The organism is Clostridioides sp. ES-S-0048-02 (assembly GCF_020658495.1).
Lineage (GTDB): Bacteria > Bacillota > Clostridia > Peptostreptococcales > Peptostreptococcaceae > Clostridioides.
In genome coordinates this window covers 461,372-576,714 of record NZ_JACVWH010000001.1, presented here as the reverse complement: position 1 = coordinate 576,714, position 115,343 = coordinate 461,372, and the positions used below count along the sequence as shown (strand labels likewise).

Annotated in this window: 110 protein-coding genes, 1 pseudogene and 4 other annotated features (2 of these 115 running past the window's edge); of the genes and pseudogenes, 26 read left to right on the top strand and 85 right to left on the bottom strand. The window is 27.3% G+C overall.

What is annotated here, in order from left to right:
- From IC173_RS02725 to IC173_RS02675, 11 genes are all read right to left on the bottom strand, one after another.
- Positions 1-830, bottom strand: the 5' portion of a protein-coding gene (locus IC173_RS02725; protein ID WP_227433006.1) for an ROK family protein. Its footprint begins 265 nt before the window's first position; 830 of the gene's 1,095 nt are visible here — the first part of the coding sequence; its start codon is at positions 828-830; its stop codon lies beyond the left edge, outside the window.
- Between the two features lie 218 nt (positions 831-1,048).
- Entirely contained in the window at positions 1,049-2,314 is a 1,266-nt protein-coding gene (hisD, locus tag IC173_RS02720; protein ID WP_227855119.1) for a histidinol dehydrogenase, read from the bottom strand.
- A gap of 223 nt (positions 2,315-2,537) precedes the next feature.
- Positions 2,538-3,068 (bottom strand): hypothetical protein, encoded by a 531-nt coding sequence (locus tag IC173_RS02715; protein ID WP_227855118.1) that lies wholly within the window; start codon positions 3,066-3,068, stop codon positions 2,538-2,540.
- 113 nt (positions 3,069-3,181) lie between these two features.
- Complete coding sequence (locus IC173_RS02710) at positions 3,182-4,399, bottom strand: homoserine dehydrogenase (protein ID WP_227855117.1); 1,218 nt, start codon at positions 4,397-4,399, stop codon at positions 3,182-3,184.
- 84 nt (positions 4,400-4,483) lie between these two features.
- Positions 4,484-4,722: a binding site (T-box leader), on the bottom strand.
- Between the two features lie 69 nt (positions 4,723-4,791).
- Positions 4,792-5,032: a binding site (T-box leader), on the bottom strand.
- Between the two features lie 80 nt (positions 5,033-5,112).
- On the bottom strand, positions 5,113-6,945 hold the full coding sequence (locus tag IC173_RS02705) for an ATP-binding protein (RefSeq protein WP_227855116.1): 1,833 nt from the start codon (positions 6,943-6,945) through the stop codon (positions 5,113-5,115).
- A 148-nt stretch (positions 6,946-7,093) separates the two neighbouring features.
- Complete coding sequence (locus IC173_RS02700; RefSeq protein ID WP_227433000.1) at positions 7,094-8,029, bottom strand: sugar-binding transcriptional regulator; 936 nt, start codon at positions 8,027-8,029, stop codon at positions 7,094-7,096.
- A 116-nt stretch (positions 8,030-8,145) separates the two neighbouring features.
- Positions 8,146-8,457, bottom strand: coding sequence for a hypothetical protein (locus tag IC173_RS02695; protein WP_227432999.1), 312 nt, complete (start codon positions 8,455-8,457; stop codon positions 8,146-8,148).
- A gap of 44 nt (positions 8,458-8,501) precedes the next feature.
- Positions 8,502-9,386, bottom strand: a complete 885-nt coding sequence (lsrF, locus tag IC173_RS02690) for a 3-hydroxy-5-phosphonooxypentane-2,4-dione thiolase (RefSeq protein WP_227482370.1) — start codon at positions 9,384-9,386, stop codon at positions 8,502-8,504.
- 23 nt (positions 9,387-9,409) lie between these two features.
- Positions 9,410-10,411, bottom strand: coding sequence for a dihydroxyacetone kinase subunit DhaK (locus IC173_RS02685; RefSeq protein WP_227482369.1), 1,002 nt, complete (start codon positions 10,409-10,411; stop codon positions 9,410-9,412).
- 55 nt (positions 10,412-10,466) lie between these two features.
- Positions 10,467-11,087 (bottom strand): dihydroxyacetone kinase subunit L, encoded by a 621-nt coding sequence (locus IC173_RS02680; protein ID WP_227432993.1) that lies wholly within the window; start codon positions 11,085-11,087, stop codon positions 10,467-10,469.
- Positions 11,088-11,216: 129 nt separating this feature from the next.
- A complete protein-coding gene (locus IC173_RS02675) occupies positions 11,217-12,056 on the bottom strand; it encodes a YihY/virulence factor BrkB family protein (RefSeq protein WP_227432991.1) in 840 nt (279 codons plus the stop codon).
- A 626-nt stretch (positions 12,057-12,682) separates the two neighbouring features.
- Between IC173_RS02675 and IC173_RS02670 the strand changes: the two genes are divergently transcribed.
- Positions 12,683-12,877, top strand: coding sequence for a DNA-directed RNA polymerase (locus IC173_RS02670; protein WP_227432990.1), 195 nt, complete (start codon positions 12,683-12,685; stop codon positions 12,875-12,877).
- 291 nt (positions 12,878-13,168) lie between these two features.
- The gene (locus tag IC173_RS02665; protein WP_227482368.1) at positions 13,169-13,345 is read left to right on the top strand and encodes a hypothetical protein; all 177 of its coding nucleotides are present in this window, start codon (positions 13,169-13,171) and stop codon (positions 13,343-13,345) included.
- A gap of 295 nt (positions 13,346-13,640) precedes the next feature.
- Here IC173_RS02665 and IC173_RS02660 read toward each other — a convergent pair whose 3' ends face one another.
- The 5 genes from IC173_RS02660 to IC173_RS02640 form a co-directional block, all read right to left on the bottom strand.
- Complete coding sequence (locus tag IC173_RS02660; RefSeq protein ID WP_227482367.1) at positions 13,641-15,338, bottom strand: phospho-sugar mutase; 1,698 nt, start codon at positions 15,336-15,338, stop codon at positions 13,641-13,643.
- Positions 15,339-15,400: 62 nt separating this feature from the next.
- Positions 15,401-15,991 (bottom strand): SGNH/GDSL hydrolase family protein, encoded by a 591-nt coding sequence (locus IC173_RS02655; RefSeq protein WP_227482366.1) that lies wholly within the window; start codon positions 15,989-15,991, stop codon positions 15,401-15,403.
- Between the two features lie 110 nt (positions 15,992-16,101).
- Positions 16,102-16,899, bottom strand: coding sequence for a 3D domain-containing protein (locus IC173_RS02650; protein ID WP_227482365.1), 798 nt, complete (start codon positions 16,897-16,899; stop codon positions 16,102-16,104).
- 298 nt (positions 16,900-17,197) lie between these two features.
- Complete coding sequence (locus IC173_RS02645; RefSeq protein WP_227482364.1) at positions 17,198-18,409, bottom strand: helix-turn-helix domain-containing protein; 1,212 nt, start codon at positions 18,407-18,409, stop codon at positions 17,198-17,200.
- Between the two features lie 127 nt (positions 18,410-18,536).
- Complete coding sequence (locus IC173_RS02640; protein ID WP_227432979.1) at positions 18,537-19,478, bottom strand: alpha/beta hydrolase; 942 nt, start codon at positions 19,476-19,478, stop codon at positions 18,537-18,539.
- 280 nt (positions 19,479-19,758) lie between these two features.
- Between IC173_RS02640 and IC173_RS02635 the strand changes: the two genes are divergently transcribed.
- Positions 19,759-20,325, top strand: a complete 567-nt coding sequence (locus IC173_RS02635) for a MarR family transcriptional regulator (RefSeq protein ID WP_227855115.1) — start codon at positions 19,759-19,761, stop codon at positions 20,323-20,325.
- 669 nt (positions 20,326-20,994) lie between these two features.
- Here the strand turns inward: IC173_RS02635 and IC173_RS02630 are convergent.
- From IC173_RS02630 to IC173_RS02550, 17 genes are all read right to left on the bottom strand, one after another.
- Positions 20,995-21,768: an ABC transporter permease gene (locus tag IC173_RS02630; protein WP_227482363.1), complete on the bottom strand. Its 774-nt coding sequence runs from the start codon at positions 21,766-21,768 to the stop codon at positions 20,995-20,997.
- Between the two features lie 10 nt (positions 21,769-21,778).
- Positions 21,779-22,516, bottom strand: coding sequence for an ABC transporter permease (locus IC173_RS02625; RefSeq protein ID WP_227432975.1), 738 nt, complete (start codon positions 22,514-22,516; stop codon positions 21,779-21,781).
- Entirely contained in the window at positions 22,509-23,432 is a 924-nt protein-coding gene (locus IC173_RS02620; protein ID WP_227432974.1) for an ABC transporter ATP-binding protein, read from the bottom strand. The genes IC173_RS02625 and IC173_RS02620 overlap by 8 nt, the downstream gene beginning before the upstream one ends.
- 157 nt (positions 23,433-23,589) lie before the next feature.
- Positions 23,590-24,507 carry a sensor histidine kinase gene (locus IC173_RS02615; protein WP_227432972.1) on the bottom strand — a complete coding sequence of 306 codons (918 nt, stop codon included), beginning with the start codon at positions 24,505-24,507 and terminating at the stop codon, positions 23,590-23,592.
- 7 nt (positions 24,508-24,514) lie between these two features.
- Positions 24,515-25,216, bottom strand: coding sequence for a response regulator transcription factor (locus IC173_RS02610; protein WP_227432970.1), 702 nt, complete (start codon positions 25,214-25,216; stop codon positions 24,515-24,517).
- A 384-nt stretch (positions 25,217-25,600) separates the two neighbouring features.
- A complete protein-coding gene (locus IC173_RS02605) occupies positions 25,601-27,637 on the bottom strand; it encodes a thioredoxin domain-containing protein (RefSeq protein WP_227831119.1) in 2,037 nt (678 codons plus the stop codon).
- Between the two features lie 177 nt (positions 27,638-27,814).
- Positions 27,815-28,492 (bottom strand): manganese catalase family protein, encoded by a 678-nt coding sequence (locus IC173_RS02600; RefSeq protein WP_227432965.1) that lies wholly within the window; start codon positions 28,490-28,492, stop codon positions 27,815-27,817.
- A 220-nt stretch (positions 28,493-28,712) separates the two neighbouring features.
- Positions 28,713-30,401 carry a biosynthetic-type acetolactate synthase large subunit gene (gene ilvB, locus IC173_RS02595; RefSeq protein WP_227855114.1) on the bottom strand — a complete coding sequence of 563 codons (1,689 nt, stop codon included), beginning with the start codon at positions 30,399-30,401 and terminating at the stop codon, positions 28,713-28,715.
- A 50-nt stretch (positions 30,402-30,451) separates the two neighbouring features.
- Positions 30,452-31,471 carry a ketol-acid reductoisomerase gene (ilvC, locus tag IC173_RS02590; RefSeq protein WP_255606542.1) on the bottom strand — a complete coding sequence of 340 codons (1,020 nt, stop codon included), beginning with the start codon at positions 31,469-31,471 and terminating at the stop codon, positions 30,452-30,454.
- Between the two features lie 295 nt (positions 31,472-31,766).
- Positions 31,767-32,006 (bottom strand): ACT domain-containing protein, encoded by a 240-nt coding sequence (locus tag IC173_RS02585; RefSeq protein ID WP_227432962.1) that lies wholly within the window; start codon positions 32,004-32,006, stop codon positions 31,767-31,769.
- A 113-nt stretch (positions 32,007-32,119) separates the two neighbouring features.
- Positions 32,120-32,377: a binding site (T-box leader), on the bottom strand.
- 154 nt (positions 32,378-32,531) lie between these two features.
- Entirely contained in the window at positions 32,532-33,284 is a 753-nt protein-coding gene (locus tag IC173_RS02580) for a SprT family zinc-dependent metalloprotease (RefSeq protein WP_227855113.1), read from the bottom strand.
- Between the two features lie 8 nt (positions 33,285-33,292).
- Entirely contained in the window at positions 33,293-34,120 is an 828-nt protein-coding gene (locus IC173_RS02575) for an XdhC family protein (RefSeq protein ID WP_227432959.1), read from the bottom strand.
- A 41-nt stretch (positions 34,121-34,161) separates the two neighbouring features.
- On the bottom strand, positions 34,162-34,917 hold the full coding sequence (locus IC173_RS02570; RefSeq protein ID WP_227482359.1) for a DUF3298 and DUF4163 domain-containing protein: 756 nt from the start codon (positions 34,915-34,917) through the stop codon (positions 34,162-34,164).
- A 42-nt stretch (positions 34,918-34,959) separates the two neighbouring features.
- Positions 34,960-35,829: an anti-sigma-V factor rsiV gene (locus IC173_RS02565; protein WP_227855112.1), complete on the bottom strand. Its 870-nt coding sequence runs from the start codon at positions 35,827-35,829 to the stop codon at positions 34,960-34,962.
- Positions 35,830-35,840: 11 nt separating this feature from the next.
- The gene (locus IC173_RS02560) at positions 35,841-36,323 is read right to left on the bottom strand and encodes a sigma-70 family RNA polymerase sigma factor (RefSeq protein WP_227432953.1); all 483 of its coding nucleotides are present in this window, start codon (positions 36,321-36,323) and stop codon (positions 35,841-35,843) included.
- Positions 36,324-36,374: 51 nt separating this feature from the next.
- Positions 36,375-37,331, bottom strand: a complete 957-nt coding sequence (locus tag IC173_RS02555; protein ID WP_227432952.1) for a peptidylprolyl isomerase — start codon at positions 37,329-37,331, stop codon at positions 36,375-36,377.
- Positions 37,332-37,399: 68 nt separating this feature from the next.
- Complete coding sequence (locus IC173_RS02550) at positions 37,400-38,233, bottom strand: polysaccharide deacetylase family protein (RefSeq protein ID WP_227432951.1); 834 nt, start codon at positions 38,231-38,233, stop codon at positions 37,400-37,402.
- A 503-nt stretch (positions 38,234-38,736) separates the two neighbouring features.
- On the opposite strand from IC173_RS02550, the gene IC173_RS02545 reads away from it, so the two are divergent.
- Entirely contained in the window at positions 38,737-39,585 is an 849-nt protein-coding gene (locus tag IC173_RS02545) for an MBL fold metallo-hydrolase (RefSeq protein WP_227855111.1), read from the top strand.
- A 93-nt stretch (positions 39,586-39,678) separates the two neighbouring features.
- On the opposite strand, the gene IC173_RS02540 is transcribed toward IC173_RS02545, so the two are convergent.
- From IC173_RS02540 to IC173_RS02500, 9 genes are all read right to left on the bottom strand, one after another.
- On the bottom strand, positions 39,679-41,016 hold the full coding sequence (locus tag IC173_RS02540; protein WP_227432948.1) for an APC family permease: 1,338 nt from the start codon (positions 41,014-41,016) through the stop codon (positions 39,679-39,681).
- 809 nt (positions 41,017-41,825) lie between these two features.
- Positions 41,826-42,494, bottom strand: coding sequence for a bifunctional phosphoribosyl-AMP cyclohydrolase/phosphoribosyl-ATP diphosphatase HisIE (gene hisIE / locus IC173_RS02535; RefSeq protein WP_227823750.1), 669 nt, complete (start codon positions 42,492-42,494; stop codon positions 41,826-41,828).
- A gap of 28 nt (positions 42,495-42,522) precedes the next feature.
- The gene (gene hisF, locus IC173_RS02530) at positions 42,523-43,281 is read right to left on the bottom strand and encodes an imidazole glycerol phosphate synthase subunit HisF (protein WP_227432943.1); all 759 of its coding nucleotides are present in this window, start codon (positions 43,279-43,281) and stop codon (positions 42,523-42,525) included.
- Complete coding sequence (gene hisA / locus IC173_RS02525) at positions 43,263-43,985, bottom strand: 1-(5-phosphoribosyl)-5-[(5-phosphoribosylamino)methylideneamino]imidazole-4-carboxamide isomerase (protein WP_227432942.1); 723 nt, start codon at positions 43,983-43,985, stop codon at positions 43,263-43,265. The genes hisF and hisA overlap by 19 nt, the downstream gene beginning before the upstream one ends.
- A complete protein-coding gene (gene hisH, locus IC173_RS02520) occupies positions 43,982-44,587 on the bottom strand; it encodes an imidazole glycerol phosphate synthase subunit HisH (RefSeq protein ID WP_227432941.1) in 606 nt (201 codons plus the stop codon). The genes hisA and hisH overlap by 4 nt, the downstream gene beginning before the upstream one ends.
- A gap of 1 nt (position 44,588) precedes the next feature.
- Positions 44,589-45,167, bottom strand: coding sequence for an imidazoleglycerol-phosphate dehydratase HisB (gene hisB / locus IC173_RS02515; RefSeq protein WP_227432940.1), 579 nt, complete (start codon positions 45,165-45,167; stop codon positions 44,589-44,591).
- A 2-nt stretch (positions 45,168-45,169) separates the two neighbouring features.
- A complete protein-coding gene (hisC, locus tag IC173_RS02510; protein ID WP_227432939.1) occupies positions 45,170-46,219 on the bottom strand; it encodes a histidinol-phosphate transaminase in 1,050 nt (349 codons plus the stop codon).
- Positions 46,220-46,252: 33 nt separating this feature from the next.
- Positions 46,253-46,879 carry an ATP phosphoribosyltransferase gene (hisG, locus tag IC173_RS02505; RefSeq protein ID WP_227432938.1) on the bottom strand — a complete coding sequence of 209 codons (627 nt, stop codon included), beginning with the start codon at positions 46,877-46,879 and terminating at the stop codon, positions 46,253-46,255.
- A gap of 21 nt (positions 46,880-46,900) precedes the next feature.
- A complete protein-coding gene (locus tag IC173_RS02500) occupies positions 46,901-47,845 on the bottom strand; it encodes an ATP phosphoribosyltransferase regulatory subunit (protein ID WP_227432936.1) in 945 nt (314 codons plus the stop codon).
- 527 nt (positions 47,846-48,372) lie between these two features.
- On the opposite strand from IC173_RS02500, the gene IC173_RS02495 reads away from it, so the two are divergent.
- Positions 48,373-48,549, top strand: a complete 177-nt coding sequence (locus IC173_RS02495) for a hypothetical protein (RefSeq protein ID WP_003420092.1) — start codon at positions 48,373-48,375, stop codon at positions 48,547-48,549.
- A gap of 158 nt (positions 48,550-48,707) precedes the next feature.
- Here the strand turns inward: IC173_RS02495 and trhA are convergent, their stop codons facing one another.
- Positions 48,708-49,361: a PAQR family membrane homeostasis protein TrhA gene (gene trhA, locus IC173_RS02490; RefSeq protein WP_227482350.1), complete on the bottom strand. Its 654-nt coding sequence runs from the start codon at positions 49,359-49,361 to the stop codon at positions 48,708-48,710.
- Positions 49,362-49,520: 159 nt separating this feature from the next.
- Between trhA and IC173_RS02485 the strand changes: the two genes are divergently transcribed.
- Positions 49,521-50,087 carry a DUF1836 domain-containing protein gene (locus IC173_RS02485; protein ID WP_413927178.1) on the top strand — a complete coding sequence of 189 codons (567 nt, stop codon included), beginning with the start codon at positions 49,521-49,523 and terminating at the stop codon, positions 50,085-50,087.
- Between the two features lie 139 nt (positions 50,088-50,226).
- Here the strand turns inward: IC173_RS02485 and IC173_RS02480 are convergent, their stop codons facing one another.
- From IC173_RS02480 to IC173_RS02435, 10 genes are all read right to left on the bottom strand, one after another.
- Positions 50,227-50,436 carry a hypothetical protein gene (locus tag IC173_RS02480; RefSeq protein WP_227432931.1) on the bottom strand — a complete coding sequence of 70 codons (210 nt, stop codon included), beginning with the start codon at positions 50,434-50,436 and terminating at the stop codon, positions 50,227-50,229.
- Positions 50,437-50,516: 80 nt separating this feature from the next.
- Positions 50,517-51,170 carry an FMN-dependent NADH-azoreductase gene (locus IC173_RS02475; RefSeq protein ID WP_227432929.1) on the bottom strand — a complete coding sequence of 218 codons (654 nt, stop codon included), beginning with the start codon at positions 51,168-51,170 and terminating at the stop codon, positions 50,517-50,519.
- A gap of 319 nt (positions 51,171-51,489) precedes the next feature.
- Complete coding sequence (locus IC173_RS02470; RefSeq protein ID WP_227432928.1) at positions 51,490-52,530, bottom strand: Fic family protein; 1,041 nt, start codon at positions 52,528-52,530, stop codon at positions 51,490-51,492.
- Positions 52,531-52,637: 107 nt separating this feature from the next.
- The gene (locus tag IC173_RS02465; RefSeq protein ID WP_227482349.1) at positions 52,638-54,011 is read right to left on the bottom strand and encodes an MATE family efflux transporter; all 1,374 of its coding nucleotides are present in this window, start codon (positions 54,009-54,011) and stop codon (positions 52,638-52,640) included.
- 122 nt (positions 54,012-54,133) lie between these two features.
- Positions 54,134-56,008 carry an ABC transporter permease gene (locus tag IC173_RS02460; RefSeq protein WP_227855110.1) on the bottom strand — a complete coding sequence of 625 codons (1,875 nt, stop codon included), beginning with the start codon at positions 56,006-56,008 and terminating at the stop codon, positions 54,134-54,136.
- A complete protein-coding gene (locus tag IC173_RS02455) occupies positions 56,008-56,754 on the bottom strand; it encodes an ABC transporter ATP-binding protein (protein WP_227823745.1) in 747 nt (248 codons plus the stop codon). The genes IC173_RS02460 and IC173_RS02455 overlap by 1 nt, the downstream gene beginning before the upstream one ends.
- Before the next feature lie 155 nt (positions 56,755-56,909).
- Positions 56,910-59,120, bottom strand: coding sequence for an EAL domain-containing protein (locus IC173_RS02450; protein ID WP_227432924.1), 2,211 nt, complete (start codon positions 59,118-59,120; stop codon positions 56,910-56,912).
- Between the two features lie 21 nt (positions 59,121-59,141).
- A complete protein-coding gene (locus IC173_RS02445; protein WP_227432923.1) occupies positions 59,142-59,474 on the bottom strand; it encodes a hypothetical protein in 333 nt (110 codons plus the stop codon).
- 170 nt (positions 59,475-59,644) lie between these two features.
- Positions 59,645-61,039, bottom strand: coding sequence for an NADPH-dependent glutamate synthase (gltA, locus tag IC173_RS02440; RefSeq protein WP_227432922.1), 1,395 nt, complete (start codon positions 61,037-61,039; stop codon positions 59,645-59,647).
- Positions 61,039-61,932: a sulfide/dihydroorotate dehydrogenase-like FAD/NAD-binding protein gene (locus tag IC173_RS02435; protein WP_227482343.1), complete on the bottom strand. Its 894-nt coding sequence runs from the start codon at positions 61,930-61,932 to the stop codon at positions 61,039-61,041. Before IC173_RS02435 ends, gltA begins: the two co-directional genes overlap by 1 nt.
- 628 nt (positions 61,933-62,560) lie before the next feature.
- Here IC173_RS02435 and IC173_RS02430 point away from each other — a divergent pair.
- Positions 62,561-63,412, top strand: a complete 852-nt coding sequence (locus tag IC173_RS02430; RefSeq protein WP_227482342.1) for a sulfurtransferase — start codon at positions 62,561-62,563, stop codon at positions 63,410-63,412.
- 138 nt (positions 63,413-63,550) lie between these two features.
- On the opposite strand, the gene ggt is transcribed toward IC173_RS02430, so the two are convergent.
- The 3 genes from ggt to IC173_RS02415 form a co-directional block, all read right to left on the bottom strand.
- Complete coding sequence (gene ggt, locus IC173_RS02425; RefSeq protein WP_227855109.1) at positions 63,551-65,164, bottom strand: gamma-glutamyltransferase; 1,614 nt, start codon at positions 65,162-65,164, stop codon at positions 63,551-63,553.
- Between the two features lie 194 nt (positions 65,165-65,358).
- Positions 65,359-67,290, bottom strand: a complete 1,932-nt coding sequence (locus IC173_RS02420) for an ABC transporter permease (protein ID WP_227855108.1) — start codon at positions 67,288-67,290, stop codon at positions 65,359-65,361.
- Positions 67,277-68,044: an ABC transporter ATP-binding protein gene (locus IC173_RS02415; RefSeq protein WP_227432917.1), complete on the bottom strand. Its 768-nt coding sequence runs from the start codon at positions 68,042-68,044 to the stop codon at positions 67,277-67,279. Before IC173_RS02415 ends, IC173_RS02420 begins: the two co-directional genes overlap by 14 nt.
- Positions 68,045-68,331: 287 nt before the next feature.
- Between IC173_RS02415 and IC173_RS02410 the strand changes: the two genes are divergently transcribed.
- The 5 genes from IC173_RS02410 to IC173_RS02390 all read left to right on the top strand — a co-directional run bounded on the left by IC173_RS02410 (position 68,332) and on the right by IC173_RS02390 (position 73,303).
- Complete coding sequence (locus IC173_RS02410; protein WP_227432916.1) at positions 68,332-69,006, top strand: response regulator transcription factor; 675 nt, start codon at positions 68,332-68,334, stop codon at positions 69,004-69,006.
- A 23-nt stretch (positions 69,007-69,029) separates the two neighbouring features.
- Positions 69,030-70,034 carry a HAMP domain-containing histidine kinase gene (locus IC173_RS02405; RefSeq protein ID WP_227855107.1) on the top strand — a complete coding sequence of 335 codons (1,005 nt, stop codon included), beginning with the start codon at positions 69,030-69,032 and terminating at the stop codon, positions 70,032-70,034.
- A gap of 116 nt (positions 70,035-70,150) precedes the next feature.
- On the top strand, positions 70,151-71,383 hold the full coding sequence (locus IC173_RS02400; RefSeq protein ID WP_227482339.1) for a biotin/lipoyl-binding protein: 1,233 nt from the start codon (positions 70,151-70,153) through the stop codon (positions 71,381-71,383).
- Positions 71,384-71,390: 7 nt separating this feature from the next.
- Positions 71,391-72,065: an ABC transporter ATP-binding protein gene (locus IC173_RS02395; RefSeq protein WP_227482338.1), complete on the top strand. Its 675-nt coding sequence runs from the start codon at positions 71,391-71,393 to the stop codon at positions 72,063-72,065.
- A gap of 2 nt (positions 72,066-72,067) precedes the next feature.
- The gene (locus tag IC173_RS02390) at positions 72,068-73,303 is read left to right on the top strand and encodes an ABC transporter permease (protein WP_227432912.1); all 1,236 of its coding nucleotides are present in this window, start codon (positions 72,068-72,070) and stop codon (positions 73,301-73,303) included.
- A 179-nt stretch (positions 73,304-73,482) separates the two neighbouring features.
- On the opposite strand, the gene IC173_RS20890 is transcribed toward IC173_RS02390, so the two are convergent.
- The 5 genes from IC173_RS20890 to IC173_RS02365 form a co-directional block, all read right to left on the bottom strand.
- Positions 73,483-73,629 carry a GrpB family protein gene (locus IC173_RS20890; RefSeq protein WP_227845887.1) on the bottom strand — a complete coding sequence of 49 codons (147 nt, stop codon included), beginning with the start codon at positions 73,627-73,629 and terminating at the stop codon, positions 73,483-73,485.
- 95 nt (positions 73,630-73,724) lie between these two features.
- The gene (locus IC173_RS02380; protein WP_227855106.1) at positions 73,725-74,990 is read right to left on the bottom strand and encodes a dihydroorotase; all 1,266 of its coding nucleotides are present in this window, start codon (positions 74,988-74,990) and stop codon (positions 73,725-73,727) included.
- A gap of 52 nt (positions 74,991-75,042) precedes the next feature.
- Positions 75,043-76,191 carry a DUF362 domain-containing protein gene (locus tag IC173_RS02375; RefSeq protein WP_227432909.1) on the bottom strand — a complete coding sequence of 383 codons (1,149 nt, stop codon included), beginning with the start codon at positions 76,189-76,191 and terminating at the stop codon, positions 75,043-75,045.
- Positions 76,192-76,291: 100 nt separating this feature from the next.
- Positions 76,292-76,837: an NADH peroxidase gene (locus IC173_RS02370; RefSeq protein WP_009889371.1), complete on the bottom strand. Its 546-nt coding sequence runs from the start codon at positions 76,835-76,837 to the stop codon at positions 76,292-76,294.
- 223 nt (positions 76,838-77,060) lie between these two features.
- Positions 77,061-78,005 (bottom strand): DMT family transporter, encoded by a 945-nt coding sequence (locus tag IC173_RS02365; protein ID WP_227831134.1) that lies wholly within the window; start codon positions 78,003-78,005, stop codon positions 77,061-77,063.
- Positions 78,006-78,375: 370 nt separating this feature from the next.
- Here IC173_RS02365 and IC173_RS02360 point away from each other — a divergent pair, with 370 nt between their 5' ends.
- Positions 78,376-79,257: a polysaccharide deacetylase family protein gene (locus IC173_RS02360; RefSeq protein WP_227482337.1), complete on the top strand. Its 882-nt coding sequence runs from the start codon at positions 78,376-78,378 to the stop codon at positions 79,255-79,257.
- A gap of 56 nt (positions 79,258-79,313) precedes the next feature.
- Here IC173_RS02360 and tyrS read toward each other — a convergent pair whose 3' ends face one another.
- From tyrS to IC173_RS02345, 3 genes are all read right to left on the bottom strand, one after another.
- On the bottom strand, positions 79,314-80,522 hold the full coding sequence (gene tyrS, locus IC173_RS02355; protein WP_227432906.1) for a tyrosine--tRNA ligase: 1,209 nt from the start codon (positions 80,520-80,522) through the stop codon (positions 79,314-79,316).
- 71 nt (positions 80,523-80,593) lie between these two features.
- Positions 80,594-80,846: a binding site (T-box leader), on the bottom strand.
- A 151-nt stretch (positions 80,847-80,997) separates the two neighbouring features.
- Entirely contained in the window at positions 80,998-81,762 is a 765-nt protein-coding gene (locus tag IC173_RS02350) for a DUF2232 domain-containing protein (protein WP_227855105.1), read from the bottom strand.
- A gap of 42 nt (positions 81,763-81,804) precedes the next feature.
- The gene (locus IC173_RS02345; RefSeq protein WP_227855104.1) at positions 81,805-81,966 is read right to left on the bottom strand and encodes a hypothetical protein; all 162 of its coding nucleotides are present in this window, start codon (positions 81,964-81,966) and stop codon (positions 81,805-81,807) included.
- 180 nt (positions 81,967-82,146) lie between these two features.
- Between IC173_RS02345 and IC173_RS02340 the strand changes: the two genes are divergently transcribed.
- The 3 genes from IC173_RS02340 to feoB all read left to right on the top strand — a co-directional run bounded on the left by IC173_RS02340 (position 82,147) and on the right by feoB (position 85,287).
- A complete protein-coding gene (locus IC173_RS02340) occupies positions 82,147-82,587 on the top strand; it encodes a GNAT family N-acetyltransferase (RefSeq protein ID WP_227432904.1) in 441 nt (146 codons plus the stop codon).
- Positions 82,588-82,913: 326 nt separating this feature from the next.
- Positions 82,914-83,141 carry a FeoA family protein gene (locus IC173_RS02335; protein ID WP_227432903.1) on the top strand — a complete coding sequence of 76 codons (228 nt, stop codon included), beginning with the start codon at positions 82,914-82,916 and terminating at the stop codon, positions 83,139-83,141.
- A gap of 25 nt (positions 83,142-83,166) precedes the next feature.
- Complete coding sequence (gene feoB, locus IC173_RS02330; RefSeq protein ID WP_227432901.1) at positions 83,167-85,287, top strand: ferrous iron transport protein B; 2,121 nt, start codon at positions 83,167-83,169, stop codon at positions 85,285-85,287.
- A 141-nt stretch (positions 85,288-85,428) separates the two neighbouring features.
- Here the strand turns inward: feoB and IC173_RS02325 are convergent, their stop codons facing one another.
- Both IC173_RS02325 and IC173_RS02320 read right to left on the bottom strand, forming a co-directional pair.
- A complete protein-coding gene (locus IC173_RS02325; RefSeq protein WP_227432899.1) occupies positions 85,429-86,247 on the bottom strand; it encodes a MerR family transcriptional regulator in 819 nt (272 codons plus the stop codon).
- A 346-nt stretch (positions 86,248-86,593) separates the two neighbouring features.
- Entirely contained in the window at positions 86,594-86,857 is a 264-nt protein-coding gene (locus tag IC173_RS02320; protein ID WP_227855103.1) for a BlaI/MecI/CopY family transcriptional regulator, read from the bottom strand.
- Between the two features lie 213 nt (positions 86,858-87,070).
- On the opposite strand from IC173_RS02320, the gene IC173_RS02315 reads away from it, so the two are divergent.
- The 4 genes from IC173_RS02315 to IC173_RS02300 all read left to right on the top strand — a co-directional run bounded on the left by IC173_RS02315 (position 87,071) and on the right by IC173_RS02300 (position 88,687).
- Positions 87,071-87,304 (top strand): helix-turn-helix transcriptional regulator, encoded by a 234-nt coding sequence (locus IC173_RS02315; RefSeq protein ID WP_227432895.1) that lies wholly within the window; start codon positions 87,071-87,073, stop codon positions 87,302-87,304.
- Positions 87,288-87,701, top strand: a complete 414-nt coding sequence (locus IC173_RS02310; protein ID WP_227855102.1) for a hypothetical protein — start codon at positions 87,288-87,290, stop codon at positions 87,699-87,701. The genes IC173_RS02315 and IC173_RS02310 overlap by 17 nt, the downstream gene beginning before the upstream one ends.
- 89 nt (positions 87,702-87,790) lie before the next feature.
- Positions 87,791-87,991 (top strand): hypothetical protein, encoded by a 201-nt coding sequence (locus IC173_RS02305; protein WP_227823737.1) that lies wholly within the window; start codon positions 87,791-87,793, stop codon positions 87,989-87,991.
- Positions 87,992-88,369: 378 nt separating this feature from the next.
- Positions 88,370-88,687: a hypothetical protein gene (locus IC173_RS02300; protein WP_227432892.1), complete on the top strand. Its 318-nt coding sequence runs from the start codon at positions 88,370-88,372 to the stop codon at positions 88,685-88,687.
- Positions 88,688-88,746: 59 nt separating this feature from the next.
- On the opposite strand, the gene IC173_RS02295 is transcribed toward IC173_RS02300, so the two are convergent.
- The 5 genes from IC173_RS02295 to IC173_RS02275 all read right to left on the bottom strand — a co-directional run bounded on the left by IC173_RS02295 (position 88,747) and on the right by IC173_RS02275 (position 92,424).
- Positions 88,747-88,914 carry a hypothetical protein gene (locus IC173_RS02295; protein ID WP_227432891.1) on the bottom strand — a complete coding sequence of 56 codons (168 nt, stop codon included), beginning with the start codon at positions 88,912-88,914 and terminating at the stop codon, positions 88,747-88,749.
- A gap of 6 nt (positions 88,915-88,920) precedes the next feature.
- Entirely contained in the window at positions 88,921-89,148 is a 228-nt protein-coding gene (locus IC173_RS02290) for a DUF2829 domain-containing protein (protein ID WP_227482334.1), read from the bottom strand.
- 68 nt (positions 89,149-89,216) lie between these two features.
- Positions 89,217-89,435, bottom strand: a complete 219-nt coding sequence (locus IC173_RS02285) for a hypothetical protein (protein WP_227432888.1) — start codon at positions 89,433-89,435, stop codon at positions 89,217-89,219.
- A 502-nt stretch (positions 89,436-89,937) separates the two neighbouring features.
- Positions 89,938-90,087, bottom strand: coding sequence for a hypothetical protein (locus IC173_RS02280; RefSeq protein WP_227855101.1), 150 nt, complete (start codon positions 90,085-90,087; stop codon positions 89,938-89,940).
- A 234-nt stretch (positions 90,088-90,321) separates the two neighbouring features.
- Positions 90,322-92,424: a bifunctional diguanylate cyclase/phosphodiesterase gene (locus IC173_RS02275; protein WP_227855100.1), complete on the bottom strand. Its 2,103-nt coding sequence runs from the start codon at positions 92,422-92,424 to the stop codon at positions 90,322-90,324.
- A 421-nt stretch (positions 92,425-92,845) separates the two neighbouring features.
- Between IC173_RS02275 and IC173_RS02270 the strand changes: the two genes are divergently transcribed.
- The 4 genes from IC173_RS02270 to IC173_RS02255 all read left to right on the top strand — a co-directional run bounded on the left by IC173_RS02270 (position 92,846) and on the right by IC173_RS02255 (position 96,693).
- Positions 92,846-93,028, top strand: a complete 183-nt coding sequence (locus tag IC173_RS02270; protein WP_227432883.1) for a hypothetical protein — start codon at positions 92,846-92,848, stop codon at positions 93,026-93,028.
- A 233-nt stretch (positions 93,029-93,261) separates the two neighbouring features.
- Positions 93,262-94,176 carry a DUF2935 domain-containing protein gene (locus IC173_RS02265; RefSeq protein ID WP_227482332.1) on the top strand — a complete coding sequence of 305 codons (915 nt, stop codon included), beginning with the start codon at positions 93,262-93,264 and terminating at the stop codon, positions 94,174-94,176.
- 445 nt (positions 94,177-94,621) lie between these two features.
- Complete coding sequence (locus IC173_RS02260) at positions 94,622-95,269, top strand: lactate utilization protein (RefSeq protein WP_227432881.1); 648 nt, start codon at positions 94,622-94,624, stop codon at positions 95,267-95,269.
- A 563-nt stretch (positions 95,270-95,832) separates the two neighbouring features.
- Positions 95,833-96,693, top strand: a complete 861-nt coding sequence (locus IC173_RS02255) for a creatininase family protein (RefSeq protein ID WP_227851665.1) — start codon at positions 95,833-95,835, stop codon at positions 96,691-96,693.
- 892 nt (positions 96,694-97,585) lie between these two features.
- Here the strand turns inward: IC173_RS02255 and IC173_RS02250 are convergent.
- The 3 genes and pseudogenes from IC173_RS02250 to IC173_RS02240 form a co-directional block, all read right to left on the bottom strand.
- Positions 97,586-98,437, bottom strand: a pseudogene (locus IC173_RS02250) (4Fe-4S binding protein); the annotation flags it as partial.
- 10 nt (positions 98,438-98,447) lie between these two features.
- Positions 98,448-98,597 (bottom strand): CD1871A family CXXC motif-containing protein, encoded by a 150-nt coding sequence (locus tag IC173_RS02245; protein ID WP_227432878.1) that lies wholly within the window; start codon positions 98,595-98,597, stop codon positions 98,448-98,450.
- On the bottom strand, positions 98,590-99,174 hold the full coding sequence (locus IC173_RS02240; RefSeq protein WP_227823733.1) for a TlpA family protein disulfide reductase: 585 nt from the start codon (positions 99,172-99,174) through the stop codon (positions 98,590-98,592). Before IC173_RS02240 ends, IC173_RS02245 begins: the two co-directional genes overlap by 8 nt.
- A gap of 421 nt (positions 99,175-99,595) precedes the next feature.
- On the opposite strand from IC173_RS02240, the gene IC173_RS02235 reads away from it, so the two are divergent.
- Positions 99,596-100,921 (top strand): MATE family efflux transporter, encoded by a 1,326-nt coding sequence (locus tag IC173_RS02235; RefSeq protein WP_227823732.1) that lies wholly within the window; start codon positions 99,596-99,598, stop codon positions 100,919-100,921.
- A 177-nt stretch (positions 100,922-101,098) separates the two neighbouring features.
- Here the strand turns inward: IC173_RS02235 and IC173_RS02230 are convergent, their stop codons facing one another.
- From IC173_RS02230 to IC173_RS02200, 7 genes are all read right to left on the bottom strand, one after another.
- Entirely contained in the window at positions 101,099-101,890 is a 792-nt protein-coding gene (locus IC173_RS02230) for an ABC transporter permease (RefSeq protein WP_227855099.1), read from the bottom strand.
- The gene (locus tag IC173_RS02225; protein ID WP_227855098.1) at positions 101,891-102,766 is read right to left on the bottom strand and encodes an ABC transporter ATP-binding protein; all 876 of its coding nucleotides are present in this window, start codon (positions 102,764-102,766) and stop codon (positions 101,891-101,893) included. It abuts the gene before it with no gap.
- Positions 102,767-102,769: 3 nt separating this feature from the next.
- Entirely contained in the window at positions 102,770-103,138 is a 369-nt protein-coding gene (locus tag IC173_RS02220) for a GntR family transcriptional regulator (RefSeq protein ID WP_227432872.1), read from the bottom strand.
- Positions 103,139-103,325: 187 nt separating this feature from the next.
- Positions 103,326-103,985, bottom strand: coding sequence for a deoxyribose-phosphate aldolase (gene deoC / locus IC173_RS02215; RefSeq protein WP_227855097.1), 660 nt, complete (start codon positions 103,983-103,985; stop codon positions 103,326-103,328).
- A 35-nt stretch (positions 103,986-104,020) separates the two neighbouring features.
- Positions 104,021-105,565 (bottom strand): murein biosynthesis integral membrane protein MurJ, encoded by a 1,545-nt coding sequence (murJ, locus tag IC173_RS02210; protein ID WP_227823729.1) that lies wholly within the window; start codon positions 105,563-105,565, stop codon positions 104,021-104,023.
- Between the two features lie 696 nt (positions 105,566-106,261).
- On the bottom strand, positions 106,262-107,146 hold the full coding sequence (locus IC173_RS02205; protein ID WP_227432868.1) for an RNA polymerase sigma factor RpoD/SigA: 885 nt from the start codon (positions 107,144-107,146) through the stop codon (positions 106,262-106,264).
- A 290-nt stretch (positions 107,147-107,436) separates the two neighbouring features.
- Positions 107,437-107,913, bottom strand: coding sequence for a type I restriction enzyme HsdR N-terminal domain-containing protein (locus IC173_RS02200; RefSeq protein ID WP_227432867.1), 477 nt, complete (start codon positions 107,911-107,913; stop codon positions 107,437-107,439).
- A gap of 267 nt (positions 107,914-108,180) precedes the next feature.
- Between IC173_RS02200 and IC173_RS02195 the strand changes: the two genes are divergently transcribed.
- The gene (locus tag IC173_RS02195; RefSeq protein WP_227482326.1) at positions 108,181-109,371 is read left to right on the top strand and encodes a DUF1002 domain-containing protein; all 1,191 of its coding nucleotides are present in this window, start codon (positions 108,181-108,183) and stop codon (positions 109,369-109,371) included.
- 79 nt (positions 109,372-109,450) lie between these two features.
- Here IC173_RS02195 and proC read toward each other — a convergent pair whose 3' ends face one another.
- From proC to IC173_RS02175, 4 genes are all read right to left on the bottom strand, one after another.
- Positions 109,451-110,254: a pyrroline-5-carboxylate reductase gene (gene proC, locus IC173_RS02190; RefSeq protein ID WP_227432864.1), complete on the bottom strand. Its 804-nt coding sequence runs from the start codon at positions 110,252-110,254 to the stop codon at positions 109,451-109,453.
- 36 nt (positions 110,255-110,290) lie between these two features.
- Positions 110,291-110,881, bottom strand: coding sequence for a helix-turn-helix domain-containing protein (locus IC173_RS02185; protein ID WP_413840640.1), 591 nt, complete (start codon positions 110,879-110,881; stop codon positions 110,291-110,293).
- Between the two features lie 1,089 nt (positions 110,882-111,970).
- A complete protein-coding gene (locus IC173_RS02180) occupies positions 111,971-112,579 on the bottom strand; it encodes a DNA-3-methyladenine glycosylase (RefSeq protein ID WP_227432862.1) in 609 nt (202 codons plus the stop codon).
- 114 nt (positions 112,580-112,693) lie between these two features.
- A protein-coding gene (locus IC173_RS02175; protein ID WP_227823726.1) for a PAS domain-containing sensor histidine kinase crosses the window boundary here: on the bottom strand, positions 112,694-115,343 show its 3' portion. Its footprint extends 89 nt past the window's final position; the window shows 2,650 of its 2,739 coding nt (coding positions 90-2,739); its start codon lies beyond the right edge, outside the window; the stop codon is at positions 112,694-112,696.

The window sequence follows — 115,343 nt, the reverse complement described above, 5'->3', positions numbered from 1 at the left end:
TCTTTCTTAAATTTATTATCTTTGCTCTTTAAATATCTTTTTCTTAAACTCATAATGTAATCTTCAATATTTAAGTTATCATAGTTATACTTGCTAAACTCTATATTTAGATAGCTTAGTTCGCCAGCAAAATTTGTAGAACCTAGATATAATTCACCATTTATAACTATACCTGAGCCAATACCATCATCTAAATACATAAGTGCCATATTTTTATATTCGTCTTTGTACTGTTTTTGATAAATTCCAATAGTGGTAATATTTGTATCATTTTCTATAAATACTTTAGTGTTATATTTACTCTTTATTAAATTTTCTAAATCTATACCTTCCCAACTTTTTATTGTTGGAATGTTTTTGACTACACCTTTTTTTACAACTCCTGGAACACCAATTCCAATCGCTCTTATATTGTTTCCCCTTACTTTTTCAATCAAAGTATCTATAACAAAAAAAGTATCCTGGTTAACGTTTTCATATGTATCCATTCTTATATTGAACTCTTCTTGATAAGTTATTTCACCTAATAAATTTGCAACTACTCCTATACAGCTGTTTCTATAATAATACAAGGCTATTATATGTTCTAAGTCTGCATTTATTTCAAATAGTTGAGCTCTTCTTCCTCCAGTAGATTCATTTAATCCACTTACTTTCACTTCATTTTTCAAAGCTAATTGTTCTACAATTTTATTAACTGTTGCTAAACTCAATTCAGTAATGCTTGAAATTTCTGGCTTTGTTATAGGTCCATCATTTTTTATAATATTTTTTATTAAGTCTTCATTTACTTTTTTTATCGTTTGTGGCTTTCCAACTATATTTTTCATAAACAACACCTTACTTTATAAACTTTATTTATTAAGTTTAGTATAATAGTTACAGGTTAAATTTGTCAATATTATTCCAATAAAAAAGAAATAAATTTAAAATAGGTTATTTCTAAATTTATTTCTTTTAAATTCTCAACTATAATATAAATAATTGTTTCTAAAATTTTATTTTTTACTGCAGTATATATTTTTATAACAATTAAAACTCTCTTTATCTACTTCTTAAATCTAACTTCTGCTGCCTTTGCATGTGCATATAATCCCTCTTCTTTTGCTAGCTTCTCTGCAACAGGAGCTAATACTTCTATAGCTTTTTCATTTAATATTTGCTTTGTACAAGTTTTTATAAAAGTACCAACCCAAACACCACCAGTATATCTTGATGCTTTTAATGTTGGTAGTGTATGATTTGTACCTGAAACATAATCACCAAATACCTCAGCAGATAAGTTTCCAATAAACAATGAGCCATAGTTAGTTAGTTTATCACAAATTTCTTCATATTTATTTACTGCTATTTCTAAGTGTTCTGGTGCATAAAAATTACTTATTTTTACTGCTTCATCTATATCATCAACCAGTATTATTTCACCATTATTTTTCCATGAATTATATGCAATATCTTTTGTTGGTAAATTTTCTAACATGATTTTCATATTTTTTTCAACCTCTTGTGCTATTTCTAAACTATCAGTTAATAATATACCTCTTGCGTTTAAATCATGCTCACATTGTGCCAACAAGTCAGCTGCAATATAGACTGGATTTGAAGTTTCATCAGCTATTATAAGAACTTCACTTGGACCAGCTACAAAATCAATTCCGACTTGCCCATAACATTGTCTTTTAGCTTCTGTTACAAACTTATTTCCTGGTCCTACAATTATATCAACAGGTTTAACCTTTTCTGTACCATATGTAAATGCTGCTATAGCTTGAACTCCTCCAGTTGCATATATTTCATCAGCTCCTGCTATATCCATAGCTACTAATGTTTTAGGATTTATATTTTTAGTGTTTTTCATAGTTGGTGAACATGCCACTATTCTTTTTACTCCTGCAATTTTTGCAGGTATTATAAGCATAAGAGCTGTTGAAAATAAAGGATATTGTCCACCTGGAACATATGCAAGGCATGACTCTATAGGAATATTAGTTTGACCTAAAATAACGCCTGGATAGATTTCCTTTTCAAAAGAATTTTCGAAACTAGCCTTTTGGGCTTTTGCAAATTCGCTTATATTTTTAGCAGCAATTTTCAAATTGTTTATAAACTCCTCATCTACATGTTTATAGGCTTCTTTTATTTCTTCTTCAGTAACTCTGAATTCATCTCTTGTGTTTTTATCAAACATTTCATTATATTTTTTCAACGCAGTCCCTTTATTATTTCTTATATCTTCTATTATAGAACTTACTTGTTCTCTTAGTATTTTTTCATCTACCTTTTCTTTTATATTTGATTTTTTTATAATCTTCATCTTTTCCCTCCTAGTTTTATAATGTTATCATTCTAGCAATAAATAAAAACTCCCACCCTCTATCAATAACTAGAGGATAGGAGTTTAATCATATTGTACTCACCTCACTGACTGAGCACTATTTGTCTAATAACTATACTATATTTCAGTTAATCTTTCTGAATTTTCTCTTTATTATACATAATATGATATATTTTAACTATTAATTTGTCAATGAAATTTTTTATCTTCTACAGCAATTGCAATTACATCTATCACATTTGCATTTGTTGCATTTGTCACATTTGCATCTGTCACAATTACACTTATGACATCTACATCTATCACAATCATGGTTATTATGGTTGTTTCCATTTCTTCTAGCTTCACATTCCATACCTTCGTCAAAGAATCTTCTAGACTCTTCTAGAGATTCTATACCTTGATAATTATAAGCTGAGTGTTCATTCCAAGATTTTTCTGCTTTTTCCCACATTTTTCTAGCTTCATTTTCAAATTTTCTTGCTTCTCTTCCTCTTTCTTCAGCTTCACAGAATGCTTCTCTTGCTTCTCTTTCTCTTTTTTCTGCTTCTCTTCTAAATCTATCACAATTTCTATCTCTGTCTCTGTCACAATCTCTATCTCTATCTCTGTCACAATCTCTATCTCTGTCTCTATCTCTGTCTCTATCCCATGAATTATTATCATCTTGGAACCATCTTGATGTAGAATAACTTCTTCTATACCAATCTCCTGAACATTTATTATTTCCCATATAGCATATCTCCTTTTAATTTTAATTTTTTATGAGATGTTTTGTTTCATCTCATACTATATAGTATTAAAATTTCCAAAATATGTTACATAGAAACCTATATTCTTTTCTTTTTAGCTTATTTTCAACATTTTATTCATTTTTTCACAATATCCTTTGTCTTTTATTAGACATAAACTGTTATTTATTTCATACTCAGAGTCAGCATAAACCATAATAGCAAGCTCATCATCATCATTTAAAATATCATAGTTTACTAAGCAATTTCCAACTATATTCAATATTTCATCTTTATTACATTTTTTAAATCTAAGAAGTGCTCCACATTTTTCTCTAACTATTTTATTTACTTGTATTCTATCTTTAGTAAAAGAATCTATACTAGAAACTCTGTTATCTATTATATCAATAACATCTGAGTAAACTGCACTTCCTGTTGCTAGACTTCCAGCTCCCTTACCTACAAAAGAAACTTCTCCTACTGAATCTCCATTTACTATGACAGCATTAAACTCATTGTCTATTCTAGCAAGTATGTTATCTTTTTCCACTAAAACAGGTCTAACAAATGCACTTACTTTATCATTTTCATATTTACTTTGCCCAATTAATTTTATTTTACAATTTAGTTTTTTAGCATATTCTATGTCTTTTTCATCTATATCTGTAATTCCTTCTAGATATACATCTTTCCAGTATACTCTATTATCATAAGCTAGAGTTGACAATATTGATAGCTTTCTAGCAGCATCATATCCTAATACATCTGACTCTGGGTTTGCTTCAGCAAAACCTAATTCTTGAGCTTGTTTTAATGCCATGTCATAAGACAAATCCTCATCATACATTTTAGATAATATAAAGTTAGTAGTTCCATTTAAAATAGCATTTATGCTGTCTATATTATTTCCTTCTAATGATTCTATTATTGGCTTTAATACTGGTATCCCTCCAGCAACTGAAGCTTCAAATTTAATACTTACTTTATTTTCACTAGCTAATTTTGCAAGTTCATCTCCACATTCAGCTAGTAAATCTTTATTTGCTGTAACAACATGAATTTTATTATTTAATGCTTTTTTTATATAAGATAGTGTTGGTTCTAAACCACCCATAACTTCAACTAATATATCTATATCTTTCTCAAATATGTCATCTATATTATTAGTTATTATATCAGAGTATTTTTTTTCTTTATGCTTTTCTAAATTATTAACTAATATTCCAACTATTTCTATATTTCTTTTCTCTTTATTATTATCTATTATATCTATAAGTCCACTTCCTACAGTTCCATATCCTAGTACTCCAATTTTCACTTTATTTTGCATTTTATTTTCCTCCTAAATTTATAATTTTCCGATTTTTTTTAATTTTCAATCTTTTATTGTAATAAAAATAGACCCATCCCTATATAAAGGGACGAGTCTATACTCGCGGTTCCACCCAATTTGATTTTTGTCAATTATTGACAAAATCCACTTTGTACTTTAACGCAGTTAACGGTTAATCTTACTAAAACTCTTTTTAGAGTAACTTCAGATAACAGCTCCTAGGTAGTTTTCAATCCCTCTAATTTAAAAAGTCTTTCAGCCAATGGACTTTTCTCTCTGATAATCGAATTAGATTTACTCTTCCTATTCATCGCTTTTATAATTTTTTATAATTCCTTTTTATACTTTCAAATAATATTTTAAATAACAAAAAACTCCCATCCTTATAACATAAGGACGAGAGTATAATTCCCGCGGTTCCACCTAATTTAGTTTTCATTTTTTATGAAAACCCACTTTAAACTTTAACGTAGTTAACGACTATTCTTACTAAAATCTATTAATATAGATAACTTCAGAAAGTAGCTCCTAGGTAGTTTTCAATCTCTCTAATTTAAAAAGTCTTTCAGCCAATGGACTTTTCTCTCTGATAATCGAATTAGATTTACTCTTCCTATTCATCGCTTTTTTATTTATTATATTGTAATTTATTTTAAACCCTTACAAATAAATTGTCAATAGTTTTTTTAATTTTATTTTTTATACTTAATCTATAAATCCGAAAATTCTATTTCTAATTTTTTACTTAGCTCACTACTGAGCTCTCTTTTATAATTGCATTTTTCACTATTATTGCTTCTAACTGGCAACGAGACAACAAATTCACTTCCAACACCAAGTTGACTTTTTAAAGATATACTACCATCATGCAATTCAACTAAAGATTTCACTAATGAAAGCCCAATTCCACTGCCTTTAACTCTATAAGAAAGTTCATTGTCAATTTGTTCAAACCTATTAAATATTTTATCTATTTTTTCTTTTGGTATACCTATACCACTATCAGATATTTTCATTTCAAACATATTATCTTTCACATATAAAAATATATTTATTTTCCCATTTTCTTTGTTGTACTTAATTCCATTAGAAAGTAAATTCAATATTATTCTTTCCAATTTTTCTGAATCAAATAACATTGAAAATTCCTCTATTTCTGTATCAAATGTAAGTTGTATATTATTTTGACTTGCAAAATCAGCTACAGACATACATATCTCTTCCACAAATGATATTATATCAGACTCTTTTGGCTTAAAATCCAAATATCCCGACTGCATTTTTGTAAAATCTATAACATTATTTACTAATCTCAATATTCTATTTCCATTTTGTTTTACTATACCTAGATTTCTTTTTAGAGTATCATTTGATTCTATTAAGTCTGCCTCTTTCTTTTCTATTACTTGTAATGAAGATGATATTAAATTTATAGGAGTTCTAAGTTCATGAGATAGATTTGCAAAAAACTCCATTCTATTTTTATCCATCTCTTCTTCTAGTTTTTTTCTTCTACTTATATCTCTTGCTGTACCAATTATTCCAATGACACTACCATAACTATCAAAATATGGTCTTTTTGTAATCTCAATACATTTATTTTCGTTATGTATAGTCATATTTGATTCAAATGTAACAATCTTTTTATTTTCAACTACATCCTTATCACTTTTACATATCTTGTCTATAAGAGATTCTTCTGTTGATAATTTATGACTATTCTTACCTAGTAATTCTTCTTTATTCATACATGCTAGATTCAAAAATCCTGAATTAAATCCAATATAATTTCCATATACATCTTTATAAAACATATTCTCTGGTATTGAATGTTCAATCATCTTCATTAAGTTTTTTGAATCATAGTTTTTATTATTATATCCACTGTATATTATATTATCTATTATTCCTATAGTACCTAAAAGTTCACTTTCATCATATAAGAAATATTTTTCAACCATAAAAAATGTTTCTTCGTATTCAAATAGTTTTTGTAAAAATCTTTTTTTACTAGATATTCCTTCTAAATAGTCATCTCTAAATAATTTTCCAGTTCGTTCTCCCCATACTTCTATATCGTTTTTTCCAAATATATCTTTTGTAGTTTTAATTTTGTTATTTAATATTGATATTAAATTTTCACTACAATCTATATATATTCCTTCTTCATCTTTAACATAAGCTAATTTTTCTTTTTTATCAAATGAATCGATTATCTGTCTATAATCGAATACTATTTTACTAAAATACAAAACTACGTACGAATCTCCAACTATTTGTTTTCTTATGTTTATCCAATTTTTAAGTGCTGGAATATATCTTTTTATACAATCTATATTATCTGAGAACAACTCTTTAGAATATTTTTTTGCTCTAAATATAGGTAATACATCTAATATATCTTTATCACAAATTCCCTCTTCTAGTTTCAATACTTGACTCATACCTTTACTTATATATTCCACTCTATATTCTATATCTTCATGTTCTCTTATAATCTTACAGTATAAAAAAGGCACAGGTATATTTTTTATAAAATTCACATATTTATTATGGATATCCATATCCTAACCACGACCTCTCAATGTTATTTATAATAATACTTCTTAAGTAATTATATGACATTTTTCTATTAATTATAACATATTTCATAACAAATATTTTCAAATAAATTTAATTTTATGTAATTTATTATTTGTTTATAATTATTTGTGTCGCTTTTTTTTCATCGGTAATGACATGTGTTATGTATCCAGTCTTCAGTGCACCTGTTATTGAATCTATACTAGAATCTGAACATATAGCTATTACTTTTTTTGCCTTTTTTAATTTTTCAAGAGGTATTTGTATGACATAATCACTATCACTTTTAATTATTTCTCCATCTTTATTAAAATAATAAGATAAAAAGGAACCTATTGCTTTTTCTTTTGTAAGCTTCTTTCCAAATCTAATCGCAGTAGCTTGGTCTGGAACCTGAGGATAATTATCAACAGATAAAATTATTGTATCTATATTATCCCATTTTTTCTCCATACTCTGATAATTTTCAGTTTTCAAATAGATATTTCGCTCTTCACTACTAGTTGGAAATGCAGGCGCATATAAAAATACAGGACTAAATCCTGTACTATTTGAAAATACAGATATTAATTCATTAGGGTGATATCCTTTATTTGGTATGTTAGCCATTCCAACCAATGGATATACTTCTCCTTTAAAAGTAAAAGTATCCTCACTCTTTTGTATTTCTTCTATTATATTACCTATAGTATATCCCCATCCTATACCGACATTACTAACCTTAGGTAATTCTTCTTTTATATATTTTATTCCATGACTTAGTATAGTTTGTTGAGTTATATATTCGGTTTTAGCTTCTGGTACTATTAGTCCACCTCTAATGTTAAATATCTCTTTCATCTGATTCATCAGCAAATCATTACTAGAAAATAGTTCCCTAATCTCTATCTTTACTATTCCAATTTCTTTTGCTTTATTTAACATTTTACTTATCAATGGTCTTGATACTCCTAAAATTTTTGCAATCTCTGCTTGAGTTTTATTATCTTCATAATACATTTTTGATACTTCTACTAATTTCAACATTTCGTTTTCAATAGTCATATTTTCATCCTTTCAAAGCTAATTCTAAGATAAAATTATCTCATTAGATAAAATTTGTCAAGTTGTATAAAAAATTTAAAAAGCCCAGAAAAATTCTGGGCTTTTTAGCTTAATTATTAACATTCTTGCATTAATTCAATTATAAAACCACCATTAATTATAAATGCACATTTTAAGTTATCTCCTACTTTAAAAGGTTCTACAATTACTTCATTCTCACTCAGATATTTGTCCATATTTTTTACTTTATATGCAACATGAGGATTTTTTTGCATTATTTCTGGAAGTGGACTTCCTTCAACAAATCTTAAATATTCATATTTGAAATCTGTGTATTTTGGGTCTGTTATATACACCTTCAATTCTTCATTAAACTCTTCATGCTCTTGTGGCTTATCTGTTATAACACCTATATGTACAAATTCCATAAATTCCCCTCCAATTATATTAAAACCTATATATTAAACTTATACTACTTATACTCTTCTTTTAATTCTTCAAATAACTTGTATGCTTGTTCTGGAGTATTGTTTTCATGAACTACAGCCTTTATTGCCTTTATCATAGCTTTTGGATTTTCTGATTGGAATACATTTCTTCCCATATCAACTCCTGCTGCTCCTTCATTTATAGCTCTATAAGCCATTTCTAACGCTTCTTTTTCTGGAACTTTTTTCCCTCCTGCTATAACTATTGGAACTGGACAAGCAGATGTTATTTTCTCAAAATCCTCACAATAATAAGTCTTTACTATACTTGCTCCAAATTCAGCTAACATCCTAGTGGCTAATAGAAAATATTTTGCAGTTCTTTCCATCTCTTTACCTACTGCAACGACACCCAAAACTGGTATTGAATATCTATTTCCCATATCTATTGTTTTGACTAAATTTTCTATAGCCTTACACTCACCTTCAGCCCCCATAAATGTCTGTATAGCTAGGCATGATGCATTCATTCTTATAGCATCTTCTATATCAACTCCTATAACCTCTCTACTCATATCCTCTCTGAGTACGGAACTACCAGCCGAACATCTAAGTGCTATAGCTTTATCTTGAGTGGGATTTATACACGTTCTTAAAGCTCCCCTTGTAGCCATAAGACAATCTGCATCTTCTATAAGTTCAGGTATTGAAAGGTCTAATCTTTCTAATCCTTGAGTAGGACCCATTATATATCCATGGTCAAAAGCTAACATCAATGATTTTCCTGTTTTAGGATTAAATATCTTTGATAATCTATTTTTCATTCCCCAATCTGCATTGTCCATTCCTTTTAAATAAAAACTTTGTTGAGGTGGTTTTATCCCTATTCCATAATCTTTTGGTAATATTATTCCATCTTTATCTGCCATTTTTTATCTCCCTTTAATTTAGTCTAATTTTTTTTAAAGTAAGGCGTATTACATGGTGAATTGAAGTATCTCAATAATTCATCATCCATTCTAGCTATAAATAGTTGGAATCCAGCTGTTTCTTGAGTAGTCAAAAGTTCTCCAACACAATTTGAAACTATTTCTATATTTTTTTCTTGTAATATTCTATGGCACTTTCTATAAACTATTAACATTTCCATTAAAGTAGTAGCTCCTGAACCATTAACTACTAACATTACTTTTTCACCATCTTCGATATCCAAATCCTTTATTAAAGCTTGTGTCATTATTTCAGCAGTTTCATCAGCAGACTTCATTTCCATACGTCCACCTCCACCTTCTCCATGCTGCCCCATTCCTATTTCCATCTCATTTTCTCCAAGTTCAGAAATTACCATACCTGTAGATGGATGAGTTGCTCCTTTACATGCAACAGCTATAGTTGCCATATTATCAGCAAATTTTTGTGCTATTTCTGCAACTTCATCTAAAGATTTTCCTTCTTTAGCAGCCCCTGCAGCTATTTTATATAAAGGTATACATCCAACCAATCCTCTTCTATCATCACTATTTTCTCTCGGTGCATTTGCTATATCTTCTTGAGTAACAACTTTTCTAACATTTAATCCTTCTTTTTTAACTTGTTTCATAACAAGGTTTCCTGTCAACATATCTCCTGCATGATTAAGAACTACAAATAATACACCTTTCCCTTTGTCTGCCATCTTTATAGCCTCTAAACAAGAATTTGGTCCTGGAGCGGCAAATACATCTCCGACTACAGCTATATCAACCATTCCATCTCCAACAAATCCACTCAAAGCTGGTTCATGACCTGCTCCTCCTAAAGTAACTATTGTTACTCTGTCTTCTTCTTCCAACTTTTTGTTTATTACTAAATTTGAATCTGTAACTCTTAGTAACTCCGAATTTGAAAGTTCTAAACCTTCTAAAACTTCTCTAGTTAAATCTTCTGGTTGGTTAATAAATTTTTTCATTGACATGATAAATTCCCCCTATTAAATTTGTTATATTGATTAATTGCTGTGTTAATCTCTTTTATAATGCGTCATATAAACCTTTAAACATTAATGATATAGAAACAGCGCCTGGGTCCATATGCCCTAAACTTCTTTCCCCTATACTTTTTGCTCGTCCAAATTTTGCTATGTAAGTTTTAGTGCTTTCTGCGCCTTCTACTGCTTTCTCATAACCCACTTTAAAAACATCTTTTATGTTGTCACTTTCAATAGTATGCATAGCATCTATTGCTGGGTATAATGCATCTACTAGTGTTTTTTGACCTACTTTAGCAGTAGAAATAAGAGATAAATTTTCTCTTGCTTCAATAAACATATCTTTTACTTCTTCTATTTTAAGTTCTTTTTTATATTCTATTCCTTCAGCCATTCCCTCAAATATAGTTCCCCATAAAGGTCCTGCTGACCCTCCATTTACATTCATACATAAAGTACTCAAATCTTCATTAATTGATTTTATACTATCATCATCATGCTCTTCTAGAGCCCTTTTTCTCATACAATCAGCTATTCTATCTATAGTAACTCCATGGTCACCATCTCCAACTATACCATCTAATTCACATAAATATATCTTATTTTCTTTTAATATTTCTGCTGCACTTATTAGCATTTTTCTCCATGTAACTGTTGACAACATTGAATCATCTCCTTACCAATATCTTAACTCAATATTATCATATGTAATAACAAATGTAAATTATTTTTAGAAAACGTTTTTACAAAATTTACATTTGCAATATCAAATACCAATTTTTATTTTAATATTTTACTTTAACATTTCATTTCTTATCTTTCTAAAATACAATCTTGAATTTAATTCATAACCTACAACAATAACCCAACTACTAAAATATATCCATGTCATAAGTACAATTATTTCAGCTATGCTTCCATAGATTACTTCATAGTTAGCATAATAGTTTGTATAATAAGAATAGAAAAATGATACTACAAACCAAGCAAACGTAGCAAAAATAGCACCTGGAGCAGATTCTTTCATAGTCAAACTCTTATTAGGTGTATACTTATACAAAAATGTAAATATTACTATTATTGTTGCAATACCTACAGTGTATCTTAGAATATCCCATATTTTTATGAATATCTCATCTAATCCTATAAAGTTAAAAATAAAATAACCTATCTTCTCTCCATAAACCAAAAATATCATAGATAAAAAAATCAATACCAAAAGCATAATCGTAAATAAAAATGATATAGATAAGATTTTTAAAAAAGACCTAGTTTCTTTAACTTTATAAGCTCTATTCATTCCTTTAATAAGTGCTTTTACTGCCCTTGAAGATGTCCACATCGTAAGTACAAAACTGACAGCTAAAAAATTTAAACTTCTATTGTCTATTGCAGAAACTATAATTGAAGATAATACATCAAAAGCACTCTCTGGCATCATGTTTCTAAATAAGGCTATATATTTATTTAAATGAAGAACTGGTATATATGCTATAGAACTTATTGTAAATATTAAAAAAGGAAATATAGACAACATTAAAAAAAAAGATACTTCTGCTGATTTTGAACTTAACTCACTATAATTAGATTTTGCTACTATATATTCAATTAATTTCTTATCTATCCCAAACATAAATATCCCCTTTTCTCTAATATTAATTTCATTATACAATATTAATTATACTCAGATTCATACCATAATATAATTATTTAAACAAAAATAAAGTAAATAAAAGCTGAAAATAATAATTCTACCAATATTTTAATTTTTTAATCACTGAAAATAAAAAGTATAATCTTGAATTAAATATATATTATTGGACTATAATTATGATTATATACAAGCTTCTAGTGGTATTAATTTAAAAGGATAAAATTCGAGATGTATTTTCTAATTGAATTGACAACACAAAAAGGTTTTTTAAAGTAACAACAAATAAAAATATTAAACAAACTAGTATTAGCAGGGTAACTTTTAAATTTATTATATTTTCTTCTTAAACAATTATTGATTATATCAAATCAATATTAATCTTATGCTTATAATTTAAGAAATATGTAATAAAAGTTAAGTATTTATGGTTATAATGTTTATCTTTTGAATAAAATACATTATAATTAAAAGTAAAGTTGCAAATTTGCTATAATTTTAACAAGTTAATTTTCAGAATTATACAAATTTTACATTAATTGTTAATGCAAATTCTATTTAAATAATATTTTTATATTCAAAAATAAATAAAACGGAGGTCTTAAAATATGAGTAACTTTATAATATGTAATTATTGTGGAGACAAAATAGACAAATCTAAGAATAAGTATATAACTTACTCTGAAAAAGATAGTTGTAATGAAGTAAATATTTGTACTAATTGTGCTTTAGACTTATTAGAAAAAACTAATGAAAAATCAAAGATTAAATCTGCAAAAGCTTTAATAAAACAAATAGGATAAAGACACAATATAAATTGTATAAATAAGAAAAGCACCTTTTAATTATAGGTGCTTTTTCTATATATAGATAACTTCATAAGGTATTAAGGTAGATTAAATACAGATATATATTATAATTTATTCCATATATTTATACTTAACTTTTTTGTTTCTTTATTTCTTATTGTAATATTTTAGTAACTCTTTATTCTTATTCTCTTGTTATACTTTGATTAAGAAAATCAAATATAAGTTACTGATTATTTTATGAAAAACATTTTAAAATATTAATATTTACAAGGAGGAAATACAATGAATAAAAGAGCAAAACAAGCATTCTTTCAAACAATCCCAAACTTAATAATTGTATTATTAGCACTCATATTTACATTTTATACTAATACTTTTGACCTTGATTTAAAAGTATTACTCTTATTACCTATAGTATATATTGTTTTATTTTTATATTATTATACAAGACTAAGATAGATTAGTAGTAAGTATGAAAAATAAATCTATTTTCAAAACAAATGTCTTTAAAGTTTACATACTAAGAAAATATACTGTTGTATAAAATTTAATAAATCATTTATTACAAATATAACAAAAGCTGTCAAAACAAATAATTAAAATAATAATTTTCGTAAAATACTTTTTAATTAAAAAACTGGCTAACTTTCAGTTAAATGTCAACCAGTTTTTTATAATGCTTTTATTTAAATACAAATAAAATTGCATCTTTAATACTTATTTATTATTCTTTTATGTAGCAATTTAGTCTATTTTATTTTAATTTTGATACCATAATATCTATATATTCTTTTAAACCTCTAAGCTTTTCATCTGCTTCAGCATCACTAGTTCCTTTTACAGCTATATAAAATTTCAGCTTTGGCTCTGTCCCAGATGGTCTTATAGCTACCCAAGACTCATCTTCCAAGAAATATTTTAAAACATCAGACTTAGGGAGATTATCTACACCATTTTTGTAGTCTTTTTTATCAATTACCTTTATATTATTTATACAATCAATTTGATTTTCTCTAAAATAAGATATTATCTCTTTTATTTTTTCCACACCTTCTATACCTTTTAAAGTTAAAGATATAGTCTGCTCTTTAAAGAATCCATATTTCTTATATAGTTCTATTAAGCCTTCATATAAGCTCATGCCTTTTGAATAGTAAAATGCTGCCATTTCAGATATTAATAATGATGAAACAACACCGTCTTTATCTCTTGCATGAGTTCCAACTAAATAACCATAACTTTCTTCATATCCAAATACATAATTTCTATCTTTATTTTCTTCAAATAATTTTATTTTTTCACCAATAAATTTAAAACCTGTAAGAACATTTAGTACATCAACATTATTTTCTTTTGCTATATCCGCTCCAAATTCTGATGTAACTATAGTTTTTATCATTGTAGGATTTTCTTTTAATTGATCATTTTCTTTTAAGCCTTCTATTATATAGTGTGTCAACATTCCACCAATTTGATTCCCTGTAAGTAATACATATTCCCCTGTAGTGGTTCTTACAGCTACACCTACTCTATCACAATCTGGGTCAGTTGCTATTACAAGGTCTGCTCCTTTTTCTTTTGCAAGCAATATTCCTCTGTTTAAAGCTTTTTTCTCTTCTGGATTTGGGTAGTCAAGCCCTGCAAAATTTGGGTCTGGATTTTCTTCTTCTGGAACCACTAATATGTTTTCAAATCCTACTTCTTTTAATGCTCTTCTTATTGGAATATTGCCAGTTCCACAAAGAGGTGTATAAACTATTTTAAAATTTTTACCTACGCTTTTTACTAAATCTTTTCTTATAACTTGACTTTTTACAGCTTCTATAAATTCAGTATCCTGTGTTTCGTCCAATAAGACTACTAAATTTTTATTAGCTTCATTTAAAGTTGGTATTATACTATAATCATGTATGCTATTTACTTTTTCTGTTATTGCATTTGCAATATCTGGCATAACTTGTGCCCCATCTTCCCAGTATACTTTGTATCCATTGTATTCAGGTGGATTATGGCTAGCTGTTATAACTATCCCTGCTATTGCATTTAGATTTCTAACAGCAAAGGACAATTCTGGAGTAGTTCTTAAACTATCAAATATATATGCCTTTATACCACACGCTGCTAATGTATTTGCAGATTCTATACAAAATTCTCTAGATTTATGTCTATTATCATGAGCTATTACTACGCCCCTATTTTTTTCTTCCTCTGTAGTATTTTCTAGTATATAGTTTGCCAATCCAAAAGTAGCTCTTCTAACTGTATATTTGTTAATTCTATTAGTTCCTGCTTCAATTACACCTCTAAGACCAGCCGTTCCAAATTCTAAATCTTTATAAAATCTATCTTCTATCTCTTTTTCATTATCTTTTATTTTATCTAATTCTAGTTTTGTATCTTCATCAAAATATGAACTCTTTACCCATTCTTCATAAGTTTTAGTATAATCCATAATAAAATCCTCCCTATTTTATCCATTTATTATAATTGCATAGATAAACCTTTTTTATATAATTATGACTCTTCTATATACTTATTAATTGACTTAATAAAAATATTTGCAATTATTCTATGACCTTCCTTAGTTGGATGTAATCCATCAAAATATAATTTTTTATATCCTTTTTTTTCCATACTCTTATTATATTCAGAATAAAAATCTACAAAATCAGTATTAAATGTCACACTAAATTTTTTTATCCAATAATTATATGACTCTAACTTTTTTGATACTGTATTAAAATCCGTAAAGCTACTCCAATCTTCCCTAACATTTGGAATATCTGGTCTCAGTGGTATACCTATTATTGGTATAATATTTTTTGCATATGCTTGATGTACCATAGCCATTATATTAGAATTAATAACTTCATTTCCTGCTCCAGCAATAAAATCATTAGTACCACCCATTATAAAAACCATATCGGGAGAATTCTGTAAAACATCTTCATTAAATCTAACTAACATACCACTTGTTGTATCACCATTTATACCCTTATTTATTATTTCTAAACCAGTCTCCTGACTCACAATGTTTGTCCATGAATTACTTCGTGATACTCCAAATCCATATGTTAAACTGTCTCCTAAGCAGACTATTTTCATCTTATCCCCCCTTAGCTATGTTTTTTCTGTTTTAAGAATAATCTAACAGTTTAATTAATTCATATTTTATACTTTTTTTCCTTCTAAGTAAAGTTATTATATTCACTAAATTAATACACATATACATCTAGACTCTGTCTCCCCCAATTAGATGCTTTTCCTTCACTATTCATAAATATATCTATTCTGTTCCCTTTAATTGCACCTCCACAGTCTTCTGCAACAAATGTCATACCTAACCTAGGTATATATACTTTTGTTCCATATGGTATTATATTTGGGTCAACTGCAATTACCCCCCATCTTGGTGTTGTACCAGTAGATGTTATAGTATCTCCTGCATATGCAGTAGCAACTACTCTCATATGTTTTCCTCCTCTTGTATTTGCTCCTCTTGATGCAATTAATACTTTTTCTTTAGTTCCATTTTTTATAATTTTTGTAGTTGGTTCTTTAGAAATCACTTCTTTTGATAAGACTTTTTTGACTAGCTTTCCATCATGGTAAGTTAAATTATAGACTAGTTTTTTCTCTCCCTCTATTCCCTCCTGATAGACTTTAGATTTTCCTTTTACTAAATTGCTATCATTCACATGTTTTGTGTCAAATGGTATTTTTTCAAATTCTTCTTTTTGATTTTTAGTTACTTTAACAACCTTGATTTTCATGTTATCCTTTAATTCTGTATTCAAACTTGGATTAATTTTATCTTCAGAATTGTATTTCACTCCCTGTTCATCCAAAAGTTCTTCAACTGTCTTTTTAAATGAAGACACTTTTTGTTCTTGGCCTTTAACAGTTAGACTTATCTCTTCTTTATTTAATATAGAATATATACTTACTAAACTCATTAAAATTGATACACTTAATAAAGATGATATTATTATTTTCTTTTCTCTTTTCTCCATAATATTTCCCCTTTCATGTTCAAATTTTAAATTAACTTATTTATTACAGTTTTAATCTTATATTATATATGTATATTATAACTTTCTAAATTTATGTAACTTTTTTGTAACTTCTAAATTTGTTTTATTCATAATTTTTTTATATTCTACGGTTAATGACTTATTTCATACAAATTAAATCTCTATGTTTGATAACTTATTTCATGCAAATAAAAAGCTAGAAACAAGATATTTACTTTATTAAGTATCCTGATTTCCAGCTTTTTATTTACTAATTTCAGTTCGTCACACTAAACATTTATTTATCTTTTAACATTTTCTCCAATTCTGAAACCTTTTTAATTATAGATTCAAAAATTGGTTCTTCTCTTAATTCATTAAAACTATTATCATTAAACATGATAAGTAGATTAGTATATACATTAAAAGTATATGAATTTCTAGATTTTACTTTATCAAAAAACATCATTTGACTTGTATCTGAACTTTCATGTAGGTGATATTTTTCTAATATTTCATTTAAACCATATAAAGCTTCTTTAGCTTCTTCTTTCATATTAAAAAATAAGAAATTTAAAGATAACTCTATGTAGTCCATGTATATTCCAAAAAAAGCTCCTCTATTTTCACTAAATTTTTTCTTTATTTCTAAAGATATATTTGCATATCCTAATGATTTATTTTTTATATATTCCATTTCTTTTTCTGTTGTTTTTTTGTTATAGCTTCCATCATCTAATTCTTTCTTTAATTCTTTATATTTGTTTTTACATACATTAATTAATCCTTTACAATCCAGAGTTGCATTAAATACATCGCTAAATAATTTATTTTGAAGTAATGTTTCTGCTTCATCCAATCTATTCTGACTTAAATATATCATAGCTAAATTAACACTTGTGTCTCCTATTGGTTTATGTATCATATTTAAATATAATTCTGCCTTTTCGTAATCGTCTAACATATAATATGCATTTGATAAAATAAGAAGCGCTGTTTCTTTAATCTGAATATCATCTGTATTTCTAACTATATCTTCAAGAATATTTGTTGTTTCTTTAATTTTACTATTGAATTTATCTTTACCAAATTTATATGAATACATTTGGTATAGTGAACTTATTTTTAACTTTAGCAGATAACTTTGAGGATATTTCTCCATATACATATTAGCAAGTCTTTCTACAGATTCTAAATCTTCTTTAAATTCTTCTAATGGTTCCTCTATTAATAAATCAATTTCTACTTTAGCAAGAGTTGCTTCTAGTTCTTTATAGACTTTCATTACTTCTTCTTCACTTAAATCTACTTTATAGTTTAAAAGTTTATCAACAGATACATTAAAAAAATCTGCTAATACTGGCAATAGTTCTATATCTGGATAAGAGTTTCCACTTTCCCATTTAGATACTGCTGGTGTTGACACTCCTATAAACTTTGCTAATTGTTCTTGTGTTAAACTTTTTTCTTTTCTCAATGTTTGTATGACTTCACCTATTTTAATTCGCATATATACCTCCTTAATGTATATCTCTTAATTTAAGTATATTAAAAAAGCATTTATTAGTAAATTGAGGTAAAGTTAACAAAAAACCTATAATTTAACTATTGGTTAAATTATAAGTTAAAAGCTTATTTCATTGACTACAAAATTCCCATTTTTCATTTAGCCAACAAATAACATCCTCAAAAACTTCCTCTTTATTTATCTCATTCAATAATTCATGTCTTCCATCTTTATAGAGTTTACATGTTACATCTTTTACTCCTAATTTTATATATCTATCCCTTAGCCTTAAGACACCCTTACCATTTTTACCTATAGGGTCTTTATCTCCAGATATTATATAAATAGGAATATCAAGTGGTATCTTTTTTAAGTTTTCTTTATCCTCTATTTCTTTTAATCCTTGTACTAAATCATAAAAAAAGCCACAAGTACATACCACCCCACAAAATGGGTCATTTATATATTTTTCAACTTGTTCTTTATCTCTACTTAACCAATCAAATTTAGTATTTTTATTTCTTCTTATGCTTTCTCCACCAAATATTAAATCATTTATTTTATTGCTTCGAGAATTTCTTCCATACTTTTTAATCTCATGATTAATTATTAGATGAGCAAAATTTAGAATAATACCTTGTTTTCCATTTGAACCACATAATATAAGACCAGATAAATTATCACTGTAATCCATTATGTATCTTTGACTCGCAAATGACCCCATACTATGCCCAAATAAATAAATTGGCAAATCTTTATTTTCCTTTTTTATAATACTTGTTAAAGTATTCATATCTTCTACAAGGCATCTAAAACCTTCTTTTTCAGCTAGATGCCCAACATTCTCTACTGTCTTTGCGGTTTTTCCATGTCCTCTATGGTCATTTATATATACTATATATCCATTTTTAGTAAGCTCTTTAGCAAAAACTTCATACCGTTGTGCAGTTTCTGCCATTCCATGGGCAATTTGTACAATTGCCTTTGGGTTTTCTATACTTTCATCTTCCCATTTATATGTATATATATCTAAATCTTCTTTTCCCTTGAAAGTAAAATTTGTACACTTCATAATTACTCCTCCAGCCTGAATTTATTCAACATATTAACTTATATACTATATTACTACAATTTTCAAGTCAAAACGTTCTATATAAGTTTCTTACTTATTAATTATTAGCATAAATTGCTATACAAGTGTTGCTCTAAATAACTATATAATAATTTAGTTATTGAATATTAATTATTTAGAGAGAACATTTAACTATACTTGGACATCATATTGACATTATATTCAATTCGTGATATTCTGTTTTCGTCAAAATAGTATCTAAATACAAAGGAGATATTTTATGGATTATTCAAATGAATTGAAAGAATTGTTTCTAATGAATCAAACATATGCAACTCTTTTTACTCTTACAAACAAAATACAAATAGAAGGCGATAAGTATTTTGATGTACTTACTTCAAGACAATATATGACTATTTTATCTATTCTTCACTTACCAGAAGAAGAAACAACATTAAATAATATTGCACGAAAAATGGGTACAAGTAAACAAAATATAAATAGAATAGTTGCTAACCTTGAAAAAAATGAATATGTTCAGGTAGTTCCAAGCCCAAATGATAAAAGAGCAATTAATGTAAAGGTTACCGATTTAGGAAAACAAGTCATGATTAAATGTAGTAGAGTTGGAATAAATTTTATGGCAGATGTATTTCATGAGTTTACTCAAGACGAATTAGAAACCTTGTGGAGTTTACTAAAAAAAATGTATCGTTTTAATGGCGAAGAACAAGATGGATTTGAAGACGATGCTAATTTTATGGAGGATGAAGAACTTGATAAAATTAAAGCTGAAGCACTTAAAGAATTCTCAAGAAGAAGAAATAAAATAAATAAAAAAGATTAATATTATAATGAAAAAGCTATCTATAATATCACAATATTTTTAAATGCTCATGAGATTAAAGATGGAGGTTTGAAATATAGATATTTGTATAATATAAATCAAAACATGAAAACGGCGACTTTAATTTTTTCAAAATCGCCGTTAAATCTATTTATCCTTTTATAAATTTGAATAACTTTTATAGTCTTTTGTTGACTGTATTAAGGTCATTGAACTTGAAATCATGCGAGATTATGAAAATCAGATTATAGTAAGTTGCTTAGATAAGATTCTCAAACATTATAAGCTTATTCTTACATTAAAATACATAGATGAATTATCTATAGATGTAACCAAACTGGTTTTCTATGATTGTCTGAAATTTCAAATGGCTTCATCATTTCTCACTCTACTTCCAGCCTGAAAGGGAGAGAATTGATAGGAATTTCTACTTTTCACTCTTAGTCTCCACACAGAAATGATTCCAGTTGCATTTTCGAATAAAAAAATACACCCATCACATGATGCAGACCAATCTGGTCAGTCCACTCATCTATTAGTTCTATTATCCCTTTAGATGAGTCATTGTTGAATTTCCATTCGATATAACAGTGTAGCATATCAAAGAGCAATAGAAATACAATAAGCATAATCAGCTTTTTCATCTTCTTCATTTTGATATTACCTATTTCAATTTTCTTCACTATGTTTTAGCCCTTTCAGTATAAAGGCAGAAAGACAGATGCACAGCAACAATATTATAGTACTCCCCATTATTTTTCCTACAGTGGTTATGTGGTAACCAGAAAAGTTAAATATAGCTGAAATAGGATAAAAGGTTTTTAGAGTATTTGACATACTCGCAAATAGTCCAGTAACAGAATAAATTTCAGTAAATACTAACGCAAGCCAATACCCTTTTTTCATACGTGAGACCAGCGCGATAATGGGTGAAATTGCAAGGAATACACCTACACCACCTAAAAAATATTCTTTCAAAGAACTTAAAATCAGTTCTACTGATAAATCGGAAAGATGTAAAATAACTTCAGTCAAAAATGTTATGGCAAAGAGCAACAAATAAAGGAGTATGCTAAATGCAAAAGTAACAATCATTTTTGCAATGGTTAATTTTGCTTCATTTACAGGAATTAGGCGCAGAGATTTTATGGTATCATCATCTTCTTCACGACAAATCATATAACTCCCTAAAAGGGCAATGACTGCTGGAAGAACAAAAAAAGTTGCCCAGGGTTGAACTTCGTCCATATACCACCCTGCATTGTCTATATACCGAGAGCCCTCATATACAGTTTTTAATCCATAATGTAAATCTGGTCCATCATGCACACCTTGTCCTCCTGCAAAAATCATAGTAGCTACCATAACTATTGCAAAAACTGCAATCCAAACAACCTTTGAACGGCGAAGCTTTTGGCTTTCAGCCCAAAGTAATTTTTGCATGATTCATACCTCACTTTCTTTTTCTTAATGCTATATTTACAAGTACTATTGAAACAATATCCCAAATGCAAATACAAAGAAATGCAAGTGGAATGTTAATTGCCTGTGTATATACAAGACCTGGAATATCTTTATTTCGCATAACGATAACTGCCATACTGGATAACGGGTGTAAATACATATTTACTGTCATTAAGATAAAACCAGAAAAGGCATACACCAATGTTATACAAGTTGGGAGAATGTATCCTTTTTGCGACACAGCGATTGCTAAAATTGGTAGCATTACAAAAGCAATAATAACACCAAATTCCAAACATTTTTTCAGTAAATATAAAACGCTTCCCCATTCAAATACGACATATCCAGGAAGTATACTGAATATAATAGAAGCAATGGCTGTAATCAGCATGAAACAAATAGAGTAAATCAAAACCACAAAAAATTTACTGAAAAAGTATCCCATTTTGCTTATAGGCACAATCAAAAGTTGTTTGAGTATATCATACTGATTTTCTTCGCGCATAAGTATCGTACAAAGCATTCCCAAAACGACAGGCAAAATAATAAAAATAGTATAACTGAACGCAGACCATTTATAAAATTGTATTGGGTCAACATCAGTTTCTCCCAAATGCTTGAAATATAATAGTGCGAAAAATGGCATAATGAGAGTAGCTAACAACATTAACCAAATAAGTTTCTTGCGGCGCAGTTTAAGAAATTCTGTTTGAATAAATTTAAGCAATGCCTTCTCCTCCTGTAATTTTTTTGAAATAGTCCTCTAAAGTATCATTACAAATCCCCGAACTAGTTACAGTAACATTCTGCATAACAAGGGCTTTATTTATTTCACCCATATTCAGATTAGTGTCGTAAATACGTAAGCTATGGCTGTCTTGAACAGAATAATCTTTTAAGTTGAATTGACGCTCTAAAATCAGTAAAGCTTTTGGAGTATCTGACACTTGCAGCAGTATATATTTACGATTTTTCTTTTCTAGTTGGCTCATGCTGCTTTCTTCCAAGAGGACACCATTGTTGATGATTCCAATATCATCAGCCAATAATGAAATTTCCGAAAGAATATGACTTGAAATAAGAATCGTTTTTCCGCACTCAACACTTAAATGTTTAATAAAATCTCTCATTTCAGCAATGCCAATAGGGTCAAGACCGTTTGTAGGTTCATCCAAAATCAGCACTTCTGGGTCATGTAAAATAGCATTTGCAATTCCCAGACGCTGTTTCATTCCAAGTGAATACTTACCAAACAGCTTTTTGTCTTTATAATGCAATCCTACTATTTTCAATGCGTTTTCAACTGCGTGTGGGCTGGCTGTGCCGCGCAGCTTCGCAAAAATTTCAAGATTTTCTGTTCCAGTTAAATTTGGATAAAATCCTGGTGTTTCAATAATTGCGCCAATACGGGGATATATTTGTTTTTCTCTACCTTTGATATTTTTTCCGAATACAGTTACTTCGCCAGAAGTGATAGGCGTCAGTCCTAAAATCATTTTCATAATCGTGGTTTTACCAGCTCCATTGCGTCCTAACAAACCATAAATTTGACCTTTTTTAATATGGAGATTGACTTTGCTAACCACTTCCTGTTCTCCATAAACTTTTGTCAGATGTTTTGTTTCAATCACAAAATCATTCATATAAAATTTCCTCACTTTCCATAAAACTACTTTTGTCATGTGATAACTGATAGAATATCAGAAACAATCACAATTAGAAGTATACAACATAAACCTTGCCAAAACCTTGCTAAAACCTTGCTTTTATCTTGTTTTAGCAGAAAGAAAGCCCTGCATTTTACAGAGCTTTCGGAAGCAATATTGTAAATATAGTCCCCATATTAATGGTGCTGTTGGCGGTAATCGTTCCTTTGTGAACATTGATAAGTTCTTTTACAATCGCCAATCCTAAGCCATTACCTTTTGATGACCTAGAATGGTCACATTGATACATTCTTTCAAAGATATGTGGGAGATTATCAGAAGATATTCCTTTCCCGTTATCTTCTACTACAATTTTGACTTGCTGTTCATTTTCAAAAATACGTAGTGTTACTTTATCTCCATCACTATGCCTAATGATATTTTGTAATAGATTATTAAGAATGCGGGTATATGCGTTTACATCTATGTGCATAGCATACTCAGTTTCAGGTATATCAATTTCATATTCAAAATGGCATTTTTCTAAAATAGGAACCCAATCAGCTATAATATTACGAGATAATTCATTCAAATCGAAAAGTTCAAAATGAAAAATCTGTTCCCTAGAATCCAATTTCACCCATTCAAATAGATTTTCTACAAAATGTTTTAAGTGTTGGGCTTTATTATACGCAACATGTATATATTCGTCCTTTTCTTCTCCTACAACAATATCAGTTTCGATTGCCTCCAAATAACCAACCAAAGAAGCAAGTGGAGTTTTTACATCATGGGAAAGACTTGTCATTAGCTGTTTGTATGCTTGTTCCGATTGTTTCTGCTGGATAAGCTGTGATTGACTGTTGATTGCAATTTCGTTAATATCATAGCAAATTTGTCTTGTTATATCACTCTTCCTTGTTAAAACACGTCGGTTAAGGTTCCCGTTTTTTATATCTTCTAAAGCATATTTTATAAGTGCAAGCTGTGTTCGGACACGCCACAAAATAGAAACGAGATACACTATAATAATTAAAGCAAGAGCAAATGCAAAAAGCAGATAAACATTCATATTTAGATTATGCCTCCTTATTAAAACGATAGCCAACACCTCGGACTGTCAAAATATAAAATGGATGTCCAGGGTCTGCTTCAATCTTTTTCCGTAATTTACTGATAAAAGACATAATATTACTATCGTCAAAAGCATATTCTTCTCCCCACACTTGCATATAAATCTGTTTTTTGGTAAACACTCGTCCTTTATTAGAAGCCAGAAAAGAAAGTAAATCAAATTCTTTGCTTGTAAGCTGAACAGGAATATTGTCAACGGAAACAACGCGATTTGTTCTGTCAATAACCATGCCTTTTATTATTATGCAATCTGTATCTGTTACAAAAGTAGGGTTTAACATAGTATAACGGCGAATAAGAGAATTGATACGAGCCATAAGCTCATTTATGCAGAATGGCTTTGTTAGATAATCGTCAGCACCTAGACGCAACCCAGAAACTTTATCATTCTCGTCACTTTTAGCGGTAAGCATAAGTACTGGGACATTACTTGTTTCCCTAATTTTTTTCAGAACTTGAAACCCATCTATGTCTGGCATCATTACATCCAAAATCACAAGAGAGCAGCTATTTTTGTTTTCATCAGTCAGGCGTAATCCCTCCACACCTCCATGTGCAATAATAGCAGATAAATTTTCTTGCTCTACACATTTTTTCATAAGAGCACAAAGCTCTTTGTCATCGTCTATAATCACAACATTATTCATATTATAGCTCCTTTCTCCTCTTTGTTCTACTATACGACTTTTTAGAGTCTTTTAGTATTAGCCACATATAATCAATTTTTGAAAATTCCAGTATATTTTGCACCATCTTTCAGAAATGCCCCATTTTATCGTCACTTAGGGGCAAGACATATATTCCATATTCAAATGGTTCTTTCGTTATAATATATCAGCATATATTATATATGGAGAACCAAATAAAATCAAGAAATGGAGTGCGAATACCATGATTTATTTTGCCTAATAATAAGAACTACGTAAATATCCCTAAAAAGAAAGGAGAACAGTAAAATGTAACTAGGTGAATAACTATTGCAAAAAGAACTCAGTATCAAATATCAATACTGAGTTCTTTCAACATTATAATTAGTCTCTCATAAAAATTATATCATTTAGCTTTTGTAAATCATTAAATGGTTGACTACAACTATTATTTTGACATACATAATAAGTAGTTTTGTCGTTTTTTAATCTATAATTATTTAAAAAATCTATCTTAGTATTTTCTTCATTGTATTTTTTTACTAAAAAAGTTGAATTTGGTAAAAAATTTTCACTTACTAAAGTCTTAAAACCAATTAAATCAGAGTTTTCCTTTAAAATACATATGATTTCTTTTGTAGGATAAAGTTCATACATTAATGAAAGCATATAAAAACTATATCCTGTTGGTGAATTTTTTACACTATCTGAATAAAGCTTTAATTGCTTGTATGACAATTCTTCAAGTTTATTGTCACCAGTAGTTTTTGCAAGTCTTATAAGATTATATAATTGTACAGAATTACCTGATGGAATAGCTCCATCATACAAGTCTTTTGGTCTTGCTATTAAATTTTCACTATCTTTACCATATAGGTAAAATCCACTTTTTTCATAGTCCCAAAAAAGCTCAATACAACTTTCATTTAATTTTAATGCCTCTTCTAAATACTTTATATCAAATGTTGATTCATAAAGTTCTATATATGCCCATATTAAAAATGCATAATCATCCAAATATGCTAAATAATCAGCACTACCATCTCTATATCTAGCTAATAATCTACCTGCTTTATTCACAAGATTACTATTTATAAAATCAATACACTTATTTGAATACTCTAAATATCTATCCATTTTTAGAGTTTTATAAGCCTTTGCTAAAGCTACTACCATCAATGCATTCCATGATGTCAGAATTTTATCATCTTTATGCAAAGAAGTTCTTTCTCTCCTATATTCAAATACCTTTTTACTCAAATTAGCTATTCTTTCATTATACTTATCATATTCTTTATTTTCTATGAGATTAGGAATACTTTTCCCCTCAAAATTTCCACTACTAGTTATATCAAAATAATCATTAAAGAATTTTCCATCTTCTTCACCTAATATATCAATTATTTCAAGTGGATTAAATGTATAAAATTTACCTTCCTCGCCCTCACTATCTGCATCTTGTGCTGAATAAAATCCACCTTCTTTATCTTGCATCTCTCTAATTACATAATCTATAGTTTTTATAGCAATTTCTTTATATAACTCTTTCTTGGTTATCTTGTATGCATCTAAATATGCAACTGTAAGCATAGCATTGTCATATAGCATCTTTTCAAAATGAGGTGCTAACCATTTTTTATCAGTGGAATATCTTGAAAAACCAAATCCAATATGGTCAAATAGACCTCCTCTGTACATTCCATCTAAAGTTTTTTCCACCATTTTTAATACATCTTCATCTTTTTCTATACTATAGTATTTCATCAAAAACATAAGATTTTGAGGACTTGGAAACTTAGGTGCATTACCAAAACCACCATATTTATCATCATAAATAGTTTTAAATATTCTAACTGATGAACTCAACATATCTTTTGATAAATCACCATCTGTATTTTTCACTCCAAAATCATCTTTAAGAGCCTCTACTATTTCATTTCCAGATTTTATAAGCATATCCTTATTTGTATTCCATTTGTCAGATACATTTTCCAATAAATCTATAACACCTGGTCTATTATATCTTGAGTATTTTGGAAAATAAGTTCCTGCAAAAAAAGGTTTTTTATCAGGAGTCATTATTATAGTCATTGGCCATCCACCACTACCTGTCATTGCTTGACAAACTGTCATATACACACTATCTATATCTGGTCTTTCTTCCTTGTCTACTTTTATTGCTATAAAGTTTTTGTTCATTATTTCAGCAACTTCTTCATCTTCAAAAGATTCATTTTCCATAACATGACACCAGTGGCAAGTTGAATATCCAATACTTAAAAATATCGGTTTATCTTCTTCCTTTGCCTTTTTAAAAGTTTCGTCGTTCCAACTATGCCAATTTATGGGATTATATGCATGTTGCAGAAGATATGGAGATTTCTCACTTATTAAATTATTAGGTTTTTTATTCGTTGCCATAATACCACCTCATTTATTATTTTGTTATATGTTTTGCAATAAAAAAATAGATATACACTTATAATAAGCATATACCCATTTTTAACTGTATATATTTAAGTTTTTATCTACTTAATTCCTCTAGGCAAATAATTTTTAAAATACCTACCAAAACAAAACAATACAAGAAATATCAAGCTATTTCTTTAAAGGTTTTTCAAAAGAAGGAGGATTGATATCTATCTTAGTATCATGATTTGGTCCTGGAGTTGATAAATCGAAGTATAGCTTAGAATCTTCTGTAACTCCAAAATCCTTGTTTGAACCTGTATCTTTAACCTTGTTTAAAGCATCTCTAAATAAAGCATTATGTGCTTCTTCTCTATTAAGTAAAAAATCAATTGTTTCTTTTACATATTTATCATCAATTTGTCTATATAGATGCTCATAAACTACCTTTGCTCTTTGTTCAGAAGCTATATTTGAAAGTAAATCAGCTACTAAATCACCTGTAACTGTAACATAATCAGCAGTCCATGGAGCTCCTGATGAATTTATTAATACTGGTGATAATCCAGTTAAAACATGAGTTTCGATTTCCCCTGTATCAACTGCTTTGTAATCAACATCATGCCCATTTAATAAATTTATAGTTTGACCTACCATTTCCATATGACTAAGTTCTTCTGCTGCTATATCAAGAAATAAATCTTTTATTTGAGGGTCTTTTATTCTAAAGCTTTGAGCTAAATATTGCATTGCTGCTTTTAATTCTCCATTTCCACCACCTAACTGTTCTTGCATCAAAACGGCATATTGAGGGTTTGGTCTTTCTACTTTTACTTCTTTTAATAAAGCTTTATCATGCTTAAACATATAAATACCTCCGTAAATTATTATTCAGAATTATTATTTACTTAAGTTACATTATTATTCTAAATTCCATCATTAATATTTAATCAATACTTTATCATACATGAATTAAATTATTATAAAACTAAAAAATATTAATCTATACTTGAGATTATTGTAAAATAAAAAACTGAATATCAATAAAAGTTTAATAAAAAACTTTATCAATATTCAGTATCAATTTTTAGTTACATATCAAATTTTCTAATGCATCATTAGGAGCTACAATAGGATAAACATCATAGTCTTTATCTATATCACATTGTAAAAACACAGGTTTATTAAAATCTATTGTATCCAAAATTCTTTCTAATCCTTCCATATCACATGCTTTATATCCATCTATATTATAAGCATTTACAAGCTTAACATAGTCTACATTTTCATTAATATCAGTTTGAGAGTATCTTTGATTAGAAAATAATTTCTGCCATTGTCTTACCATTCCTAGAGTTCTATTATTAAGCAATAAAATAAGCATAGGTACATTATAATTTGCAACTGTAGCTAACTCATTACAATTCATTCTAAAGCTTCCATCACCAGTAACTAAAACTACATTTTTATCTAAATTACCAACTTTAGTTCCAATAGCTGCTCCTAGACCAAATCCCATAGTTCCTAGACCTGCTGATGTTATAAAACTTTTATTTCCTTTAAAATCCCAATACTTTGCAGACCACATTTGGTGCTGGCCAACATCAGTAACAACTACAGTTGGATTTGCCAATTGCTCGTATTTTTCGTTTATTTTTCTAAGTATATTCTGTGGATGAAACTCTTTTTCCTCTACACCCTCACCTTTTCTAAAGGTCTTTATTTCCTCTTTCCAATTGCTATTGTCCTTACCTTCAACTCTTTCTAGTAGTAGACTAAGAACCATCTTTACATCTCCAACTAAAGATATATTGGACTTTATATTTTTACTTATTTCAGATGGGTCTATATCTATGTGTATTACTTTTGCATTTTTAGCAAATTCAGAACTTTTACTTATTACTCTATCACTAAATCTTGCACCTATCGCTATCACTAAATCTGAATTAGAAAGTGCTAAGTTACTTTCTCTACTTCCATGCATTCCAACCATTCCAAGAGATAATTCATTTTTTCTATCTATATTTCCAAGTCCCATAAGTGTATTTAATATAGGTGTATCTATCTTAGTTGCAAATTTTACAAGAACTTCTTCACTATTGGATGATTTAACACCTCCACCAGCATATATTATAGGTTTTTTAGACTCTTTTATCATCTCCACTGCATCTTTTAAAAGTTTAAAGTTGTTTTCATCATCTAAGTCAAAATCATCCTTATAATCCATATACTCATCTATTTGACATAAACCATAGTCCTCATCATTAAAATCCATTTCTGCTAAAAACAAATCCTTTGGAACATCCACAAGTACAGGTCCTTTTCTACCTGAGTTTGCAACTTTAAAAGCTTCTTTTATTGTAGGTACTAACTCTTTAGTATTTCTAACTAGATAATTGTGCTTTGTCATAGATAAGGTTGCTCCAGTTATATCAATTTCTTGAAAAGAATCTTTCCCCAATAAACTAGTTGGAACTTGACCTGAAATTACAACCATAGGAGAAGAATCCATAAAGGCTGTTGCTATACCAGTTATAGCATTCGTTGCTCCTGGTCCAGATGTTGTAAAACAAACCCCCACTGTATTAGTGCTTCTTGCATATCCATCTGCTGCATGAACCAAACCTTGTTCATGTGAAGTCCTTATATGTTTAAAATAATCTGTATAATCATATAGAGCATCATAAAGAGGTATTACTGCTCCACCAGGATATCCAAATATTGTGTCAACTCCCTCTTTCTTTAAACATTCTAAAATTACCTTTGCTCCGTTCATACGCACTACTATGCACCACTCTTTCCCTCAAACTAATCCATTTAATATATTTATTTCAAGAATGACATCATACTTCTTAAATTTCTACCAACTTCAGCTATTTCTGTAGCATATTCTGCTTCTCTAGTTTTTAGGAAGTTTTCACGCCCTTCTTCATTTTCTTTAATCCATGCCTTAGCAAATTTTCCATTTTGTATATCTTCTAATACATCCTGCATACCTTGTTTTGCTGCATCAGTTATTACTCTTTTACCAGATACATAATCTCCATATTCTGCTGTATCGCTTATGCTGTATCTCATTCTTTCAAATCCACCTTCATATATAAGGTCAACTATTAGTTTCATTTCATGTAGACATTCAAAATATGCTACTTCCTTTTGATACCCTGCATCTACAAGTGTCTTATATCCTAATTTTATAAGTTCACTTATACCACCACAAAGTACTGATTGCTCTCCAAATAAGTCAGTTTCTGTTTCTTCTTTAAAAGTAGTTTCTAAAACACCTGCTCTTGTAGCTCCTATTCCTTTTGCATATGCCAAAACTGTCTCTGTGGCTTTTTTAGTGTAATCTTGATATACTGCAAACAATGCTGGAACTCCACTTCCTTTAGTAAATACATTTCTAACTAAGTGACCAGGTCCTTTAGGAGCTACCATTACAACATCAACAAATTCTGGTGGTTGTACTTGATTATAGTGTATATTGAATCCATGTGCAAATGCTAATGTTTGACCTTCTTTTAAATTATCTCTAACGCTTTCTTCATAAACTTTCTTTTGCTTTTCATCAGGCATTAACAACATTGTTAAATCACTTTCTCTCGTAGCCTCTGCTACACTCTTTACTTCAAATCCATCTTCCTTTGCTTTTTGCGCTGACTTACTTCCATCATAAAGTCCTATCACTACATCCACACCATTATCTCTAAGGTTTTGTGCATGTGCATGACCTTGACTTCCATATCCTAAAACTGCAACCTTTTTATTTTTTAAAACCTCTAAATTTACATCATTTTCATAATACATCTTTGCCATCTTTACTTCCTCCCAATATTTTCTCTCAATTATTTTGTGATATTTATTTTTATTAGAAATTTATACTCATTATCATTGATTCTATGCTACTTAACAAACTTTATTTTCTAATTTATAGAATTTTAATCTTCAGAATCTCAATATTTATAGTTTTAATAATCTTAATATTTATAATTTTCAGTTTTTAAAATTTGTAATAGGTTTATAATTTCAATAATAATCGTATTTTTAATCTAAAATTTTTCTCATCTAATATTTTTCTTTAGTTTTTATTTAAACATTAGTTTCTTCATACTAGTTTTTAATTTTTATAAGTCATATTTAATTAGTGTCTTACTTGTTCAACAGTTATTTCTCTTATATCATGTAGTTTCTTCATGTGATTTAAGACACTATCTAGAGATGTCTTTTCTTCATTTACTATCAATTTTATACCTGAATTATTCATATTATCTACAGTCATACTTATTGATTGTATATCAACTTCTCTTCTTCTAAGTGTCATCGCCACTCTTAAAAAAGAATCTATTCCTTGGTTTAATTTAGCATATACAGTATTTTCCATAAAAAACTCCTCCTTATTTTTTATTATTATTTTCATTAATTTTATATGGATTAATCTTTTATATCGCTCAAAATAAAAAAACTTTCATCTTTATAAGCAATATAAATATTACTTATAAGGACGAAAGTTAAATTCCGCGGTACCACCTTATTTGTAGATATAAAAAATATATCTACCACTCTTTTTCAGGTCGGGTAATTGATTACCTTAACCTTAGCCATATAACGTTGGCAGACGTTTGTACTTACTAAAATATATTCAGTACAAAAGCTCCAGAGTGATCATTATACTACTGTTAACACCAATTCTCAGCAACATTGGTTCTCTGTAGATAACTCTATTAGTATTGTTGTCTCTGTCATTGCTTTTATCTATCTAATTTTTTTAACTTTGTTTTGCTGTTAATATAGATTATATTATCTATCTTTTGGAATGTCAACGACTTTTTTAAAATTTTCAGATTATTTTTTTTCTTCACAATAATCACTTTTTTATATTTTAAATGAACATTTGAAATAATCGTTTTCATATTATTATCTTATATCCATTTTTTTTAAGCCAATTTTCTTTATCTTTATACTCTGGCATAATATTTTTTACCAAATCATAAAATTTTTTTGAGTGATTCATATGTAATAAATGACTAAACTCATGTACTATTATATAGTCAATTACATCTAATCTCGCCATAGATATTTTTGAATTTATATAAATATTTTTTTGAGATGTACAACTCCCCCATCTACTTTTTTGTTCTTTTACTTTTACATTAACTGGTGTTAGTTGCTTCATTATATCACAATTCGACTTAAGAAAATCGATTCTTTCTGAAACAATTCTTTGACTTTCATTTTTGTACCAACACTGTAAAGATTTTTTGATAAAATCTTTACTTAGGTCATTTGTTTTAACAATTATTTTATATTCTTCAAGATTTATTTTACACTTACTTTTTTTCGCACAATCATCCAAAGTTTTATTTACAACTAAGCAATATTCTTCACCAAGATAAAGAAATTTGTCACCTGTCATAAATGTTCTTTGCTTGTATGCTTCCTCTCTGTCTTTATACTCACCAGATTTTTTAAGTATCCAGTCTCCTTTTTTAATTATTATTTCTTCTATTATTTTTTTAGAAACTTTAGGTGGACTTATTACAACTACTTTGCCAAATGAGTCTATTTTTATGCAAATATTTTTTCTATTTTTATACAGTAATACTGCTTCTATTTCTTTATTTTTAAAATTAATATTTAAAATCTGATAATCTTTGCTCATCATTTTCATTAATTTCTTTTTTCCTTATTTGCTCTACAATTTATAAGTTCAGCTGCTATACACACAGCTATTTCTGCTGGTGTTTGAGCATCTAATTTTATTCCTATTGGAGCATGTACTTTATTTAGTTCTTGCTTACTGAACCCCTTTTTCATAAGTTTTTCGTATGTCAATCCAATTTTTGTTCTACTTCCAATCATACCTATATAGCAAGGATTCGTTTTAAGAGCCCATTCCAATGAACTTGAATCATATAGATGACCTCTCGTTAAAATAATTATATAGCTATTCTCATCAATTGGAAAATCTGGTATATTTTCAAAAGAATCTAAAACTACCACTTCTGAGTGTGGAAATCTTTCAGAATTAGCAAATTCCTCTCTATCATCTATTACTATTGTTCTAAACTCTAGAAGTGATAATATTACTGCTACATCTTTTGAAATATGACCTGCACCAAATATATATGCTTTACTTATATTTTCTTTTAAGTTTTTATTAAATCTTTCTAAATTGCTCTTCAAATTACTATCAATAAAATCTATCTGTATTTCTCCAGTACCACCACATATCATTCCAAGCTTTGCTATATCAGTTTTATTTAGAGTAAATTTATACAACATTGACTCTCTATTTTTTATAACATTAATTGAATGTTTTATGCATGTTGCTTCTACACTTCCCCCACCTACAGAACCAAATATAGAGCCATCACTTTTTACAATCATCATTGCTCCAGTTTCACGTGGTGTTGAACCTGAGTGAGAAGTTATTGTAGCAAATGCAAAGTCCTCATTATTTTCTATTAACTTTATCGCTTGTTCATATATATTCATATATTTCTCCTTACTAGTCTATTTAAAAATCTTCTATATGTCTACTTTAAGTTTTTTATTACTTTGTCTGGTATTACAAACTCAACTGGCCCCATATACCCAGGAGCTACTTCATATTCATCAAAACTAATTACAAGGTTTCCATCTTTATTAAAATAGAAATCTTGATACTTATTTATAGACTTAAAATTTTTTACTGGGGAATCTTTTTCTTGGTCTATAAAATATGATTTTGTATTGTCTTTCTTAATTTGATTTTTCATCTGTCCTTTTATATTATCACTTATAGCATCCATATATCTACTATCTTTAAAAAATATTGGTAAGTTTAATAGTATTTCTCTATTTTTATCAATAGTATAATGTGTTTTAGTTACATATGAGGAAGCTTCTATCTCTTCTTTTTTAACTTCTATAGATAAAAAGTCCTTAGAATTATTTTTTACACTATAACTTACATTTAAGTATCTATGACCTTTATTGTTTTCTTTTTTCATTTTATTTTGAAATTCACTATAAAGTTTTTTCCCATTTTCCATAAATTCATTGTTTAATTTATTCTCTAAATCTTTATCTTTTAAACCTTCTATCTTAGGAATTTTGATATTGACTTCATAATTATCTTGTTTCAAACTATAATTTTTAGCATTTATCACTTTTATCGGATTATTTTTTATAACTCTATCAGAAGAACTTCCTGCAAATATAGGATTTACATTTACTAATGCTACAAGTAGACACACTGAAATCACAGCAATTTTAAATATAGATTTTTTAAGTTTTTTATATGTATTCATATTAACCTCCTTAATATATTTATATATAAATTACTATTCTATTTACAAATTTTTTATTACTTTATATGGAATTACAAATTCTACTGAACCCATATAACCAGGTGCTACTTCAAACTGGTCAAAACAAATTACAAGGTCTTCATTTTTATTAAAATAGAAATCTTGATATTTATTTATTGTTTTAAAATCTTTAACAGGAGAATCTTTTCCCTGATCTATAAAATATGATTTTATGCTGTCATTTTTCATTTGATTTCGCATTTGTTCTTTTATATTATTACTAATAACTTTTATATATTTATCATCCTTAAAAAGCATAGGTAAAGTTAAAACTATTTGTCTTTTTTTATCAACATTATAATGTATTTTGCTCACATATGATGATGCTTCTATCTCATTTTTTGTCATTTCTATTGATAGAAAATCTTTAGAATTATTTTTAACACTATAACTTAAGCTTAAATACTTATGTTCCTTATTTTTTGATAATTCTATTTTTTCCATTCTATTTTGAAATTCATCATAAAGCCTCTTTCCATCTTCCATAAAACTATTATTTAATCTCTTCTCTAAATTTTTATCTTTTAAACCTTGTATTTTAGGAATATCAATTTTAGCTTCATAGTTTTCGTTTTTTAAACTATAATTTTTTATAGTTACTACTTTTACTAATCCTCCAATTATAGGTAATTTAGAAAAGTTATCTGCAAATACAGGGCTAATATTTACTAATACTATAAACATACAGGCTGAAGCCATAATGACTTTAAATCTCCATTTATTTATCTTTTTATTTTGTTCGCAATATATATCTTTTATTTTTTTATGATTTATTATAGTATCTAGTTTCTTTGGTATTGGAATTTTATGATACTCATCTCTTAACTTATCTAACCTTTCTTTGTTCGTCATTCTTTTTATCCCTACTCTTCAATTTTTAATTTTAATTTTTTTAAAGCAGTGTATAACCTAGTTTTAACAGTATTCACATTTTCATCCAATATTATTGCTACTTCTTCAATCTTTAAATCCTCAAAAAATCTCAATATTATAATAGATTTATATTCAATAGGTAATTCTTCTAATGCTTTTTTTAAGTCTAAATCAGTATACTTATCACATTCTCCTGTCTCATCTATAAGAGTGATATCTGTCATATTATTATATTTGCGGTTTTTTCTAATAAAATCTATACTCGTTCTAACTAGAATTTTATAAAACCATGTTTTTATATAATTTACTTCTTTAAGGTTTTCTACTGAATATAGAGCCTTATACATGGCTTCTTGAACCACATCTAATGCGTCCTCTTCATTTTTTGTATAACTATATGCAATTCTATAAAAAGAGTCTTTATTATCGATAATGTATCTCTCAACTTTCCTTCTCTTTAAACTCTTAAACATTCCTGTAAAATCTCCCTCCGGCTACAGGCTAGGATTGAGTTTTTATAGATTCTATCTCTCTACTTTTGCACTTTCATTCAATTTTTTTATGTGCTCAATATATTTTTCGTTTAAAATAGATTCTCTTACTAAACTCTGACACTCATTAAGACTTTTTTGTCTTTCTCTTTTATCAGTAACTTTGACTATATGATATCCATAACTAGTTTCAAAAACACCTGAAACCTCATTTTTCTTTAATTTGAATACTTTTTTTGTAAATTCAGCATTTTTATCATTCTTTGAAAAATATCCTAGCTGACCTCCATTTTTTCCAGTCGCTTTGTCATCTGAATATTTTTTAGCCAATGCTTCAAAACTTTCTCCATTTTTGATTTTAGTCAATATACTCTCTGCCTCTTTTTTTAAAGCTTCTTTTTTATCCTTACTTACTTCTTTTTTATTTTTGTCTAAAGTTGATATCAATATTTGAGAAGCACTTACTTCTTCTACGTTAAAATCTTTTTTATGATTTACATAATAAGATTCCATCTCAGCATCACTTATATTTATTTTATTTTCAAAGGCTTTTTTACTTTTGTCTATGGCTAAATCTCTAGATATTTCTTGCTTTAAATATTCCTTATCTACACCTGCTTTGTCCATTTTTTCTTTATAGCTTGTATTCAAATTCATTTCATTTTCTAGTTCTTGATATTTTGAGTCTATCTCACCTTTACTTGGAGTTAATCCTTTATCCTTAGCCTCTTGATATAAAAGTTCATTATCCACCATAAACGATATTATAACATTTTCTAATTTATTTCTACCTTTTTTATCTAAACTTTTTTCCATTTCATCTAAAGATTGACCATTTATATAACTGTTAGTAGCAGATAATACTGCCTTTGTTTTTTCATATTGCGCCTTTGTGATTTCTACATCATTCACTTTAGCTAAACTTTTATTACAACCAACCATCATTAAAGATAGTACTCCGACCATTCCTACACAAAGTTTTTTATTCAAAACACTTACACCTCACTCATTTTTTATTTTCAATTTTTAAAACTCTTAATCAACATTTTTTATTTTTACTATTCCAAATTACGTAACCAATAATTTTTTGGTATCTGATTTTGCTCTACTGCTGCAAATTCATAGCCTTCATCTGATAAAAATTTTAAAATTGAATCTAAAGCTTCTGCACTTTGTTTTTTCTCATGCATTAAAACTACAAGTTGATCCTTATCTTCACCTTTTCTATTCTTAATATGAGCTTTTACATTCTGTACAATTTGTGCAGAATTAGATTTCCAGTCTTCAGTATCTAAATCCCAATCCCAAATTTTATACCCTGCATCAACTAAGGCTTGATATGAAGCTTGTGGAGTATATGGTTTACTTCCATAAGGAATTCTTATTACTTTTGAATGTTTACCAGTTATACTATAAAGAGTCTGATCATTCGTATCAAATTCATCTTTTGCTGATGTACTAGTAACATAAAGTTTATGAATATCATGAGATACACTATGAAAACCTGCTGTGTTCCCATTTTTAATTATATTTTTAACTTGCTGTGGATATTCCTTCATATTTCCATCTATCATAAAAAAAGTTGCTTTAACATTATACTTATTTAAAGTTTTTATCATTTGGTCAGTAAATTTAGATGGACCATCATCTATAGTTATGTATGCTACTTTTCCAGAACTTTTACTAGGCCCTTTACTAACTTCTGCTGATGTATTAGATATTATATCTGTAATAGTAGAACTTGATAGTTTAGCATTTCTACTAATTTCATCTTCTTTCATGTTCATATAACTAACTCGTATGCCAATTATTATAAATGCTAAACAGACTACTATAGCACTTAAAAGCAAATACAATCTCTTTCTATTTATTTTTTTCTTTTTATTTCTCATCGTTCGACCTCCAATATTACTATATTTTTACATTTATATTTTTGTAGTATTTTAGAATCAGAATCTACACTACATATATATAGACGTTGAACTTCGACAAAAAGTTTTACTTAATTTTTAAAATTTGTTATTTTGCTGATTATTATGCTGTATAATTTCTGTATAATTGTATAGAATGTTGAAAATTGAGTATTATATAGTGTTTTTTACAATTAATACTAGTTAAAATGTCGTTTCTAATTTTTAAAATTTATAATTTTTTTTCTATAAAATAGAAATTTAAAATAAGAAATATATTAAGAAAACAATATTATTTCTTGTTTTGACCTTAATATGTTATATATTCATATACATTTGTTTTTGTTATTAAATAAAAATTTATAAACTTGTCTACAAAGTGTTATACTTTATAGGAAACTTTTTACATTACAACATAATAATTTGTTACAATGTAAGTATTAGTTGTATAAAAATTCTAAAAATATTATTGGGAGGTATTGTTTATGAAGGTAATTTCTTTAATTGAAAATATTTCTGGCTCCAAAAACTTAAAATCTGAACATGGTTTATCTTTATTTTTAGAAATTAATGATAAAAGCTATATATTAGATACAGGAAAAAGTGGAAATTTTATAGAAAATGCTAAAAATTTAAATGTTGATTTATTAAATTTAAATGCACTTGTAATATCTCATAATCATTCCGACCATATTGGCGGTATAGATAAATTTTTTGAAATTAATAAAGATATTAATGTTTATATAAAATCTCAAGCTAAATTATATGAATATTTCTACCATAACGAAAATCAGCAAGAAAACTACTATATAGGAAATAGAAAGGGCTTATTTGAAGATTTTAATAAAAACTTTATTTGGATAGATGATTTTTACAAACTTAGTGAAAATCTTTATATCTTCTCTGATAAAAACAATAATAAAGATTTCTTTTGTAGAGATAAAAATCTGTTAAAATTTAAGGACAATATGTTTATTGAAGATGATTTTAAACACGAATTATTCTTAGTATATGTGGATGGAGACTATGTATCAATAATAAGTAGTTGTAGTCATAGTGGAATTGTAAATATCGCTCATACTGTTAAAAAATACTTTCCAGATAAATCAATTAAGTTTATTATTGGAGGATTTCATATGGATAATTTATCAAAACAAGGTGGACTTAACTGTTCTACAGAATACATAGATGATGTCATAAAGGAACTTAACACAATTGGTTTTCAGAAAATATATACATTCCATTGTACAGGATTAGTTGCATTTGATTACATGAAAAAATTACTTGGAGACAAAATAGAGTATTTTAAGACAGGTGATTTTTTAGAGGTGTAATTATAAAAGCTAAAAATAAAAAAATAAAATCCCAATCTATCTACGTTATAGATTGAGATTTTATTTTTTATATAATCATAAAGTATTTATAAACTAGTTAGACTCATTTTTTGTTTTCTTAGTCATATAAGCATACACTGGCAAGCCTATAGCTGTTATTATAAGACCTCCAACAGATATCATAGTAGTTTTCATACCCGCGAAGCATAATTGATTAACTACGACAAATATACCACTCACTATAGCTATTATTGGAACAATTGGATATAGTGGTACTTTGTATTCTCTTGGTATATCTGGGTGAGTTTTTCTAAGCTTCATTACCCCTATAAATGTCAATACATAGAATATCCAAGTAGCAAATACTGCTAAATCAGTTAATAAATTAAATTGACCTGATAAAGCATAGATAGCTGCAAGAACAGATACTAATACTATAGAATTTGCTGGAACTTGAGCAGAATTTAATTTAGAAAATACTTTATATTTAGGCAAAGTTTTATCTGTTGCTAAAGTATAGGCCACTCTTGAACCAGTTAATAAGAATCCATTTAATGCTCCAAATACTGAAATTAATATACCTACAGATATTATTTTTCCACCTATTGAACCAAATATAACCTCAGCAACTGCTGATGCTGGTGAAGCGTAATTTGCTAGCTCACTAGCTGGTAATACCCAAAGATATGCTAAGTTTATTACAAAGTAAACAGCCATAACCACTGATAATCCACCTATTATAGCTTTTGGAAGGTCTTTTCCTGGATTTTTCATTTCTCCAGCCAAAGTACCAACATTCATCCATCCATCAAATGCAAATAATATAGCAATTAAAACTTGACCTATTACACTTCCTAGACTTAATCCTTCACCAACCATAGGACTAAGTATTGGATTATCTCCACCGCCTTTAATAAATCCAACAATCATTATTAATATAAGTGGTATTAATTTACATATTGTAGAAATTGTTTGTATAGCTCCCCCAGTTTTTGAACCCAACATATTCAGCCCTGCAACTATCACTATAATTCCAATTGCTATTGGAAGTAATAATGATGAATTACCAATTAAAGCTGATGCTTGCTCTCCAAATATGACACCTAATGCTGCCATCATCCCAGGATAAAATAATACAATTTGCATCCATCCAGTTAAAAATCCCAATTTATCTCCATAAATCTCTTTTATATATACCATCATTCCACCAGTTTTTGGTATTGCAACTGATACCTCTGCAGCTGTAAGACCAGCTGTTATAGTTATGATTCCTGCTATTAACCATGCCAATATACCGAGTCCTGGAGCTCCTCCAGTTAATGTATAAACTGCTTGCGGTTTAAAAAATACACCTGCTCCTATTACTGAACCTACAACAGTTGATAATGCTGCAGATACACCAAGAGTCTTTTTTAGCTCACTATTTCCCATTTTTTTCCTCCTACTTCATCCTATTTAATTTTAATTTCATAGTTATATAAGCATCTACTATGCCAATATTATAGAAAAATAGTTTTTATTATTTATTAAGATAAAATAACATATGCTAAACTTTTGTAAATTTTAATTTTTAAGTAAAATTAAAATTTTTTAAAAAAATTATAAAAATTAAAAATCCCAATATGATGATACATTCTTCATAACAGTTAAATTGTTTTACATTTCAATATCTATTTATCTATTAGAATAGATTCTATCCACAAGTAAAAGTTAATTTAAACCTTTTGCAATAAATTTTCACTGTTTTCAAAAACATTTTATTATATTTTTGTAATTTGTATTTTATTATTAATGTTTTTGACTAAATAGTATCACTTTTATTTATTTTATAGCTTGTTTTATAGTAATAAATAATTTAACAATTTATTATAACCCAAATTAAACCATAAATCAAAACTAATATTTTATTTTTTAGTAAAAAATAAAATATTAGTTTTGAAAACGTTTACTTTTTGTTAAAATTTATATCTATTTCATCTTAAAACATATCCTTTTTCAGACCATATTATTCAATATGAAAATTAATTTAAAATTATTTTTCTTAAATATTAATTATATAATCATAGTTTTTCTAAAATAAATAATGTATTATAATCGTTTTATTGATAAATTGTATACATAATAAACTTAAGTAAGAAACCTGTGATTTTCCTCTACAATATAAAACAGAAAATAAGAAAGTATACCATTTTTTTTAAAAAACGGTATACTTTCTTATTTTCTATCAATCTATTTTTATTCTATTTTCTTCTTTTAACTAATTCTTTTTTTATTTCATCAATTTCAACACCCTTTTCTATCATTAAAACCAATGTATGATATACTAAATCACTAATTTCATAAATAAGTTCACTTTTATCTTCATTTTTTGAGGCTATAATTACTTCACTACTTTCTTCTCCAACTTTTTTAAGAATTTTATCCAAACCTTTGTCAAATAGATAGTTAGTATAAGACCCCTCAATGGGATTGTTTTTTCTTTCATTTATTAAATCATATAATTCTTTTAATGTATTTTTTTGTACTTCAAAGTCAATTTTATCAGTATCATCAAATAAATCTCTATAGAAACAAGAGTAATTACCTGTATGGCAAGCTACACCTGTTTGTTCAACTAAAAGTAATATTGTATCTACATCACAATCATAAGAAATCTTGACCACTTTTTGAATATTTCCAGATGTCTCACCTTTAACCCATAATTCTTGTCTACTTCTGCTAAAGTAACAAGCTATTTTGTCTTTTAAAGTTTTCTTTATAGACTCCTCATTCATATATGCTAACATCAATACATCTTTACTTATTACATCCTGAACAATAGCAGGAACTAATCCTTTATCATCAAATTTTACATTTTTTATAAATTCTTCAAATTTTTCACTGCATACATTATTACATTTATCATTCATTTTTCCAATCTCCTTATAGATATTTAATTTATAATCTTACTTCTACACCCATTTCTTTTAAATACTTTTTCAAATCCTTTATTTTTATCTCTCCAAAATGAAAAACAGATGCTGCTAAGATTCCATCTACATTAGATTCTTTGACTGCTTCATAGAAATCTTCCATTTTCCCAGCCCCTCCAGATGCTATAACAGGTACATTTACTAAAGATGTTATTTTTGACAGTAACTCTATATCATATCCATTTTTCATTCCATCTTCATCCATACTATTTACAACAATCTCTCCAGCTCCAAGTTCAACACCTTTGACTGCCCATTCAATTGCATCTAAATCTGTTTTCTCTCTACCGCCTTTTACATATACACTCCATGAACCCGCTTCATTTTTTTTTGCATCTATTGATAAAACTACACATTGTGCACCAAACTTTAGTGAGGCTTCTCTTATTAATTCAGGATTTTTTACTGCTGATGAATTTATAGAAACTTTATCTGCACCTTTTCTTAAAATATTAGTAAAGTCTTCTAATTTATTTACTCCTCCACCTACACAAAATGGAATATTTATATTTTCTGCAACTTTAGATACAAATTCCAAAGATGTCTTTCTGTCTTCATTTGATGCAGTTATATCATAAAATACAAGTTCATCTGCGCCACAGTCACTATAAAATTTTCCAAGGACTTCTGGACTATCCACATCCACTATATCTGTAAATTTTTTCCCTTTTACAACTCTTCCATTTCGTACATCTAAACATGGTATTATTCTTCTAGTAAGCATAGTTGTTGAGCCTCCTTAAAGTCTATCTTCTTATCATAAAGTGCTTTACCTATTATTGCTCCATATAAGTTCATATCTTTAAGTTTTTTAATATCTTTAATAGAAGTCACTCCCCCAGAAGCAATAACATTTAAAGATGTCTCTTTTGATATTTTTTCATATATATCAAAGTTTGGACCTTGAAGCATACCATCTTTTGATATATCTGTATAAACAATCGTCTTTACTCCTATTTTTTCAAGTTGTTTACATAAAGTCAGAGAATCTACATTGCTTACAACTTCCCAACCTCTAACCGCTACCTTTCCATTTTTAGCATCAATTGAAACAACAATTTTTTCTTGATATTCATTAACCAACTCATCAACTAACTCCATATTTTCAATTGCGATACTCCCAAGTATCACTCTAGTAACACCTGCTTTTATTAAACTTTGAACTTTCTCCTTATCTCTAACCCCTCCACCTACTTGAATAGGTATTTTTATATTGTTTGCTATATTTTCAATTGTTTTTGTATTTACACCAAATTCACTTCTAGCTCCATTTAAATCTACTATATGTATATATTCTGCACCTTCATTTTTCCATTTATATGCTACTTCTAATGGATTATCATAATATACATTTACTTTGTCAAAATCACCTTGAGTTAATCTTACACACTTGTTATCCTTTATATCTATTGCTGGAAATATTATCATTTTATCATCTCCCCATATGCTCTTAATATATTTAAACCTACTTCTCCACTTTTTTCTGGATGAAATTGTATACCATATACATTATCTTTTCTAACTATTGCTGGAATCTTCTTCTCATACTCTGAAAACGCAACAAGTTCTTTATTTGATGAATTTGCATAATATGAATGAACAAAGTATACATAGTCATCTTCTTTAATATATTTAAGAATATCATCATTTTTCTTATTAAATTTTAGATTATTCCATCCCATATGTGGAACTTTTAAACTTATATCCAGTTTATCAATGCTACCTTCTATAAGACCTAACCCTTCATATTCTCCATATTCATAGCTTTTTTCATAAAGTAATTGCATGCCTAAACATATGCCTATTAAAAACTTTCCCTTTGACACATGTTCTTTTATTATTGGCACCAAATCTAGCTTATTTAAAGCATTTATAGAATCTCTAAAAGCTCCAACACCTGGAAGTATTAGTGAATTTGCCTTCTTTATTTCATTTAAATTGTTAGAAATTTTAGTTTCTATTCCAGCCTTCTTAAAACCTCTAGATACAGAATCTATATTTCCTAGACCATAATCTACTATTATATTCATTTTATAAGACCCCCTTTGAAGATGCTATTTCATTTGAAATTACTTCGCTACCTTCTTTCAATGCTCTTGCAAATGCTTTAAAAATACTTTCTATTTTGTGATGGTCATTTTCTCCATACAAAAGATTAATATGTAAAGTTACTCTAGATTCATTTACAAAAGCTCTAAAAAATTCTTTAAAACATTGAGTACTCATACTACCAATCGTTTGAGTATCAAACTTTGCATTAAATACAAGATATGGTCTGTTGCTTATATCAATAGACACCATGGATAAAGATTCATCCATAGGTATGTAGATAGTAGAATATCTTCTTATTCCTTTTTTATCCCCTAAAGCATTTTTAAATGCCTCTCCTACAGCTATACCTATGTCCTCCACACTATGATGGTCATCTACATATATATCTCCTTTACAAATAATCTTTAAATCAAACTTACCATGAAACGCCATTAAAGTAAGCATATGGTCTAAAAATCCAATTCCAGTATCTACCTCAACTTTTCCAGTACCATCAATGTTTAGTTCTACTAAAATCTGTGTTTCAAGTGTATTTCTTTCTATCTTCCAAACTCTCATACCTAATTCTCCTTTTGAAAAATATCTTTTATAGCATTTGCAAACATAATATTTTCTTCTTTATCACCAATTGTAACTCTATAATAATTTTCTAGTTTTCCACTAAACTTTCTTATTAGTACTCCTCTATCAATCAGCTTTTGTGATAAATTTTCTATCTCAGAGTAAAATAATATAAAGTTTGCTTGTGACTCATACGCTTTGATACCCATATCAATTATTTCTTTATACAATTTTTCTCTTTCTTTTTTTACTTCATCTATATAAGACTTAACTACTTCTTTATTTTTCAATGCTCTTGTAGCAATGAAATCGGACAATGAATTTAAGTTATATGGAGGTCTTACCTTCTCAACAGAGTTTATCAAACTACTATTAGATAGCATATATCCAGTTCTTATCCCAGCTAATCCAAATGCCTTTGATAGAGTTCTAAGAACGATTAAGTTTTCATACTCAAAAACATTCTCTAACATGCTTTCTTCCCCAAAATCCATATATGCTTCATCTAAAACTACTAAACTGTTAGTTGAGTTTAAAAGTTTTATTATGTCTTCTCTTTTAAGTATTGCCCCTGTTGGATTATTAGGATTACAAACAATTACTATCTTTGGATTGTTTTCTTTTACTGTTTCAATTACATCATCTATATTTATAACTAAATTTTCATCACTCTCAACACCTATAAACTTTGAACCATTTATCTGACTGTATATAGAGTACATGCTAAAACTTGGAGAAAAACTTAATATTGTTTCATCTTTATCTACAAAAGTATGTATTATCAAATCAATTATTTCACTTGAACCATTTCCTACTAAAAGGTTTTTCTTACTTACTCCAGAAATATCTATGTAATTTATTATAGACTCTTTTAAATCGCTATAAGAGTCTTCAGGATATAAATTTAAATCTATATCGCTATCTCCAAGCTCTTTAACAAGATACTTGAACAACTTTTTATTTCCTTCATTTGCATCAAGCTTTACCTTACAATTTACATGATTTGGTTCGTATCCCTTTAGTTCTCTTATACTTTCTTTTTCTCTCAATCTAAACCTCTCCTTGTCAATTTTAATTATATTTTAGTTATCAATTTCCTTAAACAAACGAATTATATTTTGAATTTGTTCATACTTAAATCTATAACTAGCTCTATTTGATATAATCCTAGCGCTTATATCGCATATATCTTCTAATATTTCAAGTCCATTTGCTTTAAGTGTATTACCTGTCTCAACTATATCAACAATTACATCTGATAAGCCTACTATTGGAGCTAGTTCAACAGAACCATTTAGTTTTATTATTTCAATTTTTTGACCTTTTTCTTTAAAGTATTTTTTTGCTATATTTGGGTACTTTGTTGCCACTTTTAAATATTCATCTTTTCTATATATGCTATCTCCCTTTAATCCTGCTACTGCAAATTTACACTTTCCAAAACCTAAATCATATATTTCATATACATCTGTTTCATTTTCTAAAATAGTATCTTTCCCTGCTATACCAAGGTCAGCAACTCCTTTTTCAACATAGGTAACCACATCTGATGGTTTTACATGTATATATATGATTTTATTTTTTTCATCTTTAAAAATTAACTTTCTTGTATCAGTATCTATACTGTCTCCCAAGCCCATTTTTTTAAATTTTTTAAATGATTCCCCTTCTATTCTTCCTTTTGCTAGTGCTATAGTTAAATAATCCAAAATAATACCTCCTTTTCAATCTTACTTATATACATACTTCATTAGCTCATCAACACTTAATGTAAATCCAATAGCTGGAATTTCTTTTCCATACTCTTTAGTTAGAGAATCATATCTTCCACCGCTTAGAATTTCTTTATATGAGTCTGGATAGTATCCTCTAAACATAACTCCTTCATAATAGTCAAGCATTGTAATCATTGATAAATCAAATCTAGCTTTATCTAAAAAATTACATTCCTCAATTAAATCGTTTATTTGTTTTAACTCTTCAAGTGCTTGTTTCATCTTATCATTACAATAGAATTTTTGCGCCTTTTCAATAACATTATATAGATTACCTTGAAAACTTAAGATATTTGATAATAATTCTTTTACATCATTTTTAATTTTTAAATCTTCAATATATACTTTTAATTCATGGTTATTTTTGGTATATAATAAGTTTTTAATTTGATTTTCACAATTCTTATTCAATTTTAATTCCTCTAATAATCCATTAATATATTTACTACTCCCAACTTCCAAAATGAAATTATTGTTGTACTTTTCAAGTATCTTAAGGGCCAATTTTACCACTTCTCTATCTGCTTCTACAGAAGATTCTCCTAAATACTCACAACCTATCTGTCTTATCTCTTTTATTCCAACTGTATTCTTATTTTTATATATAGATGAATTATAAAAAAGTTTAAGTTTTAAACCCTCTTCCCATCTTGGTATGAGGCTTTTTATTATACTTGTAGTTATATCAGCTCTTAACACCATTACTCTTCCATTTACAACCTTTACCATAGATTCTTTTGGGATTTTACTATTTATATTTGTAAATTCATCATATTCTTCAAATAATTGTGGTTCTATTTGAAAATATTCTTCATCTAAGAAAAGCCTGTCTATTTCTCTTTTTAATTTGTATCTTTTTTTAGAATAAATAACCTCATCTTCAATTCTTAAAAATTTCATACTCTCACCCTTTTCATTAAAATTACTCTTACATTTGCAAATTTAAAACAATAAAAAAGCCATATAGGCTTTATACCTATATGGCTATAATTTTCTTTTAAAATTACTTCCCATCATAGATACAAGACCAATTACACTAAAAACAGGGCTTGTGTCTATGAATCAATTTCATATTACAATCCCTTTAATCTATGATGATGGTGATGATTTAATTTTATATTTAATTTTTCTACATTTAATCTCACCATGATAATTTCCTCCCAAATATTTTTTATTAATATTCTAAATTTACAGTTTTTTTATTACTATTAATAATAATATACTTTTCAAAAATTGGCAATAGTTATTTAAAAATTTAAATAAAATATTTTATATGATTTTTTATTTGTACAGTTAGATATTTAATCTTTACTTAATTTGGAAGTTTTGTGTATAAAAAATGAAATTTCGGGAAAAATTGTAATAATTTAAAAAAACTTATTAAAATATAGTATAATAAGTATATCTTAATGTAAAGGGATGATTTTATGTATAAATATGATGACTATGTAAATTTAACAAATGATTTAGATTTGCCTGTAGAAATTAGAAATAAATGTGTTAGAATTGTTAGTGTGTCAGAGAATTTAGAGGATATAATTATAGTACATAAATTCAAACTATATGTCGTAAATGAGAAATACATTAAAGGAATTATGGAATAGACATTTTGAATATGCTATTTTTATAAACAGGTTATTATAAATATAATTGTATTTATAATAAGGAACTGTCTTATAGTAGAAGATAGATTCTATATAAGACAGTTCTTTTTATTTTCTTCATTGTAGAAATTTTAGTATCAATTAACTGGATTCTTAAACTATAAAACATACAATAAAACAGCTAAAAAGTGGAATAAAGAACCTAACATAATAAAAATATGAAATATCTCATGAAATCCAAATTCAGGACTTATGTTTGGCTTCTTAATAATGTAAATAACTGCACCTATAGAGTAAGATACACCTTCCATTATTAATAAGTTAAGACAATCCTTAGGAATTGAATTAAATGCATTTATATCAAAGACAATTGCCCACCCCATAAGTAAATATAGACTTGTAGACAACCATCTAGGTGCATCCATCCAAAATATTTTTATTACTATACCAATAAATGCAACTATCCATATTGCTGTAGTAAATATTATTCCCTCTTCTTTTTGCATAAAATATAAGCATATTGGTGTATATGAACCAGCAATCAATACATAAATCATTGCGTGGTCTACTTTTCTGAAAAATAATTCTTGTTCTGGTGTACCTTTTAAAAAATGATAATATGAGCTTGCACTATAAAGAGCAATTAATGATAATCCAAATACAGACACAGACACTATCATCAAAAAAGAAGTTTGTTGTAAAGATATAGATTGAAAAATTAAAATTATAGTAGCTATAAGAGATAAACAAGCCCCTATAAAATGAGTTAAACTACTTATTGGGTCTCTACCCTTTAAAAAAAATTGATACATTTCGTCCTCCTACAATTATGTATTTTAAAAATTACATTTTATATATAGTTTTTAATACTATATTATAAATTTAATTATACCACTTTATATCTCTTTTGCAACCATTAATATTGTTTTATTTTCTAAATTAGTGTATTATAAATATTATGGAGGTAACATATGATGAACAATGAATTAAATACCATAATACTGGAAACGCTAAATAATACAGATATAACTTCAAATGATATTCCATCTATTGACCTATATATGGATCAGATTATTTCTCTAATTGACAGTAAACTTTCTGCCAATAAAAGATTTGAGGATGATAAAATTCTCACTAAAACAATGATAAATAATTATAGTAAAGAAGGATTAATCAAACCAATTAAGGGAAAAAAATATACCAAAGAACAAATCTTACAAATGATAATCATTTATTCTATGAAAAATACACTTACAATACAAGAGATTAAAAGAATCTTAAATGGTGTATACGAAAAAGATGATTTCAACGGAGAAGATTTAGTGGCATGTTATGAAAAGTTTATATCAATAAAAGAAAGGCAAAGAAATAATATGCCAAACTTTATAGAGTCTAATTTTGAAAATATCAGTATTAATCCAGAAAATAAAGGTGATTTATTGATAGCCTTACTAAGCCTAACTTCAATGGCTGACCAATTAAAAAGTATTTCAGAAAAAATAGTAGATACTTTTTTCCAAGATACTCCCAAAAAATAATTTTAATAAAGTAAGACTGAAAATAAATATTAAAATACAATACAGCTTAAATTAATCATTATTGTATACAATATAATTTTCAGTCTAAATATTAATACTTTCTATTTTTAACTCTTTCAAGAATCTCCATATCTAAAGTTTACAAATTTAATTTTATTCTATTTAAGTTTTGACAATGTGAACAATTCAAATTAACTTGAATTTGTTTATACCCTATGAAAACGGCTTGTTTAAGTATACCAGTGCCATCATCTATCATCACTACATTGTCTTTTATCTCTACATGGAAATTATTTTCTTGATTACACCAATAACAATCATACTTCTCATTACTTTTTTCTTCTCGCATGATTTTCGCCTCCTTCAATATAGGTTTCTACATTAAGAGAGGTTTTTCCTTTATATTTTCAATAAAATAAAATATTATAACTAAAACTTCATAGAATCTACTATGCCTTCTATTTTTTCAGATGCTTTTTCTATTGCACTTTGTCTTTCTTCTTCACTAGTTCCAGTTCCATCTACTAATAATTCATCAAATTTTTTGATTCCTATAAATTTCATGATACTTTCCACATAATTTACCCCTTTATTCATAACTGGTTTTAGTACCCATGGTATATGTCCACCTGAAGATTGTATATATACCATACTTCTATCAATATCATTCAGTATTCCTTGTGGTTTATCATCACCTTCAAAAGATATAGTTTTTCCATCTTGAATTATACAATCTATATATTCTTTAAGTGGTGCTGGAAAAGATAAACTCCACATAGGTGCTGCTATTACATATACACTTGCACTCACAAATTGGTCACAAAGGCTTCTAATTTTTGCAAGTTCTTTTCTATCCTTATCATCTAATTGCTTAGCGGCTTCTTCGCTGACTATACTATTTCTCTTTTCGAAGTATTGATATTCTAGTCTTGGTATATGCTCTTTATAAAGATCTATTTCTTCAACTTCGAAATCCTTATTTTTTTCTATAAATTTATTGATAAACTTTCTTGCTACAGTTTTACTTGAAGATAAATCTTCTGGTTTTGAATTCACATTTATATATAATAATTTTTTCTTCATAAGCTCACTCCTAAGATTATTTTTATATTATTATTTCACAAAAATAACCATTCTATTCTGTAATTAAATTATAAAGTTAATAGAAATATATTTGTTAAATAATCTTAAAAAGTAAATTGATAGAGTACAGGAATAAAACATAATTTATTATATAATATAATTTTAAATATTTTAAAATTCTAATCAAGAAATTACCTATAGTATTTTAGATAAGATAAGTGTTCCATAAAGTTATGTAAATTCCTCTCAGAGTTTCTAATTTCAATAAAAAATGGTATAGTGCTTTAACACTATACCATTAAAATTATTAAAGTATTTTTTAATACTTCTTCTTCCATTTTGCGCTTCTTCCCCTTGCAACAACCTCTATCTTATCTTGTTTTCTTAGATTATTAAAAACTCTATTTATAGTAGGTTCTGGAATATCAGGACACAAGTCCTTTATATCTTCTTTTGTAAAATATCCAAGAGTAGAATTTATTATTTTTTCTATTCTACTAGTTTTTGTCTGTCTTTTCTTATCAGATACATTTAAACTGTCATCTAACTTCTTATATGCAGTCAATATAGTTTCTAAAAAATATTCAATCCAAGCATTCATATCTGATTTTTCATTCCCTATAGATGACTTCAAATAGTTTAAGTTACTATAGTACTCATATGAACTGTCATCAAATATTTTTCCTAAACTTATATATCTTCCAACTTCATATCCATTTTTGTTTAACAGCAATAGTATAAGTACTCTTGCCATTTTTATATTACCTTCTTTAAATGGATGTATCAAGATGAAATCTAACACAAATGCAGAAATTAATATTAATATATCAATTTCATCCTCATCTATCAATGTATTATAAGCTTCACATATTTCTTCTACAGCTTTTTCAACCTTATTAACACTTGCATCAACATTTATGAAGTCACTATTTTTTAAATTATATTCAAAGAATCCACTTTCTGATTTATAGCTTCCCCCTCTGGTAGATGAAAATTTATATAAGTATCCATGAAGTTCAAGAATTGTTTGTGAGCTTATTGGTATACTCTCATAAGCACTGTTAATAGTTTTTACTACATCTCTGTATTCAACAATACTTAACTCTTCTCTACTTTTAGGTGTGACTTCATTACTTATTAATTTTTCTAAATTAAAAGTATTACTTTCTTTTTGATTTCCAATATATGTAGATTCTGAACAATCTACTAAAGATTTTTTTTCTAGACTTTCTAAAATTTCTTTTGGTTGTTTTTTGTAAAGCAGTTGTCTACCCTTATACTCATTTATCTTAGACAACATTCTAGCTACATTCATGTTTACATACATATTTTTTAATTTGCTTTTTTTTGTAAATTCCATAAAATCACTCCATAATTAGAATTTCTCTTCTTTTTGACAGCGGTTTTATTTTATCATATAATTGTATTTTTTACAATTTTTTACTTATTTATCTGAAATTATACTTTTTATTCAGTTGTTATTTCACTTAAACGTTCACTTTTAGGTGTATATCTTTTCAACTCTCTAAATACTACTACACCTGTAATTACTGTGGCTATAAAGTCAGATACTGGTTGAGCTGTCCATACACCCTTTAAACCTAAGAATGTAGGAAGAATTATTACTGCTGGTATCAATAAAATTACCTGTCTTAGAAGACTTAATAACATTGCCATTTTTGCTTTACCTATAGATTGTATAAAGTTTGTTCCTGTAATTGATAAACCTACAATTGGTAACATAAGTAGGTATATTTTTAAACCATCTACAGATATACTCATAAGCTCAGGGTCTTTATTAAATATCCCTATAATTGCCTCTGGGAAAAGCATAATTACTACCATACCCATGCATAAAATTATAGTAGCTACTACTAATGAACCTAAGTATGCTTTTTTAACTCTATCGTATTTTTCAGCCCCATAGTTAAAACCTATAATGGGTTGCGCTCCCTGATTTATTCCAAAGATAGGCATTAAAAATACCATTGCTATAGAAGAAATTGTAGCCATAGCTCCTATAGCTAAATCTCCACCATGAGTTTTAAGTGCAATATTTGATATTACTTGAACTAAGCTTGCTGCAAGTTGCATAGCAAATGGTGACATTCCTATTGCAAATACTGCACCTACTAATCTTTTATCTAATTTTAAATGAGATTTACTGAATTTTAAATTTGATTTTCCACTTATATAGTAGCCTATAGTTAAAATGGCTGTAAGAGCTTGAGAAGTTACTGTAGCAATTGCAGCTCCTTGTATTCCCATATTGAATCCAAATATTAACATCCAATCTAAAACTATATTAGTTAGGCATCCTATTATCATTATTCCTGCTGAAATCTTAGGGCTACCATCAGCTCTTATTGAGTGATTTAAAGAAAAGGATAGAAGATTTACTATTGTTCCTAATAAGATGATATTTATATATGTCTTTGCATATATTAATGTATTTTCACTTGCTCCAAATAATGTAAGTATTTTATTTGCAAATAATATCCCAAGTACCATTATTATAATTCCTGTAACTACAGCTAATGTCATTGCATTTCCTATAAGCTTCCTTGCATCTTCTACTTTACCTTGCCCAAGTTTTATCGATATAGTTGTCGTTGTTCCTATTCCTATCAACATACCAAATGCAAGTATTATTGTCATTATTGGCATCGTAACACCAAGACCTGTTATTGCAAGTGGTCCAACCCCTGGTATGTTCCCAATAAAAATTCTGTCTACCACATTATATAGACTATTTACCAGCATACCTATTATTGCCGGTATAGAGTATTTCAGTAGTAATTTACTGATTCGTTCCGTTCCTAATAATTGTTGATTATCCATCAAGTCTCCTCCTTCTTCTAATATTTAATTTTCCACATATTACAAGGGAGGTGCATATGCCCTCCCTTAATATTAACTACTTTTTAAATATTAATTTTCTATAATATATATTATATACCACTTTAATCAAAAAACCAAACTTTTCTAATATAAAATTTCTTTAGTAAATGAAAATAAAGTGAATATATACATGAGAGCACTAATAATATACCCCAATTTTTTAAGTTAAAACTATTGTTTAGTACACTATTTAAAAAGAGTAAAGAAAATATGCTATTTACAATAGCTATGATAAAAGGTACAAAAAATAGTATACCTATCTCTATACTAACAATCTTATTCATATTTTTAAAAGATAGACCTATTTTTGATAGATTATTGTACTTAACCTTATCAAAAGGTTCATCTGTGTATAGTCTAAAATACAAAAAACTAAGAACTGCCATAAACAGAATAACACCTATGAAAATACCCATAAATTGAAGAATTTTACTTTGTTGTAACTCAGCTAAATACATATCTGGTAAGGTTAAAAAATATGACTTCATATCATTTCTATCTAGATTAAAATGTTTTTCTTTTAATGCTTCAGTTATATCAGCACTATTTTGCCAGTTTTCATAATCAAATCCATGAAAGTTTATTTTTGAAAACTTACTTTGTATATTATTATATAAATTATCATGTATAACTATAATTTTACTAAACATACCTGTAGGAAAAATTATCCTATCTGTTGATTCTTTTATCTTTATGTTTACATTTTTTATCTTATAAGCTTTAATTTCTTTTAAAGAATTTATATGCTCTTTAGAATTATATCTAGGAACTATAATGCCCTCATCTATCTTTAGATTAATTTTATCTAATCCCAATTGTTTTGATAATTTATTATAGTTACTCATACTTAATAATACTTCATTATTATATTCAAGCATAGGAAAACTTAATTCCTTATAATCATATTCTTTTATTGTGTTTCTAATTTCTTCTAAGTCTTCATATTTTTTGTTATTATTGTCTTCTGAGAAATATGAGTAAACCATTGGAAAATTATTTTTAGAGGATTTACCTTGTGAAGTTACAAGCGTTAAAGTTGTTGTAAATGCTACTAAAGTACCAGATAAAAGTATTGTCATTAAAAACAATAATCGAGAATTATCTTTCATCTTATATACTAAATTACCTATAAGCAACATATTTATTTTGTTTTTATAAAACTTCTCTCTATTTTTCATATGCTTTAATATTAAAATGGTAAACTGAGAAAAAAATAAAAACATTCCTAGAGTAATCAACAGCGCTATCATGTACATATCACCATTTATATTTAACTTATTACCAAATAGTATCATAGCATATCCTGTCATAAGACATGATATACCAAGTATTCCAAATAATTTTGAAGGTTTTATATCTTTTTTAGGTTTCTTTGTGCCTACTAAAAGTTCAAAAATATTATTTTTGTTTAACAATTTTAAGCTAAGTGGTCCTGTTATCAAAAATAATAACATAAAAGATATAATTGTCATTAGTATCGCTTTTATTGGAAAGTAACTTTCTGTCAAGTTCATATAAAATATTTTACCTAAATACAATAAAAATAACTTAGAAATAGATAGCCCTAAAAGTATTCCTAACATTATTGCTAATAATCCTATTATTAAATTTTCAATCAATATCAATCTTTTCAATTGTTTATCACTCATTCCAATTATTATCATAACTCCAAAATCTCTTAATCTAGATTTTAAGAAATTTCCTAAGGAATATAATATAAAAAGCAGACTAAATCCTAATATTATTAATTCTGAAATCATAAGAGCCATAAATGCAGTAGAACCACTTTGGATTCCAGAATCCGTTATAATTGGATGAAACATAGATACTGCAAATACAAAAAATATCATTATAGAGAAAATTGAGCTTAAAAAATACGCTAAATATGCTCTAAAATTTCTAATTATATTATTATAAGCAAATCTTCCAAAAGTCACTACCTTACACCTCCTATTTGAGACAAGACAGATAGTATTTTATTGTAAAAAGAACTATTCGTGCCTGATTTCTTTATCTCTGTATATATGCATCCATCCTTTATAAAAACAACTCTATCTGAATGGCTTGCACTATATGCTTCATGAGTTACCATAAGTGTAGTTACATTTTGTTCTTTGTTTATCTTGGCAAATAACTCTAAAACATCATCAGTGGATTTCGAATCAAGATTCCCTGTTGGTTCATCTGCAAGAAGTAATGATGGGTTATTTATAATTGCTCTAGCAATTGCACATCTTTGAGCTTGTCCTCCTGAAATCTCATAAGTTCTTCTATCTAAAATTTTATCAATACCTAAAAATTCAGATATATTTTTAGTTTCCCTGTTCATTTTTTTAACATTTCTACCATCTAGTGTAAGTGGCAACATTATATTTTCACCAACTGTCAAAGTATCAATCAAATTAAAATTCTGAAATACAAAACCAAGTTGTTTTCTTCTAAATTCAGCTAATTTTTCTCCTTCTAATTTACTTGTATCCTGTCCATTTAATATAACTTGGCCTTCACTCTGCTTATCAATTGTAGATATTATATTTAAGAGAGTAGATTTGCCACTTCCAGATGGACCCATAACAGCTACAAATTCGCCCTTTTCTATACTTAAATTAATACTATCTAATGCTTTATATGGAACTTTTCCATAATATGTTTTTGATATATTTTTAATACTTAATATGTTCATTTTATATTCTCCATTACTTTTTTATTTTCACTACAGTAATATATTATCTTGAATATCCCATTTTAACCATAAAAATACCCTAACAATTAACTTACATATTTGTAAGTTAATTGTTAGGGTATCAACAAATTAATTAGTATTAATAATTAATTCAACTAAAATTTTAGAAGCTTTTCAAATTCACTAAGTACCATCGGTTTAGCAAATAAATAACCTTGAACCTTATCGCATCCTATTTCTTTTAAAAACTCTACTTGTTCATTGGTTTCTACACCTTCACATATAACTTTAATATTAATCGCTTTTGACATTTCTACTATCTTAGAGATAATAATTTTTCCACGTTTTGTATCTGTTGTTTCAATTAGAAATCCTCTATCTAATTTTAAAATATCAAAAGGAAGGTCCTTTAATAGATTCAAGGATGAATATCCTGAGCCAAAATCATCCATTGATATAAGAAATCCTATCTTTTTAAGCCTCTTAATTATATCAATCAATATATTTAAATTATCAAATACAACACTTTCTGTTAATTCAAGTTCTATAAACTTAGGAGATATATTATACTTATTTATCAATTCAGTAATATTCTCTATAAAATTATCTCTATGTAAATGAACTCGAGATATATTCACTGAGATTGGCACAGGGTTATAACCTTTGTTTAGCCACTTTCTCAAGGTCTTACATACTTCTTCAAATACAAACATATCAATATTTACAATGAAACCATTTCTTTCAAATAAAGGTACAAAATCTACGGGTGAAATAAATCCTATATCTGGATTGTTCCATCTTATTAGAGCTTCTGCTCCTTCAATTTCATTTCCATCATTTAAACTATATTTTGGTTGGTAATATACTACAAACTCGCCTTTTTCCAAAGCTTTATTCATATTATCCTCCAATTTCTTTTCTCTATATAATCGATTTCTTGTATCTTCATTGAAAAATGAATATGAATGCTCATACTTATCTTTTTTTGTTTTTGCAGCAATATTCGCTCTATCAATTAACAAGTCAATTTTTTGTATATCATCACTTCTATTTATCTTATATATGCCACTTGACATAACAATTTTATATTGTGAAGAATTACTAGTACTTAAATTGCATATTTCATTATTTATTTTAGCTAGTCTATTTAAAAGGTCAGTATCAGTATTACAAGAAAGCAATAATATAAAGTGGTCATTATCCATTCTGGCACAAAGTTCATATTTGTTTGTATTGTGTTTTAACACATTTGCAATATGTATTAATATCTTATTTCCTTCAGTATAACCAAACATCTCATTTATGTATTTAAATTTATTGACATCCAATTGAACTAAGTAAAAATCATCCTTATAATAATTATGTAAAATATATATAGAATCTTTTTTAAACTTTTCTTTGTTCTTTATTCCACTTAAGGAATCATAATAAGCTAATTTTTTCAGTTGTTCTATTAGTGTAACATTACTTAATTTCCACAATATCAAAAATATTAATATATAGAAAAATAACTTGATTATAAAATCAATTATCAAGCTTTTAAAGTTCTTAAAGACATCACAACTTGATATTAACGTCCAATCAGTTCCTTCGATACTCGTATATCTTGCACTATATAACTTCCAATTATCCCATGATAAAAAACCACCTTGACGTTTCTCATCTATATTTTTTAAAATTTCATTTTTACTGGACCCTATAATATTTCCTTCTATACTAAACATGTCCGTCTTATTGTGGACATAGTCTTTATTTTGATGAGAAATAATGGCATAATTTTTATCTACCATTAAAAACTTAATAGAATCATCAGAATTACTTCTACTTACTATCTTATTTACATCTTGAAAATAAAAGGAAGCAAAAATAGTTCCAGTTACTTCATTATTTTTTATAATAGGTACACATATAATAAATACTTTATCTCCTGTAACCTTACTAACTGTAATGTCAGAAATCACCATTTTCTTTGTTTCTAATACCTTCTGAAAATGAGTTCGGTCTTTTATTGTCCCAACCCTTTCTCTATATGTACTTGAAGTATTCCCTTGTGCATCAGTTATTCCAAGCATAAAAAGGTTATATTGTTTTTGATAAGGTCTTAATAACTTACCTTTTTCAATTAGAGAAGTTCTGGCATCAGAAAATCTATCGTCTTGACTAAGAGCTTTTAATAAGGATGCATTGACACTTAAATAATTTTCTAATTCTCTTTTTGAGGCTTCAATCATATTTTTAGAAGCAACCTCCATAGAATTACTTGCATATATAATTGTACTTGTAAAATCAATTAAAATTAATAACATCCATAAAATTAATATATACCTAAAAACTAATCCATCAAATATTTTTTCTCTTTTTCTCATATTTAAACACCATTAATTATACTATTGTAATACATACTCAATCGGCTCTTTAATAACTTGTGACATTACTCTATGTGAATAATCCAAAAGTATTCTTTCTTTAAATTTATATGAATCCTTTATACGAGATTCATAATTTAAAACTGGCACATTTAATTTTTCAATTTTATATAGGAAAGGCCTATATTCTAATGATGGAATATTATTTTTTAAGTAATTTATACTTGCTTTATCTAAAATGCTTACATTTTCAATATCTGTTGCACTAATATATGTAACCGTTATACCAAAAATATTCTTTTTAGGTATAAGTTCTAATGTCAAGTCTGATAACTCTGATTCTGCCAACCACACATTATTTCCCCCTTATAAAATCTTTATTCGATATTATTTTACCATAATTAAACAAAATTATGTTGCTTAATAGTAAATATTACAATAGTAACTATGGCTTTATTATATAATTTTTCAAAAAAATATACCAAGCTAGAAATTATTCTAACTTGGTATATTTAATTTACAAATTAAGCATTAACTTTTGCTTTTAAATATTCATCTATTGAAGCTGCTGCAGTTTTACCAGCACCCATTGCAGATATTACTGTTGCTGCTCCAGTAACAGCGTCTCCACCTGCAAATACACCTTCTTTAGAAGTTTGACCATTTTCATCTGTTATTAAGCATCTTCTCTTATTTATATCAAGACTCTTTGTTGTAGAAGATATTAATGGATTTGGACTTGTTCCAAGTGACATTATAACTGTATCTACATCAAGTACAAATTCAGAACCTTCTATTTCTATAGGTCTTCTTCTTCCAGAATCATCTGGTTCTCCTAATTCCATTCTTATACAAACCATACCTTTAACATATCCATTTTCATCTACTAAAATTTCTTTAGGATTTGTCAATGTATTAAATATAATTCCTTCTTCTTTTGCATGATGTACTTCTTCAGCTCTCGCTGGAAGCTCTTTTTCACTTCTTCTATAAACTATATATGATTCTGAACCTAATCTTAATGCAGTTCTAGCAGCATCCATAGCAACATTTCCACCACCAACTACAGCAACTTTTTTACCAGAACTAATAGGTGTATCATAATCATCTCTATAAGCTTTCATTAAGTTTACTCTAGTTAAAAACTCATTTGCAGAAAATACTCCATTAGCATTTTCTCCTGGTATGTTCATAAACATAGGAAGACCAGCCCCTGAACCTATGAATATAGCTTCAAATCCTTCATCTTCTATAAGTTCATCTACTGTTATTGTTTTACCAACAATTACATTAGTTTCTATTTTTACACCTAATTTTCTTATATTATCTATTTCAGGTTGAACAACAGCTTGTTTTGGAAGTCTAAATTCAGGTATTCCATAAGTTAAAACTCCACCTGGTTCATGCATTGCTTCAAATATTGTTACATCATAGCCTTTTTTAGCTAAGTCACCAGCACAAGCAAGACCTGCTGGTCCACTTCCTATTACAGCTACTTTTTGATTTTTCTTAGGTTCTGTATCAGATAAGTTTATATCATTTTCTTTTGACCAATCTGCTACAAATCTTTCCAATTTTCCTATTGATACTGCATCTGATTTTATTCCAAGTATACATACACCTTCACATTGACTTTCTTGTGGACATACTCTACCACAAACAGCAGGTAGTGAACTACTCTTGGCTATTACTTTAGCAGCACCTTCTATATCATCTTCTTTAATTTTTGTTATAAATCCTGGGATATCAATTCCTACTGGACATCCACCTACACATTTTGGTTTTTTACATCCTAGACATCTATTAGCTTCTGCCATAGCTTCTTCTTTATTGTATCCTAAACATACTTCATCAAAATTTGTTGCTCTTACAGCAGGTTCTTGTTCTCTAACTGGTACTTTTACTTTTTTAGCATCCATTATTTGTTACCTCCACATCCACAATTACTATGATGATGACTATCGCCTTCTTCAAGTTTTAACATAGCTCTTCCTTCTTGAGTTTTGTACATAGATTGTCTTCTCATAGCTTGGTCAAAATCAACTAAATGTCCATCAAATTCAGGACCATCTACACATGCAAACTTAGTTTCATTTCCAACACTAACTCTACAACCACCACACATACCTGTTCCATCAATCATTATTGTATTTAAACTTACTATAGTAGGTATGTTTAATTCTTTAGTCAATTGACACATAAATTTCATCATTATCATTGGTCCAATTACTATTGCTTGGTCATATTTTTTGCCTTGATTATCAACCAAATCTTTTAATAAATCTGTAACTCTTCCATCAAATCCATATGTACCATCATCTGTTGATATGTATACATTTTTAGCTACTTTTCTCATATCATCTTCTAATATGATTAATTCTTTAGTTCTTGCACCAATTATTACATCTACATCTAATCCATTCTCTTTAAACCATTTAACTTGTGGATACACTGGAGCAGAACCTACTCCACCAGCTACAAATAGGATTTTTTTATTTTTTAATTCTTCTATATCTTCATGTATGAATTCACTTGCTTGTCCTAATGGCCCTACAAAGTCCATTACAAAATCGTTTTCTTCAAACATTGCTAATTTCTTAGTTGAAGCACCAACTGTTTGGAATACGATAGTTACTGTTCCTTTTTCTCTATCATAATCAGCTATTGTAAGAGGAATTCTTTCTCCCTTTTCATCATTTTTAATTATTATAAATTGACCAGGCTGAGAAGATTTTGCAACTCTAGGAGCCTCTATTTCCATCAAATAAATACTATCTGTTAATTGTCTCTTACTAACTATTTTATTACTCATCTCGCTATTCTCCATTCTAACAAATATATTTTTCCCACTTTAAATTTAATTAAAACATAAACACACAAAACTATAACTCTAATTATAATACAATATTAGTTCTCGATTAAATGTTTTGTATTGGACATCCCCCCTGTAAAATAATTATAACTGCCCAAATTACAAATAGTTGATATTAACAAATTACGTTTAAATTCCAACAAATATTAAAACCCATATTATACGTATAATTTGTTATAGATTTAACCTAATACACACTTAAAGTATACTATATTATGCCAAATTTGTAACAAAAATTTTATAAATACATAATAAATTTTTTTTATTCAATTATTTGTTTAATAAATTAACCTAGGTTTTCATAATAACTCAGATTTCTTTAAAAACTAAACATGTATAAGGCTTTAATCTATTGCAATACCAGCTTTTATATAAACTAAAATATACTCTTATTTTATTATATATCTAAAATTTTTAATATTCATTAATTATTTGAATTTTTATATAAAATTTTTATATTTTCTAAAGATTTATTTACTTATGTAATAATTTATAATAATATTAATTTATAAAGTTAATAATTATTATGAATACACATAAAAATAATTAAAAATAGGAGGTTTGTTTTTTGAAAAATATTATTTCTGCAAAAGAACTTATATCTAAATTAGAACATAATGATAATCTAGTTGTTATAGATTGTAGATTTGACCTTATCAATAGAACTTATGGTATTGATTCTTATAAAAAAGGACATATAAAAGGTAGCTTTATCTTGGATATAGACAAGGATTTATCATCTCCTACAAAAGAACATGGCGGTAAAAATCCTTTACAAGACCCTTTTATATTAAAAGAAAAGTTAGAAAAAATGGGTGTTGATAATTACACTACAATTGTAGCTTATGATGATGGAGATTTAAATGGTGCTTGTAGACTATTCTTCCAATTAAAACACTTAGGTCTTGAAAATGTCTATGTATTAGATGGTGGAATAACAGCTTTTGTAAAAGAAGGTGGAGAATTAGAAGAAAAAATAAATATTCCAAACTGTACAGACAAAAAAATTAAGCCTAATGTAAATGACAGTTTAGTTGTTCCAATGGAATATGTTAAGTCTAAATTATATGACAAAAATACTGTGATTATAGATTGTCGTGCTAATGAAAGATACCAAGGTTTAGTTGAACCTGCATATTCAAAAGCTGGCCATATACCTAGTGCAAAAAATTACTTTTGCAAGGATTTAATAAAAGGTGATTTTGAAAATGGCTCACTTAAAGATACTGAATTTTTAAAAGACTTCTTTAAGGATTTAAACAATTATGAAGAAGTAATTTTGTCTTGTGGTTCAGGAATATCTGCTTGTGTTAACAGCCTTGCACTTAGAGAACTTAATATGCCCCATAAGATTTATGTTGGTAGCTTTAGTGACTGGATTAGCTATGATGACAACGAAGTTAAAACTGGACAAGAATAAAGTTAATAATCAATAAAACTAGCATATTATATATCTTAGTTTTTTATAAAGGCGTTAGTCATTGTAGACTTTCGCCTTTTATTATCATCATTTCATATAGATTCCTTTAGTCATTAAATATAAATTTAGTTTACAATATTAATAAACTGCAACATGACCGTCACATCTTGACTCTGTTGCACAAACATAACTTTCTTGCTCTGTTTTGAAGATTATTTGTCCCCTACCCATATCAACATTATCATGAATTACTTTTATCTCATGACCTTTTTCAATAAGAGCATCTACCATCTGTCTTGGCATCTCTGATTCAACTTCTATCTCTTTACCTTTTATCCACTGCCATCTTGGAGCATCTAATGCCTCTTGAGGGTTTAAACCAAAGTCTATCATACTCGTTAATACTTGAAGATGTCCCTGTGGTTGCATAAAAGCACCCATTACACCAAATGGACCTATTGCCTTATCATCTTTACCTAAAAAACCAGGTATTATTGTGTGATAAGGTTTTTTAAATGGTTTTACTACATTATGGTGTTTAGGGTCTAAGTTAAAATTATTACCTCTACTATGTAGTGCAATACCAGTGTTTGGTATTACTATCCCAGAACCAAAATTTATATAATTACTCTGTATATATGAAACCATATTCCCATCTTTGTCAGCAGTACAAAGATATACAGTTCCACCACAATATGGTTCTCCTTCTTTTGGGTATAAAGCTTTTTCATTATCAATCAATAAACTTCTCTTTTTTGCATAATCTTGACTTAATAATTCCTGAACCTTTACTTTCATATGTTCTATATCAGTTACATAGGTTTTAGAATCTGCAAAAGCCAGTTTTAAGCTTTCTATAATCTTATGTATGTCATCTACATTTTCTATATCTCCTTTTATGTCCAATTCTTTTAATATATCTAATGCCATTAGGACTGTTATTCCATGTCCATTCGGTGGAATTTCAAATATTTTATATCCTTTATATTCTGTGCTTATAGGTTCTACCCAAGTTGGATAAAAACTCGCTAAATCACTTTTTCTTATAGCTCCCTCAAACTTTCTAGAACACTCATCTATTTTATCTGCTAGTCTACCTCTATAAAAACTTTCAGCTTGTGTATTGGCTATTTCTTCTAATGTATTAGCATGCTCTTCACATACAAATATGTCACCAGCTTCTGGAGCTTTACCATCCTTAGAAAACGTCTCAAACCATGACTTAAATTCTTCTCCAACAAATTCTTTTTCATATAGTTCATAGGATTTTTTCCATACTTTTGATACATTAGGAGAAACAACATATCCTTCTCTTGCATATTTAATTGCTGGAGATAAACATTCTAGTAGACTAAGTTTTCCATACTTTTTATTTAATTCTGCCCAAGCTGCAGGTATTCCAGGTACAGTTACTGCTCCAAATCCATACTTTGGCATTTCTTTCATGTTCTTGTAATTTTTTAATTCCATTCTTTCTGGAGCAAAACCGCTAGAATTTAGTCCATATAATCGTTTTTCTTCCTCTATCCAAACAAGAGCATATGCGTCTCCTCCAATTCCATTACTTGTAGGTTCAACTACAGATAATGTAGCAGCAGTTGCAACTGCTGCATCCACAGCATTTCCACCTTTTTTTAGTATTTCAAGCCCAGCTTGAGAAGCTAATGGCGTTGAAGTTGCAACTGCTCCATTTTTAGCATATATAACATTTCTTATTGATGGATATTTATGTTGATGAGCATCAAACATCATAATTTTCAACTCCTTGTCATTTTTATTTTATATTTTCCTTAAATTTATTATATAACATTAATTAATACAACTGATACAAAATACAAACTTTTTCCAAGACTTAATTACATTATTATAATATTTTTTTGTTTTGATTAGATAAGCTATCTTGTTTTTAGTATTTAATTCTTATTAAGTAAAAAATACTCTACAACTTAATCTATTATCATATTTTGAGCGTATTTTAATGTTATAAAATAATATATAAAATAACCTATATAATAAATGGCTAGTGTTGTAATAATTGGTATAAGCAATGGCCTAGTTATAAATTTTTGAGCAATTGACATAGCAAATAAATTATGAATTGTACCTACAATTAATGGCAACAAAAATACAACTTTTAATTGTCTTGATATTATTTTCTCAATATCTTGATTATTTGCCCCAAGTTTTTTTAGCATAATATATCGTTCTTTATCATCATATATATTTGATAATTGCTTAAATAAAATTATACTTCCTGTACACAAAAGAAATACTACAGATAGAAATATACCTATAAATAACATAAGACCACTTACTCTAATTAAATCATTATAGTTTTCGACATTTGATGTAAAATTAAAAGGATAAGTTGATTCCATATTTTTATCAACTATATTTTTTAATCTTAAAGACATATCAAACTCTTTTTTTTCATTTTTTATATCAATTAATCTTAATAATCTCGATTCTCCTCCTGATTTGAATCTATTAAATATGTTATCTTTTACCACAATTAAATCAAATGTTGATTGTAAATTTATTTCTGGCTCTAAAATATTTTTTTGAACTGTAAATAAATTCATCTTCTCTTTTTCTTTAATGTATACATCTATTTTTTGAGTACCAGTACTTTTAAGAAACATTCTCTTATATGAATCTGAAACATAATATACATGCTCTTCTGAAGTTAATTCTTCATAATTACTGTTTTGATATTGTCTTAATTTCTTAAAATCACTTTCTTTAATAAAATCTACAATCACTGTATTTTCTCTATAAACTCCTCCTTTTTTATAGTACAATTTAAAATTTACATCTCTACTTATAAACTCTACTGTCTTATCAAAAAGCACCTTATCATCTTCTTTATATTTATATAGCAGCTTATCGATTTCATTATTTACAAGAGAATTTTCTGCATTTATAGTATAACTATACTTGTAGTTTTCATTTATATTTCTATCTATATCGTAATAAATTGATATTGTAAATCCTAACATAGTTACACTTGTAGCTATTAATATTGCTATTATTGCCAATACTCTGCTATTATTCTTTAATTTGAATCCAAGTTCTGAAAATGCAATTAGATTTCTTCCCTTGTAATAAAAACTTTTTTTCTTCTTAGCAACATCTATAATTATCGACATTATTGATGAAAAAAATAAAAAAGTACCTGGTATTATTGTAATTAATATAAAAGCTGAAAACATTATGTTTTCAACAATGAAATGACTAACTGACATTAAATAAGAAAATACTATCAGTAAAACTCCAAGAGTTCCCTTTAGCTTTATAAATCTTTTATTTGTATATTTTTCTGGTGACTTCTTAAATAACTCTACAATTTTTTTATTCCTAATAACTATAATATTTCTCATTCCAATTACTACAAATATTATTAAAAATATTCCTAATGTCTGAATTAAAGCCCTTATACTTAAAGTCATCTTTACTACTATAATCTCTTTCATTAATTTTACAAGAATCATTGTCATAAGCTTTGAAAATAAAAAACCTAAAGATATTCCTATTAATATTGCAAAGATTCCCATCAAAAAAGTTTCATATAAAAATATTCTGCCTATCTGATTTTTTCTCATTCCAATCAAGCTATAAGTACCTATCTCTTGCCTACGTCTATTAAAGAAAAATGAATTTGAATAATATATAAACAAAAAAACAAATACCACTATTACAATTGAACTTGTATTAATACCTATTTTAGTTTTTCTACCAAGTAAATTTAAGGCTTCATTGTACTCTATTGACTTGAAACTAAAGAATATAAATACACTAAATACAATTGAAACGAAGTACATAAAATAGCTTAAAAAGTTCTTTTTTATATTTTTTATAGCAATTTTAAATAAACTCATTTTTATTAACTCCTCCAATTAAGGAAACTGTATTTAGTATTTTATTATAGAATTCTTTTGTGCTTTCTCCTTTTATAAGTTCTGTAAAGATTATTCCATCCTTTATAAAGAGTATTCTACTACAAAAACTTGCACTTATAGCATCATGTGTTACCATTAATATTGTTGAATCGTTATCTTTATTTAATTTTACTAGAGAATTTAATAAATCCCTTGCAGATTTAGAATCTAATGCTCCTGTAGGCTCGTCTGCAAGTATTAATGATGGTTTTGTTACTATTGCTCTACAAACAGCGCCTCTTTGTTTTTGTCCACCTGAGACTTCATTAGGATATTTATCTAATACTGATTCTATATTTAGTGATTTTGAAACTTCTTTTATTCTACTTTCTATTACTGATACTTTTTCATTTTTTAAAGAAAGAGGTAGCATTATATTTTCTTTTATAGTTAATGTATCTAAAAGGTTAGAGTCTTGAAATACAAATCCAAGATTATCACGTCTAAAGTCGGCTAATTTATTTTGTTTCATTTTAATAATATTCTTATTCTCTATATAAACATTTCCTGATGAAGGCAAATCTATTGTAGAAATAATGTTCAAAAGAGTTGATTTTCCAGCTCCAGATGAACCCATAATACCTACAAATTCGCCTTTATAAACTTTAAAACTTATTCCCTTTAAAGCTTCATATTTTGAGCCTTTTCTACCATACTCTTTTTTTATATTTTCAACAATTAATATTTCTTCCATAATTACTTACCACTCCTCAACATAATTGCTCATTTTCCAATTCTTATAAATATATTATATATATTAAAGTAGTTTTTAACCATTTACTTATATTAATATAATGTTACATTTCTGTAAGTATTAATTATATTTCTTCCTTTTTACTAGAATTATATTTAAAATATAATTTGTCAAGTAAAATATAGTTATATTAATATAATTATTTTAAATTATAAGGTAGAAATGTTTGAACTTATCAAGTAAAATATAGTTATGTTAATATAACTATTCTGGATTAGGAGGTAAAAATGTTTAAAATAATGGTAATTGAAGATGATGTTTCATTAAAACATCAAATAGCAGATTGTCTTTCTAAATGGGGACATATTGTCTATCAAATAGAAAATCTTGAAAACATAATAGAAGAATTTAAGCATTATAAACCACAATTGGTTTTATTAGATATAAATCTTCCATTTTATGATGGATTTCATTGGTGTAATGAGATAAGAAGAATTTCCAAAGTTCCAATAATATTTATTTCTTCAAGAAATTCTAATATGGATGTGATAATGGGTGTAAATCTAGGCGCAGATGATTATATACAAAAACCATTTTCTATAGATGTTTTAATAGCTAAAGTAAATGCTCTTTTAAGAAGAACTTATAATTTTGTTGATAATAATTCAAATAAAATTGTCCATAATGGGGTTACTTTGGATTTATCAACTGCAACTATATGTTATAAAGATAGTACTATTGAGCTAACCAAAAATGAAATTAAAATTCTTCATGAACTTATGAGGAATAAAAGTAAAATAGTTAGTAGAAATAAACTTATGAAAAAATTATGGGATAATGATTGGTTTGTAGATGATAATACTCTCACTGTTAATGTAAACAGAATACGTTCAAAATTAAGTGAAATTGGATTGGAAGACTTTATAGAAACTAAAAGAGGATTAGGTTATATAATCAGTTAAAATAGTTTTAAGTAGGTGAATTTATGAGTTTTAAAGATTTTCTCAAAGATAAACTCGAATTTTTAGTATACAACTTTGGTTTCTTACTTTTTACGATAGCAGTTATTATATTTTCTCCTATTGATGCTCTCTTAGTAGATACTATTGTATACATATTAATTGTAAATATAGTATTTTCATTTATATATATACTTACTGGCTACATTAAGAAAAATAGATTTTTAGAGAAAATTAAAAATAATACATTCAAAGTTAGTACTAATGATATAGAATTAGTTAAATGTACAAATGAAGAAAAAATATATTTGGATATAATTAAAGGTTATCAAAACCAGTGTGATGATATAATAGATATCAATACTAAGAAATTTGAAGAAAATAAAGAAATTATGAGTATGTGGGTACATGATATAAAAATACCTATAGCAATAATTAAACTAGTACTTGAACAAAACGAAGATTTAATCGAAGAAAAAATTTCAGATGATATTGATAAAGAGATATTTAGAATTGAAAATTCTATTGAAAGAATTTTATATTTATCTAGACTTGAAGATTTTCATAAAGATTTTTTGATTCAAGAAGTAAATATTGAAAATATTCTTAGAGATATTATAAGAAAATATTCAAAATATTTTATCTCAAAAAAAATAATTTTAAACTTAAATAATTTGAATTATACAGTTTTATCAGACGAAAAATGGCTTCACTTCATATTCGAGCAATTATTAAATAATTCCCTAAAATATGCCTCAATAGAAGATAATATATCTATCTATTGCAAAACCCACAAAAATTATTTACAATTAAGGGTGGAAGATACTGGCTGTGGTATAAAAAAGGAAGATTTAAATCGAATATTCAATAAGGGATTTACAGGTAATAATGGAAGAAATAACACTAAATCTACAGGGCTTGGTCTTTATTTAGTAAAAGAACTTTGTGACAAACTTGGCCATAAAATTGATGTAGATTCAGAGTACAATCAATATACAAAAATTACTATTACATTCAAAGATTATCTATAGTATCTTATATATTGATAAGTTATTTTCATTTGACTTATATTCAACATGCTTCTTATAATGATTCTATATGTACATCCCAGTATATAATAAGTAGTTTTTATACAAAGGAGGAAAACATGTCTTTTCTAAAAAAATTTAAAAATAAAAAATTTAGAAATAGTAGCTTTAAGAGTAATAGCTTTAAAAATACTAGCTTTGGAAGTAATAATTTCAAAGCTAAAAATAAAGGTTTTAAAAATAATCCTTTTAAAAACAAGAGATTTAAAATCTATGCAGGAATCGTGATAATCATACTTTTAATATTAGGGGTACTTGCTTATGTCGATTCAAAAAATACTGAATTACAAACTAATGAAAACTTCATAGAAACATACACTATTCCAGAAAACGAAAAAATATTTATAAATGGTATGGTTGTTCCTAAGCAAACTAAAGACTTTAATATTTCTGGAGATTATGAGTTAAGTGATGTAAATGTTACAAATGGTCAAAAGGTAAATCAAGGAGACCTTCTTTTTACTGCTAAAAATCCAACTATAATAGCAGAAATAGATAGTCTAAAATCACAACTTAGCCAATATAAAAAACAAAAGATATCACTTGCAAATATTGATGAAAATAGAGATGCTATAGCTTCTATAAATGCACAAATAACAGCTTTAAACTCTCAGATAGCTTCTTTAGATAAGAAAGCATATGATAGAACTACTGCTCCTTTTGATGGTACTGTATATTTAAATGACCAAACTGGAAATCCAGACCAACCAGCTTCATTTATGACTATTCAAGGTCTAGAGTTTTATATGAAGGGGCAAGCAAGTGAACAAGATTTACCTAAGATGAAAATTGACCAAATGGTTAATATATTAGTTTTCTCAACTGACCAAAATCTTACTGGTAGAATAAGTTTTATATCTGATAAGCCATCTACTCCAAGTAGCGAGATGGGAGCTCAACAAAGTACTTTATCTTATTATGATATAAACATAGCATTTGATAACCAAGAAGGGTTGACAAATGGATTCCATCTTCAAGCATCACTTGAAGTAGCTAACTCAAGCTTTAAAATACCAGCATCTTGTGTACTTAAGGATAAAAAACACTCATATGTATTTAAAGACTTAGATGGAATCTTGAAAAAACAAATTGTAGATGTTGCAAGTAAAAATAATGACTTTGCTGTAATTAGAGGCGGTCTTGAACAAGGTGATATAGTAATAAAATACCCTACTAAAGAAATGAAAGAAGGAGACCCAGTTCAAGGTGATGGTGTAACTGCTGGCTCTAATAATAATGGAGATGCTACTCCAGACAAAAATTTAAAAGAAGTTAATATGGATGTGAATTAATTTACATATGTTAATTAAATTAGAAAATATTCAAAAATATTACAAAGTAGGGAAAGATGAATTACATGTTTTAAAATCCTTAAATTTAGAAATTGAATCTGGAGAATTTGTCATGATAATGGGTAAATCTGGTAGTGGTAAAACCACTTTACTTAACATCTTAGGTTTTCTTGATGTGTTTGACGAAGGAAGATATATATTTGATGGCACAGATGTAACTAATCTCAGTGAAAATGAGCGTTCTGTTTTTAGAAATATCAATATTGGTTTTGTTTTTCAACAATTTAATTTAATAGAAACTTTAAATATATATCAAAATGTAGAGCTACCTCTAATTTACAATAAAATATTAAAAAAATCTGAAAGAGAAGAAATTGTTAAGAGCAAACTAAAATCTGTTGGGCTTTTAGATAAAATCAAACAAAAACCTCTTCAATTATCTGGTGGTCAGCAACAACGTGTAGCTATTGCACGTTGTTTGGCAAATGACCCTCAAATAATCTTTGCTGATGAACCAACTGGAGCATTGGATAGTGAAACTAGCAGGGAAATTATGGAACTTTTGACAGAACTTAATGAACAAGGCAAGACTATAATAATGGTTACACATGATCAGGATTTGACTAAGTATGCAACTAAGGTCATACGACTTAAAGATGGTGTGTTTACTTCGGAGGTGTAATCATGGGCTTATTAAAAAATTCTTTGGCTAATTTAAAGGGGCACAAGCTTCGTGTCTTTGTAGCTTTACTTTGGATTATTATAGGAATAACTTCAGTAATACTTGTTAGTTCTATAGGTAATGGATTTCAAAAAGAAATCAAGAAATCTGTAAATAACGCTAATCCTAATAAAACTACTATTTCATTTGAATCAGCTGATAACACAGGTCTTACCAATGATATGAGTATATTTTTAAAGCCATTCAATGCAAAAGATTTAGAAGAATTATCATTTGTTGAAGGTGTAGAAAGAATTGCTCCTGCAAGAGATGGATTTAATCTTGATTCAACTTATTCTTCTGAGGCATCTTTTGATAAAAAAACGACTTATGTGGAAGTTGGACCAGTAAAAAAAGATTCAAAAATAAATTTAATCTGTGGTAGAGATTTTTCCTTGGATGATGAAAAAAGAAAGGTAATTCTACTTACACAGCAAAGTGCAAGTGAAATTTTTGAAAATCCAGAAGACGCTTTAGGCCATGGTATTAATGTAAATGGAACTATATTTGAAATAATTGGAGTATTGGATGATTCTTCTAACCAACAACAAGCTGGAGGATTTTTAGGAGGTTATCAAGATATGCAATTTATAACTTCTCTTATACCTAAAAAAGCTTTTGATAGTCTAATGAGTCAAAACTCTTACTCCACTGAAATTTATCAGTTAGACTTAGTTTGTTCTAAAGGATATAATGTGAATGAAGTTGCAAACAATATTATAGCTAAACTATATGAAATGCATCCTGGTATCAATGGTTCTTATACTACACCAGACCCAACTGAACAAACAGCTTATCTTGAAAGCATCAATTCTAATGTCAATAAATATGTATCTATAATAACTGTAGTTGCAATGTTTGTTGGTGGTATTGGTGTAATGAATATAATGTATGTATCAGTTATGGAAAGACAAAGAGAGATTGGTATAAGACGTGCTATTGGTGCAAAACCTAGGTCTATATTATTTCAATTTTTAGTTGAAGCTGTTTTTATAACGGTATGTGGAGGAATTTTAGGAACTATAGTTGGATTTATTGCTACTAACTATGTTTCTAAATACATTGGATTTGAAGCAATTCCTAGCTTAAATAGCTTACTTTATGCTATTTTGGCTACTATATTAACTGGAGTTGTATTTGGTTTAATACCAGCCTTTAAAGCCTCTAAACTAGACCCTATAAAGGCAATTTATAAATAGTATTTCCATTAATAAGTTATTATTTTTAAATTGTTTTCTAAAACATGCTTAAATATTTAATGCACTATTATATATGATAGATTAAGAACTTAATCTTTTTCAAATCAAATATAATAGTGCATTGTTATTTTCAAAATTACTAATGAATTATTTGCTTTAAATATTTTTAATATTAATATCTAATCTATTATGCCTCTTATGAAATCTGTTTTGTTATCACAATAAGAGTTAACATCATACCTATAAAGTTTTGCTAGCTTCTTTTTTAAGTCAGAATATTCTTTAACCTTATCTGGATTTAGTCTCAAATACTCTCGAAATTTAATATGCTCTAAATATCCTTAAAATCACTATGATTCATTTGTCTAATATATAATCTTTTGCTTTCAATCACTGTATTCACCACCCTTAAAACACAACCTTAAGCGTTGTATACAACTTCTCCATTACATATAGTATAATTAACTTTCCCATATAGAGATTTACCTTTAAATGGGGAATTGTCAGCTTTAGAAGCAAAATCTTCAACTATCCACTCTTCTTCAGGATTAAATATAACAATATCTGCTACTGCTCCTTCTTCTATAAAACCAACATTTAAATTGTATAGTTTTGCAGGATTTGTAGACATTTTTTCTATTAACTGCATCATACTAAGATGATTTTTATATACTAAGTTTGTTATTCCAAGAGACAACGAAGTTTCAAGCCCTATAATACCACTTGGAGCTTTTATAAACTCTCTATCTTTTTCTTCTTTACTATGAGGTGCATGGTCTGTTGCTATTATCTCAATAGTACCATCATTTAACCCTTCTATAATCTTATCTCTATCCCACTTAGTTCTTAAAGGCGGATTCATTTTTGCATTTGTTCCAAACTCTAATACATCTTCCTCAGTCAGCGTAAAGTGATGTGGTGAAGCTTCTGCAACTACGTTTGCTCCAAGATATTTTGCAAATCTAACCATATCAACAGAAACCCCAGAACTTATATGTTGTATATCAATCTTAGCACCAGATTTTAGTGCTAACATGCAATCTCTAGCAACCATTACATCTTCTGCTACATTTGATGCACCTTTTAGACCAAGCTCTGAAGCTATCTTTCCTGCATTTACGCCAGGATTTCCAACTAAAGAAGGGTCTTCTTCATGAAAACTAAGTGGTACATCTAACTCTTTTGCCTTAATCATTGCTTCCATAATTAGACTGCTATCCATTAAAGGTAATCCATCATCAGTAAATCCTGGAACTCCAGCCTTTTTAAGATTTTCCATATCCACTAACTCTTTACCTTCAAAACCTTTTGTTATAGCTGCTGCTTGTAAAACATTTATACATGCATTTTTTGCTTTTTCCTTCACATAGTTAAAAGTATCTTCATTATCTACAATTGGGTCAGTATTTGCCATACATATAACGGTTGTAAATCCACCTCTAGCTGCAGATTTAGCTCCACTATCTATATCTTCTTTATATGTAAATCCTGGGTCTCTAAAATGTACATGTACATCTACTAATCCAGGTGCAACTATATTCCCACTAGCATCTATTATTTTTTCAAATTCATCATTTTCATCAAAATTACCTATTTTATAGATTTTATTTTCTTTTATAATTAAATCTATTTTCTCATCTCTTTGACTCTTAGGGTCTATCACTCTACCATTTTTAATTAAAATCATGTTATTTCTCCTTTATAATTTTCATTTATATAGACTCATATAATATTATACATTATTTTACATACTTAAATACAAAATTACGTTTGACATCAATAGCCTTTTTAGGACAAAGTTCATGACAACAGTAACATCTTATACATTTATTTAAATCTATAAGAGCACCTCTATTCCCTATCTCTATGGTATTTGCAGGACAAGCTTCCTTGCACTTTCCACATTTTATACAATCCTTAAATCTAACCACTGGCTTTGGTGTTATAAGTTTTGAAATAGGTTCATTTAAAAATTTTGGCAATTTTACAGAAAATAGCCTTAAATCTTTACTTACAATTGGTACCTTATAATCTTTTATAATTAAATCCTTTATATCTTCTCCTACAATCTCAATATCTAAAAAGTCTTCTTTTATATACTCTCTTTTAATAGCCCCTCTAATTGTAGCAACTTTATTTGGAAGCAAACCTATAATCTTACATGCAACAACATCTATAGCATATGGATTTTGTGATGCTAATAAAACACCTATTTCTTTAGGGTTTCCTGCTGAAGGACCATCCCCTTCCATCCCTACAATTCCATCCATAATTGTCAGTGTCGGATTTACATAATCACAAATATCTAAAAGTACATTTTCACAAAATAATTCCTCTGTAGGAAATCTATAATGTATTTCTGCTTTTTTTAATCCAGCTATACATCCATATAAGTTTTTTGTTCCACCAGTAAAAGTTGCCATCACATGTGTTTTTAATTTACAAAGATTTATTACATAATCAGCATCTATTACTGGTTTAATAATATCCATATATTTAAGAGCATGCGCTTTTTCACTATGTATCTTAACATCTGAAACATCATAATTCAATTTGATACCTAAATCATTTGCTACCTTTTCAATTCCAGATGTCTTATATATACTTTTAAGAGAGGCTTGATTATATGGTCCACCAGGACTATCTGCTACTACTACATCACAGTTTAATTCTAAAAGCTTTTCGCATACAACCCTTACTACCATAGGATGAGTAGTTGTAGCTTCTTCAGGCTTTTTTTTCATCAGTAGATTTGGTTTTACAAGTACTTTACTTCCTTCTTTTACAAACTTGTTAAGCCCTCCAATGTCATCTAAAATTTTTTCAATAGAAAATCTTACATTTTCATACTCATAATTTTTACAGCTTCTAACAGATACCGATTTCATATTATCTTCACCCTTTTATTACAAAGATTTTTTTATATTTTTTGTATAATTTAAAAAAGGAGAAACCAAAGTTTCTCCTTTTAATCTATGTTTTTAATTATTATTTTCCAAAATGTCTATTTAATAATCCTAAGAATGCTTTACCATGTCTAGCTTCATCTTTACACATTTCATGTACTGTATCATGTATAGCATCTAATCCTAATTCTTTAGCTCTCTTAGCTAATTTTAATTTCCCATCAGTTGCACCATATTCAGCGTCAACTCTAACTCTTAAGTTTTCTTTTGTATCTGCAACTACAACTTCTCCAAGAAGTTCTGCAAATTTAGCAGCATGTTCAGCTTCTTCAAAAGCTATTCTCTTATATGCTTCTGCTACTTCTGGATATCCTTCTCTATCAGCTTGTCTACTCATTGCTAAATACATTCCTACTTCTGTACATTCACCAGTAAAGTTAGCTCTTAATCCTTCGATTATTTCTGCATCCACACCTTGAGCTACTCCTATTCTATGTTCGTCAGCCCAAACCATTTCACCTTTCATTTCTTCGAATTTATCAGCTCCAACTTTACATACTGGACATTGTGCTGGTGCAGCATCTCCTTCATGTATATATCCACATACTGTACAAACAAATTTTTTCATAATTAAATTCCTCCCAATTTTATATTAATTAAATTTTTATTTTAAAGTTTAATAACTTGCTACAAGAATATATATACCCCATGTACTATAGTTTAAACACTAAAAATAAAATTTATTTCCTAATTAATTTTATCACTTTGAAACATTGGTATCAACTAAGTTTTGATGTCAAATTTCTACATAATATATACTTTATTTGATTAATTAGGAAACAATTGTCTATTTAAATACTTTCTAGTGAAGAATCTTTTGACTCTTTAAGTTCTACTTTTTTACTTTTTAAAAATGATAATTTAGTTTCTGCTGTTATAATTGCACCAAATATCAATATACTACCAATAACTAATTTGGCTGTAATAGGTTCTTTTAAAATTATTATAGAAAATATAGTCCCAAATATAGCTTCAGTAGATAGTATTATGGCTGTTCTAGTTCCATCAACTCTCTTTTGACATATAGTTTGGAATAAAAACCCTATTGAAGTACTAAATATAGCTAAATATATAGTTCCCATATATCCAGACAATTCAGCTTCCATTTTCAACTGTCCTGCAAATGTCTGAACTACTAAAGACAGTAAAAATGCTACAGTAAATTGAATAGCTGTTAATGCCATTGGATTGTTATCTTTAGCAAATTCGCTAGTAAAGAATATATGAAATGCAAATCCAAATGAACATATCAGTGTTAATAAATCTCCAAAATTAATAGAGAAATCAGCCTCTAAAGAAAGTATACCTATACCTACAAGAGCTACTAAACTACTTATTAATCCTATTTTATCTAGTTTTCTTCTATAAAGTATAAATCCTATGAATGGAACTATTACAACATTTGCTGCTGTTATAAATGCATTTTTAGATGGTGTAGTGTACATAAGTCCAATGGTTTGTACTGTAAAGGCTAAAAATAAAAATATTCCTAAAAGCCCTCCTGCTTTTAATAAATGCTTTCCCATATTGGCACGAATTTGTTTAAAAAATAATAAATTCATAATTACAGCTGCCAAGAAAAATCTTATAGTTATTATTTGTAGAGGTGTAAGCCCACCATCTAGTGCAAATTGGGTTGCTACAAAGCCACTTCCCCATATAATTGCTATGAATATTAGTCCTATTTCTCCAAAGTATTTTTTCAATAAAGCCCCCTCCTTTTTATTTTTTTGCAAAATTATAAACCCCCTAAACAGCAAGAGAGTTTTTCTATAAGCATTACTATAAATTTATATAGTTATAGTAAATTTTTTCAGTATTTTAAATCTAGATTTATATCCACTATTTAACATTAATATATTAATCATTTTTTGTAAACACCTTTTTAATAAATTTTTACCTTTTTTATATTTTTTTTACTTATATTAAATTTTTTTATAGATAATTTCAATATCTAGGATAATTTAATATTATGCAAATAATGTTGTATAAGTTACACTTTAGTTATTTTAGTTACAACTTTGTCGGTTTACTTTTTCTACTTTCTTCGATATAATTATAATATATTTTTGATACAATTCGACAAAAAGGGGGAATGTTGAAATCATGGTAAAAAAAAGAAAAAAGAAAACTATGGCACTTACTATAATTGTTGTAATAGTTATTGGTATTTTTTCTATGGCATGGGCGGATATGTCCAAGAAAAGAGAAATTAAAGAAACTCAAGAAAAGCTTAAAGCTGAAAAATTAGAAAAAGAAAGAATTGAAAAAGAAAAAAATGAGCCTATCATTGGTGCAAAAAAAGAAGCTGCAAAAGAATATGGATATGACGCAAAATTAGTTTGGGATAAACTTAACAAATACGACTATTCAAATAATGGAGAAAAAATAGTATTCCTTACATTCGATGATGGACCATCTACTACTAATACTCCACAAGTCCTAGATATCTTAAAAAGACACGATGTTAAAGGAACTTTCTTTATTAAGGGGGATTCTCTTGAACGAAAAGGTGCCAATGAAATTTTAAAAAGAACATTTGATGAGGGAAATGCAATAGCTCATCACTCATATTCTCATGACTACAAAAAACTATACCCTGGCAGAAGCCTAAATCTTGATACATTTGTAAATGAACTTAATAAAACAGATGAAGCCATGAAAAAAGTTCTAGGAAAGAATTTTTCATCACATGTAGTTAGATGCCCAGGTGGATATATGTCATGGAAAAATATGGAACCTTTAGGTAACTACTTAAAAGAAAAAAATATGGCATCAATAGACTGGAATGCTCTAAATGCTGATGCAGAAGGTAAAAAGAAAAATGCTCAAGAGTTATTTGAACATGCAAAGAAATCTTCTGAAGGTAAAGAAATAGTTGTACTTTTAATGCATGATACTTATGGAAAGCAAGAAACAGTAAATGCACTAGACCAAATTATAACATATTTTAAAGATAATGGTTACCAATTTAAAACCTTAATATAATAAAAAAGCAAGTTCATTGATTATACTTTTATATAACCAACGAACTTGCTTTTATTTTACTTTACTAACTCTATTTTTACAAATTTTTTCTTTCCTATTTGAACAACAAGTTCGCTTTCTTTAGCAACTGTACTTAAATCTTCCACTTTCTCACCATTTACTTTTACTCCACCTTGAGATGCTAATCTTCTAACTTCACTCTTACTTTTAACAATCTCATTAGAAACTAATACTTCAATTAAATCAAATTCTTCTTGTTTAACTTGAATTGTTTGTATATCTTCAGGTATTTGACCTTTTTGGAATACAGATTTAAACCTTTCCTCAGCTTCTTTAGCAGCTTCTTCTCCATGGTATAAAGTTACTATTTCTCTTGCTAGATTCATTTTTATATCTCTTGGATTTACTGATCCATCTTTCAACTGAGTTTCAATTTTATTAACTTCATCAGGATGAACATCAGTTACTAAATTATAGTATTTAACTATAAGTTCATCAGGAATCTCCATAGATTTTTGGTACATTATTCCAGCTTCTTCATCTATTCCAATATAGTTACCTAAACTCTTACTCATTTTTTCTTTTCCATCTAAACCTTCTATTAAAGGCATCATTATTACTATTTGAGATTCCATACCAAATTCTCTTTGTAAAGATCTTCCCATTAATAAGTTAAATCTTTGGTCAGTTCCACCAAGCTCTATATCAGCTTCTAATGCTATTGAATCATATGCTTGCATCAATGGATAGAAAAATTCATGCACTGATATTGGCATTTGTCCTTCATATCTCTTCTTAAAATCTTCTCTTTCCAACATTCTCGCAACAGTAATAGTTGCAGCTAATTTTATTACATCTTCAAAGTTTAATTTAGCTAGCCATTCACTATTAAATCTTACAATAGTTTTTTCTTTATCTAAAACTTTAAATATTTGTTCTTGATAAGTTTTTGCATTTTCAAGAACTTGCTCTGTTGTTAAAGCTTTTCTAGCTTTAGATTTTCCAGTTGGGTCTCCAATTTTACCTGTAAAATCTCCAATTATAATTACTATTTGATGACCTAAATCTTGTAATTGTTTCATCTTTCTAAGAACTACTGTATGACCTAAGTGTATATCTGGAGCACTTGGATCTAACCCCAATTTTACTATCATAGGTTTTCCTTCTTTTTCTGATTTAATAAGTTTTTCTCTTAGCTCTTTTTCGTCTATTAAGTCGTCTACACCTTTCATAATGATTCGCATTTGCTCGTCTATTGATTTCATTTTCATTCCTCCTAAAATATTTATATAATCTATGATTTTTATTTTTATAATAAAAAAAGCTCTCATCCTATTAAAAGGACGAAAGCATTGCTTACGTGTTACCACCTTAGTTCACTAATATCTCACGATATTAATCTCTGTAGAGTATAATTTGTTTACTCATGTACTATAACGTGTACTATTCCGATATCTCTTAGTGGTTGTTATCTTTCAGAGATATTGCTCCAAGATGTATTCAAACTAAATCAATTTATTCCATTTCACCAAACTGGAACTCTCTGTTAAATAAAATTCAGCTCTACTTCTTCTCTTCACAGCACTTATATATTCAGATTATTTCATCAATTACAAGAAATTTTTCTTAACTTACTCATAATATATTATTATTTTTACATTTTGTCAACCTTTTTTATTATTATATACATGTTTTTTTACATTATACTACTTTTTTATATTTTTTACCAATGCATAAAGTTTATTTTTCAATTAAAATATTTATTTGTTTATCGACAATATTAATTTGAGTCAATCTTATATTCATTTTCTTATTTAAAAATGCATTTATAATTATTAATCCCATAACAGTTATCTTAAACATTAGAAATAAAGATATAACTACTATCAAAAAAGAAATTCTAGCGTATGCTACTTTTCCAAATTTAGTTATTATAAAATTTTGTAGTGACATACAGGAATCTCTAATAACAAAATACATACACAAATATCCAATTGATATAAAAATTGTTTTTAAGTAAACTAACTCAGTTTTAATATTTAATATATTTGTAACTTCAAAAATAGTTAAATAAAACACACACATATAAAAAACTTTCTTTGAGCAACATAAAAATTGATTTAAAAATCTAAAACTCTTAAACACTAGAAACTTTTTTAATGCATTAGAGTTTAAAATATGTAATTTATGTCCCATAATCAAACTTAAAAAGTATATACAAAAAACCATTCCAAAAGGAAACAGTGCTATCAGTAAGTAAAAAATAGAATCTGAGTATTCATTAAAATAAATCAATTTACTATATCCCTGAAATTCTCTCATAAAACTGTATCCTATTAATGCTGAAGCATATATATCAATAAAAACCATTATAATGACTCCAATAATTGAACCATATACTAAATCATCCATAACTGTTGATGATTTACTTATCAAATAACCACATATTATACCAAGTAACACACTCTGACTTGCCCAAATAGCAGTTCCCAAATTTCCAAGCACCAAGGAAATTATTAAAAGAGATATAACTCCAGATAAAACAGTCTACTTTAAATCACACTTTAAACATATTATACAAAAAAATATTGGCACTATAAAATCTAAATAAATGGCATATCCAAACCCAGTCCCTACAGCTATAATTGTTATTACTATAAATAAAGACGACAATAAAGCCGCTTCAGTTAATTTTTTGGTAGTATTCAAAACAACTTCCTCCACAAACCATAATTTTTCTAACTAATATTTTGTTTTTAATACAGTATAACACTTTTTTAAAATATTTTTAACACATACCTATTTTAATAAAAGTATTACTGTTAAAAATTATAAAATGGTATAATATATCTTAATATTTGGTTTTAATATACTTAGGAGGTAATTATTATGTTTAAAATAAAACACTTTAATGATTTAAGTCTAAATGAGTTTTACGAAATAGCAAAGTCAAGATATGAAGTATTTGCATGCGAACAGAGGATATTTTCATTAAATGATTATGATGATGTAGACAAAAACTCTTATCATATATTTTTAGAAGAGAATGGGTTGATTTGTGCTTATGCCAGAATAATCCCTAAAAAATATAGCTCTTATAATGATGTTTCTATTGGTAGGGTTTTAGTTCTTTCTACTCATCGAAAAAAGGGCTTGGCAAAGAAAATGATGGACTGTGCTATAGACTTTATAAAGGTTAATTTGCATGAAAATAATATAACCTTATCAGCACAGGCTTACATAAAAAATCTTTACTTATCTTGTGGTTTTAAAGAAATTTCAGAAGTGTATGATGAAGCAGGTATTGAACATATTAAAATGAGATTATAGTGTTGACAAGCTAACATTGTTAATATATAATTAAATCATAAATTAAATATTGAATTGATATCTAGGTATTTGAAAATACCTTATATAAGTCAGAAGGCTTTTGCGCTTTCTGACTTTTTTATTATCAAAATTCAATAATTATATAGATTCAAAATGTTAATTTTTATTCTATATTCTACTTTCCCCAAAAGTAAGAATTATACCCAACTTTGTGATAGGCATATTGCCTATCTTTTTTTTGCAAAAAGTAACAAGGTAATAGCATAGTGCATAGTTTAAAATAAGAAGATTAGCTCAGGCTAAATTTCATGCATGGAGGTGCTACTATGAAAAACCTTAATGATATTCAAGTGAAAAAAACTGTTAAAGTTGAAGATATATTATCTAGTGGTAATTTAAGAGAGAGAATGTTAGCGCTTGGTCTTACTAGAGGAGCTGTTATAGATGTAGTTAGAAAAGGACCAAAAAATAATTTAACTGTCTACAACATCAGAGGTAGCAAGATAGCTCTACGACAAGAAGAAAGTAGACTAATATTAGTTTCTGACATTTAAAATTTTCTAGCAGGAGGATATTAATATGGGTTTAACACACAACTCAACTAAAATGAATTCTTTAAAAGACATGTTTGATATAGATAACAAGGAAGACCAGTTTGTAATTGCACTAGCTGGTAATCCAAATACAGGTAAAAGTACTGTATTTAATCATCTTACTGGACTTAGACAACACACTGGAAATTGGCCAGGAAAAACTGTAGCTACAGCTCGTGGTAATTTCAAATATCAAAATACAGAGTATGCATTAATAGATTTACCAGGAACATATTCTCTATTTGCTTTGTCACAAGAAGAGGTTGTAGCTCGTGATTTTATATGCTTTGGTAATCCAGATGCAGTAATAGTAGTGTGTGATGCTACATGTCTTGAAAGAAATTTAAATTTAGTTTTTCAAGTAATGGAACTCACAGATAAAGTCATTTTGTGTATAAATTTGATAGATGAAGCTAGAAAAAAAGGTATTAATATTAATAAAGATTTCTTAGAGGAATCTCTTGGAATTCCAGTTGTTTTAACTGCTGCAAGAAATGGTTCTGGTATGGGTGAACTATTAGAAATTTTAAATGATGTATCTTTTGATAGATACAAGTTTAATAATAAGCCAGTAAAATACAGCGAAAATATAGAAAACACAGTAAAATCAATTCAACCAGAGTTAGATGATATCATGCCAAATATAAATTCTAGGTGGTTGGGTCTTAGACTTATTGATGGCGATGAAAGTATTTTTGAATCTATGAGTAATTATATAGATAAAGATTCTATAGATGCTATTAACGAAGTAAAGAAAAAAGTTCCAAATGATATAAACAAACAGAAGACTAGAGATGAATTTACTAAAATCAATTATGATTATGCTAAAAAATTAAGTGATAAGTGTTGTTCTAATAATGCTAAAAAACCAACAGATAGAGAAGAAAAAGTAGATAAAATATTAACATCTAAAATATTTGGACTTCCAATAATGCTCTTATTATTAGGTACTATACTGTGGATTACTATAGAAGGTGCTAACTATCCATCCACTTTATTATCTAATTTATTACTTGGATTTGAACCAAGTATTTCAAATATATTAAATAGCATTAATTGTCCATTGTGGTTAAATGATATGTTAGTATTAGGATTATATAGAACTTTAGCATGGGTAATTTCTGTAATGTTACCTCCTATGGCAATCTTTTTTCCATTATTCACATTACTTGAGGATTTTGGATATTTGCCAAGAGTTGCATTTAATTTAGACCATCTATTTAAAAAAGCATGTGCTCATGGTAAACAGTGCCTGACTATGTGTATGGGATTTGGATGTAATGCTGCTGGAGTTATTGGTTGTAGAATAATTGACTCTCCAAGAGAAAGACTTATTGCTATACTTACAAATAACTTTGTACCTTGTAATGGTCGTTTTCCTACTTTAATAGCCATATCTACAATATTTTTTAGCTCTGTTGTAACTAGCTCTTTTGTATCTAGTATAGCAACTGCATTTTGTATAACCTTATTAATAATTTTAGGAGTTATAATAACATTGTTGGTTTCTTATACTCTTTCCAAAACATTATTAAAAGGAGTTCCTTCTACATTTACATTAGAACTTCCTCCTTATAGAGTTCCTCAAATAGGTAGAACTTTATATACTTCTATAATAGATAGAACAATATTTGTTTTAGGAAGAGCTGTAATGGTGGCTATACCTGCTGGTGTAATAACTTGGATATTTGCAAATATCTATATAGGAGATTTGAGCATATTATCACATGTTGCAAACTTTTTAGACCCTTTAGCTAAACTAATTGGCCTAGATGGCTTCATATTAATGGCTTTTATTCTTGGTTTTCCAGCAAATGAGATAGTTGTACCTATACTTTTAATGGCTTATCTAGCAACTGGTTCTATGATAGAATTAGATAGCTTTAGTGCTCTAGGTCAAGTTCTTAGAGAACATGGTTGGACTTATTTAACAGCTTTAAATGTTATGTTATTTAGCTTACTTCATTGGCCTTGTGCAACAACACTTTTAACTATAAAAAGAGAAACTGGAAGTTTAAAATGGACTGCCTTAGGATTTTTAATGCCTACTGTACTTGCTTTTGTTGTTTGTTTTTTAACAACTTTTGTTTATAATTTATTTGTATAATTAGCATTTAGTTAATATTAAACTTTATCCTATAAGTATTATTTAAAAATTCATATACTTTATTATTAAAATAGAGGTATATTCAGGTGATAAGTAAAATTACTTATCACCTGAATATACCTCTATTTTAATTTTTAATTCTTATATAGATATTTGAATTGAAATCTCAGTCATATAATTTTCTTCATTATTTTCGCAAAAAAAGTCAAGTATACTTTCTTCATATGAATTACCAATAATTTTATAGTTATTATCGTATATATATTTTTTTAATTTTTCATAGGACTTATATGAGTCTTCATATCTCCCAATATGCTTTATACACACATACATTCCTTCTGGCTTTATATATAGCTTTTTATCTTTTATTTTTTTATCTATTTTTAAATAAAAACTTGATATACTTAAATATTCTCCATTTTTTATATTTTCATTACTTACTATTGCTCCTAGTTCATACCCCTGATACAGATTTTTTGACTTACAGTAATTTGTAAAATCAATCAATTCCATCATAAAATTGCCATCATTTATACTACTCAAATCACTTGATAATACTAAGTATTCTTCACATCTATTGGATATATAAATTTCTTCATTATATATCTTAGAAATACCTTCAACTGTAGTATTTATCCGGTTTTGTATTTTAGAACTTATTTGTTTTAATTTTTTTATTTTCTCTTTTATCTTTTTTTCTTCTTCTTTAAGCATTTCTACACAATGTTGAGGGCTTCTATTTTTTATATATTCTTTTATCTCTTCTAAACTCATGCCTATTTCTCTTAATGATTGTAATATATCTAATGTATCGTACTGATATACTGAATAATATCTATAATTGTTTTTATCTTTATATTCAGGTGAAAAAATCCCTATTTTATCATAAAAAATCAACGTCTGCTTAGAAACACCACATAGTTTTGCAAATTCACCTGTAGTAAAATACTGTTTTTCCAAGGTTTGTACACTCCTTTTTGCTTTGTTGTCTATATAGTTACTATATCCTTTAGTATTTACTAAATCAAGTAGTTATTATTTAATAAAATCAATATTTTTTTAATTTTAAAGGTCAAATGTCAGTTAGATATCAGTAAAATATTTTACCCACAATTTTATATAACTTTTCCATATTTTATCCATATCAATAAAAAGGTAGCACTTATATTAGTAGCTACCTTTTACGCTATTAATCTTCATCTTTCCAAGTTTTTATCCATTCTCATATTTCTGTTATTTTGTCTTCTGTTATTTCCTCTTTATGTAGCTTTGAAATTAGTTCTGATAAAGGATTGTTATGTAAACCTCAAAAAATTCTTTTTCTTTCTAATTTCAAATATTCTTTTTCTTTCACTAATACTGTATAGTGTACATGTCTTCTAATTCTCTGAGATATTAAAAAACCTTTTTTAGTTAGTCTTGCTAAGATTGTAATTGTAGTTGTATGTTTCCACCCATAGTTTTCATCCATTTCATCTGCAACATCTTTTGATATTACAGTTTTGTATCCCAAATTCCAAATAAATTTCATGAGTTTTAATTCTGCATCTGGTAATTTTTTATTTAGCATAATATATTCCTTCTTTCTATATAACATAAAATTTAACTTAAACTAATAGTAGGAACTTTTTAATACAAAAACTACAGGTAAAATTTACAATATATTCTACTTTTTTAGTTTATTTTTATCTTTTCTCTAAAAAAAATTGACATTTTACTCTTTTTAGGATATTATGAAGCTAACTTCACATGAAGTTAGCTTCATATAGAGAGAGGGTATGGAATGAAAACAAAAGTGCGAGAATTTCGAACAAATATGAGTTTAACACAGCAACAACTTGCTGATTTAGTCCATGTATCAAACAGAACAATTATTTCTATTGAAAAAGAGCAATATAGTCCTTCTCTTATGCTTGCTTATCGTATGGCACAAGTGTTTGGTATAACTATTGAAGAACTATGTTGTTTAAAAGAAAATAAAGAAATGGAGGACAAAAAACATGAAGGTAAAGAATAGACGAGGTTTTATAGTAGCTGTTATAGCTTCTATGTTATGCTGTGCTAGCATAGTTATTTACTACATTTTAAAAGAACAAAGATTCCTAATTTCATCATTCCTTTTAATTACAATAGCAATCTTTAATTTTTACAATGCTTTTTCAAAAAAAGGCATTGTTGAAGAATTACAAGATAATGCAGATGAAAGAGACTTATACTTAACAATGAAAACAAGTCATATATTAGTTAAAATTATGAATTATACATTATGCGCTTTTACATTTCTTTTCATCATAGCTTATAGTGCATGGAAAAATCAATCACTTCTAGTTATAGCTATAACACTATGTGTCATTGAGATTTTTTTATTTGTTGCATATTTGCTCATAAATATACTTTTAGATAAAAAAGAGTAAATACAAGTTTATTAAAAACACAAGTTAATGTAACTATTTTAGAGGCTAATATATGTTTAATTTTTTTATAAATATGAGAGGTGATATAAGTGCGTTTTAAGACTTACATACTAAAAAGAACTCTAAACAACAATCAACTAGAAATAACTCGAAGTTTTGACTTAGATAATCTAATTTTTACTGCAACAGAAATATTAGAAGAAAATGAGATTGATTTGATAATTATTGATGAAGTAAATAATATTGTTTGGAAAAATGAAAAAAGCACTCCCCGACATGAGAATGCTTAGTTATAACTATAGAAGTGTATTGGCAGTACACTTCTATTTTTTTATTATATCATATGATTTAGGTTGTTAAAAAGACCTATTTAAATCAATTTTAAAGTGTGTTGAGTAATGTTCTTAATAGTTCATATATATTAATGAATTCCAAAAAAATAAGCACTCTTTTGCAGAAGTGCTTTTAGTGTAATTAATGAAACTTTGTAATACAATTATAACATGTCTTATGTTTTAGTATGATAGTTTTTGTTCGTTTTATTATTAAAACTTTTACTATAATTTTATTCCCTTTGTTAATATTTGTAATTTTTTAGACACTCTTTATGTTTATACTACTGATATACTTTGATTAAGAAAATAAATCTAAATGGAGGTATCTCTACTATGAATTCTTGGAACATTATATTTTTAAGTTATGGAGTAACATTTACAATAGTAGTTACTGTAGGATATTTAATCAAGGGTAAAACTAATTATTGTAAGAAAAAATATTTAGATAAATTAGAATTAAAATATGGGAATATAGATAGAGAAAAAGCTACTAAACTAGAAATATTTTATCACTATTTAATAGGTTTAGAATATATAATCATGGGTTTATTAACAAGAAGACTTGATACTGCAATAATATCAGTAATATTAGTGTCTATCATAACAATAATATCCTATTATTTAATTAGGAAAAGATATATTGTTTTATAAAATTTAAATTTATTAAAAAAGAAGGTAACAACTATTTCCAGTTGCTACCTTCTTAAGCATCAATTCTTAAGTTTTGATATACTAAAATTTTCAACTTGAGACTTGAATAACTGTTCAATCTCATAAACGTATATTGATTTTAACTGTCTTTTTATCTTGAGAAAGTCTATTGCTGGATAAATATTATTTGGATAAAAACTCTTATCATTTATTAACCTCCTATCCATCCCTTATCATTCTCCTCTTATTACTTCCCAATCCTCTGCAAATATATCACTTACACTTGGAACCCATGTATTAAAAGAATTCAATGTGTTTTTTATTACAAAGAATGGATAAATTTCTGAAAACTCATAACTTCCGCCTTTATCCATTTGCACATACATTCCTTTCCCATTCCAACATAATCTAAATGCTTTTTCTTCATTTTTTATTAGTGGTAATACTTCTTCAAATTTCATAATTCAGTCTCCTTTTCAATCTATTATATAAAAAAAGACCATCTACAAAGATAGCCTTTTAACTTATTCTATTTTTTTATATTCTTTATTCTCTTTATCTGCCAATCCTCATCAGTATTTTCCATTATGTATGTTCTAACTATTTCACCACAATCCAAACATAAATCAGAATATACGGTTGCTACTCCTAGTAAACTATATCTTAATCCAACATTACCAGCATTTCCTTTTCCTCCCCATTTAATATTTTTTTGAATTTTCTCACTAGCACAGTTAGGACATTTCATGTTTATACCTCCCAAAATTATCATATATTTTATGTACAAGTATGTATATTTGAATTCATTTAGTGTCTATACAATCTTTGATTTACTTATATATTACCAAAAGTTTGTGTACTGAATATGAACTGCATTAGAAGAATTTTAGAATTTAAAAAGACTAAACTTACCCAAACTTAGTCTTTTTAAGGTGGAATTACATATTATGTCTCAAGTTCTAGGAATCGAACCTAGATTAAACACCAGTACCTGTATAATGAGTGAAGTTACCAAGTGCCACCCGATTTTTAGACTTTGAATTAAGATACAAAATTGTATGAGATTTTAATCTCAATTCAAATACTTAATATAGTGTATTAATAGATTTTGAACACAATTAGAATTGAACTAGCATCATCAATCATATTATATAAATATTTTTTTTGAATAATTGTATCAATTTGTGGTATAATAAAAAACAAGAAGAACTACAATCTATTGTCAGTAGAGTGGAGTTCGTAATTTAAAATTACTCATTTTTACGGAATGTGATTTTTAAATCAAATTCCCAACCACTCTTAGTTGTCGCTTCGAGTGGTTTTTTACATTTTCCAAATAGTTTGTTAACTATAAAACTGGCAACTAAACGTTCTAGTACACCTCGTAAAAAAATATCCATGCACAATTCACCTCCCTTCTTAACGTTGGGAGGATATTCTTTACGCATGAACCTCACTCTTTAGATTGTAGACTGCTTCTTCTTGTTAACCCTATTATAGCATATATATTTACATAATCTACCTATATTTTACTTTTTCTTTATTTTTATCTAAGGTTAAATGTCAGTTAAAATTAAAATATATTTACTTGCTAGATTATATAAGTAAATGTGAAATTGAAAATTTGATTAGTATTAGATATCTAATTTTAAAATAGCTAAAATTTCTCTTGCTGTTTGCGGCTTTCCAAAAAAATATCCCTGTATGTAATCTGGTTTCATTTGCTTAACTAAATCATACTCCTCCTGTGTTTCTACTCCTTCTAAACACACTCTTATGCCTACATCATGACAAATTGCAACAATAAATCGTATGAATGTAGCATCAAACTTACTTTTTAATATGTCTTTGACAAATACTCTATCAATTTTAACTATATCTATTGGAGAAAATTTTAAAATCTCTAAAGAAGAGTACCCTGTACCAAAATCATCCATAGCAATACGAATTCCTAAACATTGTAGAATTTCAAACTTATCTTGTAAAACACTCATATTTTGTACTGTATGACTTTCTGTCAACTCTAATACAAGATTTTGATAAGGAAAACTTTCCTCAGATATAATTTTAATTACATCCTCAATAAACGTCTCCTCTAATATTTGTACAGCTGAAATATTTACGCTTACTGTAAAAAGAGGATTATAATCAATCCAATCACTACAAGTACGTAATGCCATTCGAAGTACCCATGCTCCCACATCATTTATCATGTCATTTTCTTCCAAAATTGGAATAAATTCTAAAGGAGAAATTGCTTCACCTTTTTGGTTAGTCCATCTTAAAAGTGCTTCTACACCTATTATTTTATGACTTTGCGTGTCTACTTGTGGCTGAAATCTAAGACTAAATCCTCGAAAATTATCATTAATTGATGCTTTCAACTCCCACATCATTTCCAATGAATGCATTTTATTTTTCAAGATTTTTTCAGAGAAAAAAACAAGTTTATTCTTTCCATGTTCTTTAGCATACTGTAAAGAATAGCTAGCATATTTATAAAGTTCTTTTACTGTATCTCCATGCTTTGGATATATAGCACATCCAGTAGAAATTGTTATATTTAATCCATATTTTCTCCACAAGTGAAGATGTATAATCAAATTCTGTATTTGTTCATATAGAATTCGAATGTCATTTTCTTCAACATTATCAACAAGAATTCCCATTTCATCACCATCAAGTTTATAAAGTTCAGCATTACCTGGCAAAATAGATTTTATAGATTGTGCTAAAGTTTTTATTATGTTATCTCCAAAGGCTCTATCATATATCTCATTAACATTCTTAAAGTCATCAATATTTAGTAGCATTATGCATAATTTTTCAATCATGGGATTTGAAAGTTTTTCTTCAAATACACTCATAAACTCATAGTAATTCAATAACTGTGTTAATGGGTCAATCTTATTTTGTTTACCTAACTGCGTCATAATTCCTGCAAAAATACTTGGCTCTCCAAATTCATCACGCATTAATTGGCCTTTACACTTTAACCATATATATTCTCCACTACGATTTTTAGCTCTAAATTCAACTGTATGATAATCCATATAATCTTTACCTATTTCCATATTTGACTTATAAAAACGATTCCAGTCCTCTGGATGTACAATTTTTTTCCAATATTCAAGTGGATTTTCCACAATTTCTCCTGGTAAATCAAATAATTCAACTTGTGATGGTGAATATCGAAATACTCCTGTTTTGAAGTTACATATATATATATATTCATCTGTACCTCTAATAAGAGCATCATAAAGTAAAGTGGAATCATAATCAAATTTATCTCTTGATATATTTAAATACTCAAAGTTCTCTTTTTTTTCATCGTTATCTGATACTTTATAAAACTCATCAATCTTAAGTTGTTTGTTTAAATCTATAGAGTTTGTAATATCTATAGATTGATGTATATGAACAGTTGTCCCATCATACCATGTAATTAAACTATCATAATTCTCAAAAACTCTATTTAACTTATTACATTTTTCATACCATTTTATTGATACTCCTTTTTTATTGCTCGCCAGTAATTCTGAAATCTTACAACAACTGCAAGGAATATTTTTTTCGGGATATAATACTTCCCAACAGACTTTTCCTTCTGGAACTAAAATACTATATTCTTCTTTCATATTTTCATTCATAAAAATAATTTTATTAGTATGAATATCTGTAATATATATATTAGTCTTTATCTGATTTAATATAATTTCAATGTTATGTCTGTTCATATACATGCCTCCTTTATTGTTACTATTACTTATAACAACATTTCCAAAATTATTTTTTATTACAGAGGATTGCTTAATCATTTATATATACACATTAAATAGCTTAATTTACTGGGGAAATTTATCACTTCATATTCTAAATTATAGTTGATAAAAAAAAATACATCAATATCCTATTTACCAATTTAAATGATATATAAAAAATCTATTTGATAATGGATTTTCCCAATATCTTACTTGGTTTCTTATTCATGAATATATAACAAAACAGCTATCCAGTTTTGCAATTATAACAACCAGTTTTGCATACCCACTTGTAAAATTTTTCTAGCCAATATATCATACTATATAGGTTATCAAATGAAATAATACATGCTATTTACTGAATATTTTAATTTTTCGTTTTTTAGGGGGATTGGTTGTGTTTAAAGATAAAATTGATGAATGTGTCCATATAATGACTGCATATATTGCTAATTTAAAAGAATACTATTCATTTATAGAAACTCAAATCGATGATTTTATTAAAAAATATGGCGAAGATACTGTGGAGTCATGTCTCCATAGAATAATGATTTTATTATGTGAGTGTGGTTTGGCATAGAGTCAAGTATATTAAGTAGGCAAAAAGAATTTTATATAAGATTCTTCTTGCCTACTTTTATGTATTTTAGCTTTAATAGTTTTATCCAAAAGTTATGTATTCAAAACTAAAATCTAATAATAAATCTTAAAACTAGTAACAAGAGAATTTAATTAATTTATTTCTAATATACATAAAATCAAATCTTAGGAATAAAGTATTATAAACAAGATAATTTTTAAAGGGAGGAAGTTATGATAGATAATCAAAAATATGTTATTTTATCACTTGAATTACACTTATTTTTTTCAAGAATCATGAAAGAGCATTCTCTTTTTTTGGAAGCAGGATTCACACCTAAGGATTACAATCTTGCTCTAGAAGCTGACCACTATAAAAAGCAATTTGAGGAATTATTATCATATGCTGTTAGTGCTAGCAATGGTGTAATTAGACCTGATATATTATATTCAGAAGAAATTGTCACTAGTCATACATTGAATGCAGAAAAAAAGACAGAGGAATTTACAGGAATAGAAATAAATCAAAACATAACCACAAGAGAATTAAATTTACAAAGTGGTGTAAATCCACAGGTTAGCCAAGATTTAGTAAATTATGTAGCTCAGCTTAACTCAGATTCACTAAAGTTACTTGATGGACTTATTAATCTAAAGGAAAGAGTTCTAGATGGAGTGCTATCATGCAATCTATTTACCTCAAATTACCCTCTACTTATTGAACATATAATACATGAAGCTAACTTATATCGTTCCTATGTAATTGACCTAGAAAATAAAATAGATATTGATTCAAAAGATTTTAAAGAGATAGAATTATTTTGGGATCAAATTATGATGGAGCATGCATTGTTTATAAGAGGATTACTTGACCCATCTGAAAATGAACTAATCAATACTTCAAACGAATTTGCTGCAAAATTTAAGGAATTAATAGAAGAAGCAAATAAAATGAATGATGCTACTATAAATAGTATGACAGATAAAACTCTAGATGAAACAGTTGAATTCAAAGATTTTAAAGAGGCTGGAGTATCTGGAATAGAAGAATGTAAAATAAAATCTATAATATTGCCACTTTTAGCAGACCATGTGTTAAGAGAAGCCAATCATTATATCAGAATATTGGAAAACTACAAAAATATGTAATTAAAAAACTCTAAACAAATTTATATAACATAAAATTAATTAAAGTAAAGATGCATCTAAACTGCTTCTTTACTTTTTTATTATTCAATAGAACTTAAGTCATTTATTTATAATAAATATTTGTGAAAAAATCATATAATCAACTACAATTTACAACATTCTTATATAGTAGTTTTAAAAATAAGAACTCTTAACAGAACTATTTTTCCACTTGATTATTTACTAAAAATTAATAATATACATCTTATAATAAAAACTTATTTGTGTTATAACTATATTGTAACTATTTTCATAATTTTAGGAAAAGTTAATAATAAAATTGGTTTTATGTAAGCTTATTTTGTATAATCTTTTCTTTATCTTTATTTATACAATTATCTAGTAGGTAAATTTAATTAGCATAATAGTTACAACTTTAAAATTTAAATACAGGAGTGATTTTAGTATGATAAGACAAACACCATTAGAAAAACGTTACGATAAGTTAGGTCCAAACATCGTTACAGCTCTTAAAAAACGCTATTTTGATGCTTATTACTGTAAAACTAAAAACGATGCTTTACAACAAATTTTAGATTTAATTCCTCAAAATCATACAGTCTCATGGGGAGGTTCTGAAACTCTTAAGGAAATGGGTGTACAAATTGCTGTTAAAAATAAAGGATATAAAGTTATTGATAGGGATTTGGCAAAAAGTCCAGAAGAAAGAACAGAAATTATGCGTCAAGCACTTCTATGTGATACTTTTTTAATGAGTAGTAATGCTATTAGTGAAGATGGTCAGCTTTTTAATATTGATGGGAATGGAAATCGTGTAGCTGCAATGATTTTTGGACCAAAAAATGTTATAGTTGTTGCTGGCATGAATAAGATTGTAAAAAATATTGGTGATGCAATACAAAGAACTAGAACAATTGCTGCACCAGCAGTTGTACAGCGTTTTCAAGATGTTAATACTCCTTGCTATATTAATGGTAGTTGTATAGATTGCACAAGTCCTGAAAGTATTTGTGCATATATGGTAACTACAAGAATCAGTCGTCCAGCAAATAAGATAAAAGTAATATTAGTTGGAGAAAATCTTGGTCTATAAAATACATCTGTAAACAAAAATAATTACATAAATAATAAAATAATGTTACATAGTTTACCTACATAAGTGATAGAGAGAAAATTCTATATAAAATTTTCTCTCTATCACTTTTACCTTGTCCTCAAATTTCTATATTCCAATTTTCTTAAATACTATTTCCCTTAGAAATCAAAATATCTACTACTTTTATTATTTAAACTTCTATAATATATAATTTAAATTGTATTTCTAATAAAGTTTTCATAAATACCATAAAGTTTTTTGTTTTAATTTCCGATTGGTGTTTTTTGAATAAATATCTTCTATTTTTTAATAGTACTATACTTGCTCTTTATATTTAGTCTAAAAAATATTGTAATAAATTTATAAGCATTAACTTTTTCACTTAACAATTATTAAAAGAATCGTCGTTGTTTTTAAAATCAGAGTTATTTCTTTCTTGACACTAATATGTATATATATTACTATTTATATAAAGTACTATATATACATATTAGTGTTAATTATTATGTATATAGAAAATAATATCACTACTAAAATAAATTTTCAGGAGGTTCAAGGCTATGAATTATAACTTACTTACTCTTTCATGGGAAGATATTTTGAATTTAGACAAAGAAAAACTAGTAGTATTTGTTGGTATAGCTCCAATTGAGGAACATGGTAGACATTTACCAATAGGTGTGGATATTTATGAAACAGATGAATGGATTAACCTTGCAATTAATAAACTAGACTCAATTTTACCTAGCTATTGTTATGGAAAACTGCCTATAATACCTTTGGGCTTTGCAGATATGGGAACTTTCCCAGGTAATATTCATATTAGCCGTGAATTAATTTACAAAATAATTTATAGTACATTAAAGAACATAGTCAAATGGGGTGTTAAAAATATCGTTGTTATATCTGCTCATGCTGACCCACTACATACAATTGCTATAGAACAAGCCTGTGAATCAATCAACAAAGAATATGGCATAATTTCCATTGCACCTATGGGTTCAATTTTTAATTGCGAACAAAAGGGAATCTTAAGAAAATTTTCTAATTCTATTAAAGAAAAAATCAAATTATTTCCAAATGATTTTCACGCAGGCTGGATTGAAACATCTAATATGTTATCACTCTATCCAGAATTAGTAAATGATAATTACCAAGAACGCCCTGATATATCTATTCAAGATAACGAAATGATGAACATCCAAAAAGTTATCAATACAATTAAAAATGAAGGTCATATTGGATTTCCTAAAGAGGCAAGTGAAGAATTGGGAGTTGAACTAAACAATGACATTGGAGAACAAATATACATAGCTACACATAATTTTATTCTTCGTTCTAATTATGAAAAATATATGAATCATCCTTTATATCATGTCCCAAACTTAAAATTTAAAACTTATAATTACTATAATACTTAATTTTTCAAATCAATATAATCTATTTATAACCTATAAAAAATACCTACATAAACTCTTATAAATAACATAAATAGTATAATAAAAGTGGCACTTATAATTAAGTGCCACTTTTATTATACTATTTATGTTACATATTTAATTATTTTTATATAATTCAAGCAAATATTTATATTGCCAATTATGTTCTTTATTAGCATCTTTATTTCTATAAGAAACAACTTTTACATAATAAACTTCTACATATTGACCATAATTTTAATAAATTATTGAGTATGTTTTATCTATAAATTTAGTTTTTTTATTCTCCATCAAGTTTTTTAAAATAATCTTTATTATACTCAGCTAGATAATCTGTACCTCCTCCAGTAATTACATTTAAAAGTTTCATTGCAAATTCAGGGCTAGCTTTACATATATAATTTTCCCCAGACTTAACGACTTCTAAAGCAATTGTAAACTCTTTTTTATTTGCAGAATCAATGTCCTTCATAGTTGGATTAGGCATCATTTCTCCTAATTTAGGAGGATTCTTTTTTAATATAGAAACCATATCTGTATTATTAATTTTTAAATCTACAATAACTTTATCGTCTTTTTTCTTTATATTTTCGATTTTCCAAGACATATTTTTAGAATACATTTTAAATCCTTCTTTGTCACTATAGATAAAACTACCTAACCCTGATTCTGGAAAATATTTATCTACTTTATCAGAATCTTGAGTCTTTATTGCATTAAACATATTATCTACTTCACTTTTTATTTTATTGTCATTATTACACCCAGTTAATACTAATACTGAGATTGCAAACATCATAATACATATAGTAATCTTCTTCATTAAATTATTTCCCCTTACATTTTTTTTAAATATTGATTTATTCTTTATATTTTTTGAAAAAGTTACAGTAATTGCATTTTTAGGGCACACTTTTATACAATCACCACATCTAATACATTCTAAACTATTTACATCTTCATATATTGGAATATCAAGCTTACATTTTGACTGACATACTGTACAATTTGTACATTTATCTTTATCAATTTTAAATCTATATATTGAAATAGGATTAAAGAAACTATAAATTGCACCTAAAGGACATAAGTACCTACAAAATGGTCTATAAATCATTATTGACACTAATAAAATCAATATCAAAATACTTAATTTCCAGCTAAATAAGAATCCTATGGATTCTTTTAAACTTTCATTTTCTAAAATAAGAGGTACCCCACCTAATAATGTACCTGAAGGACAAATCCACTTGCAAAACCAAGGATTACCACCACCTGCTACATTTACAATAGTAATTGGTAAAATAATTACAAAAACTATTAAAACTATGTATTTTAGATATTTTAAATATTTGTCACCATAAACTTTTTTTACTTTTAATGGAAATGGTATTTTATATAATAAATCTTGAATAAGTCCAAAAGGACAAAGCCATCCACAAACAAAGCGTCCAAAAAAAGCTCCAAATGCCATTAAAAATCCTACAACATAAAATGAAAATTTATAATCCCTACTTGATAAAACGGCTTGTAGTGAACCCATTGGACATGCACCTAGTGCCCCTGGACAAGAATAGCAATTTAATCCAGGTACACACAAGTTTTTACTTTCTCCACCATAAATAGTCCCTTGCAAAAAACCATTTATATATCCATTTGTTAATGCTGTAAATGCAATCTGAGTAATAATTCTTATATTATTGTTTATTTTTGATAATAACTTCATGATTGCTCTCCTAACCAATACCAATACATTCAAGGCAAATCATAATTGCTTTAGTTAATACTATATTTGCTTCTCCACGATATATGCCCAATACAATAAATGAAATACCAATTACAATAATAGAAATACCTTTTTTATTTTCTTTAATAAAGTTACTCATTACTTTTTACCATCTTTAATCTTTCATCTATAATTTTTTTCCATTCTTCTTTGCTATTTGCACCTGCAACTTTGTCACCTACAAATTTCCCGTTCTTGTCTACAAAATAAGTTGTTGGAAACTCTATAATTCTTTTAAAATCAGTCTTTTTCAAACCTTCAGATACTGTTAATTGTTGATAGGTAGCATTTGATTTTTTCATAATATCTTTAACTAAGTCTCTCTCTTCATCCGAAAGACCAGTTTTCATATCAGCTCCATCCACTTCTACAACTAATCCCTTTATAGCTACATTTGAATTATTACTTGCATATTCTTTTGATAAAGCTTCAAGTTCTGGCATCTCACCTACACATGGACCACACCAGGTAGTCCAAACATTAATAAGAGTAAGGTCTTTACTTGAAAACACCTCCTTTGTTACCTTATTTCCATCTACATCTTTGGTTTCTAGATTAAAAAACCATTCACTATTCTTTTCGCTTGTGTCTATAGGCTTAGACTCTTTTTTACTACAACCAGAAAGTATACCTAAAGCAAAAACACATCCCAAAACTAATACAAAAAACCTTTTCATACTTCACACTCCTAATATCTATATAATATATAAAATTGTTGATTGAAATAAAAGTAACCTATTCTCTATACTATAGTTATTATATTTAATAAATAATAGCCAACCTAAGGAAAACTATATTGAATATATATAGTTACTAAAATATACTTCTTATCAAACAAAATCTTATATATATGATAAGCTGTAAAACTTAAGATTATATACCTATATTTCTAAAGATTTTCTTAAGATATAATTATCTTTTTCAATAGAGTATAGTTATTCTTTCAATAAAAGTTCATTAATCGCTATTCTATAAATCCTACGAAACATAAGTTATTATTGATTTAAAGCCATTTATAATATTAACAAAGTTTTTCTTGACTATATAGTTACTATATACCTTATTATATATAGAGAGTAATAAAAGGAGGTAAAATTTATGGAAAATTTATTTACAAGAAAATTCACTACTTTTGAATTTCTAAAATTTGTTTCTCCTGCAATTATATCCATGGTATTTATATCTTTATACACAATAATAGATGGTATATTTGTGTCAACATTAGTTGGCTCAGATGCTCTTGCTAGTATAAATATTGTACTACCCATAATCAACCTTGTTTGTGGTTTTGGAATAATGATGGCAACTGGTGGAGGAGCTATAGTTTCTATACGTATGGGGGGAAATAGACAAGATGAAGCCAATTCTACATTTTCTTTTATAGTTTTATTTTCATTGATTATTGGAATTTTATTCACAGTAATCTCGTATTTTTTTGTCAAAGAAATATCTATTTTACTTGGAGCAACAGATAAACTACTACCTTATTGTATAACTTATGGTAAGGTTATGATTTTATGTACACCTTTTTATATTTTAAAATTTATATTTGAATATTTTACAAGAACTGATGGAAACTCTAAACTTAGTTTATTTCTATCAGTAATTGGAGGTGTAACAAATATAATATTAGATTATGTGTTTATTAAATATTTTGGAATGGGTCTTCTAGGTGCTGCGGTTGCAACTGCTATAGGTATCATTTTAACTTGTATTTTAGGTATAGCCTACTTCTTATCAAGTAAATCTACATTAAAATTAAAAAAACCAAAAACTGATTTTAGACTTATAAGAGATACAATGATAAATGGTTCTTCTGAAATGGTTACAGAATTATCTACAGGAATTACAACATTCTTATTTAATATAGTTGCTTTAAGATTAGCTGGAGAAACTGGACTTGCAGCTCTTACTATAGTACTTTATGCTCACTTTTTGATGACATCGGTTTATCTAGGTTTTGCTGCTGGAGTATCACCATTGATAAGTTATAATTTTGGTGCTGAAAATAGTGATAAGTTAAAAGAAACATTTAAGCATTCTTTAAAATTTATATTTGTTTCTTCTATTTTAGTTTTTATTGTAGCTTTAGTTTTTGCACCACTTATTGTTAGGGTTTTTGTAAATCCTGATAATGGAGTATTTGGTTTAGCTTTACAAGGTCTAAAAATATTTGCTTTTGCTTTTTTATTTGTTGGTATAAATATATTTGCATCAGGATTTTTCACAGCATTTCACAACGGAAAAATTTCAGCTATTATATCTTTTAGTCGTGCCTTTGTTTTTGTAATTATAGGAATTGTAATTCTTCCTCCTATATTGCATCTAAATGGATTATGGCTTACTGTTCCATTTGCTGAAATTATAACTATATTTATATCTATATTGTTTATAAAAAAATATAAGAGTAAATATAAGTATTAGTAAAATATATATTTGTTAAAATTAGTAAAGCTAGCTTAAAGTGACCGTATTTAAATTTCTCTTTAGAAACTTTATATTTGCAATGAAATTAAAGCCCTTAAAATCCAAAACAAATGGTTTTTAAGGGCTTTTTACTATTAATATTTAAATCTACTTTTAAGGTAATTTCTATTTTAACTATAATAAATCATTTGCATAATCCTTAATTGGAGCTCTTCTAAGTAGTAATATTATTAAGGCTACACAAACAAATATAGTTCCTACTTTTAACCCTAATAAAATAGAAGTATTTTCAAATAAAATAATAATTTTATCTAAATATGTAATCATTTTTTGCATATGTTTAATTGCAAAATTAACTACATAAATTAATATCAATATTGGTAGTCCTATCAATAGAGTAAAGCTAGTAGCTTTTCTAACCCTATACGTAAAAGCACCCAATAAAGCGCCTATCAAACCTATACATATTTCACTAATACATAAATTTATAAAATAATTTAAGTAAGCTAGTGGCATATTTGTTGTTGATGATTTTATTATCATGGGTATAGAGGTCCAAATTAAATCTTGCTTCAGTAAAGCTAACATATCTACCTTATAACCAGTTATAAACTCCATAGATAACTTTGATAAAAATATTAAAACTATACTTATAATAGAAAGAACAAAGGACAAAATAATTAAGGTTAGTATAATAGCTTTTATACAATTCTTTCTATCTGCCCTTATACTTAAAGCCCCTGAAAAATCTTTATTTACTATGGATATTCCATATACAAATATTAGTATACTTATATAGTTTAAAAGTGTCGTTGTGAAAGATGATAAGTCTTGTTTAGGCAAATTAGCAAAAGTTACAATAATAAGTGGTAAAACATTTAAAAAAGCACCCATTACCAAAAATAAAATTATATATAGTTTTGTATTTTTATTAAAAAATTTCATATATGGTCTTAATTCATTCAATTACAAAACCTCCTTTTTAGTCATACTTACAAACATATCTTGTAATCCTATGTATCCTACATCTATATTTGAATTTTCAATTATATTTTCATCGTTTTTACTAAAGTCACCATAGTAAAAGTAGGCAACTGTATTTCCAAATGATTTTTTAGGCTTTACATTTCTTATTGCTTCTAATTTTTCTACTTCTTCTCTGCTTCCAGTAATATAATGAGCTTTTTGTTTTATAGTATCAATATCTTCATCTATAATAATCTTACCTTCATTTAATATTATTACATGCTCTAATAAATCATCTATTTCATCAATCAAATGAGTTGATATTATTATCGTTCTTGGATTTTTTATATAATTATCTAAGATTACATTATAAAATTCTTGCCTGTTTACTGCATCTAGACCAATTGTTGGTTCATCAAATATAGTGATGGCTGAATTGGAACAAATTCCTATTATATTTGAAAGTATAGTCTTCATTCCCCTAGACAATTTTCTATACTTTTTCTTTATATTTAAATCAAAATATTTACATAGTTTTTCTTCTAATGCCTTATCATAATTTTTATAGAAGCTAGAAGAAAACTCGAATATTTGACCTACTTTAAAGTCTGAATTATAAAATTCTTTTTCTCTTACAATACAAATATCTTCCAATACTTTTAAATCTTCTTTTATATTTTTTCCTGAAATTTCTATATCTCCTTCACTTTGAATTAATTGATTTACTATTATATTCAATAATGTAGTTTTCCCAGCACCATTTTTTCCTAATAAACCATATATTTTATTTTCTTCAAAATTCAGAGACATGTTATCAAAAATCTTTTGTTTTTTGAAGCTATGAGACAAATTTTTTATCCTGATAGAGTTACTCATACATTACTCCCCCTTAAAATTTATTATAATATCAACTAATTCTTCTCTGTTTATCTCTAATTTATCTGCTTCTTGAAGTAGATTTTTTATAAAATTATTTTTAAAGTTTTCTTTCCTAACTTCTTTTATTATACTTCTTGCCCCCTCTGATACAAACATTCCTATCCCTCTCTTCTTGTATAAAATATTCTTATCAACTAATGTATTTATTCCTTTCAAGACTGTAGCAGGATTAATTTTATAAAGCTTTGAAAGTTCAGTTGTTGATGGAACCTGCTCTTCTTCTTTTATTCCATCTGATAGTATTTCATCTTCAATTGCTCGTGCTATCTGAATAAATATGGGTTCTTCATTATTTAATATTAATTTCATAGGTTCCTCCTTCCCAAGTTAGTTAATTACTTAAGTAACTAACTATAAGACTATAATATATTATAAAGTTTTTTCTGTCAAGATTAAATAAAAAAAACAGAGGGAAATTTCCCTCTGCCTTTTGTTCTATAAATTTATAATTAAACTAATATCTAGTTGTCATTGTTTTATCCATTAATTAATAGTTTTAATAACCTGTTATGTCTTCATTTTTTAATATTTTACATATTGAGCTAGTACCTAATCTTTCAGCACCTGCCTCTATAAATTTTTCTGCATCAGAAATCGATTTAACGCCTCCAGCAGCCTTTATCTTAACATTTTCTCCAACATGCTCTTTCATAAGCTTTATATCTTCCAAAGTAGCTCCACCTGTTCCCATTCCAGTAGATGTCTTTATAAAGTCTGCACCAGACACTGTTACTATCTCACACATCTTTACTTTTTCACATTCCTCTAAATAACATGTTTCTATAATAACTTTTAATATTTTATTTCCAATAATTGCTTTTATTTCTTTTATCTCATTTTCTATCTTCTCATAGTCCCCATTTTTAATATCTGAAATATTTACAACCATATCAACTTCATCTGCTCCATTTTTAATTGCATCTTCAGCTTCAAATACCTTTGTTGCAGTAGTTTGATATCCTAGAGGAAATCCTATTACTGTACATACCTTTATTTTACTATTTAAATATTCTGCTGCTCTTTTTACATATGATGGTGGTATACAAACTGATGCTACATTCATGTTTATAGCCTCATCACACAAAACCTTAATATCTTCCCATGTCGTTGTAGCCTTTAAAATGGTATGGTCTACCGTTTTTAATATGTGTTTCATAAAATCCTCCTAAATATATAATTAATATAGTTAAACTAGTTTTTTAAGTGTAACTTTCTTTTTGCAATATTTAATATCATATCAACTTCTTCAACTTTAAAAATGGTCATTAGTAATGTGTAAATTCCACCTCCAACTATTACTGAAATGGTTAATGATACTAACTCGTTAAGAGTACCTACGCCTAAAAGTCCAAATATAAATTTATACGTAAAATATGATAAAATTCCCATAATAACTGATGCTACTAATGATTTTAAGGTTGCTTTTATTATCTTATCTTGTCCAAAATAACCTACTTTCCTTCTTAAATTTATGAAAAGTAACAATATACATGCAATTGATGATGAACTAGTTGCAAGAGCAAGACCACCATGAGCCATAGGTTTTATTAAAATTAAATCTAGCACTATATTTACACAAACAGATATAATACCATTTACCATAGGTGTTTTTGTATCTTGTAATGAATAAAAAACTTTACCTAATATATCTCTAAGTCCAAATGCAGTCATTCCAACTGCATAGAAAACTAAAGCAGTTGCTGTCATTTGAGTTGCTCTAGCATCAAAAGCTCCTCTTTCAAATATAATTCTAACAACTGGATTTGCAAAAACAATAGACCCAACTGAAATAGGAATCATAGAAATTATTATCATATTGACACTAGATTTAACTGAACTAGTAAATTTTTTTTGATTATTCTCTGCACTTAATTTTGACAGCATTGGGTACATAACAGACACTATTGAGGCTGTAAATGTCCCTGTAACAAAACCATTTAACCTATCTGCATAAGTAAGTGCTGGTATACTACCTTTAACTAATGTAGATGCTAAAGTTGTATCAACTAATGAGTTTACTTGATTAACAGCAACACCTATAAACACTGGTGAAAGTAATACCAGCAATTTTATAAGACTATCATCTTTAAAGTCTAAGTAAAATGAATATTTGTAATCTGTTTTTTTAACAAAAAACATGTAAAAAAGTAGCTGAACTATCATAGCAACTACCGCACCAACTGGAAGTACATATGGTCCAAACACGGTACTTATCATTATTGAAATAATTATTACTATATTATAGGGTATACTACCAAATCCAACTATGATAAAATTTTCTTTTATTTGTAAAAATGCTGACATAACACTAGTAATACCTATAAATATTATTCCTGTTATAAGTACTTTAGTAAATTTTACAGTAAGCTCAAATCTCTCGCCTTCAAATCCTATAGCAAATATACTCACAAGTTGTTTTGAAAAAATCACACCCAGTATAGCTACAATTATGCATATACCAACTATTATATTTAAGACATTGTTTAAAAATTTTACTGCCTGTTTTTCACCTTGTTTACTACTTATGTCTTGATACATAGGTATAAAAGTAGTAACTATAGCAGTTCCTATTGCTGCAAATATAATATTTGGTATATTCATAGCGGTCAAATAACTTTCTGTATACAAACCTGTTCCATAAATTGATGATAAAACTAATTCTCTACCCATGCCAAGAATCTTAGATATTACAGTAACTATCATCAAATAAAAAGTTGCTTTAGCCACTTTGCTCATTTCATCACTCCACTTCTAACACACTTCTTTTAGTTCAGTAAAAGCTAGCCTATTATATATAATTTAATCTATTATTCCTACATTTTCTGAAGATAATAGTAGTTGTTTATTCTTTAATATATCATAAATAACATTATTTTTTATGTTTTTTATTTATACAACATTTTCTATAATCGCAATTTAAATCTAATAGAATAAATTTAATTGAATTCACAGAAATGGAGTTATTATTTTCTAATCTAGGTAAAACAAAACACTTATATTAGCAATATCTTTAAATTTCATTTTATTCATTTCTTATAACTTAATAATCTCAACATAAGGAAAATATATAATCATTTTTAAGTTATATTTTAACATATTTTATCTATTTTGAAAAATTTTAATCACTTTTACTAAATAACTATTTATTTAAAGAAAATCCAAAAAAATATTCTCCTCAATGAAGAATACTTAACAGAGATATATAAGTGCATTTTAAATAAAGTACATCAATATGATTATTAATAGTCGTCAATAAGCTAATAAAAACTCAACTTTTCTGCAAGTTAAAGTAATGTAAAGGTAATTTTTATTTTATTAATCTCATATTTTCCTATTGAAAAACCATTATTGATTATGTGTAAGTATGACAAAAGAAAAAACAAAAGTAGGAGAATCTTTCTCCTACTTTCTTTTATATTCGCTTTATAAATATTAATAAAAATGCTTTAATTGTTTTAATTTACTTGGATGTCTTAATTTTCTTATTGCTTTAGCTTCTATTTGTCTTATTCTTTCTCTAGTAACTCCAAACACTTTTCCAATCTGTTCTAATGTCTTAGGGTCATCATCATCAATGCCAAATCTCATTCTCAAAACCTGCTGTTCTTGTTCTCCAAGACCTGTAAGTAATTCTTCTATTTTTTCTTTTAAATTATGTTGTTCCACTTCATGCATTACAACATCTTTAAAATCAGCATCTGATGGTATAAATTCAACTAAACTACTATCTTCATCTTCTTTTAATGGTGTATCCAAAGATACAACATTTTTATCTCGTTTTAATAATTCCAATACTTTCTCAACCTCAAGACCACAAGCATCTGCAATCTCATCTACAGTTGGTTCTCTTAATAATACATTTAAAAGTTCTTGTTTCTTTTTCTTTACAAAATTTATTCTTTGGTGAAGATGTATAGGTATTCTAATAGTATTTTCGCAATCATCAATATATCTTGTTATGCTTTGTTTTATCCACCATGTAGCATAAGTGCTAAATTTGTATCCTTTTTTATAATCGTACTTCTCTACTGCTTTTATGAGTCCTATATTTCCCGCTTGAATTAAGTCTAGCATATCAATACTATCTCTTTTATATCTTTTTGCTATGCTCACTACCAACCTATAATTTGAATTTATAAACTTTTCCTTTGCTACTGAAGATGAGTTGATTATTTCCTTTGCCAGCTCTACCTCTTCTCCTGCTGACAACATTTTGTATTCCTCAATTTCCTTTAAATACATTTTCATCGCATTTGATACATTTGATGAACCCACACAAATATAATTTTCATAATTATTTTCTTTTTTAGTATCCATAATCAAACCCCTTCTATTCATAGAATTTGCTAAAACAAAAATAAATAATTTAAAACTACATAATCTACAACTACATAATATCCCCTTCTTCAAATAAGTTGTTTTGTATATTATGTATACAAAGTTATAAAAACTATACCTATAATATTATTCTACCTCTAACCCTAATATCCTCCTTATATATATAATTTATTTTATTATATATTGTTATATCCTAAGTTTTTAGATTGATATATGTCTAAAAAAAGACTGTTGATTAAACAGTCTTTTTTAATATATATGCTTGTTATTTACTTTTCATGATGATTGCATCCACATCCACAATTTTCATCGTGATGATGATGTTCTTCTTCTGAATCTTTAACTTGTTGTTCCATCTCATTAAACTCTTTTACCATTATATCATAAGTTGGAAGTGCTGCCTCAGTATCATATTCTTCGCCTCTCCAATCAGCATACATCATAGCATCACCATTAGTTAAAACCAATCTACCTGACATAGTTATGTTATCTACTTCTTCTAAAAATTCTATTTGTTTTTGTAAAACTTCCCCTTCTAATTCTACATCTTCATCTAAACACTGCACTATCATTACTGGAGCGTAATAATCCTCATCATCTTTAACATTTACAATAATATCTAAAGTTCCCTCTGCACCTTCTTCAAATTCTGCTAATTCAACATTTGTATCAATCATGTCCTGAGGTACTAATAAATCTTCTATTAAATATTTTATTACTCTGTCTTTTACTAATTCTTTTGACATTTATTTTTTCTCCTTCCGATTCTATAACATTATCATAATCATTTCTATATTATAGTATACTACATTAATTGTTTTTTCAATCTCTTATAAAAATTATTTTTTTATTATTTACCTTATATTACCTTTTTTATTACAAACTTGTAATCGCATTGATTTAAAAAATAGTTTATATTTAGTATAATAGAAATGTAGCACATATTTTTATTCAATATATTGATAAAAATATATATTGAAAATGTAATGTATGTTAAATCTAGGAGGATTATTATGAAGTTTAAAAAACAAATTAGCTCTATTATTATATCTACTATGCTTGTGTTTGGAAGTTTAAACCTTGCTTATGCAGATGGAACAAATGTTGTTACACTTGGAGCTAACTTATCAGAATCTCAAAAACAACAAATGCTTAATTATTTTGGAGTTAAAAAAGACCAAGTCTTAGTTTTAGATGTAACAAATGCAGAAGAAAGACAATATTTACAAGGTGTTGCAACAGAGAGCCAACTTGGTAAAGTTACTATTTCTTGCTCTTATGTTGAGCCTACAACAAATGGCAATGGAATTAATGTTAAAACAGCAAATTTAACTTGGGTAACTAGCTCAATGATTGCTTCAACACTTACAACAGCTGGTCTTGAAAATGCAAATGTTATTGCTGCTGCTCCATATCCTGTAAGTGGTACTGGTGCATTGACAGGAATTATGAAAGCATTTGAAGATGCATCAGGAAAAAAACTTGACGAAACAAAAAAGGAAATTGCTTCTGAAGAGTTAGTGGTTACAGGTGATTTAGGAGATGATATAGGTCAAGAAAAAGCAACTGGTGTGATGAATGATATCAAAACAGAAATTGTAAAAAATGGTACAAAGGATACTAATCAAATAGCTAATACGATAAATAATGTTGTAAACAATTACAATATTACTATTACACCAGAACAAAAAGAACAAATTCAAGGTGTAATGAAAAAAATAGCTGACCAAGATTATGATTACAATAATATGAAAAATACATTGGATAATGTATCAGACAATGTAAATGAACAACTAAAAAAATTAGGTGATAGTGTTAAAGGTTCTGGAATACTAGATACTATAGGTGGATGGTTTAGTGGAATAGGAGATTGGTTCTCTGGTTTATTCTCAGGAGGAGATAAAAAAGATTTGGGAATCTTAAATAACACTAATGATGAGTCTCTTGGCTCAAATGCTGTGATAAACTCTACAGAAGGTGTTCAAATAAATCCACAAGATAATACTAACTCTAATAATACAGATAACTCAGAAGATAGTACTAACTCTAATAATACGGATAACTCAGAAAATAATAGCGAGAATAATGATAACACTCAATCAAGTGAAAATAACACAACTAATAATTCTGAAAATCAATCCAATACTAATGACTCAGTTGGTTTCTTTGAAAAAATAAAGAATTGGCTTTCAGGTTTATTTTAAAAATTAAGTAAATAAAAGAATTGCCTAATATAGAAATTTTCTATAAAAGGCAATTCTTTTTATCTCAAATAAATTCTTATTACTTGCTCATTTTTTGAGATTTTTCTATACATGCACATATAGCTTTTATAACAGAGGCTCTAAAACCTTCCTCTTCAAGGACTTTAACTGCTTCTATAGTAGTCCCTCCAGGTGAGCATACCATATCTTTTAGTTCACCAGGATGTTTTCCTGTTTCAAGTACCATTTTTGCAGAACCCATAACTGCTTGTGCTGCAAATTTATATGCTTGTTGTCTTGGCATTCCTGCAATTACTGCTGCATCTGCAATAGCTTCTATAAACAAAAACACATAGGCTGGTGCAGAACCACTCGCTCCAATCACTGCTTCTATAAGATATTCTGGTACGACTTCAGTGTTTCCAAAAGAACTAAATACTTCTACCACTGCTTCTAAATCTTCATCTTTTATATTTTTATTTATAGATATTGAAGACATAGCCTCATTTACAAGTGCAGGAGTATTAGGCATAGTTCTAACTATTTTTTTATTTTCACCTATAATTGCCTCTATATCTTTTATAGATTTTCCTGCTGCTATTGTAACTATAATCTTACTATCATCTACAAAATCTTTTATCTCTTCTAAAATATCATCATATATGTCTGGCTTAACAGCTACAATTACTATATCAGAATTTCTAGTAACCTCTTTTGAATCTTTTGTAGTATTTATACCAAAATTTGCATGTATTCTATCAAGAGTTCCTTGAGTATATGCTGATGCTGTTACCATATTAGGTTCAACTAATTTTGAATTTACTATACCACCTATCATAGCACTGGCCATATTCCCTGCACCTATAAATCCAATTCTTTTCACTGTAATACTCCTCCTTAAATAAGTAATAACTAAACTTTAAGCTTCTTTAACTGTATCAGAATTTTCAAATGGATTTGGTATACTTACCACTAAAATTCTTACCATCTTATTAGTATAGTTAACCCAATTGTGATTGTTCTTTTCACTATTGTAGTGTATTGTATCACCTGGATACATTTCAATTTGCTCGTCACCCAAAAACACTGTAAGAGTGCCCTCTAAAACATATACAAATTCTTCACCACTATGTACATAGCAACAAATTTCTTCACTACTTTTACTTGGAAGAATTTCAATTAATCTTGGTAACATAGTTTTTTCTTTTAAATTAGATGATAAATGATAATGTATAAATGTTGAATTTTCTACATCAAAAACTTCTTTTTCATAACTTCTTAATACAGGTCTCTTATGCTCCTTTGGTTTCATAAAAAAGTAAGTTAAATCTACATCCAATACATTTGCTATTTTACCTAATGAATCTGTTGCCACACTTGTTAATCCTCTTTCAAGCTGTGACAAAAATCCAATTGATAAGTTTGTTTTCTCACTCATATCTTTCAGTGTCATTTGTTTTTGAGTTCTAAGTTGCTTTATTTTTGCTCCTATGTCCTTATTCAAAACCATCACCCCTAAATAATTTTAATTTTTTCATAATATAAATATAAGAATATAAATATAGGCTATTATATCTATAATATTTCACCTCAAAAAAACTTTATTAGTATAAATATAATTTATTCACTTTCTTTTGTCTACACATTTATCATTATTTATAATTTATTATATATATCTCTCTACCTAATTTAATAAAATTTATTAATCATTTTTCTATTTTTTAATATATCTGATTATAATGACTTTTTTTATATTATAAAACTATATTATAAAACTTAAGTTATTCCTATAATTTACTTTATTATTTATATAGTTCATAATATATAAATCCTATTAGTATAATTTTTATCAGATTACTATCTTTAATTTATGTATATTGCATTATATAGTTTATTTGAATTTAACTATTAAAAATCAAGCTTATTATATTGCTATTTCTACAGATTTTTACATCCTTTACAATAATTATAACATAATTTTACAATTTAATAGTATCTATTCAATGCCTTTTTTTATTTCTACAATATCTTATATTTTACAGTCTAAAACTATACATATTTTTCTAATATTTATACAGATACAGACTTGTTATTTCCTAATTTAACAATCGTTATCAAAATATTTATCATCTTTTTAAATTCCATTTTTAAATTTTCTGTCTAACAATAATTTTCATAATAAACCATATGAAATCACCTTATAACCTCAATCATACGATTTTAAATATATCTCTATTCTAAAGATACTTTCTTTTTTTGTCAAAATTTTTCTATTTTTTATAAATAATTATTTGTTGTAATAAATAATCTGTTTAATATAAAATAAACTAACTTTATATATAAACACGACTATTCTTAATAAAATGCGTCCAAAAGTTAATATTCATTTATTTTATAGTATAATATTATCATACTTATTTTGTTGAAATATATCTTTGTTTGTATAAACAAAACAATTGAAAATAATTATAAAAATCTACTGAAAATACATCTCCTGCTTTATAAATTTATTTATACTAAAATAAAAATTCTATAAAAAATAAGATATATATTTATAAAAAATAATTTTTATAAATATATATCTTATTGATATCAGTACCTATTCTATATAAAAACGCCATAAAAAGTCTTTTGCTTCTTCTGCATAGTCTATATTTATACGTTTACTAGTTTTTATATCCAATTTATCTTCACTAAATACTTTTTTTCCTTCATTATCATAATAAAAGTCACTTATATACAATTCTTCACCCATTATACTCTTACTATTTAAGCTTCTATCTATTTTTAAAGCCTTACAAAGTTTTCCTGGTCCATTAGTAATATTTTTTATTTGATACTTACTCAAATTATCATACAGTTTATTATATCTATTTACAGATATCTCATTTAAAGAAGTTATTGGTTCGACACCTCTTATTAACACACACTCTGGTACATTTTCTATATTTGCTGATAGATTTAGACAATTGTACATACCATAAATTAAATAAACATATATATGTCCACCATCTAAATAGAGAGGCTTAGTTCTCTCAGTTCTTTTATCACCATATACATGTGCGCCTTTGTCATTTATACCCATGTATGCCTCTGTCTCTACTATCTTGGTAACAATTGTTTTATTTTCATATTTTCTTATTAAATATTTACCTAATATAGATTTAGCTAAATCAATTCCATTTTTCCTAAAAAAATCCTTTTCCAAAATTTCACCTCATAAAGTTTATTTATAGTCAGTTAAATACAGCTAAAATCATAAGTAAAATTAGTCTGCTTTTAATTGTATATTAATATATAAAATAATGGATTTCAATATTTACTACTTATATATATCAAAAAATTCTATCTCGAATTTTTCAATATTATCGTTGTAATTTGATTTATCATAGACTTCTTCAACTACTTCTTTAATTGGGAATATTATTTTTACCTTTGTTCCTTCTCCTAATTTACTATCTATATAAATTTCTCCATTTTGAATTTCAATTAACGATTTTGCAAGACACAATCCTATTCCACTGCCGAATTCGTTTGATATACCACTATTTTCAATTTGTTTAAATCTATTAAATATGTCATTTAATTTTTCCTTTTCTATACCTATTCCAGTATCTTTTATAAGTATTTCTACATTTTCACCCTCTTTATATATTCCTACAAGTATTTCTCCACCTTCTAAAGTAAACTTTATAGCATTTGATAATATATTCAATATTATCCTCTCTATAGATTCTGGGTCAAGTCCTACTCTCATGGTTTCTTCATTTGTATCAAAAACTAAGTCTATTCCCTTAGATTTTGCATAACTGCTAATGGATGTAACTATTCTTTCTGTTATATCGATAATATCAAAGTTAACCGCTTTAATCTTATATATTTCTGATTTAACTTGAGAAATATTTATTATATTATCTATTAATCTTAATAATCTAAACATGTTTTGTTTAGTTATTTTTATGTGTTCTCTTAATATATCTTGACAGTCAATTATCTTTCCTTTTTTATAAAGATTCTCGATAAGCTGAACTGAACTATAGATATTATTTAAAGGGGTCTTAAGTTCATGAGATATATTAGCATAGAACTCCATCTTCATCTGGTCATACTGTCTTTGTTTTATTAATGCTTTTTTAAGTCTCTCAGACTCTCTTTGTACACTTAAATCTTTAATTATTCTCACTCTACTTCTCTTCTGCCCAAAGTATAAGGTTCTTGATATCATCTTTACTTCTTTAATATGATTGTTTTCATTTACTATATGAATACTTTTTTCTCTTTCACCTATATTTAAATTGTTTATGTATTTTTTTACTAAGATATTTCTATATTTTTGTGTTGTTACGCCTAGTACATCACTTGATATTCCAAATAATTCTCTAAAAGCTCTATTCGTATAGAGTACTCTTGATGTACTTAAATCTTCAAGAAAAATAGCCTCTGGTATAGCATCTAATAATTTTTCATATATTATTTTTTGTTCATTTACTGTTCTAAGTATATTTATTTCTTTAGTTATATCTCTAAATGTAAGTAACTTAAATAATTTATTATTTGACCAATAATCTCCAACTCTCACTTCTTCAACATGTTCTTCGCCCTCTGAATCAGACATTACAAAATTAATTATACAATTTGCCGTATCATTATAACTTACTATTTCAGCTTTCTTTTCTTTTGTTAGATTTAATCTTTTAAACTCTCTATTATCAAAAAAATCTATGTTAAAGGTTTCAAAATATTTTTCTAATGTCATATTAACTAGCTCTTTTGGTGTACATTTAAAACTCTTTTCATATTTTTTATTTATGCTTATTACTTTATTCTTCTTTATACCACCTTCTGCACTTCTTACAAGTATAGGAGATGGTATATTTAATATTATATTTTCATAATCTTTATTTATAGCCCTTATCTCTTTATCCATTTTTATTTCATTTGTAATATTATTTAAGCTTATTAAATAATTACTTTCTTCTTCATTATTACTTAAACTTAACAAATATATTTTATTATTCAACTCTACTTGTTTATCAATTATACTTATATCCGTATCAAATTTCTTTAGCTTTTCAGCTACATGCTCATCTTCCTTTATAAAATTTAATATGTGATAAAAGTTTTTCATATCCTTTGAAAATTCATCTTTAAATGCATTATTTGTATAACTTATATTAAAATCATAATCTGTTATTATCCATACATTTGGTATAGTATCAAGTGCTTGTCTTAATAACTCTTTTCTTTCATCTATGTAATTTTTTAATGTTTTCTGTATAGTCATGTCCTTTTCTATTGCTAGATTTATCTTACTTAATTGTTCTGACTTTTTACTTAATTTCTTATTTATTGAATTTAATTCATAATATGGATATACCACTCTATTAATTAGACTGTATACATACACATAGTAAGTATAATTACATAACAATAAATACACTACTCCTATTAATCTATCTGTATCTACTATACTAATTTGACAAGTTGTTATAAAACCTATAATAGTTGCAAATAAAGCAAAGTATGATAAATTTTTTATTAAGCTATAATGTTCAGTTTCACTATTAGTTTTGTTTAATACAAACAATAAATTGAACAAAGACATGACAACATTAATTGCCATAATAATCATATTCAAATAAAAGTTATTAAAAATACTTCTTAGAAGATAATCTACTATTACAAAAGTACTGTTGAAAATCAACAAATGACTTATTCTCAGCTTTTTTATTTTAGAAATTGTTAAGTATATAAATGTAGATATATTAATTATACTTAAATTGAGTATCATAACTTGGAATTTTTGAATCTCTAATTCTGCTATGCCTAAAATCCCCACAAAAACTAATACAAGGCATCCTAATTTTAGTATGTTTATAAATTCATCTTTTTCAAAACTAGTTATATAAACTATAGAATATCCAAATATCCAAAGTAAAATTATTCTATACATATTTATGGAAACTGTATAC

Excerpts from the sequence above, each read along its gene's own strand:
- hisD (WP_227855119.1), bottom strand. The coding sequence starts at position 2,314 with ATGAAGATTATAAAAAAATCAAATATAAAAGAAAAGGTAGATGAAAAA.
- IC173_RS02715 (WP_227855118.1), bottom strand. The coding sequence starts at position 3,068 with ATGGGAAATAATAAATGTTCAGGAGATTGGTATAGAAGAAGTTATTCT.
- IC173_RS02710 (WP_227855117.1), bottom strand. The coding sequence starts at position 4,399 with ATGCAAAATAAAGTGAAAATTGGAGTACTAGGATATGGAACTGTAGGA.
- IC173_RS02700 (WP_227433000.1), bottom strand. The coding sequence starts at position 8,029 with ATGACTATTGAAAACGAAATGTTGAAATTAGTAGAAGTATCAAAAATG.
- IC173_RS02695 (WP_227432999.1), bottom strand. The coding sequence starts at position 8,457 with ATGGAATTTGTACATATAGGTGTTATAACAGATAAGCCACAAGAGCAT.
- lsrF (WP_227482370.1), bottom strand. The coding sequence starts at position 9,386 with ATGGCAGATAAAGATGGAATAATATTACCAAAAGATTATGGAATAGGG.
- IC173_RS02685 (WP_227482369.1), bottom strand. The coding sequence starts at position 10,411 with ATGTCAATGAAAAAATTTATTAACCAACCAGAAGATTTAACTAGAGAA.
- IC173_RS02680 (WP_227432993.1), bottom strand. The coding sequence starts at position 11,087 with ATGTTGTCAACAGTTACATGGAGAAAAATGCTAATAAGTGCAGCAGAA.
- IC173_RS02675 (WP_227432991.1), bottom strand. The coding sequence starts at position 12,056 with ATGTTTGGGATAGATAAGAAATTAATTGAATATATAGTAGCAAAATCT.
- IC173_RS02670 (WP_227432990.1), top strand. The coding sequence starts at position 12,683 with ATGAGTAACTTTATAATATGTAATTATTGTGGAGACAAAATAGACAAA.
- IC173_RS02665 (WP_227482368.1), top strand. The coding sequence starts at position 13,169 with ATGAATAAAAGAGCAAAACAAGCATTCTTTCAAACAATCCCAAACTTA.
- IC173_RS02660 (WP_227482367.1), bottom strand. The coding sequence starts at position 15,338 with ATGGATTATACTAAAACTTATGAAGAATGGGTAAAGAGTTCATATTTT.
- IC173_RS02655 (WP_227482366.1), bottom strand. The coding sequence starts at position 15,991 with ATGAAAATAGTCTGCTTAGGAGACAGTTTAACATATGGATTTGGAGTA.
- IC173_RS02650 (WP_227482365.1), bottom strand. The coding sequence starts at position 16,899 with ATGGAGAAAAGAGAAAAGAAAATAATAATATCATCTTTATTAAGTGTA.
- IC173_RS02645 (WP_227482364.1), bottom strand. The coding sequence starts at position 18,409 with ATGCGAATTAAAATAGGTGAAGTCATACAAACATTGAGAAAAGAAAAA.
- IC173_RS02640 (WP_227432979.1), bottom strand. The coding sequence starts at position 19,478 with ATGAAGTGTACAAATTTTACTTTCAAGGGAAAAGAAGATTTAGATATA.
- IC173_RS02635 (WP_227855115.1), top strand. The coding sequence starts at position 19,759 with ATGGATTATTCAAATGAATTGAAAGAATTGTTTCTAATGAATCAAACA.
- IC173_RS02630 (WP_227482363.1), bottom strand. The coding sequence starts at position 21,768 with ATGCAAAAATTACTTTGGGCTGAAAGCCAAAAGCTTCGCCGTTCAAAG.
- IC173_RS02620 (WP_227432974.1), bottom strand. The coding sequence starts at position 23,432 with ATGAATGATTTTGTGATTGAAACAAAACATCTGACAAAAGTTTATGGA.
- IC173_RS02615 (WP_227432972.1), bottom strand. The coding sequence starts at position 24,507 with ATGAATGTTTATCTGCTTTTTGCATTTGCTCTTGCTTTAATTATTATA.
- IC173_RS02610 (WP_227432970.1), bottom strand. The coding sequence starts at position 25,216 with ATGAATAATGTTGTGATTATAGACGATGACAAAGAGCTTTGTGCTCTT.
- IC173_RS02605 (WP_227831119.1), bottom strand. The coding sequence starts at position 27,637 with ATGGCAACGAATAAAAAACCTAATAATTTAATAAGTGAGAAATCTCCA.
- IC173_RS02600 (WP_227432965.1), bottom strand. The coding sequence starts at position 28,492 with ATGTTTAAGCATGATAAAGCTTTATTAAAAGAAGTAAAAGTAGAAAGA.
- ilvB (WP_227855114.1), bottom strand. The coding sequence starts at position 30,401 with ATGAACGGAGCAAAGGTAATTTTAGAATGTTTAAAGAAAGAGGGAGTT.
- IC173_RS02585 (WP_227432962.1), bottom strand. The coding sequence starts at position 32,006 with ATGGAAAATACTGTATATGCTAAATTAAACCAAGGAATAGATTCTTTT.
- IC173_RS02580 (WP_227855113.1), bottom strand. The coding sequence starts at position 33,284 with ATGAGCAAAGATTATCAGATTTTAAATATTAATTTTAAAAATAAAGAA.
- IC173_RS02575 (WP_227432959.1), bottom strand. The coding sequence starts at position 34,120 with ATGAATATATATGAACAAGCGATAAAGTTAATAGAAAATAATGAGGAC.
- IC173_RS02570 (WP_227482359.1), bottom strand. The coding sequence starts at position 34,917 with ATGAATACATATAAAAAACTTAAAAAATCTATATTTAAAATTGCTGTG.
- IC173_RS02565 (WP_227855112.1), bottom strand. The coding sequence starts at position 35,829 with ATGACGAACAAAGAAAGGTTAGATAAGTTAAGAGATGAGTATCATAAA.
- IC173_RS02560 (WP_227432953.1), bottom strand. The coding sequence starts at position 36,323 with ATGTTTAAGAGTTTAAAGAGAAGGAAAGTTGAGAGATACATTATCGAT.
- IC173_RS02550 (WP_227432951.1), bottom strand. The coding sequence starts at position 38,233 with ATGAGAAATAAAAAGAAAAAAATAAATAGAAAGAGATTGTATTTGCTT.
- IC173_RS02545 (WP_227855111.1), top strand. The coding sequence starts at position 38,737 with ATGAAGGTAATTTCTTTAATTGAAAATATTTCTGGCTCCAAAAACTTA.
- IC173_RS02540 (WP_227432948.1), bottom strand. The coding sequence starts at position 41,016 with ATGGGAAATAGTGAGCTAAAAAAGACTCTTGGTGTATCTGCAGCATTA.
- hisIE (WP_227823750.1), bottom strand. The coding sequence starts at position 42,494 with ATGAATGATAAATGTAATAATGTATGCAGTGAAAAATTTGAAGAATTT.
- hisF (WP_227432943.1), bottom strand. The coding sequence starts at position 43,281 with ATGCTTACTAGAAGAATAATACCATGTTTAGATGTACGAAATGGAAGA.
- hisA (WP_227432942.1), bottom strand. The coding sequence starts at position 43,985 with ATGATAATATTTCCAGCAATAGATATAAAGGATAACAAGTGTGTAAGA.
- hisH (WP_227432941.1), bottom strand. The coding sequence starts at position 44,587 with ATGAATATAATAGTAGATTATGGTCTAGGAAATATAGATTCTGTATCT.
- hisB (WP_227432940.1), bottom strand. The coding sequence starts at position 45,167 with ATGAGAGTTTGGAAGATAGAAAGAAATACACTTGAAACACAGATTTTA.
- IC173_RS02500 (WP_227432936.1), bottom strand. The coding sequence starts at position 47,845 with ATGAAATTTTTAAGAATTGAAGATGAGGTTATTTATTCTAAAAAAAGA.
- IC173_RS02495 (WP_003420092.1), top strand. The coding sequence starts at position 48,373 with ATGTATAAATATGATGACTATGTAAATTTAACAAATGATTTAGATTTG.
- trhA (WP_227482350.1), bottom strand. The coding sequence starts at position 49,361 with ATGTATCAATTTTTTTTAAAGGGTAGAGACCCAATAAGTAGTTTAACT.
- IC173_RS02485 (WP_413927178.1), top strand. The coding sequence starts at position 49,521 with ATGATGAACAATGAATTAAATACCATAATACTGGAAACGCTAAATAAT.
- IC173_RS02480 (WP_227432931.1), bottom strand. The coding sequence starts at position 50,436 with ATGCGAGAAGAAAAAAGTAATGAGAAGTATGATTGTTATTGGTGTAAT.
- IC173_RS02475 (WP_227432929.1), bottom strand. The coding sequence starts at position 51,170 with ATGAAGAAAAAATTATTATATATAAATGTGAATTCAAAACCAGAAGAT.
- IC173_RS02470 (WP_227432928.1), bottom strand. The coding sequence starts at position 52,530 with ATGGAATTTACAAAAAAAAGCAAATTAAAAAATATGTATGTAAACATG.
- IC173_RS02465 (WP_227482349.1), bottom strand. The coding sequence starts at position 54,011 with ATGGATAATCAACAATTATTAGGAACGGAACGAATCAGTAAATTACTA.
- IC173_RS02455 (WP_227823745.1), bottom strand. The coding sequence starts at position 56,754 with ATGAACATATTAAGTATTAAAAATATATCAAAAACATATTATGGAAAA.
- IC173_RS02450 (WP_227432924.1), bottom strand. The coding sequence starts at position 59,120 with ATGAGAAAAAGAGAAAAAATATTTGATGGATTAGTTTTTAGGTATATA.
- gltA (WP_227432922.1), bottom strand. The coding sequence starts at position 61,039 with ATGGATGCTAAAAAAGTAAAAGTACCAGTTAGAGAACAAGAACCTGCT.
- IC173_RS02435 (WP_227482343.1), bottom strand. The coding sequence starts at position 61,932 with ATGAGTAATAAAATAGTTAGTAAGAGACAATTAACAGATAGTATTTAT.
- ggt (WP_227855109.1), bottom strand. The coding sequence starts at position 65,164 with ATGATGTTTGATGCTCATCAACATAAATATCCATCAATAAGAAATGTT.
- IC173_RS02420 (WP_227855108.1), bottom strand. The coding sequence starts at position 67,290 with ATGAGTTTATTTAAAATTGCTATAAAAAATATAAAAAAGAACTTTTTA.
- IC173_RS02415 (WP_227432917.1), bottom strand. The coding sequence starts at position 68,044 with ATGGAAGAAATATTAATTGTTGAAAATATAAAAAAAGAGTATGGTAGA.
- IC173_RS02410 (WP_227432916.1), top strand. The coding sequence starts at position 68,332 with ATGTTTAAAATAATGGTAATTGAAGATGATGTTTCATTAAAACATCAA.
- IC173_RS02405 (WP_227855107.1), top strand. The coding sequence starts at position 69,030 with ATGAGTTTTAAAGATTTTCTCAAAGATAAACTCGAATTTTTAGTATAC.
- IC173_RS02400 (WP_227482339.1), top strand. The coding sequence starts at position 70,151 with ATGTCTTTTCTAAAAAAATTTAAAAATAAAAAATTTAGAAATAGTAGC.
- IC173_RS02395 (WP_227482338.1), top strand. The coding sequence starts at position 71,391 with ATGTTAATTAAATTAGAAAATATTCAAAAATATTACAAAGTAGGGAAA.
- IC173_RS02390 (WP_227432912.1), top strand. The coding sequence starts at position 72,068 with ATGGGCTTATTAAAAAATTCTTTGGCTAATTTAAAGGGGCACAAGCTT.
- IC173_RS02380 (WP_227855106.1), bottom strand. The coding sequence starts at position 74,990 with ATGATTTTAATTAAAAATGGTAGAGTGATAGACCCTAAGAGTCAAAGA.
- IC173_RS02375 (WP_227432909.1), bottom strand. The coding sequence starts at position 76,191 with ATGAAATCGGTATCTGTTAGAAGCTGTAAAAATTATGAGTATGAAAAT.
- IC173_RS02370 (WP_009889371.1), bottom strand. The coding sequence starts at position 76,837 with ATGAAAAAATTTGTTTGTACAGTATGTGGATATATACATGAAGGAGAT.
- IC173_RS02360 (WP_227482337.1), top strand. The coding sequence starts at position 78,376 with ATGGTAAAAAAAAGAAAAAAGAAAACTATGGCACTTACTATAATTGTT.
- tyrS (WP_227432906.1), bottom strand. The coding sequence starts at position 80,522 with ATGAAATCAATAGACGAGCAAATGCGAATCATTATGAAAGGTGTAGAC.
- IC173_RS02340 (WP_227432904.1), top strand. The coding sequence starts at position 82,147 with ATGTTTAAAATAAAACACTTTAATGATTTAAGTCTAAATGAGTTTTAC.
- IC173_RS02335 (WP_227432903.1), top strand. The coding sequence starts at position 82,914 with ATGAAAAACCTTAATGATATTCAAGTGAAAAAAACTGTTAAAGTTGAA.
- feoB (WP_227432901.1), top strand. The coding sequence starts at position 83,167 with ATGGGTTTAACACACAACTCAACTAAAATGAATTCTTTAAAAGACATG.
- IC173_RS02320 (WP_227855103.1), bottom strand. The coding sequence starts at position 86,857 with ATGCTAAATAAAAAATTACCAGATGCAGAATTAAAACTCATGAAATTT.
- IC173_RS02315 (WP_227432895.1), top strand. The coding sequence starts at position 87,071 with ATGAAAACAAAAGTGCGAGAATTTCGAACAAATATGAGTTTAACACAG.
- IC173_RS02310 (WP_227855102.1), top strand. The coding sequence starts at position 87,288 with ATGAAGGTAAAGAATAGACGAGGTTTTATAGTAGCTGTTATAGCTTCT.
- IC173_RS02300 (WP_227432892.1), top strand. The coding sequence starts at position 88,370 with ATGAATTCTTGGAACATTATATTTTTAAGTTATGGAGTAACATTTACA.
- IC173_RS02295 (WP_227432891.1), bottom strand. The coding sequence starts at position 88,914 with ATGGATAGGAGGTTAATAAATGATAAGAGTTTTTATCCAAATAATATT.
- IC173_RS02290 (WP_227482334.1), bottom strand. The coding sequence starts at position 89,148 with ATGAAATTTGAAGAAGTATTACCACTAATAAAAAATGAAGAAAAAGCA.
- IC173_RS02285 (WP_227432888.1), bottom strand. The coding sequence starts at position 89,435 with ATGAAATGTCCTAACTGTGCTAGTGAGAAAATTCAAAAAAATATTAAA.
- IC173_RS02280 (WP_227855101.1), bottom strand. The coding sequence starts at position 90,087 with ATGGATATTTTTTTACGAGGTGTACTAGAACGTTTAGTTGCCAGTTTT.
- IC173_RS02275 (WP_227855100.1), bottom strand. The coding sequence starts at position 92,424 with ATGAACAGACATAACATTGAAATTATATTAAATCAGATAAAGACTAAT.
- IC173_RS02265 (WP_227482332.1), top strand. The coding sequence starts at position 93,262 with ATGATAGATAATCAAAAATATGTTATTTTATCACTTGAATTACACTTA.
- IC173_RS02260 (WP_227432881.1), top strand. The coding sequence starts at position 94,622 with ATGATAAGACAAACACCATTAGAAAAACGTTACGATAAGTTAGGTCCA.
- IC173_RS02255 (WP_227851665.1), top strand. The coding sequence starts at position 95,833 with ATGAATTATAACTTACTTACTCTTTCATGGGAAGATATTTTGAATTTA.
- IC173_RS02245 (WP_227432878.1), bottom strand. The coding sequence starts at position 98,597 with ATGAGTAACTTTATTAAAGAAAATAAAAAAGGTATTTCTATTATTGTA.
- IC173_RS02240 (WP_227823733.1), bottom strand. The coding sequence starts at position 99,174 with ATGAAAAGGTTTTTTGTATTAGTTTTGGGATGTGTTTTTGCTTTAGGT.
- IC173_RS02235 (WP_227823732.1), top strand. The coding sequence starts at position 99,596 with ATGGAAAATTTATTTACAAGAAAATTCACTACTTTTGAATTTCTAAAA.
- IC173_RS02225 (WP_227855098.1), bottom strand. The coding sequence starts at position 102,766 with ATGAGTAACTCTATCAGGATAAAAAATTTGTCTCATAGCTTCAAAAAA.
- IC173_RS02220 (WP_227432872.1), bottom strand. The coding sequence starts at position 103,138 with ATGAAATTAATATTAAATAATGAAGAACCCATATTTATTCAGATAGCA.
- deoC (WP_227855097.1), bottom strand. The coding sequence starts at position 103,985 with ATGAAACACATATTAAAAACGGTAGACCATACCATTTTAAAGGCTACA.
- murJ (WP_227823729.1), bottom strand. The coding sequence starts at position 105,565 with ATGAGCAAAGTGGCTAAAGCAACTTTTTATTTGATGATAGTTACTGTA.
- IC173_RS02205 (WP_227432868.1), bottom strand. The coding sequence starts at position 107,146 with ATGGATACTAAAAAAGAAAATAATTATGAAAATTATATTTGTGTGGGT.
- IC173_RS02200 (WP_227432867.1), bottom strand. The coding sequence starts at position 107,913 with ATGTCAAAAGAATTAGTAAAAGACAGAGTAATAAAATATTTAATAGAA.
- IC173_RS02195 (WP_227482326.1), top strand. The coding sequence starts at position 108,181 with ATGAAGTTTAAAAAACAAATTAGCTCTATTATTATATCTACTATGCTT.
- IC173_RS02185 (WP_413840640.1), bottom strand. The coding sequence starts at position 110,881 with ATGGTTTTGAATAAGGACATAGGAGCAAAAATAAAGCAACTTAGAACT.